The 115,343-nt window shown below is 48.4% G+C and carries 95 protein-coding genes, 1 other RNA gene, 3 pseudogenes and 1 other annotated feature (2 of these 100 cut by a window edge); of the genes and pseudogenes, 27 read left to right on the forward strand and 72 right to left on the reverse strand.

Annotated elements, in window-relative coordinates; genetic code table 11:
* The 10 genes from tmk to mprF all read right to left on the reverse strand — a co-directional run.
* Nucleotides 1-243, reverse strand: the beginning of a protein-coding gene (gene tmk / locus LHUE1_RS01810; protein ID WP_049171646.1) for a dTMP kinase. It extends 402 nt beyond the left edge of the window; 243 of the gene's 645 nt are visible here — the first part of the coding sequence; its start codon is at nt 241-243; the stop codon falls past the left edge of the window.
* A 246-nt stretch (nt 244-489) separates the two neighbouring features.
* Nucleotides 490-753, reverse strand: coding sequence for a YaaL family protein (locus LHUE1_RS01815; RefSeq protein WP_025012716.1), 264 nt, complete (start codon nt 751-753; stop codon nt 490-492).
* Entirely contained in the window at nt 753-1,352 is a 600-nt protein-coding gene (gene recR, locus LHUE1_RS01820) for a recombination mediator RecR (protein WP_010492034.1), read from the reverse strand. The genes LHUE1_RS01815 and recR overlap by 1 nt, the downstream gene beginning before the upstream one ends.
* Before the next feature lie 84 nt (nt 1,353-1,436).
* A complete protein-coding gene (locus tag LHUE1_RS01825; RefSeq protein ID WP_049171649.1) occupies nt 1,437-1,745 on the reverse strand; it encodes a YbaB/EbfC family nucleoid-associated protein in 309 nt (102 codons plus the stop codon).
* A gap of 16 nt (nt 1,746-1,761) precedes the next feature.
* Nucleotides 1,762-3,462: a DNA polymerase III subunit gamma/tau gene (gene dnaX, locus LHUE1_RS01830; RefSeq protein ID WP_277848178.1), complete on the reverse strand. Its 1,701-nt coding sequence runs from the start codon at nt 3,460-3,462 to the stop codon at nt 1,762-1,764.
* Nucleotides 3,463-3,652: 190 nt separating this feature from the next.
* An RNA gene (gene ffs, locus LHUE1_RS01835) (signal recognition particle sRNA small type) lies at nt 3,653-3,739 on the reverse strand.
* 16 nt (nt 3,740-3,755) lie between these two features.
* Nucleotides 3,756-4,235 (reverse strand): tRNA adenosine(34) deaminase TadA, encoded by a 480-nt coding sequence (tadA, locus tag LHUE1_RS01840; protein WP_049171685.1) that lies wholly within the window; start codon nt 4,233-4,235, stop codon nt 3,756-3,758.
* 390 nt (nt 4,236-4,625) lie between these two features.
* Nucleotides 4,626-4,952 carry a hypothetical protein gene (locus tag LHUE1_RS01845; protein ID WP_010492041.1) on the reverse strand — a complete coding sequence of 109 codons (327 nt, stop codon included), beginning with the start codon at nt 4,950-4,952 and terminating at the stop codon, nt 4,626-4,628.
* Between the two features lie 57 nt (nt 4,953-5,009).
* Entirely contained in the window at nt 5,010-5,606 is a 597-nt protein-coding gene (locus tag LHUE1_RS01850) for a class I SAM-dependent methyltransferase (RefSeq protein ID WP_049171655.1), read from the reverse strand.
* Between the two features lie 86 nt (nt 5,607-5,692).
* Complete coding sequence (gene mprF / locus LHUE1_RS01855) at nt 5,693-8,302, reverse strand: bifunctional lysylphosphatidylglycerol flippase/synthetase MprF (RefSeq protein ID WP_049171657.1); 2,610 nt, start codon at nt 8,300-8,302, stop codon at nt 5,693-5,695.
* A gap of 318 nt (nt 8,303-8,620) precedes the next feature.
* Between mprF and LHUE1_RS01860 the strand changes: the two genes are divergently transcribed.
* Together LHUE1_RS01860 and LHUE1_RS01865 are read left to right on the forward strand one after the other, a co-directional pair.
* Nucleotides 8,621-9,034 (forward strand): hypothetical protein, encoded by a 414-nt coding sequence (locus LHUE1_RS01860; RefSeq protein ID WP_049171660.1) that lies wholly within the window; start codon nt 8,621-8,623, stop codon nt 9,032-9,034.
* A gap of 113 nt (nt 9,035-9,147) precedes the next feature.
* Nucleotides 9,148-10,083, forward strand: coding sequence for a LacI family DNA-binding transcriptional regulator (locus LHUE1_RS01865; RefSeq protein WP_049171662.1), 936 nt, complete (start codon nt 9,148-9,150; stop codon nt 10,081-10,083).
* A gap of 163 nt (nt 10,084-10,246) precedes the next feature.
* Here LHUE1_RS01865 and LHUE1_RS01870 read toward each other — a convergent pair whose 3' ends face one another.
* Entirely contained in the window at nt 10,247-16,114 is a 5,868-nt protein-coding gene (locus LHUE1_RS01870) for a S8 family serine peptidase (RefSeq protein WP_277848179.1), read from the reverse strand.
* A 286-nt stretch (nt 16,115-16,400) separates the two neighbouring features.
* On the opposite strand from LHUE1_RS01870, the gene LHUE1_RS01875 reads away from it, so the two are divergent.
* A complete protein-coding gene (locus LHUE1_RS01875) occupies nt 16,401-17,303 on the forward strand; it encodes a peptidylprolyl isomerase PrsA (protein ID WP_049171667.1) in 903 nt (300 codons plus the stop codon).
* Between the two features lie 159 nt (nt 17,304-17,462).
* Here LHUE1_RS01875 and rplL read toward each other — a convergent pair whose 3' ends face one another.
* Nucleotides 17,463-17,831, reverse strand: coding sequence for a 50S ribosomal protein L7/L12 (gene rplL / locus LHUE1_RS01880; protein WP_010492057.1), 369 nt, complete (start codon nt 17,829-17,831; stop codon nt 17,463-17,465).
* A 41-nt stretch (nt 17,832-17,872) separates the two neighbouring features.
* Entirely contained in the window at nt 17,873-18,379 is a 507-nt protein-coding gene (rplJ, locus tag LHUE1_RS01885; RefSeq protein ID WP_010492058.1) for a 50S ribosomal protein L10, read from the reverse strand.
* 31 nt (nt 18,380-18,410) lie between these two features.
* Nucleotides 18,411-18,534 (reverse strand) — a sequence feature (ribosomal protein L10 leader region).
* A 156-nt stretch (nt 18,535-18,690) separates the two neighbouring features.
* Between rplJ and LHUE1_RS01890 the strand changes: the two genes are divergently transcribed.
* Nucleotides 18,691-19,923: an MFS transporter gene (locus LHUE1_RS01890; protein ID WP_049171670.1), complete on the forward strand. Its 1,233-nt coding sequence runs from the start codon at nt 18,691-18,693 to the stop codon at nt 19,921-19,923.
* A 104-nt stretch (nt 19,924-20,027) separates the two neighbouring features.
* Here the strand turns inward: LHUE1_RS01890 and LHUE1_RS01895 are convergent, their stop codons facing one another.
* Both LHUE1_RS01895 and LHUE1_RS01900 read right to left on the reverse strand, forming a co-directional pair.
* The gene (locus LHUE1_RS01895; RefSeq protein ID WP_049171672.1) at nt 20,028-20,849 is read right to left on the reverse strand and encodes a hypothetical protein; all 822 of its coding nucleotides are present in this window, start codon (nt 20,847-20,849) and stop codon (nt 20,028-20,030) included.
* Nucleotides 20,842-21,372 carry a hypothetical protein gene (locus tag LHUE1_RS01900; RefSeq protein WP_049171676.1) on the reverse strand — a complete coding sequence of 177 codons (531 nt, stop codon included), beginning with the start codon at nt 21,370-21,372 and terminating at the stop codon, nt 20,842-20,844. The genes LHUE1_RS01895 and LHUE1_RS01900 overlap by 8 nt, the downstream gene beginning before the upstream one ends.
* Before the next feature lie 253 nt (nt 21,373-21,625).
* Between LHUE1_RS01900 and LHUE1_RS01905 the strand changes: the two genes are divergently transcribed.
* Nucleotides 21,626-22,849, forward strand: a complete 1,224-nt coding sequence (locus tag LHUE1_RS01905) for an MFS transporter (protein WP_049171679.1) — start codon at nt 21,626-21,628, stop codon at nt 22,847-22,849.
* A gap of 192 nt (nt 22,850-23,041) precedes the next feature.
* On the opposite strand, the gene LHUE1_RS01910 is transcribed toward LHUE1_RS01905, so the two are convergent.
* From LHUE1_RS01910 to mgtA, 7 genes are all read right to left on the reverse strand, one after another.
* The gene (locus LHUE1_RS01910) at nt 23,042-30,193 is read right to left on the reverse strand and encodes a pectate lyase-like adhesive domain-containing protein (protein WP_277848180.1); all 7,152 of its coding nucleotides are present in this window, start codon (nt 30,191-30,193) and stop codon (nt 23,042-23,044) included.
* 132 nt (nt 30,194-30,325) lie between these two features.
* Nucleotides 30,326-31,822, reverse strand: coding sequence for a glycosyltransferase (locus LHUE1_RS01915; protein ID WP_049171283.1), 1,497 nt, complete (start codon nt 31,820-31,822; stop codon nt 30,326-30,328).
* Nucleotides 31,819-33,372: a glycosyltransferase family 4 protein gene (locus LHUE1_RS01920; protein WP_049171280.1), complete on the reverse strand. Its 1,554-nt coding sequence runs from the start codon at nt 33,370-33,372 to the stop codon at nt 31,819-31,821. Before LHUE1_RS01920 ends, LHUE1_RS01915 begins: the two co-directional genes overlap by 4 nt.
* Before the next feature lie 427 nt (nt 33,373-33,799).
* A complete protein-coding gene (locus tag LHUE1_RS01925; protein ID WP_049171276.1) occupies nt 33,800-35,173 on the reverse strand; it encodes an NAD-dependent succinate-semialdehyde dehydrogenase in 1,374 nt (457 codons plus the stop codon).
* 189 nt (nt 35,174-35,362) lie between these two features.
* The gene (gene rplA / locus LHUE1_RS01930; protein WP_049171273.1) at nt 35,363-36,052 is read right to left on the reverse strand and encodes a 50S ribosomal protein L1; all 690 of its coding nucleotides are present in this window, start codon (nt 36,050-36,052) and stop codon (nt 35,363-35,365) included.
* Between the two features lie 98 nt (nt 36,053-36,150).
* A complete protein-coding gene (gene rplK / locus LHUE1_RS01935) occupies nt 36,151-36,576 on the reverse strand; it encodes a 50S ribosomal protein L11 (protein WP_005688081.1) in 426 nt (141 codons plus the stop codon).
* Nucleotides 36,577-36,726: 150 nt separating this feature from the next.
* Nucleotides 36,727-39,357: a magnesium-translocating P-type ATPase gene (gene mgtA / locus LHUE1_RS01940; protein ID WP_049171270.1), complete on the reverse strand. Its 2,631-nt coding sequence runs from the start codon at nt 39,355-39,357 to the stop codon at nt 36,727-36,729.
* 423 nt (nt 39,358-39,780) lie between these two features.
* Between mgtA and LHUE1_RS01945 the strand changes: the two genes are divergently transcribed.
* Nucleotides 39,781-41,256 carry an amidase gene (locus LHUE1_RS01945; protein ID WP_049171268.1) on the forward strand — a complete coding sequence of 492 codons (1,476 nt, stop codon included), beginning with the start codon at nt 39,781-39,783 and terminating at the stop codon, nt 41,254-41,256.
* 85 nt (nt 41,257-41,341) lie between these two features.
* Here LHUE1_RS01945 and LHUE1_RS01950 read toward each other — a convergent pair whose 3' ends face one another.
* From LHUE1_RS01950 to pplA, 13 genes and pseudogenes are all read right to left on the reverse strand, one after another.
* Nucleotides 41,342-41,878 carry a cob(I)yrinic acid a,c-diamide adenosyltransferase gene (locus tag LHUE1_RS01950; RefSeq protein ID WP_049171265.1) on the reverse strand — a complete coding sequence of 179 codons (537 nt, stop codon included), beginning with the start codon at nt 41,876-41,878 and terminating at the stop codon, nt 41,342-41,344.
* Nucleotides 41,829-42,444: pseudogene (locus LHUE1_RS01955) on the reverse strand (ECF transporter S component). The gene LHUE1_RS01950 and the pseudogene LHUE1_RS01955 overlap by 50 nt, the downstream one beginning before the upstream one ends.
* Nucleotides 42,441-42,830 (reverse strand): DUF4430 domain-containing protein, encoded by a 390-nt coding sequence (locus LHUE1_RS01960; RefSeq protein ID WP_152902762.1) that lies wholly within the window; start codon nt 42,828-42,830, stop codon nt 42,441-42,443. Before LHUE1_RS01960 ends, LHUE1_RS01955 begins: the two are co-directional and overlap by 4 nt.
* Nucleotides 42,831-42,856: 26 nt before the next feature.
* Nucleotides 42,857-45,103, reverse strand: coding sequence for a ribonucleoside-triphosphate reductase, adenosylcobalamin-dependent (gene nrdJ, locus LHUE1_RS01965; protein WP_049171257.1), 2,247 nt, complete (start codon nt 45,101-45,103; stop codon nt 42,857-42,859).
* Nucleotides 45,104-45,297: 194 nt separating this feature from the next.
* Nucleotides 45,298-45,741 (reverse strand): nucleoside 2-deoxyribosyltransferase, encoded by a 444-nt coding sequence (locus LHUE1_RS01970; RefSeq protein ID WP_049171255.1) that lies wholly within the window; start codon nt 45,739-45,741, stop codon nt 45,298-45,300.
* A 66-nt stretch (nt 45,742-45,807) separates the two neighbouring features.
* Nucleotides 45,808-46,653, reverse strand: coding sequence for an alpha/beta fold hydrolase (locus LHUE1_RS01975; protein ID WP_049171252.1), 846 nt, complete (start codon nt 46,651-46,653; stop codon nt 45,808-45,810).
* 9 nt (nt 46,654-46,662) lie between these two features.
* Entirely contained in the window at nt 46,663-47,217 is a 555-nt protein-coding gene (gene nusG / locus LHUE1_RS01980) for a transcription termination/antitermination protein NusG (RefSeq protein ID WP_025013288.1), read from the reverse strand.
* A 102-nt stretch (nt 47,218-47,319) separates the two neighbouring features.
* Nucleotides 47,320-47,490, reverse strand: a complete 171-nt coding sequence (secE, locus tag LHUE1_RS01985) for a preprotein translocase subunit SecE (protein ID WP_010492112.1) — start codon at nt 47,488-47,490, stop codon at nt 47,320-47,322.
* 19 nt (nt 47,491-47,509) lie between these two features.
* Nucleotides 47,510-47,659, reverse strand: a complete 150-nt coding sequence (gene rpmG, locus LHUE1_RS01990) for a 50S ribosomal protein L33 (RefSeq protein WP_075760979.1) — start codon at nt 47,657-47,659, stop codon at nt 47,510-47,512.
* 126 nt (nt 47,660-47,785) lie between these two features.
* Nucleotides 47,786-48,745 (reverse strand): UbiA family prenyltransferase, encoded by a 960-nt coding sequence (locus tag LHUE1_RS01995; protein ID WP_049171249.1) that lies wholly within the window; start codon nt 48,743-48,745, stop codon nt 47,786-47,788.
* Nucleotides 48,742-49,680, reverse strand: coding sequence for a 1,4-dihydroxy-2-naphthoate polyprenyltransferase (gene menA / locus LHUE1_RS02000; protein ID WP_049171247.1), 939 nt, complete (start codon nt 49,678-49,680; stop codon nt 48,742-48,744). The genes LHUE1_RS01995 and menA overlap by 4 nt, the downstream gene beginning before the upstream one ends.
* Nucleotides 49,681-49,727: 47 nt before the next feature.
* Nucleotides 49,728-50,801, reverse strand: a complete 1,074-nt coding sequence (locus LHUE1_RS02005) for an FAD:protein FMN transferase (protein WP_049171245.1) — start codon at nt 50,799-50,801, stop codon at nt 49,728-49,730.
* Between the two features lie 178 nt (nt 50,802-50,979).
* The gene (pplA, locus tag LHUE1_RS02010) at nt 50,980-51,891 is read right to left on the reverse strand and encodes an extracellular electron transfer flavoprotein PplA (protein ID WP_049171243.1); all 912 of its coding nucleotides are present in this window, start codon (nt 51,889-51,891) and stop codon (nt 50,980-50,982) included.
* Nucleotides 51,892-52,178: 287 nt separating this feature from the next.
* On the opposite strand from pplA, the gene LHUE1_RS02015 reads away from it, so the two are divergent.
* From LHUE1_RS02015 to LHUE1_RS02030, 4 genes are all read left to right on the forward strand, one after another.
* Nucleotides 52,179-54,077, forward strand: coding sequence for an NAD(P)/FAD-dependent oxidoreductase (locus LHUE1_RS02015; protein WP_277848182.1), 1,899 nt, complete (start codon nt 52,179-52,181; stop codon nt 54,075-54,077).
* 187 nt (nt 54,078-54,264) lie between these two features.
* Nucleotides 54,265-54,711 (forward strand): NusG domain II-containing protein, encoded by a 447-nt coding sequence (locus tag LHUE1_RS02020; RefSeq protein WP_277848183.1) that lies wholly within the window; start codon nt 54,265-54,267, stop codon nt 54,709-54,711.
* The gene (locus tag LHUE1_RS02025; protein WP_049171235.1) at nt 54,708-55,274 is read left to right on the forward strand and encodes a Gx transporter family protein; all 567 of its coding nucleotides are present in this window, start codon (nt 54,708-54,710) and stop codon (nt 55,272-55,274) included. The genes LHUE1_RS02020 and LHUE1_RS02025 overlap by 4 nt, the downstream gene beginning before the upstream one ends.
* The gene (locus LHUE1_RS02030; RefSeq protein ID WP_049171233.1) at nt 55,271-56,248 is read left to right on the forward strand and encodes a polyprenyl synthetase family protein; all 978 of its coding nucleotides are present in this window, start codon (nt 55,271-55,273) and stop codon (nt 56,246-56,248) included. Before LHUE1_RS02025 ends, LHUE1_RS02030 begins: the two co-directional genes overlap by 4 nt.
* 965 nt (nt 56,249-57,213) lie before the next feature.
* On the opposite strand, the gene LHUE1_RS02035 is transcribed toward LHUE1_RS02030, so the two are convergent.
* The gene (locus LHUE1_RS02035) at nt 57,214-57,900 is read right to left on the reverse strand and encodes an NADPH-dependent F420 reductase (protein ID WP_152902760.1); all 687 of its coding nucleotides are present in this window, start codon (nt 57,898-57,900) and stop codon (nt 57,214-57,216) included.
* The gene (locus LHUE1_RS02040) at nt 57,897-58,952 is read right to left on the reverse strand and encodes an LLM class flavin-dependent oxidoreductase (RefSeq protein ID WP_049171228.1); all 1,056 of its coding nucleotides are present in this window, start codon (nt 58,950-58,952) and stop codon (nt 57,897-57,899) included. The genes LHUE1_RS02035 and LHUE1_RS02040 overlap by 4 nt, the downstream gene beginning before the upstream one ends.
* Before the next feature lie 592 nt (nt 58,953-59,544).
* Here LHUE1_RS02040 and LHUE1_RS02045 point away from each other — a divergent pair.
* Nucleotides 59,545-60,657, forward strand: a complete 1,113-nt coding sequence (locus LHUE1_RS02045; protein ID WP_138132191.1) for an IS110 family RNA-guided transposase — start codon at nt 59,545-59,547, stop codon at nt 60,655-60,657.
* A gap of 515 nt (nt 60,658-61,172) precedes the next feature.
* On the opposite strand, the gene LHUE1_RS02050 is transcribed toward LHUE1_RS02045, so the two are convergent.
* The 8 genes from LHUE1_RS02050 to LHUE1_RS02085 form a co-directional block, all read right to left on the reverse strand.
* On the reverse strand, nt 61,173-61,775 hold the full coding sequence (locus LHUE1_RS02050; protein ID WP_049171223.1) for an ATP-binding cassette domain-containing protein: 603 nt from the start codon (nt 61,773-61,775) through the stop codon (nt 61,173-61,175).
* Nucleotides 61,744-63,246 (reverse strand): hypothetical protein, encoded by a 1,503-nt coding sequence (locus LHUE1_RS02055; protein WP_049171219.1) that lies wholly within the window; start codon nt 63,244-63,246, stop codon nt 61,744-61,746. Before LHUE1_RS02055 ends, LHUE1_RS02050 begins: the two co-directional genes overlap by 32 nt.
* 6 nt (nt 63,247-63,252) lie before the next feature.
* Nucleotides 63,253-63,780 carry a stage II sporulation protein M gene (locus tag LHUE1_RS02060; RefSeq protein WP_049171216.1) on the reverse strand — a complete coding sequence of 176 codons (528 nt, stop codon included), beginning with the start codon at nt 63,778-63,780 and terminating at the stop codon, nt 63,253-63,255.
* A gap of 6 nt (nt 63,781-63,786) precedes the next feature.
* Nucleotides 63,787-64,068 (reverse strand): hypothetical protein, encoded by a 282-nt coding sequence (locus LHUE1_RS02065; protein WP_152902759.1) that lies wholly within the window; start codon nt 64,066-64,068, stop codon nt 63,787-63,789.
* Between the two features lie 178 nt (nt 64,069-64,246).
* On the reverse strand, nt 64,247-64,405 hold the full coding sequence (locus LHUE1_RS02070; protein ID WP_047105543.1) for a hypothetical protein: 159 nt from the start codon (nt 64,403-64,405) through the stop codon (nt 64,247-64,249).
* A gap of 27 nt (nt 64,406-64,432) precedes the next feature.
* A complete protein-coding gene (locus LHUE1_RS02075; protein ID WP_049169071.1) occupies nt 64,433-64,630 on the reverse strand; it encodes a hypothetical protein in 198 nt (65 codons plus the stop codon).
* A 597-nt stretch (nt 64,631-65,227) separates the two neighbouring features.
* The gene (locus LHUE1_RS02080) at nt 65,228-66,112 is read right to left on the reverse strand and encodes a nucleotidyl transferase AbiEii/AbiGii toxin family protein (RefSeq protein ID WP_049170789.1); all 885 of its coding nucleotides are present in this window, start codon (nt 66,110-66,112) and stop codon (nt 65,228-65,230) included.
* Nucleotides 66,112-66,708: a type IV toxin-antitoxin system AbiEi family antitoxin domain-containing protein gene (locus tag LHUE1_RS02085; RefSeq protein ID WP_025013695.1), complete on the reverse strand. Its 597-nt coding sequence runs from the start codon at nt 66,706-66,708 to the stop codon at nt 66,112-66,114. Before LHUE1_RS02085 ends, LHUE1_RS02080 begins: the two co-directional genes overlap by 1 nt.
* 389 nt (nt 66,709-67,097) lie before the next feature.
* Here LHUE1_RS02085 and LHUE1_RS02090 point away from each other — a divergent pair, with 389 nt between their 5' ends.
* Both LHUE1_RS02090 and LHUE1_RS02095 read left to right on the forward strand, forming a co-directional pair.
* Complete coding sequence (locus tag LHUE1_RS02090) at nt 67,098-67,775, forward strand: helix-turn-helix domain-containing protein (protein WP_049171182.1); 678 nt, start codon at nt 67,098-67,100, stop codon at nt 67,773-67,775.
* Nucleotides 67,772-68,665, forward strand: coding sequence for an IS3 family transposase (locus tag LHUE1_RS02095; RefSeq protein WP_279280272.1), 894 nt, complete (start codon nt 67,772-67,774; stop codon nt 68,663-68,665). Before LHUE1_RS02090 ends, LHUE1_RS02095 begins: the two co-directional genes overlap by 4 nt.
* Nucleotides 68,666-69,051: 386 nt before the next feature.
* Here the strand turns inward: LHUE1_RS02095 and LHUE1_RS02100 are convergent, their stop codons facing one another.
* From LHUE1_RS02100 to LHUE1_RS02145, 11 genes and pseudogenes are all read right to left on the reverse strand, one after another.
* The gene (locus tag LHUE1_RS02100) at nt 69,052-69,591 is read right to left on the reverse strand and encodes an NYN domain-containing protein (RefSeq protein ID WP_010492225.1); all 540 of its coding nucleotides are present in this window, start codon (nt 69,589-69,591) and stop codon (nt 69,052-69,054) included.
* Between the two features lie 2 nt (nt 69,592-69,593).
* Entirely contained in the window at nt 69,594-70,376 is a 783-nt protein-coding gene (gene rlmB / locus LHUE1_RS02105; RefSeq protein ID WP_277848215.1) for a 23S rRNA (guanosine(2251)-2'-O)-methyltransferase RlmB, read from the reverse strand.
* On the reverse strand, nt 70,345-70,776 hold the full coding sequence (locus LHUE1_RS02110) for a Mini-ribonuclease 3 (RefSeq protein ID WP_049170027.1): 432 nt from the start codon (nt 70,774-70,776) through the stop codon (nt 70,345-70,347). The genes rlmB and LHUE1_RS02110 overlap by 32 nt, the downstream gene beginning before the upstream one ends.
* Nucleotides 70,773-72,179: a cysteine--tRNA ligase gene (gene cysS / locus LHUE1_RS02115; RefSeq protein WP_049170028.1), complete on the reverse strand. Its 1,407-nt coding sequence runs from the start codon at nt 72,177-72,179 to the stop codon at nt 70,773-70,775. Before cysS ends, LHUE1_RS02110 begins: the two co-directional genes overlap by 4 nt.
* 164 nt (nt 72,180-72,343) lie before the next feature.
* Nucleotides 72,344-73,738 carry an FAD-binding oxidoreductase gene (locus tag LHUE1_RS02120; protein ID WP_049170029.1) on the reverse strand — a complete coding sequence of 465 codons (1,395 nt, stop codon included), beginning with the start codon at nt 73,736-73,738 and terminating at the stop codon, nt 72,344-72,346.
* Nucleotides 73,739-73,908: 170 nt separating this feature from the next.
* Nucleotides 73,909-75,402, reverse strand: coding sequence for a glutamate--tRNA ligase (gene gltX / locus LHUE1_RS02125; RefSeq protein WP_049170030.1), 1,494 nt, complete (start codon nt 75,400-75,402; stop codon nt 73,909-73,911).
* Between the two features lie 145 nt (nt 75,403-75,547).
* Nucleotides 75,548-76,375, reverse strand: coding sequence for a YhfC family intramembrane metalloprotease (locus LHUE1_RS02130; protein ID WP_049170031.1), 828 nt, complete (start codon nt 76,373-76,375; stop codon nt 75,548-75,550).
* Nucleotides 76,376-76,524: 149 nt separating this feature from the next.
* Nucleotides 76,525-77,460 (reverse strand): annotated as a pseudogene (locus LHUE1_RS14420) (MucBP domain-containing protein); the annotation flags it as partial.
* Between the two features lie 18 nt (nt 77,461-77,478).
* Nucleotides 77,479-80,025, reverse strand: a pseudogene (locus LHUE1_RS02135) (MucBP domain-containing protein); the annotation flags it as partial.
* Between the two features lie 221 nt (nt 80,026-80,246).
* On the reverse strand, nt 80,247-81,023 hold the full coding sequence (locus LHUE1_RS02140) for an ABC transporter permease (protein WP_049170056.1): 777 nt from the start codon (nt 81,021-81,023) through the stop codon (nt 80,247-80,249).
* 25 nt (nt 81,024-81,048) lie between these two features.
* Nucleotides 81,049-81,927: an ABC transporter ATP-binding protein gene (locus tag LHUE1_RS02145; protein ID WP_277848216.1), complete on the reverse strand. Its 879-nt coding sequence runs from the start codon at nt 81,925-81,927 to the stop codon at nt 81,049-81,051.
* 280 nt (nt 81,928-82,207) lie between these two features.
* On the opposite strand from LHUE1_RS02145, the gene LHUE1_RS02150 reads away from it, so the two are divergent.
* Nucleotides 82,208-83,104, forward strand: a complete 897-nt coding sequence (locus LHUE1_RS02150; RefSeq protein ID WP_049170033.1) for an Rgg/GadR/MutR family transcriptional regulator — start codon at nt 82,208-82,210, stop codon at nt 83,102-83,104.
* A 104-nt stretch (nt 83,105-83,208) separates the two neighbouring features.
* On the opposite strand, the gene LHUE1_RS02155 is transcribed toward LHUE1_RS02150, so the two are convergent.
* Genes LHUE1_RS02155 through LHUE1_RS02165 form a run of 3 tightly spaced genes read right to left on the reverse strand, consistent with a single transcriptional unit; the run spans nt 83,209 to nt 86,268 of the window.
* Nucleotides 83,209-84,324 (reverse strand): PIN/TRAM domain-containing protein, encoded by a 1,116-nt coding sequence (locus tag LHUE1_RS02155; RefSeq protein ID WP_010492251.1) that lies wholly within the window; start codon nt 84,322-84,324, stop codon nt 83,209-83,211.
* 20 nt (nt 84,325-84,344) lie between these two features.
* Nucleotides 84,345-85,709, reverse strand: a complete 1,365-nt coding sequence (gene radA, locus LHUE1_RS02160; protein WP_049170035.1) for a DNA repair protein RadA — start codon at nt 85,707-85,709, stop codon at nt 84,345-84,347.
* Nucleotides 85,710-85,728: 19 nt separating this feature from the next.
* The gene (locus tag LHUE1_RS02165; protein WP_049170036.1) at nt 85,729-86,268 is read right to left on the reverse strand and encodes a dCTP deaminase/dUTPase family protein; all 540 of its coding nucleotides are present in this window, start codon (nt 86,266-86,268) and stop codon (nt 85,729-85,731) included.
* Between the two features lie 266 nt (nt 86,269-86,534).
* On the opposite strand from LHUE1_RS02165, the gene LHUE1_RS02170 reads away from it, so the two are divergent.
* The 3 genes from LHUE1_RS02170 (at nt 86,535) to LHUE1_RS02180 (ending at nt 90,064) form a co-directional block, all read left to right on the forward strand.
* A complete protein-coding gene (locus LHUE1_RS02170) occupies nt 86,535-86,825 on the forward strand; it encodes a GNAT family N-acetyltransferase (protein WP_025013303.1) in 291 nt (96 codons plus the stop codon).
* Nucleotides 86,826-87,267: 442 nt separating this feature from the next.
* A complete protein-coding gene (locus LHUE1_RS02175) occupies nt 87,268-88,587 on the forward strand; it encodes a C1 family peptidase (RefSeq protein WP_049170038.1) in 1,320 nt (439 codons plus the stop codon).
* A gap of 130 nt (nt 88,588-88,717) precedes the next feature.
* Nucleotides 88,718-90,064: a C1 family peptidase gene (locus LHUE1_RS02180; RefSeq protein ID WP_049170039.1), complete on the forward strand. Its 1,347-nt coding sequence runs from the start codon at nt 88,718-88,720 to the stop codon at nt 90,062-90,064.
* Between the two features lie 147 nt (nt 90,065-90,211).
* Here the strand turns inward: LHUE1_RS02180 and mazE are convergent, their stop codons facing one another.
* The gene (gene mazE, locus LHUE1_RS02185) at nt 90,212-90,436 is read right to left on the reverse strand and encodes a type II toxin-antitoxin system PemI/MazE family antitoxin (RefSeq protein WP_049170041.1); all 225 of its coding nucleotides are present in this window, start codon (nt 90,434-90,436) and stop codon (nt 90,212-90,214) included.
* Nucleotides 90,437-90,812: 376 nt separating this feature from the next.
* Here mazE and LHUE1_RS02190 point away from each other — a divergent pair, with 376 nt between their 5' ends.
* From LHUE1_RS02190 to LHUE1_RS02205, 4 genes are all read left to right on the forward strand, one after another.
* A complete protein-coding gene (locus tag LHUE1_RS02190; protein WP_049170043.1) occupies nt 90,813-91,913 on the forward strand; it encodes an ABC transporter permease in 1,101 nt (366 codons plus the stop codon).
* Nucleotides 91,913-93,106, forward strand: coding sequence for a hypothetical protein (locus LHUE1_RS02195; RefSeq protein WP_049170044.1), 1,194 nt, complete (start codon nt 91,913-91,915; stop codon nt 93,104-93,106). Before LHUE1_RS02190 ends, LHUE1_RS02195 begins: the two co-directional genes overlap by 1 nt.
* Before the next feature lie 14 nt (nt 93,107-93,120).
* A complete protein-coding gene (locus tag LHUE1_RS02200) occupies nt 93,121-93,999 on the forward strand; it encodes an ATP-binding cassette domain-containing protein (protein WP_049170046.1) in 879 nt (292 codons plus the stop codon).
* A 160-nt stretch (nt 94,000-94,159) separates the two neighbouring features.
* Nucleotides 94,160-96,214, forward strand: a complete 2,055-nt coding sequence (locus LHUE1_RS02205) for a KUP/HAK/KT family potassium transporter (RefSeq protein WP_049170048.1) — start codon at nt 94,160-94,162, stop codon at nt 96,212-96,214.
* 135 nt (nt 96,215-96,349) lie between these two features.
* Here the strand turns inward: LHUE1_RS02205 and ppdK are convergent, their stop codons facing one another.
* From ppdK to LHUE1_RS02220, 3 genes are all read right to left on the reverse strand, one after another.
* Nucleotides 96,350-98,980 carry a pyruvate, phosphate dikinase gene (gene ppdK, locus LHUE1_RS02210; RefSeq protein ID WP_217774504.1) on the reverse strand — a complete coding sequence of 877 codons (2,631 nt, stop codon included), beginning with the start codon at nt 98,978-98,980 and terminating at the stop codon, nt 96,350-96,352.
* 161 nt (nt 98,981-99,141) lie between these two features.
* Nucleotides 99,142-99,729, reverse strand: a complete 588-nt coding sequence (locus LHUE1_RS02215) for a CBS domain-containing protein (protein WP_275043031.1) — start codon at nt 99,727-99,729, stop codon at nt 99,142-99,144.
* Nucleotides 99,730-99,889: 160 nt separating this feature from the next.
* On the reverse strand, nt 99,890-100,561 hold the full coding sequence (locus LHUE1_RS02220) for a 2,3-bisphosphoglycerate-dependent phosphoglycerate mutase (protein WP_025013311.1): 672 nt from the start codon (nt 100,559-100,561) through the stop codon (nt 99,890-99,892).
* A gap of 178 nt (nt 100,562-100,739) precedes the next feature.
* On the opposite strand from LHUE1_RS02220, the gene LHUE1_RS02225 reads away from it, so the two are divergent.
* The 3 genes from LHUE1_RS02225 to LHUE1_RS02235 all read left to right on the forward strand — a co-directional run bounded on the left by LHUE1_RS02225 (nt 100,740) and on the right by LHUE1_RS02235 (nt 103,794).
* The gene (locus LHUE1_RS02225; protein WP_217774503.1) at nt 100,740-101,846 is read left to right on the forward strand and encodes a low temperature requirement protein A; all 1,107 of its coding nucleotides are present in this window, start codon (nt 100,740-100,742) and stop codon (nt 101,844-101,846) included.
* Nucleotides 101,847-102,151: 305 nt separating this feature from the next.
* Nucleotides 102,152-103,333 carry an RNA-guided endonuclease InsQ/TnpB family protein gene (locus LHUE1_RS02230; RefSeq protein ID WP_213291506.1) on the forward strand — a complete coding sequence of 394 codons (1,182 nt, stop codon included), beginning with the start codon at nt 102,152-102,154 and terminating at the stop codon, nt 103,331-103,333.
* 176 nt (nt 103,334-103,509) lie between these two features.
* On the forward strand, nt 103,510-103,794 hold the full coding sequence (locus LHUE1_RS02235) for a chromosome partitioning protein ParB (protein ID WP_047105507.1): 285 nt from the start codon (nt 103,510-103,512) through the stop codon (nt 103,792-103,794).
* A gap of 160 nt (nt 103,795-103,954) precedes the next feature.
* Here LHUE1_RS02235 and LHUE1_RS02240 read toward each other — a convergent pair whose 3' ends face one another.
* The 5 genes from LHUE1_RS02240 to LHUE1_RS02260 form a co-directional block, all read right to left on the reverse strand.
* Nucleotides 103,955-105,070 carry a lactate oxidase gene (locus LHUE1_RS02240; protein ID WP_047105506.1) on the reverse strand — a complete coding sequence of 372 codons (1,116 nt, stop codon included), beginning with the start codon at nt 105,068-105,070 and terminating at the stop codon, nt 103,955-103,957.
* A 210-nt stretch (nt 105,071-105,280) separates the two neighbouring features.
* On the reverse strand, nt 105,281-105,490 hold the full coding sequence (locus tag LHUE1_RS02245; protein WP_025013314.1) for a CsbD family protein: 210 nt from the start codon (nt 105,488-105,490) through the stop codon (nt 105,281-105,283).
* Between the two features lie 178 nt (nt 105,491-105,668).
* Nucleotides 105,669-105,926: a hypothetical protein gene (locus LHUE1_RS02250; protein ID WP_010492291.1), complete on the reverse strand. Its 258-nt coding sequence runs from the start codon at nt 105,924-105,926 to the stop codon at nt 105,669-105,671.
* A gap of 102 nt (nt 105,927-106,028) precedes the next feature.
* On the reverse strand, nt 106,029-106,235 hold the full coding sequence (locus LHUE1_RS02255) for a hypothetical protein (RefSeq protein WP_010492293.1): 207 nt from the start codon (nt 106,233-106,235) through the stop codon (nt 106,029-106,031).
* Nucleotides 106,236-106,434: 199 nt separating this feature from the next.
* Nucleotides 106,435-106,689, reverse strand: coding sequence for a hypothetical protein (locus LHUE1_RS02260; RefSeq protein WP_049168996.1), 255 nt, complete (start codon nt 106,687-106,689; stop codon nt 106,435-106,437).
* A 342-nt stretch (nt 106,690-107,031) separates the two neighbouring features.
* Here LHUE1_RS02260 and LHUE1_RS02265 point away from each other — a divergent pair, with 342 nt between their 5' ends.
* Complete coding sequence (locus LHUE1_RS02265) at nt 107,032-108,264, forward strand: MFS transporter (protein ID WP_217774502.1); 1,233 nt, start codon at nt 107,032-107,034, stop codon at nt 108,262-108,264.
* A gap of 118 nt (nt 108,265-108,382) precedes the next feature.
* Here LHUE1_RS02265 and LHUE1_RS02270 read toward each other — a convergent pair whose 3' ends face one another.
* Nucleotides 108,383-109,639, reverse strand: a complete 1,257-nt coding sequence (locus LHUE1_RS02270; RefSeq protein ID WP_049168997.1) for a glutamate-5-semialdehyde dehydrogenase — start codon at nt 109,637-109,639, stop codon at nt 108,383-108,385.
* A 91-nt stretch (nt 109,640-109,730) separates the two neighbouring features.
* Nucleotides 109,731-110,570, reverse strand: coding sequence for a glutamate 5-kinase (gene proB, locus LHUE1_RS02275; RefSeq protein WP_277848218.1), 840 nt, complete (start codon nt 110,568-110,570; stop codon nt 109,731-109,733).
* Nucleotides 110,571-110,941: 371 nt separating this feature from the next.
* Here proB and LHUE1_RS02280 point away from each other — a divergent pair, with 371 nt between their 5' ends.
* On the forward strand, nt 110,942-112,399 hold the full coding sequence (locus LHUE1_RS02280) for an ISNCY family transposase (protein WP_213291505.1): 1,458 nt from the start codon (nt 110,942-110,944) through the stop codon (nt 112,397-112,399).
* 602 nt (nt 112,400-113,001) lie between these two features.
* Here LHUE1_RS02280 and LHUE1_RS02285 read toward each other — a convergent pair.
* Together LHUE1_RS02285 and LHUE1_RS02290 are read right to left on the reverse strand one after the other, a co-directional pair.
* A complete protein-coding gene (locus LHUE1_RS02285; RefSeq protein ID WP_049171335.1) occupies nt 113,002-113,544 on the reverse strand; it encodes a hypothetical protein in 543 nt (180 codons plus the stop codon).
* Nucleotides 113,545-113,819: 275 nt separating this feature from the next.
* Nucleotides 113,820-114,377 (reverse strand): hypothetical protein, encoded by a 558-nt coding sequence (locus LHUE1_RS02290; protein ID WP_010492305.1) that lies wholly within the window; start codon nt 114,375-114,377, stop codon nt 113,820-113,822.
* Between the two features lie 214 nt (nt 114,378-114,591).
* On the opposite strand from LHUE1_RS02290, the gene LHUE1_RS02295 reads away from it, so the two are divergent.
* Nucleotides 114,592-115,343 carry the 5' portion of a CPBP family intramembrane glutamic endopeptidase gene (locus LHUE1_RS02295; RefSeq protein ID WP_277848219.1) on the forward strand. The gene runs 16 nt beyond the window's last position, so 752 of the gene's 768 nt are visible here — the first part of the coding sequence; it begins with the start codon at nt 114,592-114,594; its stop codon lies off the right edge, out of view.

The raw sequence follows: 115,343 nt of genomic DNA on the forward strand, positions 1-115,343 counted from the left end.
CTCGACCAAATGTTGCCGCCTAGAAGCCGCATACAGCAATGCTTCGGTACGTGCATCCATCTCTGTATTAGCTGGATCAAGGATCACGTCACGAATCTTTTCGGAAATCTTGGCGCCTCCTGGTTCTCTGGTGAGATGCAAAGCGGCTTGTGATTGCGACTTAAGCCTTGGAATTAATGCTTCCAAGACACTGGTTTTCCCTGCACCATCCGGGCCTTCAAATGTGATAAACGTCCCTGTCACGATATGCTGCTCCTTTTTTAGAATTAAGTCTATTTTACTTGATATGTTTCACAATTAAAAATTTATCTGCGCCGGTGAACTTTCAAAACGCCCCAACGATGATACTGAAAAAAGAAAAACGGCCATGGCCGATCTTATCGTGCGATCATCACCATTTGCCGTCAATCGAAAAGCTATATTCAGTGAATCAGAATCATCTTATGGTCTATTTAACATGGTACGCGGTCCATAACTAAGTCGGCGCTTTTACAAATCCCTAAACTCCGCAATCTGCTCGGCAGCGACCTTAGCAACGACCTCACCTTTGATCTTACGAGTGCGCGCCTCGCGGTAGAGAAAATCGAATAAGGCAGCTTCAAGCGCCACCTGTGATTTCGTCTCTTCGTCAACTTCGCGGAAAGTCGCAACAAGTTTGCGCTGAGCTGCCATCTGGTCACGAACTCGGTAAACAAGCATCATGAGTTCTTCGTCTTTTTCCTCTTTGACCTTGATCCGCTTACGTCCAAACATTACAGTTCAGTCCTTCCTTCAACGGCCTTCATTAACGTCATTTGATCGGCATATTCAATGTCACTGCCGACTGCCAGCCCGTGAGCAAGCCGCGTCACCTTAATGCCGGCTGGTTTGATGAGTCGAGCAAGGTATTGCGCGGTGGCTTCCCCTTCAGGCGTTGCGTTCGTCGCAATAATCACTTCTTTGACAGCCGTGTTCGTCTTCAAGCGCTTCAACAGACTTTCGATGTTCAGGTCTTCCGGTCCCCGACCTTCAATCGGCGAAAGCACCCCATGAAGGACGTGGTAGAGGCCGTGATAATCCTGAGCCCGATCAATGCTCATCACATCTTTAGGCTGCTCAACGACCAGAATCGTGCTTTGGTCGCGACTTTTATCCCGACAGATCGAACAAGGATCTTCATCGGTAATGTTGCCGCAAATCGAGCAATAATGCAGGTCTTCTTTAGCCGCCACCAAGCTCTTGGCAAAAGCCGTCACATCATCCTTGTCCATATCAATCGTGTAAAAAGCCAGTCGGGTGGCTGTCTTCGCCCCGATACCGGGCAAACGCATGTAACTGTCAATCAATTTACTGATTGGTTCCGGATATTGCATAATCATCCCTCTTGTTGAAAACGTTCAAAACATTATGTGGCGGCAGTCGTCATCCTACCAGGTTGGATAGACTGGCGCGGCACGCTACATCGGCAAGCCGCGGGTATATTTACCTAACTTGTCCTGAGTTTGCTTATCAATTTCACTCATCGCATGATTAACTGCCTCAAGGATCAAATCTTGCAACATATCAGGATCGTCAGGATCAATGGCTTCCGGCTTGATCTGGATATCTTTCATGACCTTTTCACCGGTGAATTTAACGGTGACCATATCGGAAGCTGACTTACCTTCGAATTCCGTTGCATAAAGTTCCTTCTGTGCCGCCTGCATTTCTTTTTGCATCTTTTGCATTTGACGCATCATACCTTGCATATTGCCCATTCCACGCATATTTGATCATCCTTTTCTAGTCATTTTTGATCGTAACATTAGGTGCATCTTTACCAAAAAGTTCAGTCATCTTGTTGACAACCGGTGGCGTTTTTGGCTTGGTGTCGGCGCTTTTTCCCTTGGTCGCCGGCGCTTTAAGTTCCTGAATATAATCCTTACGAATCGTTGGCCAGACATCGCTTTGAACCAGCACGATCTTAGGCTGCTTGCCGGTCAGCTTCTGTAAGCCGTTTTCCAACTCAGTCATCAGTGCGGCATCATTCATGGCCCGTTCGACCAAAATATCATAATCAAAGCTGACAATCACACCGTCAGGACTGGCGGCAACCGGCTCGCTGACTTTCATCATGGCCCGTTTGGTGATGCTCAACATCCCCAACAAATCCGGCCAGACATCCTTCAGATTGGTTAAATCTTGCTTCGTGGCCGCGCCAAGAATCGGATAAATCGCCTTGCGGTTGACATGGCTGGCTTTGGCCTTCACATGCTTCCGCGTTCGGGTCGGCGGTGGTACTGTGCCGCCATTTGCCTCAACCCGTTTGAGTTGATCACTCAACTGTTTGACCTTAGCCGAAAGCTGGTCCAGCTTCTGCGTGTCTGCCGGCTCCGCAGCCACGGGGGCAGCAGCAGGCGCGGCGGTTTCACTTAGCCGAACTGTGGCCACTTCCAGATAGATTTCCGGATGATTGGTCATTCGTAGCTGTTGCTGCGTATTGTTCAACACATCAATCATGTGATAAATCTGCGCCGGCTTGAAATTTTCACTTAAAATTTTGAATTGATCGTCTAGCAGACTCTTTTCCAAGTCTCCTAGCAAGGATGGTGCCTGTTGATTGACCAGCAAGTCGCGTAAATATTCGATCAAGTCTTCAATGAGTCGGCCAGCATCTTTACCGGCCGCTAGCAAATCCTCGATCATTTTCAATGCCTGGGCATGATCTTTGGCCAGCACCGCTGCCAGATACTTGCCGAGCACCGCGGTTGTCACGCCACCGGTAACATCCAAGGCATCTTCGGTGGTGACATGATTATCGCCAAAACTCAGGACCTGATCCAAAATGGACAAAGCGTCACGCATGCCGCCTTCAGCCGCCTTGGCGATGACCTTAAGCGCAGCGTCGTCATAAGTGATCTTTTTATCGTCCAGGATAAAACGCATGCGTTTGACAATGTCTTCCGGCGTAATGCGGCGAAAATCAAAGCGCTGTGTTCGGGAAATAATCGTTGCCGGAATTTTATGCGGTTCAGTGGTCGCCAGAATGAAGACCACGTGTGCCGGTGGTTCCTCTAACGTTTTCAGCAAAGCATTGAAGGCGCCGCTCGAGAGCATGTGCACTTCATCAATGATATAAACCTTAACGCGTGCGCGCGTCGGGGCGTACTTCGCTTTGTCCCGAATATCACGGATTTCATCGACCCCGTTATTAGAGGCCGCATCGATTTCAATCACATCAGTCAGACTGCCATCATTAATCGCCTGACAAATTTCACAGGTATTATCCGGCTCGCCATCTTTCAGGTTCAGGCAGTTTAGCGCCTTCGCCAAGATCTTGGCAACGGACGTTTTCCCGGTGCCGCGCGGGCCGGTAAAAAGATAGGCGTGACTTGTCTGTCCGGTGATCAACGCATTCTTCAGCGTCTTGGTAATCGCATCTTGGCCAATGACATCTTTGAACTGTTGCGGGCGCCAGACCCGATACAACGCTTGATAACTCACCTTAACGCCCCTTTCAACCTGTTGCAGATGCCACAGGTTCACTTAAACGATTTGTTGACTATTGACGTCTACCCTCATCGTGATGGACGTCAAAACCTCGTTCTAGTTTACCATAGCTCGGAACAAAATTGCCTGACATGATGACAACAAAAACGGCCGCTTCGTGATGAAAGCGACCGGTCAATTTCTCAATAACAAAAGGCACATGACGAGCTTACCTTAGTGCTGCTTCCTTCCGGACCTGACACAATTTGGAAAGTCACCATTGCCTTAAGGCCTTTCGGCAAAAACCATTATACCTGATTTTCACGCGTTTGACCAGCCTGTTTGGCGGCTTTTCGTTTTGCGCGAATGGTTCGGAAAAAACTTTGCAGCAGTTCGGCACTGGCCGCGGCTTTAAGCCCACCAACGACGGCAACTTGATGGTTAAACCGCGAATCTTCCAGCAGGTTGTAAAAAGTGCCGGCAACACCTGCCTTAGGATCAGTTGCGCCAAAATAGCACGTGGCAATCCGGGCATTGATCATCGCGCCGGCACACATGGGACAAGGCTCTAGCGTGACAAATAATTGGCAATCTTCCAGACGCCAGGTACCAAGTTTGCGACAGGCTGCCTGAATAGCAATAATTTCGGCATGTTGCGTGGCATCTTGAGAAGTCTCACGCAGGTTGTGACCCCGGCCGACAATCTGGCCTTCGTGAACAACCACAGCGCCAATCGGCACCTCGCCAATCGCAGCGGCTTTTCTGGCCTCAGCTAGTGCGGCTTCCATATATTGGTTGATGTCTGATTCTTCGGTCTCGGCCACGTAAAACTTGCCTCCATTTTTACGAGAGGACTAATTGTCGTGCCAAACTCCGCAATCTCCGGCCAGCTGGGGCTGGAACGCTGTGGGCACGACTTTGAGCCTCAGCAAGCCCGGCTGAGGCTCAAAGCTCGGCCTTGTTGTAGGCGGGGCAAAGAACGCCCCACCAACAACAATTTCACAGCTGAGCCCCATCTGGCCTACGATTGCTCCGCCTTGGCACTCACGTTTTTAATCCATAGTTACAAAACATAAACACTAAAGGCGATCGTAGTCCCAAAATTTGCGGACCCGATCGTCTTGGTTGGGCTTGAATGATGCACTGTGCAAACTCGATGATAATCATCATTCAATTGTTTAGCGATTCAAAGCGCTCTTCAACCGATCAAGCGCGGCCATGCCTTGTTCGCGTGCCGATCCGGCGTATTCGCTGGCGCTGTCTTTGAGGCTGCGTAGCTTGTCGCTGACCCGGAGCAGACTGGCAACGTCTTCGTCACTCAGTTTATCCAGAATGCTCTGAACCCGATCGCTGTCACCGAAAATCTTCTTCACAAAGCCTTCAACCTGTTTGCGTTGCTGCCTGCGTTCAAAATATTCCGTCAGATTTTTGGCACAAACAAACGCACCGGTTGCAAGGACAGCCGCCGCAATGGCACCTGCTGCTAAGTACTTCGATTTTGTCATCTAAATCTGCTCCTTTCTATCCTTACTACGAGTTTACCACGTCAAGTATTGAAACTGTTATTGACTCGCCTTGAGAATGTAATAACCATGCTCTTTTTTAATGACTTCCGCCGTTTTATAAGTCGCTTTCATTAGCTTCAAGGCTGATGGCGCACCTTGTTTCTTTTGGATCACCGCATATAACTGGCCACCAGGCAATAAATGCTCGGCTGCTCCGGCGAGAATCCCGGAAACAATTGCCTTACCGGCTCGAATCGGCGGATTGGTCACGATGACGCCGAACTGTCCGTCAATTTGGTCGTACATCGAACTTTCAACGATGCTCACATTGGTAATCCCGTTGTCGGTAGCATTCTGTTTGGCTAACGCAAGCGCCCGTTCATTCACATCGCTCATGGTAATCTGCCGCTCAGGAAAATATTTGGCCAAGGCAAGTCCGATCGGCCCATAACCTGTTCCCACATCCAGAATCGGCCCTTCAGGAAGAGATGCCGCTAAAACGCTGGCAATCAAAACCCGACTGCCAAAATCAACGGTGTGTTTTGAAAAAACGCCATTATCGGTCGTCAAGTGCAAAACGTGACCGCCGAGCTCAAAATCAAAGCTGTGTTCATCATGGGCTAAATCAGGATCGTTCGTATAATAATGCTGCATTGATAAGCCGCCTTCCTATTTGCCTGGCACTACCAGTATTTTACACGTTAATGGCGCTTTTTCGCACCTTTATTCGTATCATTCGGCTACTTATCAATCCCCTGACCAAGACGGCTGACCCAAGCCAATCGTTTTGGCCACCAACTGTTAGAAGTCGTCAAGGTCACCTTTTGGCTCACCACCATCATGATTTGCAACAGTGTAAAGAGTAATGACGTCCGCTTGCGATAAGCAACGTACTTTGGTACCCATTCCGTTACATATTTGTTTTTATAGGAGCGCAACCCTTGGAACCCGTAAAACCGATAGCCATACTCGTACACCAAATGGGCAATCTTTTCTTCGACAAAGGAATAATTCGATGTCCCGACGTTTGCCAGCGGGGCCATCCCCATATTGAAGTACTTGTAGCCGCGTTCCTTTGCCAATCGGAACAGATTGATAAAGACCTCGTCCATAATGCCAGACGGTGCATCGGTACTTGACCGCATCAAATCAATACTCGTGACTTCATGATTACCACTTGGCATATCTGACGCAAATGCCACAATTTTGCCTTCCGGGCTATGCACCACTGCAATTGGAGCCTCATTCAGATAATGCTCGTCAAAAAATCCCAGACTAAAGCCTTTCTCACTGCGCCCGTCTAACCAAGAGTCAGACACGGCCTTTAATTCATGCATTAAAGTGTCATCAAACGGCGGCTTAAGCAGCTCAACAGTATAGCCTTCACGCTCAAACTTATGCATCAAGGCCCGTTCACCTTTGCGCTTTGTGCCGGCCAGCGTGAAGGTTGTCACATCGACATAGCCTTCCTCGCCAAACTTCATAAAATCAAACCCGAACTCATGCAGCTTCATCGTCAGGTTTTCATTGATTTCATAGAACACCAGCGACATATCCTGCTTATCGGCTTCTTTCATGAAATCGCCGATCGCAGCGGCCATCTGGGTCTCATCCCCAATCGGCTCGCCCATGATAATCAGCTTGTCCGCCTTTTTCTTAAACTGGAAGAAAACCCGATCTTCGCCATCGACTTGATAAAACCGCAATGATTTGTCGCGCATCAAGGCCAGGTGGCTGACTTCATTGCCGCCGTATTTTTCAACCACTGCTTTCAACCGCTCCTCGTCATAAGGATCAGCCAAATCTTTGGTCGGCGCCGATAGATATCGAAAGATCAAATAAACCGTCAACGCTGCCAGCATGACACCAATCAGGGTTGTAAAGAACATGCGCTCTGATGGGAAAAGGAACACATCCGGCACCCGGCGATGATGAATTGCCGGCGCATTGTAAAACGCGGCAAACGCATAAAAGATAAACGTCATACCAAACACTGCGCCGTCGATCAACTTGTTGCCCCACGATAAGGCGAGCCGCTCGCGGGTCAGCTCACGACGCGTCAGTATCAACGCCAAGACAACGAGCACCAGGAAAATAATGAACCGCAGATGATTATCTTCACGCAAGGAGGCTACCATCGCAACGATCAAAACGATCACGGTTGGCCAATAAGCCCGCTTCACCCGGCTGGCAATACCGCGTCCGAACCCAAGAATCAAAAAGGCGACAACCACATTGGTAACCCGATCCAAAAACAGGAAGGTATATGGATAAAGCCGTTGATAAAGCGTGTTACTGAAAGCAAGATCCGGCGCAACCCCGCGCAATAGCAACATAATCCCCGAAAAGTACAGGAAGACGACCAGAAAACCAAAGGCTGCCTTTCGAATCAGCTGAACCGGCAAACCTTCAAGATAAGCATTCAGTCGTTTCCCTGCATCCTGCGCAAACAAACCAGCGCCGATCAGAAACGGAATCACATAATAAAACAACCGATAAAAAAGCAGCCAAACAACCGCAACATTGCTATCGAGTCCCATTTGACCAAGCTCGACAATCATCAGGACATCAAACGAACCCAAGCCGCCGGGCACCATCGAAACGACCCCGATAACATTAGCCACCATGAACAATGGCAAAATCGACAGCAACGGCACATGCACTTCAAGAAAGTACCCGATCAACAAGAAGAATGCAGCACAACTGCCCCACTCAAGAAACGAGCCCAAGGTCAAGCGCAGTTGCCGCTTCAACGGCATATCCGCAAAAAATTCGCTATTTCGTAAATGGGTGACCAACATCAACAACGGAAAATAAGCGGCACCGCCAACTAGCCAAATCCAGTAATTCGAGAATTCCTGACCAATCCCGAACACGAAAATAACCACGATGCCAATCATCGACCACAATGACAGTCCCGCCAACAAAAACAGTGCTATTTTCGAAATGGCAAATAGAACCTGCTTTTGGGTCGCCTTTTCGTGGTAGAAATTGGCGCGCAAGCTAGCACCCAATAAGCCGCCAAAACCGGCAATATTGGTAAAAGTATTGACGATCCAGCCGGACTTCACAACATACCTGCGTTTATAATGGCCCGGCAGCAGTTCCGTGATTACAAAATCATAAATCAGCATTGGTGTGACGGCGATTAAGCCCACCACCAACAAAATCAGTAACGAAACCGGACTTTGGGTTGCCAGGCTGGCTCGCATTTGCTCGCCACTGAGATCCTGACTGATCCGTCCGACTTGAACAATCACAAACACCAGGACTGCCAACACAAATAGCACCTTTAGCGTTGTGAGATGTTTTTTTAAAAACGTTCCGACTTCTCGAAAGAGTCTCTTCATTTTTTCTGCGTCCTCCGTGCCTGTATTCTCATTCATTATAGGGAAAACCCGCCTCGGCCGCACTCATTCTGACTTTTTTGTAAGACGGTGTAAGGTTGCGCTGACATCTGAAAGCACGCCAAAAATTTTTGAATAAAAACGCTTGACCTGAAACGCGTTACACAAATTACACTGTGTTTGCAGTTAGGAAATAACAAATATGTGTGATCGCCATTAAGAAATCAATTGTTACATCAGTTGTTTTCGCGACTGTTCCACCGATACAAATCACACTTGTTAATGAAGGTCCCTGAACGTTTCACTAAAGGAGGATGCACCATGTTAATGCAAGCACACTTTTACCCAGAACTTTCCGTTTATCAAGACACACAAATCGGTGCTTTGAAAGGTATTGCACTGAAACTAACCAATGATTATGATTTTGACTATCAAGAAGTATTGAGTTCTTTGCTGGCCAGTGCCGCGGAGCCGACGCAAACGATGGGCGATCAAGTGGTACTGACGTATGGTCATGTCAGCAAGTTGACTGAACCGATTGTCATCGGCTTTGACTTTGGCAAGTCCTTACCATGGGCCGGTAACCATCAGATCAGCGGTGCTGTGGTCTTGCTCGTCCCAGTGGCAACCGATGATGTTACGATCCACGAGTGGCTGGCAACCATTGCAGCAGCTAATGATCCCGATCAAAGCCTAGAAAGCATGACCCAAAGTGCGACTGCCGCGATTGCCTAAAATGTGTGCATTACCATAGGCCGACATGCCGGGTGGCGTTATCCACCACGCGCATGCCGGCTTTTGCCTGTTACAAAAACAGGCTCTGTTATACTGAATGGGGAGATGATAATGTGGCAAATATTCACGATATTGCGCGGCTTTCAGGCTATTCAACGGCAACGGTTTCCCGTGTCTTGAATCGCCATCCCTACGTCTCGGCTTCGGCACGCGCTAAAATCCAAGCCGTCATTGATCAGCTAGACTATGTGCCCAGCACCATGGCGCAAAACCTAAGCGCTGGCAAAACGCGCACAATCGGCGTTATTCTGCCGCACACCGACCATCCTTATTTCCAACAATTGGTCACTGGCATACTCAATGCCGCTATGGCTGGCAACTATCACGCTGTTATTCTGCCTTCGCGTTACGACCAGAACCTCGAAGAAACCTATCTGGAAGCCTTACGCCGCCATGCTTTTGATGGACTTATTTTCACCTCCCATGGGCTCAGTTTGACAACGATTGCCGCTTACCAAAAATATGGTCCTATTGTCGTTTGTGAAAATCCCGGCCGTGTCAAATTGGCAGCTGCATACGCCGAGCGGACGCCCGCTTATCGAAAAGCGTTTAAATGGATGCAAGCGCAAGGTTATCTCAAAATTGCTTTGCTGCTAAGCCGTCCGTACGCGCAAAGTGCTACCAGTAAACTGACCATCAACAGCTACGTAGACGTTTTCGGGCAACGTCCCCCACATTCGCTGGTCGTTTATCAAATGCGGACCTTTCAGGATGGCTATCACGCCGGCGCTGAATTGGCGCCGCAGCATCCCGATTTTATTCTCGGCAATGGGGATGATATTGCCGCTGGCGTGCGCCAATATTTTGTTGATCACCATCTCCCGGTCCCACCACTGATGGGTCAGGAAGATCAGCTTTCCAGCCATTTGTTGAACATGAGCACTATTGATCACCATGTCACGGCAATCGGTGCAGCGGCTCTAAAGCTGGCATTGCGGGCAGAAGTCGCGCAAACGGTGATTCAGTCGGATTTAATTCTTCGAGATTAACCTTAACTCGTCAGCGCTCATCAGCATATAAAACAATTCAAAAACGGCACGCAATGACAGGGACCACCCTGATTGCGTGCCGCTTTTGTTGAAAATGGAACCACGAACCTGAACTTCGTGACGATCAGTTAATATCGAGAATCACTGAGCTCAGTGCCCGTCGTTAATGTTCTTTACGCCGACGATTAACCCCAAGAAACCCGACGATGCTTGTGATGAAAGCGCCGAGGAATGCCAACCCGGCTGTCTGAGTGACTTCGGCCGTTTTCGGCAAGGTGTCTTTCTTGGATGCTTGCTGATTTGTACCGTGTGAGGAAGTGCCACCACCTTGACCAGTTGATGTCGGTGGTTGCGGTGTCGTGTCATCTTTCCCAGCCGTTCCTAGTGGTTGCGTCCCGTCGCCGGTTGGTGTCGATGGTTGTTGTTTTGTGTCAGATGGCGTGCCACCGCCATCACCTGGCGTTTGGCCCTTTCCGGTTCCTGGATTCGGCGTTTCGCCACCACCATTATTCGAATCGTTAGTTGCGCCACCGTTGTTCGAATCGCCGCCGGTATCACCGCCACTTGAACCACCATTATTGGAGCTACTGCCGCTGCCTCCGTTAGTTGTGCCACCGTTATTCGAATTGCTACCGTTGTCACCAGCTTGTTTAGCAGCCTCAACCGCCGCAGCAATTTTGGTCTTTAAGCCAAACAAGCCTTGTAACTGAGCAATCTTCTGTGTGTCAGTGGTTGCTGTCGTCCCAGCTTTCAACGCGGAATCAATCTCTGCGTACCAAGTCAGACCAGTGGTAGTGTCCTTAGTATCGCCAACCGATGCCGGGGTGCCGTCTTTAACTGTTTTCGCCAATTGCGTCAGGGCCGCATCCAACATCTTATTGAAGTTGGCATCAAGTTGGTCGGCGGTACTCGTGCCGGCCTTGGTTTCTGCAGTCAACGCGTCTAACTCGGCATTGAATGTCATTCCGGTTGCTGAATTTGTCTGACCACCAAACGTTGTTCCTAGAACATCTTTAGCCGACTGTAGTTTATTAAGCAGCGCATCCTGTTGATCTGCTGGCAATTTAAGCGTTAACTGGTTGAGCGCTGTTGTTAACTGATTGGTGGCAGTTGCCAGAGAGTCGATCGTTGCATCAGCCTGATTCAACGCCGCTTGTGCCGTCGTAACCGCGGAATTCAGCGCTGTAACCGAAGCGTCGAGATACTTGCCGGTTGCGGCTGTTGTCCTTGCCTTGGAAATCAGATCCTGCAAGGCCGTTTTAGCCTGCTGCAGTTGAGCAGGATCATCCGTCTTGATATTCTTAACAACATAGTCTACCGCTGGCGATTCGTTGCCGTACAAGTCAACAGCTTTAAACTTAAAGGTGCCATTAGCCGTCACATTTAGACCATTTGCCGGAAGATCCTGATACGTCTTGCCGTCATCCGCACTGTATTGAACGGTTTCACCAGTTGCTGCGGCTTTGGCGGTCAACGTCACCTGCTTAGCCGGATCGGTCGTACTTGGCGCGACAGTTGGTGCAGCTAAGGTTTTCTTTGGTTCGTAATACACCGTCAGCTTCTTGGTGGTGACATTCTTGCCACTGTCAGTAACCGCAACGGTTAAAACATTTTTACCTTCGAGCAGTTTCACAGTCTGATCAATTGCCATATGTCCCGGTTTGCCGCTGTTCATATCGACATCGGCGTACTGGCTGGCAACGTTGCTGCCGTTGATCGCAAGTTCCAGGTAATTCACATTGTCAGTCGCTGTTCCGGTAATCCCGAAATTAGGATCATTCGTGTAGACCGGTTTGTCGGCGGGCTGATCCAATGACAACGTTGGTGCGATCGCATCCAAAGTGAACGTTAAGGCCTCTTGGAAAGTCTTGTTTTGGGTCGTATCGCCAACAACAACGCCAAACGGTTTTTGTCCCGCGGTGCCTAAGTTCAGCGTGAAACTGAAGGTCAGATCATTCTTAATCGGTACTTGCTTCCCATCAACCTGCAGTGTCGTGGTTGGATGCTTGACTTTACCGGTGATGGTCGCGATCCCGGTCTTCGCATCATAGTATTTGACCTGCTTAATGTTCGACAGATCGTTCGCCCCGAAGTGAACACCTTCATCGAAGGTCACTGCGTCCTTTAGCACGTCAGCGTCATAGGTCGAGTTTACCTTTTGCTCTTTAACCGTGGTGTTGCCATCTTCATCTTCAGCTGTCACTTTCAGCGTGTTGTCACCATAATTGACCGGCACGTCGACACTGAACTGATGCTTGTTATCCAACGTTACCGGTGTTTTGGTGCTGCCGTTTGTGATCGTGACTTGCTTCGTATCCGCACTGGCAGTTCCGGTGACTTTAACCGTGCTTTCAGAGGTCTGGTCTTGGTTATTGTTGATCTTCAAGTCACGGAAAGTCGGCGCGGTCAGGCGAACATCGGTGTCAAAATGCTTTAGCAACTGTGTGTGCGCCTTGTCGGCATACAGATCAACCTTGGTGGCGTAATCATCCGCCGTTAATGCCATGGAGGCGGTGAAGCTATTAGTTGCAGCATCATACGAGGTCGTCAGGTCATGCTTTTTGCCTTGTGCATCGGTGTAGGTGCCATAAACCGGCGCAGGATACGTACCACTAAAGGTATACTTGCCACCTTGCTTGCCTGCTTCATAGTTCTCGGTTGTGCTTGAAATCTTATCCGGTAACCCACCGCCATTGACAATCAGACTGAAGGTCGTTGATCCCGGTTTCTGAACCGCGGCCGATTGATACGTCGGGTTCGATGCGTTATCAGTGAGGTAAACTTCAACCTGATTATCACCTTCGCCTAAAGCTTGCGCCTGTTTATCCGTCAAAGGCACTTCGAGTTGTGTGTAACCGTCAGCAGTCGTGCCGGTCGTTGTGAACGTCCCGTCCAGATTGGTGACGTCATTAATGGATGTTTTGATATCCTTTGCTGCATCCAATCCACTGAGCTCATCCTTGGCTTCGACTTTAAGATAGTACGCCGTTTTCCCGTTTTCATTTTTGGAGGTTAACGACAGGTTGCGAACATCCGGCGCTTTGGAGTCAAGCTTGAACGGCACATCGTAAGTCTGCCGCTTGTTGCCGCCTTCAGGAACACCTGAAAGTCGATACGTGTAGCTTCCATCTTGAGCAGTCTTAATGTTGCCATCCCGCTGATCGTAGTAAGTGCCATCCCAAGTCGGTGCCTGATAATAAATGTACATACCAGCATTTGCATCATAATAAGTCTTCGTCTGATTGGTCGAGCTGCTAAGCGTTGTCAGCTTATTGCCTTGCCCATCTAACACGTCAACCTGAACATTGCTGATGTTGCGCAGTAGATAATACTGCATGCTAATTCCGTTATAAATAGCATCCTTGCTACTGGAGATAGCAATGGCCTTTTCATCAATCGTCGGGTTACCACTAGCATCGTTCACCAGGCCGCCAATAAACTGATTCTTTGTTTTGCGACTGGTAATGACAGGCACAGTCCCGTAGTTACCACTGGCAGGTGCATAAGTCTGACCGTTAATGCTATCGACAATCTTGCCGTCATTCCAATCACCAAAGAAGCCCATGTATGGCAGATTCAATCGCGAACCGTCACTGCCTTTGAAATTCAGGAAGCCTTCGACAAATTGCTGTTGGTCAAAAGATTTAGGCAACGATAACGTGAAGCCCACCTGAACTGACTGGCCTGCCGGTACCACGATTTCTCGATCCGGCTTAATCGCCGCACCATTGATCTTTTTATCATAGAGCACACCAGAATTTAGATCGGTCGCGGAAGTATAGACAGCATTGGTATCTTCGTTACTGTCCATTTGATAAGTCAGCTCATGCTTGGTGCGGTTAGTGAAGGTCAGCTTGAACGTCTTGTCGGTGCTGGTAAAATCTTTTAATTCAACTGCCGGATAGCCATTTTCGGAAACAACCGTCGACGGGTTCTTTTCCAGCGCATCGATGGCAGCCTTAACATCGACAAACCCTGCCCCTTGCCGCCGCGGCGAGACAATAACGTTGTTGTAATTGATGTCGTTGACCGGCTGAGCGGTGTTCATCTCAATAGTTTTAAGAAAATCGGTCAAATCCGTGCCTTTTAACTGTTTGTAGTCAGCGTAGAACGGATTGTCCTTGTTGTTGAGTGCTTGCTTCAACAAAGCTTGTGAGCCGGCGATGAACGGCGACGCCATCGAGGTTCCAGACAAGTTAGTGTAACCATTGTTATTTTGTGTGGACCAGATATTACCGCCTGGCGCCGTGATATCCGGCTTAAAGGCCAGATTGGAAACCGGACCATAAGACGTAAAATCTGACATCCGGTCGGCGTTGTATTTCTGGTTAGGTAACAAGGCCAACCCGATTTTGACACCCAATTCATCATTCGGATGCGCCGTTACCCAGTCAACCAGCTTCTGACCGGTGACACTGGACAACCCAAATGTCGGGAAGGTCGCATCGAGTTTGATCGAGGTTAGCGCAGTAGCTGTCCCATCATTGTTGACGATGATTAAGCCGGATGCGCCTGCTTCTTCGGCATACTTTTGCTTGTCGGTGAATGCAATGTCGCCGCGCTTGACAATGGCAATCTTTCCTTTGGCGTCGGCCGTGTAATCGCTGGCACCGCCGATGCTGAGTTTACCAGTGGCATCTTTCACCACGTAGAACTTCTTCTTGTCAAAACTATCGATAAAATCGTTGCTTGAAAGTTGAATCGTCTCTGGTCCGAGTTTCAGACCGCTGCCATCGGTAATTGTCGCGCTTTGACCGATCACATCGGTATTCTCAGCCGACGCCACAGTGGTTGCACCACGCGCCGTCCCGGGACTGCCCACTGTTTCGTTATCCTGCAAGCCATAATAATCTTTGTTGACGCCCTCGGTTGCCGAGCCGGATGTGCCGGAGTTCCCGGCGGAAATAACCGCTGCCGTGCCCGATTCATTGGCATTTTGGACCGCGGCAATTTCCGGATCCGCAAGCGTTTGGTTGCCGGAAACCGAACCAAGCGACATGTTCAGCACATCCGCCCCTAACTTGGCCGAATCTTCAATTGCCGAAACCAACGTCGATGATCCTGTCGTTGAGGAAGTATCCGAATTGGTGAACACCTTCATCGCCAGCAATTGTGATTCCGGAGCGACGCCGACAACCGATTTGGTCGGATCACTTCCCGTACCATTTGCTCCGATAATCCCTGCCACGTGCATCCCATGCTGTTCGTCAACGGTATCATCGGTAATGGTGTCATTGTTATCCGCATAGTTAAACCCATAAGGCACTTTGTCGGTAAAATACCGGCCATGCTTAGCGGTTTTGGTAAATTGTTCGACATCCGCTCGCTTTAGCTTGGCCTTTTTGTCATCACTCAGCCGCATATCCTTGTGCGTCGGGTCAATGCCAGTATCGATGACTGAAACAACGGTTCCTTCACCTTTGTATTTGTAATTGGACCAAACCGCCTGGACATTCGCCATCGAATTGGCCTTGGCATCGGTCGGATAATAAACTTTGGCGAGTGTGACGGTTTTGACACCGGCAATTTGCTTCAACTGCGGAATGTCAGCCACTCTGACCTTCGTGGTAAAGCCATTGACCACATAGCCATAACTTTCCCCGGCTGCCTGGTGGGTCACCTGTTCAACCGCGGCTTTCACGCTTGCTTGCGCGGCAATGACCTTGTTCGTCTCTTGTTGAATCTCGGCGGTGCTGGAGTAATCCGTCTTCAAGGTGCCATTTTCAGATGCAGGTGCTGCACTCATCTGAACAATAACATCTACATAAGTATCCTGCTGTTGCACCTTGTTCAGCTTGTGATAATCAATGCCTTTTGCCGCTAACTGGGTTGCAATGGCCTGATTCGTGACGGCGCTTGTTGTATCGGTCGCCGTTTGTCCGGTCGCAACGGTCTTTGCCAGTGACTTTTCCTTGGTCTGTTGCGAGATAGCTGCCTTAGCCTGGACCTCGCCGACCGGTAAAACCGCCAGCGCGCCCAATGCAACAGTGCTGGCTAAGAGAATAGATAGCCCTTTCTTTTTCGTTTGCATCCAATACCCTCCAATTCCCGGTAGTTCCACAACCAATCAAAACCCTGCTCGATATAGTTAGGATTATATACGATTAAAAAAGACTTTCAACAATTTTCTTAATCTTAACTTAATTTTCTTATCTGTAAATTTTCATCTATCTTTGTCACATCAAGGAATCAGAATTCATTTTTTCAATTCAAAAATTAGATTATGTGATTATGAGGAAATATATTGAGTTTTTTAATTTTAAACGTTAAAATGTAGCCACGTTATGCTGTCAGCTTGTCATAGGGGGATCAATGAAATGAAAAACAAACTGCGCGTTCAAGGCTTGTTAGCCATGATGGCCGCATCACTCGTGCTACTGACCGGATGCCAAACCAAACAGGCAGATGGTCCGACTGTTGCAACTTATTCAGGTGGACAAGTTACCCAAGCGAGTTTATACAAAGAACTCAAACAATCGCCAACAGCCAAAACAGTTTTGGCTAATTTATTGATTTACCGCGCGCTAGACCATGCATACGGCAATTCCGTCAGCACCAAAGCTGTTAACACCACTTATGACAGCTATAAAAACCAATACGGTGAAAACTTCACCAGCTTCTTAACGCAAAACGGCTTCAGCAAAGCCAGCTTTCGGCAAAGCATTCGTACCAACCTGTTAAGCGAAGTCGCACTTAAAAAGCTTAAGAAAGTCACCAACAGCCAACTTAAAGAAGCGTGGAAAACCTATCAACCCAAAGTCACCGTTCAACATATTTTGACCAGCGATGAAGCGACGGCCAAGCAAGTCATCAGCGATTTAGCAGCTGGTAAAGATTTCACGACATTAGCCAAAACATATTCAATCGATACCGCAACCAAAGACAACGGCGGGAAAGCCAGCTTTGAAGCCAGCAGCAAAAGTTTTGATTCGACCTTTAAAGATGCAGCATACAAGTTAAAAAATGGCGATTATACCCAGTCACCGGTCAAAGTAACCAACGGCTATGAGGTTATCAAGATGGTCAACCATCCGGCTAAAGGCTCTTTTGAAAGTAATAAAAAAGCGCTGACAGCTAGTGTTTACGCAAAATGGTCGCGCAATTCCAGCGTCATGCAACGGGTGATTAGTCAGGTGTTGAAAGACCAGCACGTGACGATCAAAGATAAAGATCTGTCAGACGCGCTGGATAGTTACAAGCAAAGTGTCGCGAAGGATTAGTTTCATATGGATCCTGTTAAAGCAGGGTTCTTTTGCTTCGAGACTTATGGCATCGATTCCACAAAACCAATCAATTTATACACATCAAAAAAGCACCCTGCTCAACCACAGCCTTAACGACTGTGTTGAGCGGGGTGCCTTTTTGAAAATGAAGCTTAATTATTTGAGGGTTACCGTTGCGCCAACTTCTTCAAGCTGTTCCTTGATCTTGTTAGCGTCGTCTTCGGACAAGCCTTCCTTGATAACCTTAGGAGCGGCGTCAACCAGACCCTTGGCATCCTTCAGACCTTGGCCAGTGATTTCACGAACAGCCTTGATAACCTTAACCTTTTCTTGGCCGGCTTCGGTCAATTCAACGTCATAGGTATCCTTGGTAGCTGCAGCGTCGCCACCAGCAGCGGCACCGGCAGCAACAGGAGCAGCTGCCTTAACACCGAATTCATCTTCGATTGACTTAACTAAGTCATTGAGTTCCAAAATGGAAGCATCTTTAAGTTGTGCAATGATGCCATCTACATCTAAAGCCATGTTTTGTTTCCTCCGTTTTTTAAATAGTTTGTAACGTCATATTATGCAGCAGGTTCTTCGTCTTTGGCTTCTGCAACTGCTTTAACAACAAGTGCAAAGTCGCGGACAGGTGCCTGCAAGACAGAAGCAAGTTGCGACAACAGACCTTCGCGATCTGGCATCTTGGCCATTTCCATAATGGTGTCCAAAGAAGCAACTTTATTTTCGATGATGCCGCCCTTGATCTGCAATGCATCAAATTGGTCAGCGTACTTGGCCATGATACGTGCCGGAGCAACAGGATCGTCATTGGAGAAGGCAACGGCTGTAGGGCCCTTGAAAACATCGTCCAATGCTTCGTAACCGTTGGCATCAGCGGCACGACGCAGGTAGGTGTTCTTCAGGACTTCCATCTTAACACCGGCCTCGCGCAGTTCCTTACGTAATGCGGTTACTTGCTCAACTGTTAAGCCCAGATAGTCAACAACGACAGCACTGGTAGCATTCTTGAATTGTTCAGAAATCGTCTTAACGAGTTCAGCTTTTTTTGCGATAGCTTGTTCACTCATGTTTTTCACCTCCATTAGTTTGGTTGAAGTTTTTAGCAATAAAAAAACTCCATGCCTACCAAGACATAGAGGTATCTTATGTTTCCGATACCACCTCGGCAGGATGATTAAGGCTTTTACGCCCCCTGAGTCTTAGGCAGAGTGACTAATCACAACGAGTAGAATACCATGGTCGCCAAGCCATGTCAAAATTATTTGGCGTTCATTTGCGTTTTCAGGTTCGATTTTCAGTCTGCTTGCTGATTGTATCCCTTTTTTGATTGCGTTATATTAATTAGGTAACTATTTTTTCTGAAAGGAAGTTGGCGATTTTGCCAAGTAAACTTAAAAGTCTCGAACCATGGCAGCAAAATCTGGCTGTCTTATGGCTTGGTACCTTCATCGCCGGCATGGGCTTCAGTGAAGTCTCACCGTTTATTTCATTATATGTCGACCAACTCGGCGATTTTACGAAAGGCCAACTCAGTATTTATTCCGGGATTACCTTTGGGGTTACCTTCATGGTCGTTGCCATTGTCAGTCCGCTTTGGGGCCGATTGGCTGATCGCCGCGGCCGTAAGCTCATGTTATTGCGTTCCAGTTTTGGCATGGCGATTATCATTGGTGCCTGCGGATTCGTGCACAATGTCTACGCCTTGATCGCGCTGCGTTTTCTGCAAGGGCTAGCGGCAGGCTACATCCCTAATGCCAGTGCGTTAATTGCGACCGAAACACCGAAAGCCAAAAGCGGAACGGCGATTGGCATTCTCACAACCGGTTATGTTTCCGGTAATTTAATCGGCCCGATTCTCGGCGGTTTTCTCGCCCAGACATTCTCGATTCGGCTGACGTTCATCATCACCGGCGCGTTGCTGCTGATCGTGTTTGTTCTAAGTCTCACGATGGTTCACGAACACTATACACCTGATCCGCGCCTGTTGAAAAAGGAAAAACGGCCAGGGCTGCTTACCCAAGTCAGCAACCCTAAAGCAATTATGGTGCTCCTCATCTCAACTGCAATCATTCAGCTAGGCAACATGTCGATCTACCCGATCATCAGTCTTTATGTCAAAGAATTGATGCATAACGTCGGGCCAATCACGGTTGTCGCCGGCATTATCGCGGCACTACCCGGGATCTCGAATTTAATGGCGGCCCCGCGTTTAGGTCAGTTAGGTGATCGCATCGGTTCCGGTAAAATTCTGGTCAGTGGCCTGATCTTTGCCGTCATCATGTACATCCCTCAAGGCATTGTCGGCAGTATCTGGGCGCTAGGCTTTCTCCGGCTCATGATCGGCGTCTCGGATGGCGCACTTTTCCCGACCATCCAGACCCTGCTTTCTAAGCTGACACCAGTGAGTTATACCGGAACGGTTTTCAGTTGGAATCAAAGCGCCCAGGCATTTGGTTCCATGGCCGGATCACTGGCTGGTGGTTTTATCTCCAATATTTTTGACTACAACGGCGTTTTCATTTTTACCGCGTTATGCTTAGCCCTTGATCTTGTGATGGTCTGGACGTTCATTCCGCACATCTGGTCCAGCCGCCCGCAACAGCAGGAATAATCGTCTGCTGTAATAAGTGATAACAGAATATTTGTATTCAAAAAGGTTCCGTTGACCTTAAATTTGTCTGCGGAACCTTTTTGAATTGTGTCTGTCAACAAGCATTAGTGCAACAACAGCTGCCATGTGACCAGAGGATGCGGATCAGGAATCGCTAGTCGGCGGTAGACTGCCCAAGCATGCGGATCGGTATCATCAAATTCACCGTTAACCACTCGATAATTTGCCTGAACCAGCGGTAAAACGGCCTGCATCAGTCGTAAGATATCAGCTTGCTTGACCCCGCCGAGCCAGGCACTTATCAATTCACCAGGTTCATCTTCAAACCAGAACGCATAAGCTCGGACCCTATTGCCTACAACCCAAAAACCGGGCTGCTGCGAATCGGCATCACTCAACTCCTTCTCAAATTGAGCTTGCGTCATCGTAGCAGGATTAACTGTGTGTGCACTTACGTATTTTTGATAGCTTAGCTGAACCACTGACTGCCACTGAGTTGCCGTTAATTGAGAACGTGATTTAATGCCGCGGATCGTCGCTGTCGGTTGCAACGTTCGATAAGTGCCCATGGCGGTGTGGCGAATGACCTGAAAACCTGCCTGACGCAATTGTTGCGTAATATCTGACGAAAAATCATAGCTGCTAAATTGCAACCGATCGTGTTGACCCGCTAATTGCTTAAGCATTGGGATCAGCTCAGCTAACCGGATGTTTCGGCCGACCACATTGAAATAGAGCGCACGCTTATGATAAGTATTTTGCCACACAGCCACCGCATATTGTAGAGGCCCCGCTTGAGGAAAGCCACGGATGATTGCTGCTTTGTTACCAAAAAGCTGATTCGTCCATTGATCTTCGCCTTTTAACAAAGGTTGCAATTCCGCTGGCGTGACGCTTCGCCCCGCCCCTGGCTGCCAATTAATCATTGTCCTCAGTATCCTTTTTATGATCCCAAGTACCATGCAAATGCAGGAACCCGTAGCCAAACCGGCAAATGCCGTACGCGATTGGCAACATCACGCCGATCCAGAAATGATTTGTCAGGTAATATTGCGGTAGCGGGTTCATGTCCATCGCGGCTTCATAAGCCATTTCAATCGCAAAAATCGCGACTGCCAGTACCAGCGCAGACAAAACGCCGCGGGCAACTGCCAGCCAAACATACTGATGATAAGCTTCAGGCGTATCAACTTCAATCACCTGCAGTCGGTAGTAATGTAAGCTGACCGTGTTCATCAAGCCAATGATCACCGTCACCAGCAACAGAATCCATGTGCTTGCAGTAATCATTTTCAAACTATTGGCATCAATAAAAATGGCCGTCGCACTGGCAATCAGCAGCATTAACTCTGCCGTCAGCATGTTGCGGCCCATGATCGCGTCATAAGTTCGTTGCTTGAAGCGATCCTTAAGTGAAATGCCGTAATACCATTCTGTGATTTTCTTCATAAAACTTTGCCTTCCTCGCTTTTTGCTATGTTGTTCCATCTTAACATGCAGCATCGTTCATTCCCCAAAGTTGATACAAGTTTTGAAAATTATTTTGCTTTCTAAACACTTGAAATCATTGAGGTCTTATCCGCTTGTGATGCATCTCATGAAAATTCTTATTGACAGCAACCCGCTTTTTTGATGAAATTAAGATCATGCAAACGGGTGTCAAGACACCCAACTTGTGAGGAATTCATCAAGGAGGAGACAAATGACAAAGAAAGCACCGAGTCATGCGCGGTTGATCGTCGGCATTGGCATTGCCTGGCTATTTGACGCGATGGATGTGGGGATGCTGAGTTTCGTTATCGCAGCCTTACATAAGGAATGGCAACTAAGTACTGTTGAAATGGGGTGGATCGGCAGCGTCAGTTCGATCGGTATGGCGGTTGGCGCCATTTTGTTCGGAATGATGGCCGATCGTTTTGGCCGCAAAGCTATCCTCATTCTCACACTTCTGGTCTTTTCAATTGGAAGCGGCATTTCCGCTTTTGCAACGGGTTATGGTATTTTCCTTGTTTTACGCTTTATCATCGGCGCTGGGTTGGGCGGTGAGCTGCCAGTAGCTTCTACGCTGGTCTCCGAAAGTGTGCCGGTCGAAAAACGCGGCCGCAGCGTTGTGTTGTTAGAAAGCTTCTGGGCGGCAGGTTGGTTGCTAGCGGCCATTATTTCCTACTTCATCATGCCGGTCTGGGGCTGGCGCGTTGCCGTTTTTGCAACTGGTTTAGCCGGCCTATACGCCTTCTACTTCCGCGAAGGCATCAACGAATCACGCGCCTTCAAAAAGGTTGCCCGCCCAAGCTTGATCAAAACGCTCACGACACTCTGGCATCCGCCTTACGTGCGCTCAACCATCATGCTGTGGATTGTCTGGTTCATGGTCGTCTTCTCCTATTACGGCATGTTCCTTTGGCTGCCAAGCGTGATGGTCCTCAAAGGCTTCAGCCTCATCAACAGTTTTGGTTATGTGCTGATCATGACGTTAGCCCAATTACCTGGTTATTTCGTCGCGGCCTGGTTGATTGAAAAATGGGGCCGGAAGCTCGTCTTGAGTCTGTTTCTCCTCGGCACAGCCGCCAGTGCACTGGCCTTCGGAATGGCAACGAGCCTCCCAATGCTATTAACTGCCGGTATGTTGCTCTCATTCTTCAACCTTGGTGCATGGGGTGCCCTCTACGCCTACTCACCGGAACAATACCCAACCATCGTCCGCAGCAGCGGCTCAGGCATGGCAGCCGGCATCGGCCGCATCGGCGGTATTGTCGGTCCCCTGCTTGTCGGCCACCTGTTAGGCGCCAACTGGTCAGTCACCAGCATCTTTGCCATTTTTACCGCATCAATCCTCATCGCTATCGTCGCCATCGTCTTTTTGGGACAGGAAACCATGGGGGTTAAGTTGGTTGATTCGATTGAGACAGCGCCGTCAAAGTCATAATAAATGCCTTTACGCGTACCGGCATCTAGAATAATTTAAAAAAGAGGACAACCATTCGCGCGGGTTGCCCTCTTTTTTTAATGCCAAGCAAAAAGAGTGGTGCAAGAAACGTGTAGACGTTCCTCACACCACTCTCTATTTGTGTCAAAGCTTAGTCGCGTAACAGTGTTTAACGACCATCGTTACTCAGCTTTACTTTGATGTTTTGTCATCCTTGCGACGTCTGGTTCCTGCAAGGCCGAACAATCCCATCAGACTGACCATAAGCAGACCGAGAACAGGAGCATCTTGATCGCTTGCCTCACTGGTTTGCGGCAATGTGTGTTTACCACTATTGCCATTTTCCGATGATGAACCTGTCTGACCCGCTGTACCACCGGTTGTTGGCAACGTGTTGCTGCTACCATTTCCGGTTTGCGATGATGAACCTCCACCATTAGCGGAGTTGCCACCATTGCCACCGTTGCCTGACTGCGCGCCACTGCCGTTGCCACCGTTACCTGGCTGCGTGCCACTGCCGTTGCCACCGGCACCAGCTGCGCTCGATGACGAGCTTGAAGATGAACTGCTACCACCGTTGCCACCAGCTGCACTTGATGATGAGCTGCTGGACGATGAGCCGTTGCCACCGGTATTAGGTAAGACTTGGTGACTTGCGGCTGAGCTTGCTGCGGCGCTTGCGGCACTGCTTGCAGTACTTTCAGCACTGGAGGCTACCGAGTTATCTGAGCTTGCAGCACTTGCGGCACTGGAAGCTGTTGAGTCATCGGAAGCAGCAGCACTTGCAGCACTGCTTGCAGTACTTTCAGCACTAGATGCAGTGCTTGCTGCGGAACTTGCGGCACTGGAATAGCTGCTTGCGGCACTGCTGTCGCCGGAGTTTGCGGCGCTCGATGCGGCGCTGGCGGCACTGCTTGCGGTACTTGCCGCACTGCTTGCCGTTGAATCAGCGCTTGAAGCAATGCTTGCCTGATTGCTTGCATCGCTTGCAGCAGACGAAGCAGTTGATGATTCGCTGCTTGCCTTGCTTGCGGCGCTGCTTGCTTGGCTTGCGGCACTGGATGCGGTGCTTGCATCAGACTTGATCCCGCTATCACTTGGGTAGTTGGATGCAGCCGAGGATGCATCACTTGCATGACTTGCCGCACTGCTTGCATGGCTGTTTGCTTCACTGGCACTTGAACTTGCCTGTGACGCGTACGAGCTGGCTTCGCTAGCACTGGAGCTGGCGTTGCTTGCGTAACTTGAAGTTGCCGACGATGCATTACTTGCTTGGCTAGCACTGGAACTTGCACCACTGGCATCGGACTTAGCAGCTGCTGACTTCTCAGCCGCACTAGCCGCGCTGCTTGCGGTACTTGCAGCACTGGATGCTACCGAATTGTCGGTGCTTGCAGCGCTCGCAGCACTGGAAGCCACCGAATCATCGGAAGCGGCAGCACTTGCGGCATGGCTTGCATCACTTTCGGCGCTAGATGCAGTGCTTGCTGCGGAACTTGCGGCACTGGAGTAACTGCTTGCCGCACTGCTGTCACCAGAGTTAGCGGCACTGGATGCAGCACTCGCGGCGCTGTTTGCGGTACTTGCTGCACTGCTTGCAACTGAATCAGCGCTTGAAGCAATGCTTGCCTGGTTGCTTGCATCACTTGCAGCGGAAGAAGCAGTCGATGATTCGCTATTGGCGTGACTAGCCGCGCTGTTTGCGGTACTTGCGGCGCTGGAAGCCGTGCTTGCATCAGACTTGATCCCACTATCACTTGGGTAGTTAGAAGCAGCTGACGATGCGGCACTTGCTTGACTCGAAGCGCTGCTTGCATGGCTTGTTGCTTCACTAGCACTGGAACTAGCGTTGCTTGCATATGAGCTGGCTTCACTGGCACTAGAGTTGGCGTTGCTTTCATAGCTCGAAGTTGCTGTCGATGAGCTATCAGCACCACTTGCACTGGAACTGGCACCACTAGCACTGGAGCTGGCAGCAGACTTATCGGCTGCAGACTTTTCAGCTGCACTAGCCGCGCTGCTTGCAGTACTTGCAGCACTGGATGCTACCGAATTATCGGTGCTTGCAGCACTTGCGGCACTGGAAGCTACCGAATCATCAGAGGCTGCAGCACTTGCGGCATTGCTTGCTTGACTCTCGGCACTCTTGGCACTGCTCGAGGCAGCACTTGCGGCACTAGAGAAGGCACTGGCAGCACTGCTGTTACCATCCTTCGCGGCACTGGATGCGGCACTGGATGCACTATCAGCATCTTTGGCTGCGCTACTTGCTTTAGCATCGGCGCTCGAAGCGATGCTTGCTTGATCACTGGCATGACTTGCTGCAGAGGAAGCAGTCGATGACTCGCTATTGGCGTGACTAGCCGCGCTGTTTGCGGTACTTGCGGCGCTGGAAGCCGTGCTTGCATCAGACTTGATCCCACTATCACTTGGGTAGTTGGAAGCAGCCGATGAAGCGGCACTTGAAGCACTGTCGGCGCTGCTTGCATGGTCATTAGCTTCGCTAGCACTTGAACTTGCCTGCGATGCATAAGATCCTGCTTCGCTTGCGCTAGAACCTGCAGCACTGGCATAGCTAGATGTTGCGGTCGATGAGCTATCGGCACCACTCGCGCTGGAACTTGCACCGCTGGCATCATGCTTGGCAGCATCAGACGCCGCAGCACTGGCTGCACTGCTTGCGGTCTTATCCGCATCACTAGCCGTCTTATCTGCATCACTTGCAACACTCGCAGCACTGGATGCTAGCGAATCGTCAGAAGCCGCTTTGCCAGCGGCGTCACTCGCCTGACTTTCAGCACTCTTGGCACTGCTCGAAGCAGCACTCGCGGCACTGGAGAAGGCACTGGCAGCACTACTATTGCCTGCTTTAGCGGCACTAGATGCGGCACTAGCAGCACTGTCTGCAGCTTTGGCTGCGCTACTTGCTTTAGCATCGGCGCTTGAAGCAACACTGGCTTGATCGCTAGCATCACTTGCGGCCGATGATCCAGCCTTAGCGGCACTGTTTGCTACACTTGCATCGCTCTTTGCTGCTGCAGAACTTTGTGCAGCACTAGCGGCACTGCTTGCAGCGGCATTCGCGTCACTGGCAGCTTTGTCATAACCAGCCGCAGCTTTAGCAGCAGACGATGCTAATGAATCATCGGAAGCTGCTTTGCCGGCGGCATCACTGGCAACGGACTCAGCACTCTTGGCGCTGCTTGCAGCCGTACTTGCAGCTGTGGAGTAGCTAGCAGCAGCTTTGCTGTCACCAGCCTTGGAAGCACTGGCTGCAGCACTCGTGTTGGCATTAGCGGCCTTAGCGGCGCTACTTGCGACAACATCGGCACTACCAGCGGTCTTAGCTTGGTCACTGGCATCACTGGCAGCCGCTGAACCAGCTGTGGCGGCACTATTGGCCATGCTTGCATTGCTATCTGCTTGCGCAGCAGCACTCTTAGCCGCATTTGCATACGACTGGATCCCGCTATCCTTCGGATAACTGGAAGCAGCTGAGGCAGCGGTGCTTGCATGTTTGTCGGCTGTGCTTGACTGACCCGTTGCGTCACTGGCACTGGACTTTGCATTGTTTGCATAGGAACCAGCTTCACTGGCGCTTGAACTTGCAGCACTCGCATATTCATGCGTTGCGGTCGAAGCACTGTCGGCACCACTTGCATCACTCTTCGCTGCTGCAGAACTTTGTGCAGCACTAGCGGCACTGCTTGCAGCGGCATTCGCGTCACTGGCAGCTTTGTCATAACCAGCCGCAGCTTTAGCAGCAGATGATGCTAATGAATCATCGGAAGCTGCTTTGCCCGCGGCAGCACTGGCAACGGACTCAGCACTCTTGGCAGTGTCTGCAGCCGTACTGGCAGCAGCAGAGTAACTAGCGGTAGCCTTACTGTCACCAGCCTTGGATGCGCTGCCCGCAGCACTGGCAGCACTGTTTGCAGTACTTGCAGCAGTACTTGCATCTGTATCAGCACTGGCAGCTGTCTTCGCTTGGTCACTGGCATCACTGGCAGCAGTTGATCCAGCCTTAGAAGCACTATTAGCCAAGCTTGCATTGCTATCTGCTTGAGCAGCAGCACTCTTGGCCGCATTCGCATACGACTGGATCCCGCTATCCTTTGGATACTCAGAAGCAGCTGAGGCAGCGGTGCTTGCATGCTTATCAGCTGTGGTCGATTGACCCGTGGCATCACTGGCACTGGAACTGGCATCCTTTGCATAGGAACCAGCTTCACTGGCGCTTGAACTTGCGGCACTCGCATACTTATGCGTCGCGGTCGAAGCACTATCAGCTTGACTAGCACTGGAACTCGCACCACTGGCGTCACTGTTTAATGCATCCTTGATCTTATTCAAATCATCAAGTGCCTGTTTGCTTGCAGCTGATGCAGCAGCAGCACTCTTGACGGCTTCGCTTTGAGCGGCTGCAGCTGCAACGGCTGCACTACTTGCAACGATTGCATCGCTTGCGGCCACTTTTGCGGCTGTTTGGGCATCAGACAATGCCCCATTCATTTGCGCAGCAGCAGAACTTGCGGCAGATGACGCTGTTGCAAGGCCTGCCGAGTCATTGACTGCAGAAGCAGCACTGGCTTCGGCTGCGTATGAATCATATGCAGCGGCAGCAGAACTTGCTAAGGCATCGTCACTGGCTACGGCAGCAGCCGCGGATGATGCTTCACTGGCGGCGCTTGCTGCAGATTTAGCTGCTGCAGCAGCGGCGGTCGAGTTCTTGCTTGCCGCAGCTTCGGCGTCAGATGCTAAGCTTGCCTGCTTCTGGGCATCGCTTGCTAGTGACTGAATCGTCGCATTAGAAGCCTGACTCTTGGCAATCGTCTCCGCTTCACTTGCATAACTTCCTGCAGCACTTGCAAAACTGTTTGTTGCTGCTTCTTGCGAACTAGTTCCGTCAGCGGCAGTGCTCGTTGTCTTTGAACTATCAGCAGCACTAGAAGCCTGTTTTGGTGTTTCGGCATCATTAACAACCACCGTTGCGGTTTTAACGATGAAGGCATCGCTTGAAACCACTTTAAAGGATGTATTTGCTGTCAATGTGACACCGGCAGGCAGCTTATAACTCCAGTTCCCATTGTCATCAGCTTGTACTAAATACTTGGTCGAATCATATGGGTCTGCCGTCAGAGTGCCAGCAGGAAGTCCCTTTAACCCGGTAATCGTTACATAACCATCCGCACCGGTTTTACCCGTGAGTTCCGTGGTTTCGTTGGTAACTGGATCAACGGTAACAAAATTATCTGCAGCTGTGACAAATTCAAGACTAGTATCAGTTGCAAAATCATTTGCAAGGTCCTCGCCTGAAGTTTCAGCGTCCGGAGTTAATCCTTGAACCGTCGCTTTCGTTGATGTAGAACCCTTACCACTTAATGCATATGAAACAGATTTATATGGGCCAAAAGGATTCTTACCATTGTCAGGGATAATCTTGACATATTGGCCAGTTAACGCACCACTGCCAGTAACATCGAAGATACTAGAAGCACTATTCGTATTACCTTCAATGCTGAAAAGAATTGACTTCGGCATATAGATATTGATCTTTGAGTTATTGCCGATGTTGAGTACATGGGCAATACCTGTGCCACCATTAATAGTCAGCTTAGCAGTTGCATCCTGGGCAAAACTCAATTGGCTACTACCCGTCGTCTTGATGACGTTAATCGAAGCTGCATCTGTCCCTGTCACATTAACGGCAAGGGTGCTGCCGCTCGCAACATAAAAGCCGCCACTACCAGCGATATTAATGACACCATTAGTGCCGAACGTATCCCCGGTTTGGTTAATGGTCATTGATGAACCTTCATTAAGGTTGACAGTACCATTACCGACAATCTTAATCGGCGTGTTACCAGTCGCACCATCGATATTAACAACTGCATCTTTGTCGACTGTTAAATTGGCACCAGTGTCGATATAAATCGGTGAGAAGTTAGTTTCTTGAAGCTTATTCTTATTAAGAGTAACCTTCGATCCTTCTTTAAACTCCACTGAACCACTTGTATAGATCAGTGCATTAAAACCGTCTTCGTTGGCGCCAACCGCACTGGTTCTCTGCAGGTCAACGGTCGCACCTTTATCGACAATAAACGAGCCACCGTTGTGAACTTGAACAGCCGTGCCACTATAAGTAGTACCCGTATAAGTAGCACCGCTTTTGACTTCCATGTAGCTAACTTCAAAGTTTTGCTGGCCACCATCACCGGGCTGAGTTGATTGGTTCGATTGATCGAACGGTGAAGTATAGGATTTTACGGAATTAACCGTTGTCTTTCCGTCGATGTAAACCTTCGTCGTTCTCCCGAACATTAATTGGGCACCAGTATAGGTGACGTTATTGAAGGTCACTGAATGATCATAGCCTGAGTTAGGGTTAACCCCCATGATGGTAACCGGGCCCCAGTAACTGTAGCCGTACATGGTCAAATCATTGATCGTAAGACTTTCACTCTCATTGGCCTTTGCATCTAGCTCGTACCAGTGTTTGCGAAAATCAATCGTGTTTCCGTTACCATTGATGACAAGGTTCGGACGATAAGCATATGACTGTCGATCAGCACCTGATACGTCATCAACGAAACTAGATTTAACATTAATCTCGCTGACAGCTGAGTTCGCCATAGCCGCATTAAAATCAGAAGCCGTGCTTACGTCAACGCTGGAGCCTGAATCAGTTGCATCTGAACTTGCTGCAAGTGTGCTCTGTGCAGCTTTTGCAGCACTAGCACTGCTTGCGCTGGCGCTTGATGCACTGGCAGCACTCTCAGCGGCACTTGTCAGACTGGCACTGCTGCTGTTCGCGCTATTACTGCTCTTACCATCGCTGGCAGAACTGCTGCTACCTTGACTAGCACTGCCATCGCTGGCGTTGCTCTTGCTGTTGCTTGAAGCACTGGCGCTAGCATCGCTCTTACTGCCCTGGCTGGCGCTGGCTACGCTACTGCTACCTTGACTGGCGCTCGCAACGCTTGCACTGCCTTGGCTAGAACTTGCAACGCTGCTGGTTTGGCTGCTACTGGCAGCACTGTTACTGCTGTCTGTACTGGCAGCAGCTACTTTACTTTGACTAGCGCTAGTTGTGCTGCTTTGTGCAGCTGCGGCAGCGCTGCTACTGGCGCTACTTTGGCCGCTACTAGCTCCCGATGAAGACGCTTCAGTATAGACGGAACTGCTGGGCGTTTGAACATCAGCTTTAACTTCGTTTGGTTCGAAGGCTGTTCCCAACCCGACGCCAAGGAAGAAGAGTGGTGCAATTAACCACTTTTTCTTCGACTTGAACATCTTGTATCGTTTCTTCTCGACCAAAACATTCGTTCTCTTTACCTTTTTCATACTCAAGATCCTCTCAAAAATAATTGAGCAAACTAAAAATGCTTAGTTTCCGACCCATTCTCCTCAAAGCAGTTCCCCCGTGGCACCATCTCCTTTCCGGAATATGCTGTTCACAACTACCTGAACATTGACTTAAAGAAATTCAGAAAGCCCTGATTTCCATTCATCAACAAATGCTTTTTCTGAGTGTTGGGCTGCGGTCTTCAACGCGCCAGCCTGTAACCGGTGATACAGCTGCTCATCTTGCAATACCGAAAGTGCCGCCTTGCCCAAATTGCTTGGCGTCATGTTGTCGACGGCCAATCCGTTCTGATCATTGATCAAAAGGTTGTTCTTCAGGAAGAGGCAGCCATACGCGACAACCGGTACTCCGGCCGCCATCGCTTCAAGACTGTTCATCCCAAAAGCCTCCGACTTTGCCGCTGAAACAAACACGGTGGTTTTCGCCAAAATGTCGTGATTGTCATTGCTGTAATTGACCAAGTGAACGGCATCATCGAGCTTTTTCTTGTGAATCTTATCGGTAATCTCGTGATGGTAATCATCATCGGAGAAATAACCTTTAAGGAACAATTCGGCGTCCGGACGGGCTTGGTGGACCTGTTCGAATGCATCAATCAACTCAGCAATGTGTTTGTCTGGGAAAAGCCGACCGATATAGGTTAAATGTGGATGCTCAGGCTCTGACTGATTATCGGCTTGTACTTCAGCAAATGTGTCCGGTGATGACTTAATCGTTAAATGCGGCCACTTAGAACTCAGGCTCTTAGCCTGTTCGCGGGTGGCGAAGAAGACGGCAGTGAATGGCTTTTGTTCGTCCAGTGCTTCGTCGTAAATATGGTTAGGTACTTTCTTCTTGCCTTCACCTTCAATAAACAGATCACCTTCATGAATATAAGCGATGGTCCCTGTTGCATGCGCCACTTGCTTCACGGCTGCATCAAGTGTTCGCCGATCCGAAATCATGAGTCCCGGCGTTGTCTTGGTAATTTCGTTCATGAAGAACAGGAACAAGCTGTCTTCGGAATCAAACGCGTAGTCATGGCCGTGATAGTTCATTAATTTCCAGAGCGTCGGCGCAAGCTTGCCATTCTTGTTCATGTGCACAATTTCCAGCACCACATGGCCTTGACGATCGAAGAACTTTTGGGCAGCAACTGTTTCGTCAGGATTGTAATTCTGCTCCATCGATTTGAACCCGCGCCAATCCCAGAACTCGGTCAATTCCTTATTGCCAAACCGATCAAAATAATCGATGCTGCCAACCAAGCCCACGGTTTCCGGCATAACAGCAATCTTGGCAATGGTTCGACCCAGAAGATCAATCGTTGTCAAATTATTATCGATGCCGACAACGTGGTATTTCGTCAACGGAATGGAATCCAGCAAGCGGAGCTCCTGCTTTTTACGTTCAAGGCCAACAACTCCTTGAAAATAGTCATACATATTGATGTAGTCATCTTTGGCCAAGCCAGCTCGGGAAGCATCGCGATATAAGAATCGGTTATAGTTCCGCACCAACAGCTTTGCTTCAATCCCGTTGCGTTTAAAAGCCTTGAGCCGCTGCATCTGGGAGAATTCAGTGCCGGAGTTAAAAGTGAAGACATTTTCGCCAACCATGTAAATCATTTCGCGACACCTCCTTCCGTCTTTTCTGCGTCTTGTAGGAGATTTTGCCATTTGTGCCAAACGTTTTCTTCCGAATAGCGCTTAGCCGACTCGTAAGCGTTGGTGCTCATTTGTTGCATTTTGTCCTTGTCAGCAAATAATGACTGAATCTTCTCGGCTAATGCCTTGATATCGCCATAAGGAGTGACATAACCGTTCACGCCGTCCTCGACAATTTCGTTCGGGCCGTAATTGACATCATAAGTGACACCAACAACACCATGCGAGATGGCTTCCAGCAGGGAGAGATCAAAGCCTTCCATGATCGAAGTCAAGCCAAAAATCTGTGCGGTGTTATAGGCGCTCTCCAGATTCTCCGTATAACCCTTGAAGGTGACGACATCTTCTAGCGACAGTTCCTTAATCGTCTTTTCGATCTTCTTCTTCTCCGCATAGTTATTTGTTGCGTCGGGGTAACCATACAGGTCAAGCGTCACTTCTGGCGTTTGTTTATGCACAATCGCAATCGCCCGGACTAAGTTATCCAGATTCTTTTCCGGTGCAATTCTGGCAACCGCAATGACCTTGCCAAAAATACGATTCTTGGACAAAATGCGTTGCCGATTGAGAACATCATCCGGAACAATACCAACCGGAATATCGAAGGACTTGGTGATATATGGAAAACGTTTCGTAACATCAACGGCTTGTTTCTTAGTTGCCGATACAAAGGCCGAATACTTAGCGCCATTGACTAAGGCGTATTCATAGTTGTTATTCATAACTGAATCCATCGGCCGCTGGGCATCGCCGGCATGTGAATTGTGCAGATGCATGACTGTATATGCCGGCTTGTCTAAGTGAATGAGGGCTTCATCCGCAAGTAACGAGCGATCCAAAATAAAGACATTCTCGCCACTTTCATTGACGTCATTGATGAAGTGCTCAAAGAACGCATCAATCGTGTCAAACTGGAAACGTTTGCCTTTACGATCGGTCAGGATCCAGCCGGTTTGCTTAATTTTGCCGTCCTCACCTTTCTTGTTAAATGCCTTAATCACCGGGCGGCCATCCAATGTCAGCCACTCTTCATTGCCTATCTTGTTGTCTGGCGTGTACCACTGAATTAATGACTTGAACCCGCGTGAATCATAAAATGCAACCTGATAAAGGTTTTCAACGCCATCAAAAAGTTCAGTTGAAACAACCTGTCTAGTTTCACGGACATAGTTAATTCGCGCAGCCAACCGACCATCAGCTCGAGAAACCAAAACGCGGTTACGTTTATACTCGTCGTCGTACTTAAGATCTTTAAGACCTAAGTCAACCTCTTCAGGCAAAAGCTGAGCCTGATCAACATGACAGGTGTCCTGGTAATAATCAAACATGTTAATCAGATGTTCGTCTGTAATCCCTGCGTTAGCTGTATTTGTATGTAAATCCCGCGACCAGTCCCGCAGCAAAAAGCAGTAGGCCTCCTTGTGCTTATCAAAAAGACTCTTGCGCTTAAGTTCAGCATGCTCAATCCCGGATTTACTAGCGGGCATACCGAAGTTGATGAAATAGTTCACTCACAACCACTCCTTATTTGAAAAGCTCCTCCGTCAGTAAAAGGGCAAATACGATCAAAAAAATCTAAAAACGTGATTATATGCTCTCCTGCCAAAGGCAACGAAAGTCCTGTGAAAGCCACTGGACCAATCTTTCAAAGGACTTCTTTTCATAAATATTTAAATAGTGACACACATATTACATTTATATAATACTATTATTGTCAAAAATATTAACACACCACTGTCATGAAAACGGTTCCAATTTTTGACTTTTTAACTTTCATGCTGACTTTCACGCGTTACGAACCCGAATTTCTCTCACGGTGACAAGCAAAAACGCCATCGCAACAAAATCGCGATGGCGTTTTCTGGAAATATTTAAAAGCTTCTTTGGCTCAACCTGCCACGGTGCAATGACCACCTAACGCACATACTAAAACAACGATTACTTGCGCAGTGCCCGCGTAACGGTTTGTTCATTAACAAATGTAAACAGCCCCAAATCGCCAAGTTCCCGACCGTAACCGGAATTTTTGACTCCGCCAAATGGCAATTCGGCATTATAACTCTGACTTTGGTTAGCACCGACCATACCGGTTTCAATCTGCGCGGCAACTTCTGCAGCGTGATTGGTATCGCCGGCAAAAACTGCACCGCCAAGGCCATAAGGTACATCATTGGCAAGCTCAATAGCTTCCTTTTCAGAGTGTACCTTGTAGACACAGGCAACCGGGCCAAATAATTCGGTGTGGTAAGCAGGGTTATCTTTGTCGATGTCTGTCAAAATTGTCGGCTGGAAAAAGGCGCCCGGCAGATCGACTGGCGTATTGCCGTAAACGACCTTGGCACCGTGCTCGATCGCCGTGTCAACCTGACCTTGAAGCTTATCCTTGGCCTTTTGACTGTTTAATGGGCCAACGTCAACTGAAGGATCGCTTGGATCACCGATTTTGACACTTTCAAAGCCCTTCTTCAACCCGGCTACAAAATCGTCATAGTACTTATCTAGCACAATAAACCGTTTGGAGCTGGTGCAGACTTGGCCACAGTTCATCAGTCGCGTTTTGACCGCTTCCGGAATGACGCTGCTAAGATCGGCGCCGTCTAAAACCAGAAAGGCATCCATCCCGCCTAATTCCATCAACGATTTCTTTAAGTATTTGCCTGCAAGCGCCGCAACATGCGAACCGGCACCTTCAGAACCGGTCAGACAAACGCCGGCAACCCGGGGATCCTTGATGAAGGTCTCGGTATCATCGTGGCCGATTAAGGCAATTTGGAAGGCGCCTTTGTCCGCACCGCCTGCCAGTACAGCCTTTTCAAATTCGAGTCCACTGGCCGGTACGTTACTTGCAGGTTTGATGATGACGGCATTGCCAACCATGAAGTTCGGTGCAAAAACCCGCATTAATTGATAATACGGGAAGTTCCAGGGTTCGACACCAAACACGATTCCGGTAGCAACGTGATTCGTCACTGCAGCGCCAGCCGTGCTGTCAATCGGCTGCGGTTTCAACAGTGCCGGCGCCCGATCAGCATACATGTCCGCAATTTCAGCACAAAGTTCGACTTCACCTAAAGCCTCTTCCGTGCGCTTGCCCATTTCCTTGGTGATAATCGCAGCCATTTCATCTGCATTATCCCGGAAATAAGCGGCAACTGCGTGTAACGTTGCGGCCCGCGTTGCCGGATCAAGATTACGCTGTTCCTTATAAAACGCATGCCCGGTTGTCAGCATTTCGCCGATTTGCGCAGGCGTTGTGTTCGCATAAGTCTTCTCTAAAGTGTTCGTGTTCGGATCAACGGTTTGATAAGCCATTTTTGTAAACGCTCCCTTCGTGTCCTTACTTAATCATAGCGTATTCCCTTGATAGATGCCAACTGCATACCGTTCGCACGGACAGTCAAATCGGCAAATTCCTTGCAGCCCAAAGGCGTACGCCGACTTTAATTTAACGCAAAATAAAAAGACCCGCCAGTTTCAGCGAGTCTCAAAATAATCATTATTTTAGAAGTCAGTCGGGTTAACCTTGATACCAGGCGCCATGGTGGACGTCAGGGTCAGGCTCTTGATGTAGATACCCTTCGTACTTGCTGGGCGTGCCTTCAAAACGATGTCGTTCATGGCTTTGAAGTTTTCAAGCAGCTTGTCAGCATCGAAGCTCTTCTTGCCGATTGGGGCATGGATAATACCAGCCTTGTCAACACGATAAGCAACCTGGCCGGCTTTGATATCATTGACAGCTTTGGCAGTGTCCATGGTAACGGTGCCGGTCTTCGGGTTAGGCATCAAGCCTTTCGGGCCAAGGACACGGCCTAAACGACCAACCTGAGCCATCATCGGTGGTGTTGCAACCGCAACATCAAAGTCCAACCAGCCGTCTTGAATCTTTTGTACCAAATCTTCGGCACCAACAACGTCAGCACCGGCGTCTTCGGCAGCCTTGGCTTGGTCGCCTTGGGCAAAAACAATGACCTTCGACGTCTTACCGGTTCCGTTTGGCAGCACAACTGCGCCACGGATCTGTTGGTCAGCCTGCTTTGGGTCAACGTTTAAACGATAGGCAACTTCAACGGTTTCGTCGAACTTGGCATAGTCGATTTTCTTCAGCAGATTAACCGCTTCTTCAGGGGTGTACTGCTTGTTTGAATCAACCGCTTTAGCAGCCTCTAAATACTTTTTACCTTTTTTAGCCATTCTGGGTTTTCCTCCTTGCAAATGTGGTCACTGGGAGATCAGTTTTCTCCCTTCCACCTGATTACCTCAGTTTTCACTGAGAATCCGAACAGTGCGTCTTAGTCTTCGACTTCGAAGCCCATCGAACGAGCCGTTCCTTCAACCATGCGCATAGCCGCTTCAACATCGGCAGCGTTAAGGTCTTGCATCTTTGTTTCGGCGATTTCCTTGACCTGAGCCTTGGTTACTTTAGCAACCTTCTTGGTATTCGGTTCGCCGGAACCATGTTCAACACCAGCAGCTTTCTTCAAAAGAATTGCAGCCGGCGGGGTCTTGGTTACGAAATCAAATGAACGATCTTCATAAACCGTGATGACAACCGGGATAATCATGCCGGCTTGATCAGCCGTACGTGCATTGAAATCCTTGGTGAACCCCATAATATTGATACCGGCTTGCCCAAGTGCAGGGCCAACCGGAGGAGCTGGGGTTGCTTTCCCAGCAGGAATTTGGAGTTTGACAATGTTTGCTACTTTTTTAGCCACGAGACATACCTCCTTAAGTCCGTGATGTGGTTATGATGGCCAGAAGTTTTGGCCTCCCACGCGTATGCTGAAAACATACTTAAGTAGCGTAGCACGCCGTCTCACAAAAGGCAAGTAAGATTCAGGTTGTGAAACACCCCGAATGGCTTTTTACAGCCACGGCCAGCCGTGTTTTAAATACATCCGCTTAACACATTCAACAACGATTAGGTAAGTCAATACGATGAGCGCCGCCCCCGGCCAATAACTAAGTGGCAACACCGCAAAGTCAAAGGCGCGATGCAGCGGCGACAGGATAAGGAACAAACCCACCAACAAGGCCAGCATGGTCGACAGGATGACAATGGCCGATGCCGGAGACCGCCAAAATGGTGTCACCCGCGTCCGCAAAACGTGCACGACTAGTGATTGGGTGAACAGGCCGACAACAAACCAACCTGCCTGAAAAACATGCTGTGCCGGCAAACTGGCCGCATGGGCGCCAATTCCGAGCCCAAACCATAAGAATAGGAACGTTGTGATATCAAAAAGCGAACTTAACGGCCCAAATGTCAACGTATATCGCAACAAACCCTTAGCGCGCCATGGCGTCGGCTCGGCTAACGTTGCGTCATCCACATTGTCCCAGGGAATCGTCATTTGCGACGTATCGTAAATCAAATTTTGCACCAGCAGCTGAATCGCCAGCATTGGTAGGAACGGTAGAAAGATACTGGCAACCAAAACCGAAAAGGCATTCCCAAAATTCGAGGCGATTGTCATTTTAATGTACTTCATGGCGTTGGCATAGACCCGTCGTCCTTCAAGAATGCCATCTTCAAGCACCAACAGACTCTTTTCCAGTAAAATAATGCCGCTTGCGTCTTTGGTGATATCCGCAGCCGTATCCACACTGATGCTGACGTCGGCTTCGCGCAGTGCGGCGGTGTCATTGATGCCATCGCCCATGTACCCTACTGTGTGTCCGGCTGCCCGCATGGTTTTAATAATCCGCGCTTTTTGCAGCGGGCTCAGCTTCACAAACAGATCCGTCGACTCGACAGCCTGCTGTAATGCCTTATCGTCCATGGCTTCGACATCATTTCCCGTGACAACCAGCTGATTGGCAATGCCTACTTCTTCGGCAACATGTTGCGTAATAATGGCGTTATCACCGGTCAAAACTTTCACCCGGACGCCGTGGTTCCGCAATAAGCCAACCGCCTCTTTGGCATCCGGTTTGGCCGGATCCAAAAAGCCCAGAAAACCGGCGATCACCATATGCTGTTCGTCAGCGGTCGTATAAATTTCCTGTTGATGGACGTCTTGCCGATAAGCCACCACAATCATCCGCATCCCCTGACCGCTCATGGCCGCGTTTGTATGTTGAAGTTGCTTGAGCCGCTCCGGGGTAATCGGCAACACCTCACCATGCAGTTCCACCCGATCACACACCGCCAGCATTTCCTCAAACGCCCCTTTGGTGATCATCCACTGGTGGTCCTCGTTAGCGACAACCACCGTGAGTCGCCGGCGCTCAAAGTCAAACGGAATTTCATCGATTTTGGTTAATCCCGCGGGCAAATCCGCCAAAATCGCCTCGTGCTCATGCGCGTAATTCACCACTGCCGTATCCATCAGGTTGTGCCAGCCGGTTTGATAATTGGCATTCATATACGCCATTCGCAGCACCGCCGGATCAGTGGCACCGGTCGCGTCGACGTACCGCATCACGACCACGCGATCTTCGGTAATTGTCCCGGTTTTGTCGGTGAAAAGGGTATCGATGGCCCCGAGATTTTGGATCGCATGCAGTCGTTTCACAATAACTTTTCGTTTCGACATGGCGAGCGCGCCTTTTGCCAGATTGCTATTGACGATCATCGGCAACATTTCCGGCGTCAGCCCCACCGCGACCGCAATCGCAAAAAAGAATGCCTGGGACCAGTCCTGTTTGGTGATGCCGTTAATCACGAACACCACCGGCACCAACACCAGCATCATACTGATCAAAACCCGGCTGATGGCCCGCATCCCTTGTTCAAAACTCGTCGGCGCGGGTTTATGGCCGATTTGATTCGCCATATCGCCAAAATAAGTGGCATCCCCGGTTTTCAAAATCACCGCGGTACCAGAACCGGAAATCACGTCTGTTCCCATGAAAACCAGATTCAGCGCATCAAAAAGGCTTTGATCCGCTTCTAAAGTGGTTTTGCCGGCCGTTTTCTCCACTGGCATCGCTTCACCGGTAAAAGACGATTGATTGACGAACAAATCATGCGTCGCAATCAAATAAGCATCAGCCGGAATCATATCTCCCGTCGCCAGTTGGACAATATCGCCCGGCACGACTTCATCCATCGGCCGCTCCTGCGTTTGTCCGTCACGCGTCACCGCTGTCGTATTGGCAATCAAGGCAGCCAGCGCGTGGCTTTCTTTTTGCGACCGATACTCCTGCCAAAAGTGAATCGAAACAGAGAGCGTGATCATCAGCCCCATCATTCGGGCACCGTCATAATCCGCTGTCATAATGGAAACGATGCATAATAAAAGCAGCACCCAGACAAACGGTTCATTAAATGCTGCAAATAAAATCAAATACCACGGCCGCGGATGTTGGGTCACGACGGTGTTGGATCCCGTTTCTTCCAGACGATCGGCGGCTTCGGCAGGCTTCAACCCTGCTTCACGGGTTCTCAGTGTCGCCAGAACCTCCTGTGGCTGCTGCTGGCTATACTGCATCAACGCCGCCGTTTTTTCCTGGGTGGATGCGTTGTGCCTTGTTATAGTTTTTTTGAACATCATCTCTTGTTATATAAAATGTGGAAGCATGCCGCTTTGGCATCAATAAACTTTTATATAGTTCCTTTCTGATTGAGTGGCTGTCTTCATTAAGCCTCGTGATGACGCAAGGCCGGCCAGCGGACAGATGGTTTCCAGAAAACATTTGTCAGCTAGTCATGAATACATTTCGCTATTTTCACGATGATAACCACATGAGCACCTTCCACTTAATTATTGCGTTCATGTCTTCGTGGGTGCTTCGTCACTATTATCTTGTTCCATAAGCCGCTTCTTCTCACCCCTTTTTGTATGCCTGGCAAAAAAATCACGAATCATTGCAGGCAATTAGCTTTACTCAAAGAATAACTTGACAGTAAGATGGTTGTCAAAGATAACTAAAGTAGCACTGTTGTCAGGAAGACCCTTTTGGAGGAAAAATTAATGATTTCTTCAGCATTAGCCCAAGCTGCCGCGATTCGTGCGGGCGCCATTACCAGCGCTGACTTAATCGATGCGGCGGCCGATAAAATTGCCAAGCTCAATCCCAAACTGAATGCCATCACCTGGACAAGGTTTGCGGCCGCCAAACACGATGCCGCGCAACTGAAAGACAACGGCCAACCATTCTTGGGTGTGCCGCTGGTCTTGAAAGGTTTGGGGCAAAACTTCGCCGGCGCACCGGCCACAGCCGGCAGTCGGCTATTCAAAGATGCCAAAGCTACCAGCACCAACAACTTTGTCAAAGCATTACAGGCACTGGGTTTTGTGATCATCGGCCAAAGTAATGTCCCGGAGTTCGGCTTCAAAAATATCACTGATGCCACGCTTTACGGTCCGGCACGCAATCCGTGGAATCTGGACTATTCGCCAGGTGGCTCTTCCGGCGGGGCGGCGGCGTTGGTCGCGGCTGGCATCAGTCTGCTTGCTGCCGGATCTGACGGCGGCGGTTCGATTCGGATTCCTGCTTCTTTTTCCGGCTTAATCGGCTTAAAACCTACCCGTGGGCGCTTGCCGACCGGGCCGGGCGAGTGGCGTGGGTGGCAAGGTGCTTCCATTAATTTCGCTTTGACCCGCACGATAGCCGATACCGAAGCCTTGCTGCGCGGACTGGCAACGACCCAGTTAGCTGCACCGTTTAACGCGCCACCGTTGCACCTCGAAAACGTCAATGACCCGCGACCGTTAAAAATCGCCTACACCACGCAATCGCCTGTCGGTACACCGGTTAGCGCCACGGCGGTCAAGGCAGTCGCGTTAGCCGTGGATGCCTTGCGCGCGGCTGGCCACACTGTTGTTGAAGCGCAGCCGGATGTGGATGGCACAGCCTTGATGAAGGCTTATTATTTGATGAACGGCGGCGAAACCGCGGCCATGTTCCAAGCCTATACCGAGCAATCCGGCCGCGCGGTCACTGCGGAAGACGTCGAACCCGTTACGTGGGCCATCTATCAAGCCGGATTGCACACAACGGCCGCTGATTACAGCCGTTCGCTGGGCGTCTGGGATCAGGCAGCCGAAGCTTACAGTCATTTCCACGACAGCTATGATCTGCTGTTAACGCCAACGACAGCCAAAACGGCGCCGCGCATTGATGCCGAGTTACAATCACCTGCCATCGTCGATAAAATGAAACACGCAGCCGAGCTTGCGCCGGATGAGCAAAAGCAGCTCGTCTGGGATTTGTTCGAGCCCAGCCTCGCATACTCGCCGTTCACGCAACAGGCCAACTTAACCGGCGCCCCGGCGATTAGCCTCCCCACTGCGATATCACCGGACGGCCTACCGCTGGGCATTCAGTTTGTGGCTGCTAAGGGTCGCGAAGATCAGTTACTGCGGCTTGGCTATTGGTTCGAGCAGCACAATCTGCTGCAAATGTATCCATTAAGCGAGTCGGAAGACATTTCACCCGCAGAATAAACCATTCTCAATGACAATTTGCATGCAAACGAAAAGCCTTAGTCCAGCGAAAACCGGACTAAGGCCTTTTCTATTGTCTGTGCAATTACTTACTTTTCACTTCAGGAACGCCTGCCTTGAAATTGACGTAACGTGCCAATGCAAAAAGGTAATCAGATAGCCGATTGCTGTATTGCAAAACCACCGCAGTGACCGTCTTATCTCCCTCAGCCAGCAGATCCAGCGAGCGCTCCGCTCGGCGTGCCACGGCGCGGCCATATTGCAACGCCGCTGCCAGCGGATGACCACCGGGTAACACAAAAGCGGTGATGCGCGGCACCTGTGCCATCATGTCATCAATCGCATCTTCCAGTGCCTTGACATGCGCTTCGGTAATCGTTTGATGCCGCGGTACCGCAACGTCGGCCAGCAACTCATAAAGCTCCCGCTGCCGGTCTTCCAACGCTTGCGCAAGCCAATCAAACCCCGGTGTCGCCGTTGCTTGCGACGCGACATAGCCAAGCCATGAATCAAGCTCGTCCAAATCGCCCAGCGCGATAATCTGCGGATCATATTTCGGCACTTTCTTACCATTAATCTGTTTCGTGGCACCGTGATCGCCGACTTTTGTGTAAAGTTTCAAACCGAATCCTCTTTTCCGTAAGCGCGTTATCCGCGATTGAACCGTTTCAGTCCTTGCTGCAACACCACCAGAACGATTGGGTAAAAAACAAGATTCCCGATCGCGTGATAAGTGTCAAACAACAAACCACTGATATAATACGCCCAAAAGCCGAGTCCATTCAAACTGCCAATGACCGCCATCCCCAGACTGACAACAACCCCATAAAGATAGCCCAGCAACCCGGCCAAGCCGATTTGGAGCCAGAGCTGGCGCCGGACGACCGGCAACATCAGCACAATCGCCTGCAACACGAGCATGCAAATCATATAAGCCACGATTTGCGGCAACGTCCACAAGCCGAACCCTAAGACAAGGTTGGAGACCACCAGCGTACTGACAGTTAAGCCGAGTCCCCAACGCAGTCCGAGTAACAACGTCACGACCATCAAAATATCTGTCACCGGCTGAACGTTGGGAATCGGCACTTTAACGATCCGCAAAACCGTGCACAATGCCGTCAATAGACCAAGCAAAGCCACCGCCCGAACAGGCGATGGCTTTTTGGCTGACGTTGGCAGCTTCATTTGGTAACACTCAGGTCAAAAACAACTTTATCGTGGTTCTTGACCGGTTGCGTTGTGGCACCTTTTTTCGCCATCTTGCCGTTGATGGTGTATAGCCAGTAAGTCTTCTTGGCAACATTTTGCTTCTTGCCGGCAATCTCAGTGATAAACCCTTTCGAAGCCTTGACCGACCAACCTTTTTTCAGACCGGTCATCACCACTGACTTTTTCGGTTGGGTAATTTTTTTCTTGGCAAACGCCTTGCCATTTTGCTTCAGCTGATAAGTGACCACAATCTGATTCGGCTTGCTGCTGGATTTGGCAGCGCTGTTCGAACTGTTGCTGCAACCAGCCAGCACAAACATTGCTGCAAAAAAGACAACCAGTGAACGTAAAGCTTTCTTCAACATAACCTTCAATTTCCTCCGCATTTTTACTTAATCGGGCAAGCGCCGCCAACACAATCCGTCTGGTCAACTAATTCCAGATCTTTTTGATCATGATTGGCATTTTGAGCGGCAAAAACAGCTGCGACTGATCCGTGAATCTTGGCGCACTTTTGCGTATAGGTGTCAGCATCAATCGGCTCTTTTGGCGCCTGTTTGAAGCCTGAGCCAACGTACGGCAACATGGATGTTGACTTGATCACGTGCCGATACTGTGACAACAAGCCGGCAATCTGATCGGCTTCTTCCGGCTGGAAGGTGACCGTGCAGCTAACCGCATTATCCGACCAGTATGTCTGCAAGAATGCCTGGGTCGCAATCTGTTCGGCAATCGAAACCGTTCCGGCTGAAGCAAATGCCGGATCGTCGGCATGCGCCGCGCGAATCGGGAACTCGACAACCATCGTGTTCTTGGTGTAAACATCCGGTTCAATATGATAACCACATGCTTTCAAAGCCGGCAGCAACGGGTCGTTGGCCTGGAACCGAATGCGCTGAATCAGGTAGCCGGCATAATGGAAATGCATGCCTTCTGAAACGCCTGCCAATTTAGCAACGGTTCCCGATGGCTTAACCGTGGTGTGTTTGCGGGAAGGCTCACAGCCCAATGCATCGGAATAAGCCTGATCCGCATCAACAACCGCGTGATATAAGCCATCCACCGCTTGCTTGATTTCCGGATTATAAATCGGCTTCTCAAGCATTTTACCGGTGTGCGGATCCACAACCGGTTCAAATCCGGACACAACGCGATGACCGAAATCATCCAGGAACCAATCCTGAATTCCGGACATCGAAATGCCGATACGGCGATTCTTCCTAATAATATCACGGGAAACCTGCCAGTCATAATTGCTGAAGGTTACTCGCTTGGCATAACGCGTTGCCAACGCAAAGGCCTGCTTCAATTTCCAACCTTGTTGCACCGCAACGACCGGAAAGAGTTCAAACAAGTTGCATGGTTCACCATTGGCCAACGAAATCTCGCCACATGGGTTGGTGCCTTCCACATCCGGATCGTTAGCTGCATTTTCACCATCGACAATCCGGCCGAAGCGGCGTGATAAATCGAGGTTCACAACGCCCGGTTCACCGTTTTTGGCAATGGCTGTCGCAATCGGTGCATAAGCGTCAAACTGCGTATCAATCGCGACACTGTTGTTAGATGCCCAGCGGTGATGATAAAGCTTTTTTTGATCCTGCTTCATCGTGATGAACGCGTCATCATCGGCCGAGCCTAACGACATTTCCGCGGAACGTCGCACATTGCCGGCCACCACTGTCTTGCCGATCAAGTTGCCGATATCCGTAGCGTCAACCGCGGTCAATCGCTGGCCAACCCGCGCATTAAGCACCTTGTTGATATCCAGCAACATCTCGACTAATGGCATCGGACCGGAAGCCGTGCCGCCAAAGCCATGAATCCGGGCGCCTTTTGGCCGAATCCGACTGATATCCAGCACCAACTTGGTCTGACCACCGGGATTAGTCGTCGCAAAATGATGATCAATCACCTTGGCGTTGGCTAAAACCCAGCCTTCACGGGTATCCGGCAAAACGTAGCGGTCATTGTGCTCGGCCGCATGCGCCTGTTCCCAGGCTTCCCGATCAACCGCGCCCATTTTCAGTGATTCCGCATAGCTGGCACTGTTGCGATCAATCACAATCGTCAGGTCAACGGCGTTTGCGACTGGCGGCAACTTGGCAATGTTGTCTTTGGTCACGGAAAAACCGACGCCGCCGCCTTTCATCAATTCGTCAAACATAAAGGAATACGGCATCGAGACAGCAGGCTGGTCAGCCGAAAAATCCGTCGGCACGATATGCGACTCACCATAGGGTTGCGGGCGAATGGCGATAAACCAACAATTATTCAAGGCATCGCCATTGCGCTTTTGATAATCGGTTCCGGAAATCCACAGGTTACGGCCAGATGGCGTGCCGGCCAACCCGTAAATAAGCTTGAAAAGATTCCGTGCCTCTTTTTGCAGTTCATCCACGACTTCTGAATCAGGATTGGCTGTATGTAACCGCGGATCAAGGTTAATATTCCCCTCAACCACTCGCTTGACGGTTTCATCCCAATTCTCGGTCCGTTGTTGATCCGGCAACCACCGGGCATAGGTCCGCTTATACGTGACCCATCCCAGTTCACCCCAGTGTGGCTTAATTTCTTTCTTGACCTCGGCAACAAAATCAGGTGCCAAGGTGATCGGTTTCATCATAACTTGCATAGCTGTACCTCCCGTATACAAGATATGGTATAGCCAAACGAACCTAATATCAAGATATAGATTAATCAATAACAAATTGTTAATGCTGGCAACCACCTGCCCAACGCGGGATGCACGGCTTTTTAAAAATAATGACGAAATTAAAAAATCGCCAGCGCAAGAAAACGCTGGCGACATCTGATCTATCCGTGGATTTAAAAGACCGGTCCGACATACGGCCGCACTAACACATGGTCCAAATCAAGACTTTTAAGCTCGACCAAATCATTCACAAAGCAGGTAATCGACCCTGCCAACATCAGATTCATTTTCATCTCGCCAAGCTGAAGCGCCACGATTGGCATGTGGTGCGCATAGGCGTACCCAATCTCAAACGCCGTTCCCGGATCGGGGTTCTCACCGACATAATCCAGAATGGCGACTAAGACCGTCGAGCGGTGCAGACCCTGAATGTCTTCACCAAACACCTGCCGCTGCCACCCTGGTGAGTTCGGCGTCAATCCCGCTTTGTTCGTGTCATCGCGCGGTGAAAAAATCGCGGTGACCGATTCATTTGCATGCAAAGCTGCTAAAACTTGATCAAGCCGCTCAATCTGAGCAGGATCAAAAAACGGTGCAGCCAAATATACTTCTGCCATATTCGTTTACTCCTTGAGCGGCTTCTGTCCGCAAACCTTCAACTATCTACTTCAATTCAGCAGCACCTAAAAATCGCGTTGACGTTGCCATAAATATTCGGCGATATCATGATCCACCAACCGATTCTCGTGCAGTAAACTATGGGCTGCCCGTGGTCCGCGAATCACAACTTCGGTATAATCTTTGATCCGATCCTTAACCAAATACCGCACGGCAAAGCTGCTGCTAATGGCCACTTCACCATCGTGGCGCCCGCCCAACATCAAATCCCCGGCAATATTTAGCCAACGAAGATCAGCCGGGAGATTGGCAATCGAACGTTGAAAATACTGATAGATCGGCGCTGTGTGCTCCGGTCCTTGACGGGTCAACGGCCAATTAAGAATCGGCGAACGCCGCGCAACCTCCACATCATTCATCGGTGCGGCAATCGTCACCAGATTCGCCACCGGAACAGCAGGTTGGCTCAATAAATACAGTGCCGCCGTTACGCCACCCATCGAATGCGCGACCAAATTAACTCGGGTAAACGCCTGCTGCGCCTGCAAAGCGGCGATCACATGCTTCAACCCGCGCAACTGGGCAGCGGGCCGCACCGTTTTGTCCGTATACAACACCTGAACGGCAGCGTGATGGTTTAGATTCAACTGCCCGCGCAAATGAACGCTGCTATCCGGGGCGACAATGGCCACGACATCTTTGCTTAAGCCATAACGCCGCTGCATACGCCACAACATATGGCCAAACGAATAGCGCGTCCCCAGATGCCCGGGAATAAACAACGTCGGCGTCGGATCCATCACAAGCGGTACCGGCGCATAGCCAGTCCGCGCCAATAGAAAATAGTCGGTCATCACGCCCACAACGACAATCACGCCCAGCGTCACAAGAATCCAGAACCAGCCGCTCATAGGCGTTACCTACAGCTTGTCGACTTGATCAAAGTCCAGTTCGGCGGTTACTTCACGGTCAAACATTTCCGTAACAACTTTCAACTTCATCTTATCTTTATCAACCGCCGTCACCTTACCATGCATGCCGGTAAAGGCACCATCGATAATCGTCACTGGCTCGCCCACATCAAACTCAACGTTCTGATGGCGCGTGCTCATGCCCATCGAGTGCAGCACACTGGCAACTTCTTCCGGCAGCAATGGTGCTGGTTTTGAACCGGCCCCATGCGAACCGACAAACCCCGTAACTCCCGGCGTATTCCGAACCACAAACCAAGACTGGTCAGTCATCACCATTTCAACCAACACATAGCCAGGAAAAGTCTTTTTCATCTCAACTTTATCCTTACCATTCTTTTGTTCATGTTCCTCTTCTTCAGGAACGACCACCCGAAAAATATAATCATCCATATTCATACTGGTCGTCCGCTGTTCAAGGTTCGTCTTCACCTTATTCTCATAACCGGAATAAGTGTGCAACACGTACCAATGCTTCTCTGCCGATGTTACTGTTTCAGCCATAATGCGTCTCCTTTTTGTGTTTTGAGTCAAAATAAAAAACCGTCATCGAAGGCGGTTTTGCGCTGTTCATAGTATAGCAAAGATGAAGCGGTTTGTCAGGCTTTAATACAAGAACGCCTGAAAGATCATGTTAATGACCCAATCAACCGCCGCAAAATAAATGGCAAAGATAATGGAAGTCATGATGACGGTAAACGTATCACGCCGTGTCTGTTTCGCGGTCGGCCACGTAACAGCCTTCATTTCCGCAAAAACACTTTTGATAAATTTCATCAGTCTGCTCCTTCCACTATTACTTGGTTTCTTGGTGAACCGTTACCCGGCCACAATGTTTACAAAATTTTCTTAAAGTTAACCGTTCCGTTCGCTTCGGGTTTTCGGGAACAAAATAATTCCGTTGCCCACAAACCGAACAAGCTAAAGCAACTTTCTTTACTGACATCTTGTTCCCTCCAGTCACGTCCAATATGATACCAAGGTTGTCCATGAATAGCAAGCGTCAGCAAACAAAGACGGTGTCATCTTTAGTGCCATTAATATGTCGTTATTATAAGCATCTGAGGTCATTTTAAAAAAGGATTCCCAACCACAACGTCACCAACAGCGCCCCACCAAAGCTCAAGAGCGAACGAATGGTGAAAATAAAAGTTTTGTCTTTACTAGGCGAAGCGGTATAGGTCCGTGTGTTGTGGAGCACCAGTGGCCATGTCGCCAGTACCAGCAAACTCCAAATCGGCAGGATGCCCGTAACGATGCCGAGTAATAAGGTGACAAAGGTGGTAAATGGAATTAGCCGGTACCAACTCAAGGCACGCTTTTTCCCGAGGTAATAGGGCAATGTGTAGCGTTCATTTTTCACATCTTGTTCCAGATCGGCGATGTTGTCGGCAAACATGACTGCCGCGTTGAGGATGACAATCGGGAGAACGGCGATGAATAACTGCAACAACCACCCGAGATTCAGTGAAAACGCAAATGTGCGGCGGCCCAAGACGAGATCCAAAGGTTGCGGTGCCTGCATGTTGATTAGCACGGCAATCGTGAATGTGCCGAAGCCTTCGACGATTCCGGCCAGCAATTCGCCAAGTGGGAGCCGGGATAAGGGAATCGGACCAAATGTATATAAAATGGCGATGCCAACACCAACGGCACCGATGACCAGAAGGCTGAGATTCGTGCGCATCACAAGAAGCAGGCCAAGAACGACACTCACTAATAGCATCAGAATCGTCAACGCCAACATCCCCCAAGGTGAAAGATGCTCGCGGCCGATGATATTTTGTTGTTGCTGATAACTATGGTCTGTGGCTTTGAAGTAGTCTTGCACGTTGTTGAAGCCAGTGACAAACAAAGCAATGGCGAGCTGGGCCAAGCCGTAAAGCAGGCTGTTGACCCAGGAAAATTGTTGAAAAGCCCACGCGGCGTAACTAATGCCTAGCGCATACGGGAGCATGCTCGCCGCTTTTGCCGGTAAGCGAATAAATTCAAGGAACAGCGGCCAAGTTAGGTGTTTGTAAGGTTGCGTCATAACAAGACCCCCATTCCCAAGCCGAGGGTTAATAAACCATTTTCCAAAACCAGGTTCACGACGGCGGTGTGGAACGTTCGCGGCTTGCTTGGGTCGCGAATAAAACGATGGACGTTGCGAATGACGAGCGGCCACGCCAACTCAATCAGCAATGCCCAGCTCGGCAAGGCGCCAAACACAACTGCTAACAAGACCGCGAGGAAACCAACATAGGCTAACAAGGCGTAAACCCGCGGTGCCCACCAGTGACCTAAGTACATGGGCAACGTATGCCGATGATTCCGCTCATCTTCCTTCAAGTCAGCCATGTTGTTGGCCAACATAACGTTAGCAATGGTGGCCATTGGCGTGATACAGGTCAAGCCTAAAGCGATAATGGCAATAAAATCGCCGTGCAAGACGATGGTCGGCCATCCCCAATCCAAAGCAATCAATTTTCCGGGGACAATATTAATATAAGTGGCAATCACCGGAATGCCCAAGCCCATCACGACACCGGAAAAAATTTCTCCCAGTGGCAACCGCGACAATGGCAACGGTCCCCAAGTATATAAGATACCGATTGCAAAACAAGCCATCCCCATCAACAACACAAGCCAGTCAGTCCGCACAACCAAAATAATCCCAAGCAACGAGGCACCTGCCAGCATCCCGATAATGATTCGGCTGACTAACTTCGGATTTAACTTTTCCCGCCCGATCACATTAACAGCTTGCTGATAGTGTTCATCTTTGGCTTTGCGATAATCCATCAAGTTGTTCAGCGCGGTGGTCATCATGTCAAAAAGCAACATCGCCACCAGGAATAACCCCGTGTTCACAGCATTAAAGCCGTGAAAGTAACTCACTGCAAATAACGTACCAATCGCAAACGGCAAAATACTTGCCAGCTTCGTGCGAATTTCCACCAATTCCAAGAAAATCGGCAGCGTCATCGACTTCCCCCTTTAAACGCGCTCGCCAGCCCAGAAACCGGGCTGGTTCACGCTCTACTTTTTATAGTCGCCAGCGTGTATCCGGAATTTTTGAACAGTTTGAAGCTATCTTTCAATCCCGAGCTGACGTAAACTTTTTTGTCTTTGGTGACAAAAATGGCATCGGCATATTTCAGCTTTTCGATATATGCCATCCCATCAACTAGCCCCTTATCAAACGTCGCGGTTGACAGAGCATCGCCGTCGACACTTTTGTTGGTGACGATCGACACGCCCATCAACTCATTGTCAAATGGGTAGCCGGTTTTGGGATTCATAAGGTGCATATAAACTTTACCATTAACTTTGAGATAGCGCTCGTAGATTCCGGAGGTTACAACCGTTTTGTTACTGGCAGGCAAGGTACCGATCGCCGTCCCCCGTGGCTTTTTCGGATCCTGAATGCCGACATTCCAATCTTTCTTCGCATCCTTGGGGCTCTTACCCATGACGAAAATATTACCGCCTAAGTCAATAATAGCCGTGGTGACATGTTGTTTCTTGAGTGTCTTAACGACTTCATCGGTGATGAACCCCTTCGCGATGCCGCCAAGATCAATGGCCATGCCTTTTTTCTTCAGGTAAACGGTCTGTTGCTTCTTATTAAGAACGACATCTTGGTAATGTACCAACGGCAGCTTGGCATCAATTTCGCTTTGGGCCGGTTTGCGGGCATCGGCAAAGCCAATGTGCCACAGACTGGTGATCGGCCCGATCGCCAAATCAAACGAGCCATTGGAATTCTCGCTGTAATGCTTGGCCGCCGCGATCACGCGATAAACACTCGGCGTCACATGAACCGGCTTGATCCCGGCGTTTTGGTTAACCTTATCAACTTCCGACCCTTTTTGATTGACCGTCAGCTGATCGGCCAGCTGTTGGACTCGGGAAAAAGCAGCATCTAACGCCCCTTGCTTGCCCTTGTCATAAATTTTAACCGTGACAACCGTGCCCATCAAAAACTGGGTATCCGAATAAGGGTCGCCTTCGACCAACGTGCGTTTAGCTGCAGGCTTGCCGGAACAGGCAGTCGCTACCAATGCCAGCAGCATCAGTAAAACGACGACAACTCTTTTCTTCATCTAATTATTCCTCCAAAAGTGAGCGTGAACCGGCACAATCATCCGGCTGCAGAGCCATTATACGGGGTTTTGTAGGCATAAGAAAAGAACCTGCTCAGAAGAAGTATTCCGAACAAGTCCCTACTTAAGCTACTAGACTGATAATCAGCCCAACCGCTTCGATCGTGAAACCAACAAATTAGTTGTTGTAAACAATGTTGTCAACTTCGATCTTGTTCGTGTTGCCATTTTGTGCAGCATTGACCAGTTGATCAGCATATAAGATGAAGGTATCGGAACTGTGGGTCGCGCCGGAAACCACATCAACCTTGGCTGGTGACTGCTTGGCAACCAACGACTTATTCAGTTCCGGAATGTATTCCTTCGGGCCAACCTTGTTGACTTTTTTCATATTAGCTTCGTACTTGGTATCAAGTGTCTTGGACTTGCCATCTTTATTAACATTGTCATAGTTACTTTGCGTAATCTTGCCGTCCTTGACGGTGATGGAGAAGGTAACCCGATAGCCATTGAAGTAGTTCTTTTCTTCAAGGGTGTAGGTACCGTCTTTCATCTTGCCGGTGTTGTTCACTTCAATCGGCTTGGTGTCACCGGCTTGGGCAGCCTGAATCAATTGTTGTGCATAGTTCTTGAAGGTCAAACTAGAATCAGTCGCACCTGAGATGACATCAATTGCCCCAACGTTTGTTCCGTTCTTCTGGAACGACTTGTTCAACTCAGGAATATATTCTTTTGGACCAACCTTGACCTTGGACTTCATCGACTTTTCATAAGCAGCGTCCTTGGTCTTGGATTTACCATTCTTGTCAACGTAGTCATACTTAGTAGAAGTAATCTTCCCGTCTTTGACTGTCATGGCCATTTCAACTTTATAGCCATGGTCATAGCCGGTTTCATTCAGCTTGTAAGTACCATCCTTCAGCGGACCGCCGGCAACTTGCTTTTGGGTTGATGACTTCTTCACCACTTTGCTGCTGGAAGCCTTACTGCTGGACGAATTTTTGCTGCTTGAACTACTGCTGCATGCACTTAAAACCAAAGTGGACAGTGCAACAACGGCTGTCCCCGTCACAACTTTACTTAACTTCATGACATTTACCCCTTTTGCAGTTCATTACTGCGATATTGTGTTCTCAATCACATATTTAGTTTAGCCAGTCAAGTCAAAAAAATCAACTAAACTCAGGTATTATAAGCGCTTTCTCATTTTCTTAGATTGGTTTCGAAAACGTATTTTTGTGTCTTTTTACACAAAAATGTCCGGATTTGGAAAAAGAGAGCTAGAACGTTAGACATTAAGCGAAATTAAAGGCTATAATGACTTGGATACATACTTCACAAAAGTATGGATATTGCAAATGGTAAGGAGTGTTATGCATGGCGAAAACCAATATCGTCGTGGTTGGCGCGGGGTTTGCCGGGGTTTATGCGACAAAGCACCTGGCCAAGCACTACAAACGCAACAAAGACGTGACGATCACGCTGATCGATCGCCACTCGTACTTCACTTATGTCACCGAACTGCACGAAATCGCAGCGGATCGTGTTCCGGAAGATGCGATTCAATACGATTTGCAGCGGCTATTCAATCGACGTAAGAACGTCAAAATTGTCACCGATAACGTGACAGGTATTGACCGCGATAGGAAGGAAGTGGTCACGGAAAACGGCCGCTTCCCTTACGACTATGTGATCTTGGGGATCGGATCACAGCCAAATGATTTCGGAACACCGGGCGTTGCCGAACACGGTTTCACTTTGGGTAAGTGGGAAGACGCGATTCGGCTGAAGCGTCACATTGAAGACGTTGTGCGGCGCGGTTCTGAAGAACACGATCCGGCTAAGCGCAAAGCATTATTGTCAATTGTCATTGTCGGTTCCGGCTTTACCGGTACCGAAACGATTGGCGAGCTGCGTGACTGGCGCGATACCCTCGCCAAACAGTACAAGCTAGATCCGAACGAAATCCAGTTTAGCCTGATGGAAATGGCGCCGACGATCATGAATATGCTGGATCGTTCAGACGCGAACAAAGCCGAACGTTACATGGAAAAACGCGGCATCAAGGTCATGAAGAATACCGGCGTTGTCGGCGTTCATGAAGACTATGTCGATCTGAAAGACGGTTCCACTTTCCCAACCTGCACGCTGGTTTGGACAGCAGGGGTCAAGGCAACGGATCAGGCCAAAGACTTTGGCCTGAAACAAGGACGCGCTGGCCGAATCCTGGTTAAGAACAACATGGAATCGCAAGACGATCCAAGTATTTACGTTGTCGGCGATGTCTCACTGGTTGATCAAGACGGCACCGGCCGCGGCCAACCGCAAATCGTTCAAGGCGCCGAAGCAACCGCGCATACTGCCTTGTCCAACATTGAAGCCAAGCTGGAAAATAAGGAGCAGATTGAATACAAAGCCAACTATTCCGGCTTCATGGTCAGCTTGGGTTCCAAATATGGTGTTGCCAACATCATGGGCTGGCTGCATCTCTCCGGTTTCTTTGCGATGTTGATGAAGCACTTAGTCAACATGCTCTACTTCATCCAAATTTATTCCGGTTATTATTTATTCCAATACTTCATGCACGAATTCTTCCGGACCCGCAACGAACGTAATATGTTCCGCGGCCATCTTTCTCGTCAAGGCAACGTACTATGGACGGTACCTGCCCGGCTCACGTTAGGCGCGATGTGGCTGATTGATTGCTGGCCGAAGATTCAAGGCAAGGAGTCATGGTTTATTGATAAGCTGCGCCTGCCATTTAGTTGGCTGCAGCCAGCTGCGACCAGCGGTGCTTCTGCCGCCGGTGCCGATGCTACCAGTGCCGCTTCCGGTGCGGCAGCCGGCGCGGCCAAGGCCACCAAGACTGTCTTTTCACTTTCCTATCAGTACGGGAATGATCCGATGATGGTCTTTGATAAGATGCCGAACTGGTATTACAGCATTACCAAGACCTTGATTCCTAACCAGCAAGTGGCGTTCTTCATGCAAAAAGCGATGACGATCATGGAAATTCTGATCGGCCTCGCCTTGATCACCGGCCTGTTCACTTGGTTAACCTCAGCAGCCACCATTGCTTTTGTCGGCGTGTTCTGCCTAAGTGGCATGTTCTACTGGGTCAACATTTGGATGATTCCGATGGCCTTTGCCTGCATGAACGGCTCCGGCCGCGCGTTCGGGCTTGATAAATGGGTTGTCCCTTATCTCCAGAAAGTCTTTGGCAAATGGCGCTATGGAACACCGCAATCACTTTACGGTACCGATGCACTCAAATAATTGTCACGATAACGCGTTTACCGGCGCAGAAGACTCTGGGTGGATTTTGCCTAGAGTCTTTTTTCAAGAGCGGGAAGCTGCTGCGGCCATCTTCTGTGGTGTGCAGTGCTCCCCGTCCTTGACGTTCACGTCCATCTTTTCATTGACCGATGCGAACAACTGATTTTTGTTAGATTGGAGCTTGACTATGAAACGGCCGAATACGTTCAAACGCTATCTTAAAATGATTCGCCCTTTTGACTGGATCATTGTCGGCGGCCTGTTTCTTACAGCCTTCATCCCCTACCTCATCTTCGGCATTCAGGAAAATCAGCAGCAACAAGAAGCCTCGCAGCGCGTTTTAACAGCCGTGGTGACCCATGATGGCCACGAAGTCTATCGGAAAAGGTTAACCGGCCACACCGGCACGACCCAATTCACTTATCGCGCCAAAGACGGCGACTGGAATAAGATCGAAGTTCAAGGAGCCGGGGTTGCGATTACCGAAGCCAACTGTCAAGACCAGGTTTGCGTCCGTCGCGGCCGAATTACCAAACCCGGACAAACCATTGTCTGCCTGCCGCACAAGTTGTTGATTGAAATCAAATCCAACAAAGGCGGCAGTAACAACACGGGAGGTATGGTGACCGAATGAGCATTTATAAAGCCGACCGCACCCGGCAATATATTTATATTGCCTTGCTCTGTGCCCAAGGCGTCATTATCGGCTTACTGGAGCGCATGATTCCCTTCCCGTTTGCGTTTGCACCCGGTGCCAAACTAGGCTTAGCCAACCTTATCACCATCATCTCGCTGTTTACGATGTCCATTTCGGATAGCTTCGTCTTGCTGTGGCTGCGCCTTTTACTCACCACTTTGCTAGGCGGCACCCTGTCAACGTTCTTGTACAGCGGGGCCGGGGCACTCCTGTCTTGGCTGGGGATGCTACTCATCAAACAACTGGGTGAAAAACGCGTCAGCATGATCGGCATCTCGGCCGCTGGTGGCATTTTGCACAATGTCGGCCAGCTGCTGGTGGCATCGTTGATCGCCCAAAGCTGGACGGTGATGCTCTACCTGCCGATCCTGGCGTTTATGGGCATTCTCGCCGGCATCGCAGTCGGCATTGCGGCTAATTTCCTTTTTGAACACATTGATATCTTACGTCGCCTGCGCTACGACCGAAGCAAGCGGCGTAAAAAAGGAGCGACTTCATGAAAATTCATCCCATGTGGCATGAATACCCGACGTTGGCGCCTGAATTATCCTCAGCACTAACGTTAATTGAAAAACAGATTACCACCAACAATACGCCAGTGGCTGAAGCTATCCTGGAGATGATCAACGGCGGCGGCAAGCTGTTGCGTCCGGCCTATTGTCTGCTCTTTTCGCGTTTTCAGGATACGGATCGGGAGAAAATGATCGCCTTGGCAGCAGCGATCGAGACCTTGCACACGGCAACGCTCATTCACGATGACATCATCGACAAATCACCAACCCGCCGCAACCAGATCACGATTCAAAAACAATTTGGCCCGGAGACCGCGGTTTATGCCGGCGACTATCTTTTCGTGGTGTGCTTCAAGCTCCTGGCCCATTACGCCTCAAGCCTCCGCAGCATTCAACAAGACAGCGGCAGCATGGAGAAAATCCTCAAAGGTGAACTGGATCAAATGGCTACCCGCTACCAAACCGACATCACCATTGATGACTACCTCAAACAGGTTTCCGGCAAAACCGGTCAACTTTTTGCCTTAAGCTGTTTTGTCGGTGCCTACGAAAGCGGCGGCAGCAACAACTTCGCCAAAGCTGCCGAAAAAATCGGTATGGACATCGGCATTGCCTTTCAATTGCTCGATGACATCCTCGACTACACAAGCAGCGGCGACACCCTTGGCAAGCCGGTTTGCGAGGACGTCCGCAGCGGGGTGTATTCTGCTCCGTTAATTCTAGCCATGCAGCGCGATCGCCAAGCCTTTTTGCCGTTGCTGGCTAAAAAGGACCAAATCTCCGATGCGGAAATGGATACGCTCCGTGATTTGGTCATCCAATATGAAGGCGTCAAGCAAGCCTATGCCATGGCCCGACAACATACCGATCAAGCCATCGCCGGTTTAAAGAAGTTGCCGGCCGGACCGGCGCAGGATGATCTGATCCGCTTGACGGGAAGCTTGCTGAACCGGAAAGCTTAGACATGTTTGATTGAACGCAAAAAAGAAAACCCACAGTGCTTTCTCACCATGCCAATTGGCAGATGAGGAAGCGCTGTGGGTTTTTGTTCGAAGCTTCGATCAATCTACTAGTAAGATTGTAACCGGTTAGAACGTTAGGCAATTGGTAACGCAGAGGTAGGCTATCAGGTAGAATTTCGTTTAGCTAGCAAAGCTTAAGAAACTAACAGCTTTTTCCATGGGACCATTTAAGGCCACAGACCCAAGATTTGACCGATGCCGCTTATGACACAAACAATTCCTAGACTAATAAGACCAATCCTTCGCTGTTTGATCATCTCCGGGCGTCTCCGATACTTTAACCAAGCTGCGTCAATAACCCCGAGAATTATAAACACAATCACCATAATTAAGGTGAAAAGGGCAATTCTAACGGTCAAGGGTAAGTTCATTAGTTTCTTCCTCCATGCAGGGCTTAACGTCTCTACAAGTAGGCTACTACATGAACTGCAAGAATAGCCAAGTTAAAAATTAACGTTGCTTATGTGCCATAAAACGTTTGTTATTCTACTCAGTACATTTGATGTTCTTTATACCAGCAATCGCAGATCAAAAAAGCGCACAGGCTTATACCTATACTGAATTACTGCGATATAAGGATAAGACTGTGTACTTCTTATAAATATAAAATCGTTTACTTAAAAATTACCCGTAACAAATCTTGGATAATTGGTGAAGTTATCAAGCCAACAACAATACCGCCTAGGAAAAGCGAAATATAAACAGCCGTCTTATTGGTTGATCTCTTGTTCTTCATTCTTTCTCCTCCAACACAGTAGACACCCCAGACATCCAAAGATCTTGCTTGTTATTGTCAGTCTAACAATTGCATTTCATTTAAACAATCAATTATAGAAGCAAAAACAAGGCATCTCAGCCTTCAAGAAGCTGCATGCCTTGCTTTTATACCAATCTCCCGTCACCCATTAATGACTATGAACCTTCGCCGCTATCCGCTTACCAAACTCGGTCTGATCAAAATGATCAATGATGTCCTTAACCTCGGCGTAGCGCAGGCTGGCGCCGAATAGCGGACTGCCCGGTTCGGTCATGATGCCATCTGCCAGATTGTTGTGGACAACCGTGTCAAAGCCCATTGTATCGACAAAGGCTGCCACTGTGGCGACAGCGTCAGGATCGTTTCCGGTGACAAAGAGCGCCTTCCGCCTTGGATCGCCTTTTGGCCGCGCTTCTTCTTGCAGATTATGGTAGCCCATGTGATTGAACGTTTTGACGATTTTGGCATCTTTGAAATAAGCCTGAACCTGTTCGCTGGAAGTCGTGTCCGGATCTAAGACTTCTTCGCGAATGCCGTCCGTTTCCCACCAGTAATTCATGGCATCAATGACCAGTTTACCTTTCAGCAAGTCAGCATCGATGTTCTTGTAGCGACTAAGTGGAATCGCCAGCAAAATGATGTCACTGTTGGCAACGACATCCGCATTCTCTGACGCAATGGCGCCGGGAACTAAGGTTTTAATGGTTAAGGCGATTTTCTTGACGGATCCCGAACCGGAAATTCGCACTGTGTAGCCGGCATCCAGCGCCAGACCAGCCAGCACGATGCCGACTTTTCCGGCGCCAAGAATACCTACGCGTTGAATGACCATTATTTCACCGCCGCCTTTTCTGCCAAAATTTCTTTAACCCGCGGAATGACTTTCGTACCATACAACTCAATCATCCGCTCGCGCTGAGCTGCGGTCTGGTTGCCGGCACCATAAACGAGATCGAAGCGGCCGAGATCGAGCAGGTCAATTGTTTCGGCCATGCGCCGCGCAACGGTTTCGGGATTGCCGACATAGAATGAACCTACCTTGGTTTCACCGTCAAACTGTTCACGACTCATCGGTGCCCAACCACGGGTCAACCCAATGCGATCAAAGTTGGCTTTGATATTTTTAAACGCAACTTCGACAGCTTCATTCTCGTCATCAGCAATGAACCCATGCGAGTGCACGGCAATTGGGAATTCCGGCTTGCCGAGTTCTTTGGCAGCTGCGTGATATAGCTCAATATACGGCTTGAACCGGCTGGCTTGCCCGCCAATGATCGCAATGATGACTTTGTAACCGAACTTAACCGCGCGAATCACGGATTCCGGCGAGCCGCCAATGCCAATGTAAGTCTCAAGTTTGCCGTTTTCTGTTTTCGGATAAACTTCCTGATTTTTCAAAGCGGCACGGAACTTGCCCGACCAGGTCACTGCCTTTTCATTGCGCAAGGCGTCGTATAGCCCCAGCTTCTCATTAAATAGGTCGTCATAATCGGTTAAGTCATAGCCGAATAAGGGAAAAGACTCGGTGAACGAGCCGCGTCCCAGCATGACCTGCGCCCGCCCATTGGACAACGCATCCAAAGTTGCGAACCGCTCATAAACCCGCACAGGATCATCGGAGCTGAGCACGGTGACCGCCGTTGCCAACTTGATCTGCTTGGTCACTGCTGAAATCGCCGCCAAAACCGTTTCTGGACTCGAAACGCTATAGTCCGGGCGGTGATGTTCACCAACTCCAAAGACCTGAATGCCCAAGTCATCGGCCAGCTCACCTTCGCGCACAATCTGACGAATGGATGCAGCCGCGGTCTGCAAGCTGCCGTCTTCATTTGCCACAATGTCACCAAAAGTTTCAAGCCCAAACTGTAAATGCTCAATGTCTACCATCGAAAATGCCTCCCATGCGTGTTACTTACTTTTTGTAAGCTAGTAACGACATCATAGAATATTTTGGGCGAGAAAGCAACCAAGAGATTTTATCAGGTTCCCCAATAGCAACTTTGGAAAAGTCAAAATATAGCACATCGAATGACACGCCAAATATTACAATTTGAGGCTAAGTTTCATCCAATTTCAAACAGAAAAGACGACGAAATTGCGGTTTCGCTGTCTTTTCTCCTTAAGTTATTGAAAGATTGTTGATACGACTTAGCTGCCCAGCGATTGGGCTGGCAACGCATTGCTAAACCGAAGAAGCACGGCATTAACTCCGCCAAGTTCGTAGTTTTAAACGCGTCCCTGGTGCAAGCCAAGCAACTCACCGCGTGGATTAATTGGTTTTGGAAAAATAAATTCTTCCCAATATGACAGCAATGAGGATCCATCCAGTCATCTTTAAATACTCGCCCCATATTAAATGTCCGTATAGATAATATGAAGTGACCCCCTAGATTGTCGACTCGGGGATTTAGACTGATAATGGTGTTGTGTTAAAACGAACCATACAATCATTACCCCATGACAATAGGAGGTCACTCACATGGAAAGTATAGTTTACGTCGGGATGGATGTCCATAAAGCCACTTACAGTCTATGCGCGTTAGACAAAGCAACGGGTGCGCTCTTAGCTGAGACCCAGTGCGCTTCAGAGCCAAAATTAGTCGAAAAATTTATTAACGGATTAGCTGAAGAACTGGAATCAGACACAAAATTCGTGACCGGGTATGAGGCTGGTATTTTAGGATATTCACTCTATCGTTCACTCAAAAACTTAGGCATTGACTGTATCATTCTGGCACCGACAACGATGTATAGTTCCGCTAAGAACAAAATGGTCAAAAATGATTCAATGGACGCGCGAATGATCGCCAAGAATCTTGCAGCTAATACGTATTGTGCCGTTTATGTCCCTGATGAAGCGGATAACGAGGTAAAAGAATTCATTAGACTACGTAAAATGATGAAAAAGGACCTCATTAGAGTGAAACAGCAAATCGGCATGTTCCTTCTCCGTCAAGGATTGAAGTGCTCAGCATCCAAGTGGACGCTGGCCTATATGGATTGGCTAAAGAAAGTCCCATTGTCTCCGGTATTACGGTCAGTGCTTGACGAAATGACGCTGCAGAAATCTGAATTAGAGGAAAAGATTGCCCGCTACGACCAGACCATCGAGACGTTTGCGAACAGTGAACGTTACACCAAGCCCATTCACGCGTTGACAAGTATGAAGGGATTTAAAACCACAACAGCCATGACCATCCACATCGAGATTGCGGACTTCAAACGTTTCAAAACAGCTAAAGCGTTTATGTCTTACGTTGGGCTAAATCCGTCAGAACATTCAAGCGGCGATCATACCATCAAAGGGGGGATTTCGAAGCAAGGTAACAGTATCGTCCGCACAACCATCATTGAAGCCACACAGGGATTGGTCAAGGGCAGCATTGGGTACAAATCAAGAGCCCTAAAAGCACGCCAAGCAGGACAAGAATCAGCCGTTATTAGCTATGCCGATAAGGCAGGCGCTCATCTTCATCGCAAATTCACGCGGATGCTTACTCAAGGAAAATCATATAACGTGGCAATCGCCGCAGTCGCCCGAGAACTCGCTGGATTTATCTGGGGTATGGAAACTGGCAATATCAACTACTGATCACCAAAGCGCAATTGAGCCCGAAGATTCAAACAACAAAGATGACAGCAAGAAGTATCAAGGACTAAAGCGTCACGATATTGTCGCTGGTAGCAACAAGCGTCAGAATTCAACGGTCTGGCTATTTACGAGCGTTCTATTTTGGCACAGGCTCGCCCTGGGTATGGCCATATCTAGAGACAAAGAGTTTGTGATCCACGACTATAGATTAGATTCTAAAGCCTTCGACGGGACCATTAACCTGGGGTAGCCAATCCCCGTATAACAGAGTGGTTAAATGTCGAGAGACAACGGAATTCTGGAGCTTGTTAGTGCCAACGACAATATCGAAAATCTTATAAAGATGGGGTTGACAGGGGTCACTTCATAACAGAACGCGATCCATGAGCATGTTGAAAAGAATGACGAGTGCCCAAACCGCGACGCCGAATAGAAAAGCCTTACCTTTTTTTGTGATACTTACCACCCCTAATGCGCCTAGCCAAGAGAAACATAACCAACTTGTCAATCGACCTTTACTCGCAGATTTTCACTGGATGATAATCCAATAAATCAGCATTCTGGTCAACATGGGTAACGAAAAGAATAATCGTGCCTTCTGTAGCCATTTCATTTATCAAGTCTACAATGTATCGCATGCCACTCGTATCAATTCCAGAAAAGAACTCATCAAGCATCAACATTTTGGGCTCTTGAAGCCAAAACAAGAGAAATGTTAATTTCATGACTGTGCCTAGCGACAGCGCCGACGTTAGTTCGTTGTAATATGCTTCAAGTTTCATCTTTTCCAGTAAATACGGCAATTTTGCCAGCCTTTGGCGATTGATTTTATCAAAGGAAATCAAAAAATCCACATGTTCTTTGGCACTTAAGTTGGGATCCAGTATATTCCCGTCATGAAGATAAACGATCTCCTCTCGCATTAAATCAGTGTCGATTACCCCTTCGTTTGGCAATAGGTCAAACGCGAGTAGCTTAAGGAGCGTTGTCTTTCCAACCCCGTTCGACCCCATGATTCTATATATGCTTCCCGAGGAAAAATGCAAAGAAAGGTCTCGAAATAGTACATTATCATCGTAAGAAAAGCTAACGTTCTTTACCCGAACCTGATTGCCCATATCTTCCCCTCTTTATACATAATGAGACCACTGTTAGCAGAACTAAGACACTCAGCGTTGCAGTGAGCGTCATTGCCGTTTCCAAAATGATGAATAGTTGTATATTGATTCTGTCGACAACAAGTAGCGTCAACGGCAAGGCACTACAAGGCGCAACAAAAGCCAAAGAGATACCCTCAATAATCGTTCTGAAAGATTTTACACGAAGCTGCTCTCTAATTTCAAAAGCATTGGTATCATGATTTCTCGTATATCCCAGTAAACCCGTCAATTGATAAACCACTGCCATTAAGTAAGAGATACTAAGGGTGCCCAGAATTTGTAATCCCACTTCCAAAAATGAAAGTCCTTTAATCCAGCTGAAAAGTAGGATCAAAAAGACTAAGGGCATTAATTTAACGGTGAGGTACACCAGAAAGGAGCATAGACACCGACGTACAAGCACCTCTAAGTGATTATTCCAAATAAATATTTGTTTATGAACATTTATTTCAAAATAACCCGGAAGATTATTAATAATCGTCTGATACAGAACCATGGTGCTGTAATAAATTGTGATAAACACGACCAACAACGAGTATCTTTCGTCTAGGCTGCTCATTAGAAGTGCAAGCCCACTACCGCTGATAAAGTAAAACCATGTGCCAATCTGTCCAGTATCTTTGATCGCTAAGGAAATGGCATTTTTCACTGGATCCTTCATGTAAGACCACCTGAGACTGATTGGCTTACGATATTTGTAAAGTCCAAAAAAGACTATCAAAATCAATACTAAAAATAGCACGTACTCCGGTTCAAAACTGAAAAAGGATGCAACAGTTAAAATTTTTTCGTTTAAAAAAATTCTTATAAACTCGACGCATAAACTTTTCCCCACACTTGCTGTGAATACAAATGCAAAAATAAGTACAAGTCCATTCTTTATAAGCTCGTTCCTCAGCCACTTCTCCAATGAAAAGTGCATAAAAGTAATGAGTGCAATGCCCAATGTCGCCAGAAAAAGACTGCAAGAAAGCCAACGAACGCCGCGGAGATTTTCTATAGTCAGCGTTATAAGAAAGAGCAAAAAGGGTATTCGCGTAATGGAGATGATTGCTCTTATGCAAAATGCAGCCTTCAACAAACTTGAGGAAATGCCCGAACGCACTCCGAATCTTATTATTGGTTGATTCAAGGACATAAGACAAAGTGACTTTAAATCCTGATAATAAATTAGGGCATTGACCGCGACAATAATTCCAAGTACTTCAGGAACATTTAAAGTGAACCCAGACCACACCATCATAATTTTCTTGATATCGTCAAGAAGGACGCCTGATATCAAGATTTCTCTAAGAATAATTATTGAAGCGGCCAAGCCGGCTAAGTTGATCATTCCCCAAAACCAAACTGTCTTTCTAGCGGAGAGTGTATCAACAAAAGGAACACCAGAAAGACCTCTTTTTAACGAAACCGCCAATACTTCAATCATTTTAGGTCATCTCCAAAACAAGGGCGTTACAAACGTTTCCAGGCTGGCTGAAATAATGAGTAATATCAGTATGAGCACTATTGTATTTCTAAATGCCAACCTCTGTGTGCGAATCTTGAGATTAATTCGCTGAAATCCTATATTTGCCGCAATCATTAGCGCACTAAGTTCAACTAATCCATGAATACTTATCAAACCAAGAAAGTACCAGACTTCGCCAGTTGTATAGATATTCAGCGTTAACACAAAGGAAATGGCCACTGCGTTTGCTAACAATACAATCACTGTTGATACTTTATATAAGAAGAACCCACTTATTAATAAGAATGAAACGAAAATGTTCTTCACTAGGATTTTAAAGAAGCTAAATTCAGTAACTTGACTTTTCAAATCAACAGGCAAGTTTTGAGGAAAGTGATATGATGATAGAAAAAGGCTGATTGCAATTGAAATAGTAATTGCGGTGAATATAAATAAAGAAAGCGGACACAAAATTGCCGTTTTCTTTATCAGAAACACTTTGGACTTTTTCACAACTATTTAGGCTGCAAGAATTAACTTCTTGCCCCCACTTTTAAATGCTTGCCGCACAATATACGCGATTAGGCCACCGCCACCCAATAACGTAATAATCGCTGCTGCACCCATACCGGCATCCAAAAACATTTCAATAGTCTTCCTAGTCTCTCGACTCAAAGGAACTGCTGCAGCAATATCAGCGACAATTGCGTTGTACCTAACTGCAACCACAAGCACGATAGCAAACGCAGCCACTGCCAAGACAATCGCCGCTTTGCGATGACGCAAAACCATATGACTCACATTTTTCTCCTTTTATGTTTAGACCGGACCGTTGTAAATCGAGATAGTAGCCTTCAACCGGAACAATGGCAGTAAAGTCACGGAAGTCTGATAGACCATGGCCTCGTCGCCAAAGCTGTTAAACATCTTTGACAGCTTTCACCCTGCCTCTTGTGAATAGCACGCCATCATAGGTTTATTACGGCCTTTCCCAGCCTTGCTTAAAGCCATCAATCAGCTGGTCAGCATGATTAAATGCATCTGTCGCCAGAATGCCTAGAATTGTTGCTACCGGAATCGCGAACGGTAAGAAGCCACCTGTAATCTGGCAAAGTTCGGAATCTTTTAAGTTGGTCATGACGCTCATCCTTTCTTTTGACTGATCCTATGGCAAATTTTCTTTTCGTTTGAGCTCGTTGAGAACATCGATGCTAAGGCTCATTGCGGGTGCCACAAAACCACCTTGAACCCAGCTTCGTGCAATCGCTCCGAGTCCCATGCCAATGTAAGTCCAAAAATTATCAGTGCCGCCACCACTGATCCGTTCCAGGCGGCTATCATCCAACGTCACGAATTGTTGCATGGCTTTTCCTCCGTTTCTTCGACTTATGCGCAGCCGATATATTTAAACTTTTTAGGGTGCTAGCTTCCCTAAACACAATATACGATAGGTTTAAGTTCATCTGATCAATTAATTTTAAACGTCGGTATTTTTGAACTTTTCGTAGTGACTTTAACCAAAGACGACAAAATTCAACGAAAAAAGCCGATTTTGCGACGTTTCTTTTTTGGGTGCATCAACAACTTAGTGGATCCGCTCCGCTTATCATTTCAACGCGACTAGCGTATGCTCGCGTTGAGGGAAGTGCCCATGATGACTGATGATACGTATGATGATGCTGGTGAAGGGTACAAAGATTATTGCTTCGACTTTATATGCTGTGAACATCAGCTGGTTGGAGTCTTTACATATTGATCCGAAATCGCTTGATTTGGAGCGCGCATAAGACTTTGTCAAAATAAGTACCGGAACTATCTCATTTTATGTCCTTTTCCTTGGCATGATTTTTCTTTATATGCAAAAAAGCTCCAAATTCGGAGCTTTTTTAGTAAACAGGTGGTGCCTAGTGACCCCTAAGACCAAATTGCCTTTGAACCCATGCATGCCTTTCAGCCCAATTTACGTGTGAATTGAATTAAAAGTATTATCATTAAAAATATTTTTAAGCTGTTCGCTTGCATTGTCTAAAGCCTGATTTAATTCAATACCACGCGCAAATTTCTTAGTTTCTTGGTATCCTTGCCAAGAGCGCACCATATCAGGTCTGGTCTTTAGCTGATCAATGATTTCTTTACCCTGTTTCAGACTAATGTCACTGATTCCTTTCGCTTTTGCCGTTTTTTTAAATGCCTCAACCAGCGTGCTTTGATCCAAATCTGCTAAAATTGTCATGCCCAGCACCCAAATATCATAAAAGTCCTTTGCCCGAGTATTTCTAATGCTTTTTTGATAAATGGTTACCAACTTATCGGCCATAATTTGTTCTAGCGAAAATGCGTTCATCATAAATTTATCGGTGGAATCAATAAAATTTGTATGTGTCAATCTCATTGGCTTTGGATATACCACATCTCCTGTTGATACATCAATGTTCAACTTAGAACGTGTCTTCCCCATTGTACCGAGAACACCAACACGAAAACCCGGATATTCATGCTCATTCATTTCTGATTTAATGCGTGTCACGGTGAAATGAATAGGACTTTGTGCATGATCAAAAATAGTCGTCAACACTTTTTTGAGGTTGTCTGGATTTAAGTCTTGGTTATTCATTGTCGTATCAAGATCTATTGTAGTTCGTCTTGACACCCCAACAATCATGGCTACTTCAAACCCGCCTTTGAAAATGAAGTTATCTTGGTAAGCCGATTCGGAAATCTGCCGTAATAATTCTTGCAATCTGAAAAGCAGCTGCATATTTTGTCGCGGAACGCCAAGCGCATCAGCTGCTTCATTAATTCGATTGGCAATTTTGTGAGGCGAAAGATTTGCATAAGGGTTCATTAGACAAGTACCTCTAAAAGTTTTGTTAAGTCGCTGTGTGGATACAGTTGCTTTTTAAGCTTTAAAAGGCGCTCAAACGACGCATTGTTTTGCCCATATTCATCAAAGTAATTCTTAAACGCTTCATTACGAGTGTAAGGAGCAACATCAGGTCGTTCCCATACATCTAATAAAGTGCGTTCAACTGAATAGGTTCGTACAAAATTCATATTGGGCGTTTCGACTGTGGTAATGCCTGGAAAGTATCGATTAGGCACATAATAAATTGGCACAATCCAATGCTCTGATAACCGAGGATTACGATACCCACGCGGAAAAGCCATAATAAATCGATCTGGGATCTGGTCAGTTAACCCATATAAGAATAAAGCGGTATCAAGTGCAAACACACCTCTGCTATAGCGTTGTGAAAGGATTGCAAAGTCGTCCCATGTGTAGCCATTTTCGACATAGACACCACGTGCTTCGCGTGAAATTCGCCCCTCTCTAATAGCATTGGTTAGCATTGAAGAAGAAACACCGTACTGAGCCGCTGTGCCACTAACAAAGGTGTGGTAGTCTGCCAGTAACGAATCGAGTCCCTTGTTTTTGCCCATAAAGATCCTCCCGTTTAAGTTTGTTTGTAACTACGCCTTTAGTTTATTATACGTTGTACATAACAACATATCAACTTTTAAGATTAAACCGTATCAATGTCTCCACGAAGCTTTACGAAATACAAGAATAGTTAAATTCTGGCAAGCATTATTGGTCGCTATCTCCCCAAGCTCTTCAATAGATATCGCCATGGTTACGTGCAAGAAATATCATTTCGAAATATTGCTGGTTGTCGAAAACTGCAACTGGCTATTTTCTAACGGCTTAACCCAAGGGGAGCAGTCGCACGATTAATTTTTTAAAATGATTCCTCTTTGGCTGCGATAATCCCTTTATGGTTGTCAGATGAAATATCATAATTCATCTGATGATCATGGAGGGATTTTCTATGCCCAGATCTAAGCATACAGCTCAAGAAAAGTTACACATATTGGAGGAGTTCAGACATTCGAAGACAAGTATCAGTAGTTTCTCTCGTCAACACGGTCTTGGTGATCGTACATTACAACGTTGGCAGACACTCTATGAACGTGATGGGATTAAGGGATTAGAGGAAGCTCGAAAGAATCAACATTATACCAAAGAGCTAAAGCTTGAAGCAGTGCTTGCTTATCTTAGTGGTGAAGGGTCATTAGCCGAAGTTACGATGCAATTTGGTCTGCGTTCATCAACACAACTGCAACGTTGGATAGCCATGTATAATAGGGATCATCAATCTTTGACGGCTTCACCGTCTAGAAAGCAGGTCCCCACCATGAGTCGTACAACCACCTTCGAAGAACGCATTAAAGTCGTTGAATATGTCACTAAGGGTAAGCACTCCTATACTGAAGCGGCAGCCCATTTTGATGTGTCTTATCAACAGGCACGGTCTTGGGTGATCAAGGCTCGCGAAGGCGGTTATGAGGCGCTGGTAGATAACCGTGGTCACCACAAAGACAAGCGTGATCTAACCGAATTAGACAAGGCCAAACTGCGCATTCGTCAACTAGAAGCTGAACTCAAGGACAAAGAGCTAGTGGAGGCCTTTGTAAAAAAATTACTGGAAATCCAGCACAAGGAGTGATCAAACAACGCCGACAAGCTTACCGTGCCATCGAAGAAGTTAGTCAAGGCCACCACGGCGCTGTCACAAAGTTATTGGACGTTATTGGCGTCAGCCGTCAAGCTTATTACAAAGGCTTAAGGCGGGAGAAAACATTGTGGGAGGTCCACGATCGGCAGCTCAAGGAGCGGACCCAATATTGGTTTGACTTTCATCACCAAGGCATTGGCGCCGGGAATCTCCTGATCAACTTACAACAGGATGAGCTAATTGACTTCCCGGTCACGATCAAACAAGTTCGTCGCGTCATGCGCAAGCTTGGCATTCGATGTCAGATTCGCCAAAAACGGCATAGTCGCGTCAAGCAATCTGAACAGTACCTGCAAGACAATGTGCTCAATCAATGTTTCTACGTGGAACGCCCTAATCAAGTCTGGCTAGCCGACTCAACCGAGTTGAAATACGGTATCAACGGCGAGTACAAGATGCGCCTCAGTGGCGTTCTTGACCTCTATGGTCGCAATCTGTTGGCTTACAATCTAAGCGCAACCGAAACAACCGCCGCTGAGATTCAGGTCTTCCAGCGCGCTTTCACTCGCGCCAGCAACGTCCATCCGCTCATTCATACTGATCGTGGCTCCGCCTATACATCTAAGGCATTCAACCGCTACCTTAGCCAGTTTGAAGTGACACGAAGTATGTCGCGACCGGGAACGCCCTATGACAACGCACCGATGGAGCGCTGGTGGAATGAGTTTAAACTGCGGTGGATGGATCGTCACCCAATGGCAAAAACTTATAAGGAGTTCGTCCAGCTCGTTGAAGATGGGATCCACTATTTCAATCACGACAACCGTTCAGGACAAAGAGACGGCCTTACCCCAGAAGAATACTGGAATAAGGCCATCTAAAAGCTACCAAAATTTTATATTATTTCATCTGTCAACTTGACAGGGCCGACCGCAGGCATTAAGATATCTTTCACTTTTTCAAACGCATTTGTCAGTTACTGGCAAAGTATAACAAAGACGGCTCTCAAGAGGAGAGCCGTCCAAGATGAAAGATTTATTCTTCAACACTACTTAACGCAAAACTATTTTTCAGGATTTGTTATAACAGGTTGCTGGGGGAGTTATTTCAGCAAAACCCAGTTTCTTGAACTCTTTTAAGCTCGTTGGGCTACAAACTTATTTTAAGCTGTTCTTCGTTTCCGATAGTCGTAAACTGTCATTGCAATCCCCATCATGAGCACGAGAACAGCAGTCTAAAGTAAACCTGGCACAGGAGTCAAAACATCCTACTCCTTCGGCTTTGGCCGCCGCTCCAAATGCCGGCGCATTTTATCCAACAGAAATAACTGGTCATTATTCCATGGGCTGTTGCGGCGGGCGAGGTGGGCAGCATAGTTGGCAGTATCGTGGTTGAATTCACGATCAGACCGCTGAACCTCTTTGAGGAAATCGCGCGAACTAATCCGGAGGGCGCCGCGGGAGAACACGGTCCACTGTTCCGCCTGATCGCTGGTGACAACCACGAGTTGGACGAGGGGCGAGTTCATTTCCTGGGCTAACCGTTCGATGTAACTATCCGCAGTTTCGTCTTCTTTGGTGAAGACCACTTGCAAATCCCACTTCGCATAGCTTTTGCCGATACCAGGTACATACATGGCATCGAAGACAACAATGATTTTGGCGTTTTCGTGGCTGCGGTATTCTGCGAGGATGTCCAGCAGCCGATCGCGGGCAACATCGAAATGGTCTTCCGCTTTCAACTTGGCCAGCTCCGGCCAGTTTCCAATGACGTTATAGCCGTCGACAATCAAAATGTGTTCGCGCATGGTTATTTGCCCTCGTGCCGGCTGGCAAATGCTTGATACATCAAGATGCCGGCCGCAACACTGGCATTTAAGCTTTGCACGTGGCCGACCATTGGAATGGCAATCGTGGCGTCCATGAGTTTGGCAATTCCAGGCGAAATTCCTTTGCCTTCGTTGCCAATCACAAGCGCCGTACTGCCTTTTGCATCCCACTGGCGATAATCCTGACCATCCATCGCGGTGCCGAAGACCCACATGCCGCGGTCTTTTAACTGTTTGATGGTCTGCGCCAGATTAGTGACCCGGGCAACCGGAACGTATTCGATTGCACCGGTGCTGACTTTGGCGACCGCACTGGTGAGACCCACGGCGCGATGTTTGGGAATGATAATCCCATGTACGCCGCTAGCATCAGCAGTTCGCAGAATCGAGCCCAGATTGTGCGGGTCTTCTAAGTTATCCAATAACAAGAAGAACGGATCTTCGCCTTTATCTGCTGCATGTTGAAAAAGATCATCCACACTTGCGTAAGCATAGGGTGTCATCGCCAGTAAAACACCTTGATGATTGCTATGGTCACTCATGAGATCGAGTTTTTGCTTCGGTGCGGTAGCGACAAGAATTTTCTTTTTTTGCGCGATGCCGATTAAATGTTGAATCGGCTCGCTTTTTAGATCGGTTTGAATAAAAAGTTTGTTAATAGTTGCGGCGGTGCCGGCTTTGAGTGCGGCTTCAACGGCATGGCGGCCGAAGACAAACTCGTCTGGATCGTGTTCATTTGGTGCTGCTTGCGGCTCTTTTGCCATGACCCGTCTTCCCTTCTTCAACGTACTGAATACACCATGCGGCTAATTCGGCAACCCGCTTGTCGTGCTTCTCGAGATGCAGATAGCCAAACAAGGCCTCAAAGCCGGTCGAAACGCGATACGTGACGACATCGGTATTCTTGGCATGCGTGTAACTTTTGGCATTACGCCCATGTTTGAAAACCGCGACCTCCTCGTCGTTGAGCAGGTGTTCGTCTTCCATCCCCGCGATTAAGGCCGCCTGCGCTTTGGCAGAAACGAAATCTTTCGCGGCGCGCTGTAAGGCAGCCGGACGTACCAACCCGCGTTTGAGGAGATGTTCCCGAACGTAGACTTCATAAACCGCATCGCCCATATAGGCCAATGCGATGCCGTTCAATTGTTTTGGATCAAATGTCATTTTCTGCGCCACCGCGTTCCTTGAGGAGTGTCTTCCAAAATAATGCCTTGTGCTGCCAGCTGATCACGAATCTGGTCACTCTTGGCAAAGTCTTTCGCTGCCCGGGCAACATCGCGCGCTTTCACTAACGCATCAATATCGGCATCGAGATTGGTCTGATCGGCGAAAACCACGCCGAAAATCTGCAGCCACGCATCATAAAGATTCAGCAAGTCGTCGAGGCTTTCACGTTTAACCGTATCTTCATTGGCATATTCGTTCAGCAATTTAGCCAAGTCAAAAAGGACGGTCAACCCGTTTTGAACGTTCACATCATCATCCATGGCGGTGATAAACTGGTCTTTCAACGTTTGCAGTTGCTCGGTGATCTTGGGGTCGACGCCTGGAACAGCATTGCCACGGCGATAAACCAGATTTTCACGGGCGATTTTTAGACGATTAAGGCTATTAGCAGCGTTCTTGAGGTTGGCATCGGAGTATCGGATCGGCATCCGGTATTGAGTACCAGCCATGAAGAATCTCAGAACTTGCGGATCGACCGTTTTCAAAATGTCATGAACCGTAATGAAGTTGCCAAGCGACTTGCTCATTTTCTCGTCATCTTCGCCAATGGTTACAAAGCCATTATGCATCCAATAGCGGACGAACTGCTTGCCGGTTTTGGCTTCACTTTGGGCGATTTCATTTTCGTGATGCGGGAACTCAAGATCCTGGCCGCCGCCGTGAATGTCAAACGTATCGCCAAGAAGTTGGGTGCTCATGACCGAGCATTCGATATGCCAACCCGGGCGGCCCTTGCCCCAAGGAGAATCCCAGCTGATTTCACCGGGCTTGGCAGCCTTCCACAATGCAAAATCGATTGGATCTTCTTTTTTAGCCAGTTCTTCTTGTGTAATGTGCTGACTGGCGCCTTCTTCGAGTTCGTCGACATTTTGATGGCTTAACTCGCCATAATGTTTGAACTTGCGCGCTCGATAATACACATCCCCGTCGACGGCGTAAGCATAGCCTTTTGCGACCAAGTCCTGAACAAAATCAATAATGTCCGGAATCATTTGACTCGCACGCGGATGGGCAGTCGCAGGTTCAATTCCCAGCGCCGTGGTATCTTCCATGAAGGCATCAATAAACCGCTGCGCCAAATCAAGCGGTGCTTCGCCGGTTTTATGCGCGGCATTGATGATTTTATCGTCGACATCGGTGAAATTCGAGACGTAAGTGACATGATAACCGCGATATTCAAAATAGCGGCGAATCGTATCAAACGCGATCGCACTGCGCGCATTACCGATGTGGATATAATTATAGACAGTCGGTCCGCAGACATACATCCGAATTTCTCCAGGATGCAGTGGCGTGAACGGCTCTTTTTGCCGGGACATCGTATTATATAACGTTAACATCGGCTCATTTCCTTCCTGTAGCGTCTTACCTGCATTTTACAGGAAAATGGGAGGATTATAAAGGAAAGAGCGTGAGCTGGGCCGGTTAGAAACCGGATTGACGCCTCAGTAAAAAGATGACAAAAAAGAGCATCGGTCAACACGCTCAACCGATGCCGCGAACTTTAATCAATCTTCCGCTTCGGATTCAAGATATTCAGCGGATCAAACAAGTCCTTGATCTGGTGCTGAATTTCGTCAACATCAAAGCCGAGTTCCTCGTTGTTCCACTGATTCTTGCTCATCCCCACAGCGTGCTCGCCGGAAATTGTGCCGCCCAATGCCAGTGCTTTTCGGAACATCATACGAATGGCTTGGAGCGCTTCTTTTGGCGGTTCCGTCTGGTCAGCTGGCCAGATAACCGTTGGATGCACATTGCCGTCACCGGCATGGCCGGCAGTGTAGATTTCAACGTTCAAATCTTTGGCAACCTCAGCAATGTAGTCCATCATCTCCGGCAACTTGGATAACGGCACGGCCATATCTTCCATAATGTGTTGACCGTTCGCGAAAACCGCTGGCAACATGTCCTGCCGCAGTTTGATGATGGCGCCCGCTTCATCAGGATCGCTGGTTACCTTGATATTCTTGGCGTGATCGGCCGTTAAAATCTGTTCCGCCATTTTCAGACTGGCTTCACCGCCTGCATCCAGCCGGAAAATGAGCATCGCCTCGGCACCTTCTGCATAGTGCGTGCCTTCATACCGATCCAACGCCGCAACGGTCAAGCCGTCCAATGCTTCGAGGGTCACCGGATAAATCCCTGACAACCGCAAATCCTCGACCCCTTTGGCCAAGGCAGTCATGTTATCAAAATAAGCCACCCCGACCACAGGCGTCCCGATCGGAATCGGATTCAACTTAACGGTGATTTCCGTAATAATGCCTAATGTACCTTCAGATCCCACAAAAAGATGGGTCAGGTCATAGCTAAAGGCATGCTTATAAGTGCGGCCGCCGAGTTTAATTTCTCTACCATCTGCAAGCACGACTTTCAAGCCAAGCACATTGTCCGTTGTTGCACCGTACTTGACTGTACTCATCCCACCGGCATTCGTCGCTGCATTACCGCCAATACTGGAAATCGGCTTAGAACCCGGATCAGGCGCATAAAACAGACCTTGCTTGCGGGCTTCTTTATCCAAGTCACCGTTAATCACGCCCGGCTCCACAACCGCCAACAAGTCGCCTTTGCTGATTTCCTTAATCCGATTCATCCGCACTGTCGATAGGATAATACTGCCATTCAGGCCATCCGCCCCGATGACAGTACTGGTATCCGCGCCTTGAGGAACGACCGGAATGTGATATTGCCGCGCTATCTTCAAAACACCTTGAATATCCGCAACATCGCCAGCCGCTACATAGGCCAAAATTCTGCCGTCAATTTCCAGCTGAGCATTGCCATTGGCGCTGTATTCGCGCGCAACCTGATCATCTGTATGAATCTCCGCGTGCGGTGCGGCGGCACGTAAAGCTGCAAGGATCTCCGCGTTGTCATAAGCAGTAAAAATTGCCATTATCCAGACCTCCATTGCTTTGATTGCTGGGTTCATTATAAAAATCCTTATCCTCATTATGAACCTATTTCCAAAAGGCTGGGTTAATTTAGTCTGGAAAACGCGATCTCTCCCCATTCAATGTGGTGCATACAAAAAATCCGCGACATTACGCGGATTTTTGCTGCTAATTAAAGTTGTGATGTGACCAAATCAACGTTCTTCAACACCTGATCGCGCCCCATGAGCTCAATCGTTTCAGCCAGTTGCGGGCCATGCATCCTCAGCGTTGCGGCAATGCGGATCGGCATGTACAACTTGCGACCCTTGACCTGGGTTTCTTGCTTGACTTCGTTGACAATGCGGCCAACGGAATACGCATCGAACGTGTCCAGTGCTCGGATTTTTTTAGCAAATGCTTCGATAACCGGCTTGGCATTGTCGTCAGCCAGCTCCTTGCGCTCGTCATCCGTCAGATCAGTTGCCTTGTCGAAGAAAATATCGGCAAGCTTGCTAATCTGCGCGGTGTAACTCATCTGATCGGTGTACAAGCTGATCAGTTGACGAGCCCACTCGATGGTTTTCGGATCCGGATCGCTATGAATCAGGCCATCTTCAATCAGGTTTGCCAACGACATGCTCATCAGCTCGTTCGGGTTCGTCTTTTGCTTGGCTTTAATATACTGGTTGTTAACCCATTCTAGCTTCTTCTGATCAAAGCGCGCCGGACTCTTGGATAAGCGCTTCGGATCGAACTGCTTGATGAATTCCTTTTTGGTGAAAATCTCATCTTCGCCAACCGGTGACCAGCCTAACAGCGTGATGAAGTTAAACATCGCTTCCGGCAAGTAGCCGAGCTCACGATATTGTTCGATGAACTGCAAGACGGTTTCATCACGTTTGGACAGCTTTTTGCCGGTTGCGCCATTGATGATCAAAGTCATATGGCCAAAAATCGGTGGCTCCCAGCCAAAAGCGTCATAAATTGCCAGCTGCTTTGGTGTGTTGGCAATGTGATCGTCGCCGCGCAGCACGTGGCTGATTTCCATGAGATGGTCATCGACCACCACCGCAAAGTTATACGTCGGCATGCCGTCGCGCTTCTGAATGACAAAATCGCCGCCAAGCGTGTTGGCATCAATCGAAATCTTGCCTTTGACAATGTCATCCCATTCGTAAGTCTTATCAGTCGGAATGTGGAACCGGATGACCGGCTGTAATCCCTTGGCTTTCGCCGCAGCAATGGCTTCTGCCTTTTCGGCTTCACTCATGCCTTCATATTCATATTCATAATGCGGCATTTCATGACGGGCCTTTTGGGCTTCGCGATCGGCTTTCAGTTCCTCTTCGGTCCGATAAGATTCATAAGCAAAGCCCTTATCGACAAGCTGTTTGATCAGCTTGTCATAAATGTCTTTACGTTCAGACTGGCGGTAAGGGCCAAAGTCCCCACCTTTGTCAGGACCTTCATCCCAGTCAATCCCGAGCCAGTGGAGATTCTCCATTTGACTCTTCTCGCCATCTGCAACGTTCCGCTTTGTATCGGTATCTTCAATCCGCAGCACCAACGTTCCCTTGTTGTGCCGTGCGAACAAATAATTGAACAGTGCCGTCCGTGCATTGCCAATATGCAAATGCCCGGTCGGACTTGGTGCATAACGCACCCGAATTGGTCGATCTGCCAATGTCTTAGCCTCCATTTTCTGTAAACATGCAATGCTAGTGTACCACAGAAGGGCAAGCGATGGACGGCAACGCCTCAAGGTCATCAGGTTTTTCGTTTCGCCGGGAAAAGTGCCATCTTTTTAAAGCAATTTGTTTATTAAAACATTATGCGCTGACAGTACTGTTCGGCTTTTCTCGGCGCCAGAGCCAGTAAACAAACGCCAAAACAATCACTGTTTGCACCACCAACAGCAGCTCTGTCACAGTGAGGCTCAAAGCTCCTGCTTGACTCAATCCAGCCGGGAAATCAATAAAAGCATGCAGCCCGACTGGCACTAGCATCCAGAACCACCGCTTGCGGTTGACCACAATCAGCCAGACAACCAGCGAAAGGGCAATCTGAATGGTCAAGGCTAACAGCCGTTCAAGCAAACTTAGTGACACCGTCCAGCCGCTCATCCCAGTCAACTGCTTCACCGCGGTGATAATGCCAGCACGCGCGCTTGCCGGGGTTTTGGTCATTAATTTAGCCAACGCGCCACTGTTGATGGTCGTTGCAAAAAGCACATTGCTTAACATTGACAAGCCACCACCCAGCATCATTTCAAGGCCGCCATGACCTAAACCATACAAAAACGGAGTCTCCGGCGTCTTGGCTTTTTGCGGTATCCGCCGCTGAATCCATTTGAACCCGAACCACCGGCCGACTTCTTCAAAAACGCCGGCCAGCAGTGCACCATAAAGTGCGTACAACCACGGGGTATGCTGAAATTGCCGGGCAATACCGCGAAACGGTCCTTCCAGGATACCGGCAAAGAGGATGAAAATGGCCATGCCGATAAAGAACACCGGCGTCGCCCCTTTTTTCGGATGACTGCGCCGTTGAATCATCCACACGGCCAAGGCGATCGGCAAAACCAAACAAATAATGATCTCGATGACCATCATCACGATGGCTGCTTGACTGACAGTGCTGTTCACAATTTTTGACATACGCGCGACCTCACATTCGATTGTTCAGAAAACGATCTGTTGTGGTCGTTTTCAATTCTTTAGGTATAAAAAGAGCATCATTTACAGTGAATGATGCTCTTTTCCATTCCATTTTTCAACTCAATTTACACAATTGAAAATGGCACTAGTTAATTTTTATGACTCACTTTTTTCGTTCGCCGGCGCCAACGAATACCTATAAAGCCTGCCAAAGCTAGAAGGACAACGCCAAGGGCCGTCAAGCCGATCTGTTCTTCTTCGTGTGTCCGTGGCAATGTGTGCTTAGCTTTATTAGTTGGCGTTATGATCGTTGTTGTCGCGCCATTGCTGCCACCTGTTGATGGCAAAACGTTGCTTGGCGGATTTGGCATGGATGGCTTTGTCGGCGTGCTTGGTGTGACTGGTGTACTTGGCGTGACCGGCGTGCTTGTCTTTGCATAAACAAAGGTGACATTTAACGTTCCATTTGTGAACGTGCCTGAATCAGCCACGCTGTTTGGCGCCATGCGCAGATACTGATATCCCGCAATGGTTGTTGGTGTTGTGGTATAAGGTGTTCCTGCGTTTCCAGTCAAAACTTTGTCTGGCGCGAGTGCGTTCCCATTTTCGTCAACATAATGAACGTTAACGGTTCCTTGGGCGGCCGGTGTTTTACTGTAAACAAATGTCACAGTCAAAGTGCCGGTACTAAAGGTCCCGTTTTCCGGTGCACTGCCTGGCGCAAGACTAGTGAATTGGTAATTTGCAATATCGATCGGGCGGGCTTCATAAGGATCGCCAGGCTGGCCGGTGAGCACTTTATCAGGTGCAAGCGTGTTGCCTGCATCATCGACGTACTTCACGTTAACACTGCCTTGAGGGACTGGCGTCTTGGTGTAAACCATGGTGACAGTGACGGTGCCATTGGTGTACGTGCCGCTTGCCGGTGCGCTATTTGTGGCCAAATGGGCGTATTGGTAATCTTTGATGCTGATTGGCGAGATGGTATACGGATCGCCGACTTTGCCACTAAACGTCTGATCCGGAGCAAGTTGATTGCCTTGGTCATCGACAAATTTCACATTGACGGTGCCTTGTGCAGCTGGTGTCTTTGTGTAAATGAAGGTGACCGTTAATGCGCCGTCCGTAAATTGACCGCTGACCGGTGCACTGCCGTTTGCCAAATGTGCGTACTGGTAATTAGCAATATTGATCGGCGCCACGTTATATGAATCGCCTACTTTGCCACTGAGCGTTTTGTCCGGTGCAATTTGGTTGCCGCTATCATCAACATATTTGACGTTGACGGTGCCCTGTGCAGCTGGCGTCTTGGTGTAAACAAACGTAACCGTTAACGAGCCGTCCGTGAATTGACCACTGACCGGGGCACTGCCGTTTGCAAGATGTGCATACTGATAGTTATCAATGCTGATCGGCGAAACATTGTATGGATCGCCTACTTTGCCACTGAGTGTTTTGTCCGGTGCAATTTGGTTGCCGCTATCATCGACATATTTGACGTTGACGGTACCTTGTGCAGCTGGAGTCTTCGTGTAAACAAACGTCACGGTTAAATCGCCATCAATAAATTGACCGGTTGCCGGCGCACTGTTTGCAGCTAGATGTGCGTATTGATAACCCGGAATATCGATCGGGGCTACTTGATACGGATCGCCGACCTTGCCATTGATGGTCTTGTCGCTGGCGATTTGCTGACCATTTTCATCGACATAACGGCTGGTAACGGTAATGCCGGTTACCGGCAGGCTGTTCTTCTTATAAACGTAGGTGACCGTTAATCGACCATCAACGAACTTGCCAGTTGCAGCAGCGCTATCTGGCCCCATTTTCTCGAAACTATAGCCATCAATTTTCTTTTGCTCAGTCGTGTAGGCCGCGCCAACGTTGCCATTCAGCGTTACACTCGGCGCAAGTGTTTTGCCATTTTCATCGACATAGTTGACGACGACCGAACCGGTTGCAATCGGATTCTTCTTATACGTGATTGTTTGGACGTTATCCGGACTATCGGCAGTGACATCGTTAATCGCATCACTGTTCGCCTTATCTGGGGTATAGCCATCAATCTTAGGTGAAGCGACGGCCTTAAAACTGCCGCTAGCTGGTGTCCATTGACCATAAGCCACAACTTTGCCATTAGCATCAACCGTATTGGTCCGCTTAAACGTTAACGCATTCGTCGCCGAATCGTGGAGCGCTTTGCCATTTTCATCAACATAGTTAATCGTCTGCTTGACGGTCTTGGTTTCCGTAACTTGCTTGGTATTGGAGAGTTGAATCGTCACGGTTGCGCCTTTTGCCGAATACTGCCCCTTTTGTGATCCGGAAATAATCTGATCACTGGTGTACCCATAGCGCGTCTTTAAATCTGTCAGTTCCTGGGTGACGTTTTGATCGGACAAAACATCATAGTCGGTGCCCAATTTGCCTGAAAGCAGCGTTGTCCCTAAGTTCTTGCCATTCTCATCGACATAGTTAACTGTGACGTTACCGACAGTTGCATCCTTTTCATATGGGATGATGACAAAACCATCGAATGGATAACCATTACCACCCTTAAACTTGTCCGTCCAAAAATAAGTGAGATAACCATTGTTTTGTAAATTAGTCCACTTAATCGTTGAACCGGCTTTTTTGATGACATTGCCGTTCTCATCAAGTACCGATCCGGTCGCATTGCTGAGATAGCGTGACGCAAAGTTCTGGTCATTTTGGGGGATCCTGTCGTAGTCCCCTTCTGTCTGACTGTCAAAAGGCGTAACCGGAAGTTTATCATTGTCTAAGTTATAAATACCTTTTGCCGACAAGGTCAGTGAATCTGTCGCAGGGTTTAAATGCAGCGTTGGCATGACATAACTTTGCCCGCCAATGGGTGACATCGGATAAATTCCCGGTCCAGATTTAGCCAGTGCTGAAATATCCGTGATATGGTTATACGACAATGACAACGAATTAATATGGGTTAAGTTCTTAAAGGCCGAAATGTCATGCAAATTGCACATCTGCAAGTTGACATACGTCAGTTTATTCAGATTAGCAATAGCCGAGATATCGCTTAATTGGGTATTTTTTAGCGTGCTGCCGGTCTGCGCGTAATTCACATTTTGATCCGGCGATAAATCCAACCAGGTCAGATTGGTCGCATATTGTAAGCCTTCCAGACTCTTGACGTTCAAAACATGATGCCACATAGTCAGATCCGTTCCGTCTTGAGTCGGCGCGATCCATGTCAGCTCTTTCATCATCTGTTTGGTAATTTGTGACGGACTGGTAATGTCAATGTTATTGTCTTCCCGTAACTCACCGACTATGATGGCCTGCAGATCCTTGTCCGGCATCCACTCGTTAATGTCATCAGATGTTGCAGTCACATTTTTGTTGGTATCGGCGGTAGCTGCCATAACTGTCTGCGATTGCTTTTGTTGCTGAGCAGTCACAGATGACGTACTGCCAGGCGTCGATAGCCCGTATGTTTTACCTAAAGCTGTCGATCGTTGTGTCAGTACAGAAGGTGTCGCTGCCGACTTAGCCGCCACTCTATGAGTTGGCATCGCGCCACCCACAGAAATCAAGCCGATCAGCATCACCACCCACAACTTGCCATCTTTATATAGCTTGCTATGAACTTTTTCTTCTCCAATTGGTCTCACTGCTACTGCTCCCTTCAGAAACCAGCCAAAAGCCCTTCAACCAAACCTTTGAAATAAATATTTTAATTTACATACAAATTATAACACGTGGTATTGGTATAAAAACTTTCGAATGGATTCTTGGGCTAAGAAAATATCCACTTTGAAGCATTCGGATAACTGATTTGGACGCAGAAAATGACACTTAAACGGGCGTTTTATTTTTCGTAAATACCATCGAGCTACCGCAAATTACGTCTGCGGAAGACAATCAGGCCAAGTATCAAGAAGATACTACCATAAGCAAGGTAGCCGATCATCATCTGGTTAATGCCTAAGTGAGTCAGACTCGAAAGCTTTGGCGAGTTCAGTTGTGCACCGAAGTTCAACATATTCACTGGGTTCCATTTGAGCCAGTCATGTTGATCAATCAGCATAAACATCAGTTGGTTAAAGACCGAGACAACAAAGTAGGCACTAATGCCGACGATGATTGCAGGCGTTGAGTTATCAAATAAAGTGGCCAGCAGTAACACAAAAGCTGCCAGAAAAAGTAAAGTCAAAAATTCGCTCACTGTATTCATCAACATCGCCTGCCAAATCGGCTGATGCGTGCTAACTTGCAAAGTCAGACTAAATTTATTTTGGAAAAAGATCACTTTTAAAAGAAAAGTCATCACGAGGCTGCTGCCATAAAAGCAAAGTGCACAGCCCAGCAAGGTTAACCACTTACTAACCAAAACTTTGCTACTTGAATACTGCCGATACAGCAAGGCCTTCAGCGTGCCATACTGATTTTCTGATGACAGCTGCGTACTGCCGACTGCAATAATATAAAAGACAATCATCACCGGCGCATAAAAGTCGTTGAGAAACAAATTCTCAGGCTGAAACGTCTGTGGATAAACCTTTCCGAAAATTGCCATTGCCAGTTGAAACACAATGAGAAATAACCAGAATATGGTAAAGGATGGTCTTTTTAAGAGTTTGTAAGTTTCCTGTTTAAGCAATGTGAACAAAATAAAATCCTCCGTATCGTCGCGATCACTCAATGATGCCTAAAAGTGAGTTTTCCAAGTCATCCTGTTGTTCGTGAATGTCGTGGATCGCAATATTCTGATCCAGCACCGCACGCAACAAAGACGTCATATTTTGAATTGAATTCCTAGCAATCTTAATGCTGCCTTCTTCGACAGCAGCTTGATAACCTTTCTGCAATAAAAGTTGCGCCGCGCGGTCGTTCTGATCGGTTTGCAGCAAGAGATAACTTTCATTTCTGGCTAACACCACGTTCATGGTATTGCTTGTGACAAGATGGCCATGATTAATAATCACAACGTCGTCAGCCACTTTTTGCAACTCGCTCAGGATATGACTTGATATAAGGAATGAAGTCCCTTCTGCTTTTTTCTGAAGGATCAATTCGCGCAGTTCTCTTGTTGCCTTGGGATCAAGTCCATTCATTGGCTCGTCAAGGATCACCAGACTTGGCTGGTTCACCAACGCCAGCGCAATTCCAAGCTTCTGCTTCATCCCTAGCGAATAATGTTTGGCTTTTGAATCGGCATAGGAGGTCAAGTGCATCTCTTCAATCACTTTGTCCACTTTGGCTTGCCGATCAGCGCCTCTCGTAAAAAGGTGAAGCTGTTCTCGACCGGTTAAATAAGGATACAGACCCGGATACTCAATCAAGGCGCCCACATCTTTTAAAGCATCATGACTGTTAACGGTGATCTTCTGATCATTCAGCCGAATGTCACCGGTAAAATTCGAAATGCCCAAAATGGTTTTCATAATGGTTGTTTTACCTGCGCCATTTGCCCCAATCAGGCCGACAACCCGTCCCGGTTTGATTTCAAATGAAATTTGGTGCAGCGCTTGTTTCTTCCCGAACCATTTATCGAGGTTATTAACTGTTAGCATTAAGTCATACCACAACTTTCTTGATGAGATTGATGATTGTCAGCTTCATTTGCTTTAAACATCCACTCTAGATATAAGAAATATAAAATTCCATCAACTTTGGAGATACGTACAAAATTCATCTGACACTTTGCCTTAATTGCCAGACTTGATTTTGACATCTTTTAATGGTGTTAACTTACCACAGCAAAAGAAACAAACTGTGCTTTTTGACAAAAGCGAATTTTTCAGGTCATAATGAATCGGTAGTTGATTTTAAGAAAACAAGGAGTCAGACACTATGGGTGTACGCGATGCTGGGTATATGTTTAAGAAGATTCGCCTTGAACGCGGTTTAAGGATCTCAGATATGGCAGGTTCTTTGAGTGCTAGCACTGTGTCAAAATTCGAAAATGGCCATACTGACATTTCTGTAGAGAAGTTGTGTCTCCTATTAGATAACGTGGGAATGGATACGACCGAATTTTTTGAAATTCTCAACCAAAATCATGATACAAATGCCTCGCCAGCCGATCTTTCGCAAAGAGCGATGGACAAACGTATGCTCAGATACGCGATGGAGCAAGATGTTGACGGTCTCAAACAATTCCGGCAATCTTTCTCGTCGAAATTTAAAAAGACCCACGCCCGTCTGTATAAGCTGCGAGAAATTATGGTCTCCGCCATTATTCTCGACACCCAAGATGTTCACGCTCTCCTCTCTAAAACCGATTCTAAAACTATCAATGATTATTTAATGGGGCGTGATACCTGGTACGCCTTGGAATATGCGTTGTATGGCGATTGTGTGCCATTTTTACAGCCTGACGACTTTAATCGATTATACGCAAAATTTTTGGCCATTCACTTTGATTTTCATCAACGTCATAACTATCTCGATTTGTTTTTCTCTGCATTCTATAATGTCGGTGTTTCGCTGTATTACAGGTGTGAATATGCAAAAGCCATTCAAACACTCAACCGATTACAGGAACAAAGTGTCCCGGATAACCTCTTTTTTCTTCGCATTCAGTTGCGCCTGCTCAAACTTTTATGTACCTACAAGCTTACCGGTAATTCAAACGCCGCCAATGAGCTGAATGCCATGGTTAAAGTGATCTCCAAAATAAGCCCAGCGTTTGGCCGTAGATGGAAGGTTGATTTTTCTTTTCAGGAGCCAATTACTGATGAGCATTAGCCTTGTTCATTTGCGAAGTAAGCAAATGAACACACTATGAAAAAAGTGCATACTCAAAAGGCGCTGCCCCAACTCGGGACAACGCCTTTTTACATCCACAATATTTACTTTTCCTTATCCCGGATCGCCTTTTGCTGGTGTGCCGGCTTCGCGAAGATCATGCGCCCCGCGGCCGTTTGCAGCGCGCTGGTGACGATGACTTCGAGCGGTTTGTTCATGTAGAACTTACCGTCTTCGACCACCACCATCGTGCCATCGTCGAGATATGCTACACCTTGTTGGCGTTCGGAGCCGGATTTGATGACGGTGACCGTCATGTTTTCTCCGGGGATCACGTCAGGCTTCAGGGCATTGGCTAACGCGTTGATGTTGAGCACCGGTACATTTTGAAATTGTGCGACCTTGTTGAGGTTAAAGTCATTCGTCATGACGATGCCGTCGAGCAATTTAGCGAGCTTGAGCAGCTTGCTGTCGACTTCGGTTAAATCGTCAAAATCGCCTTCGTACATCTCAATATGAATGTCTTTATCTTTCTGCATGGCATTCAAAATGTCCAATCCACGGCGGCCACGCATTCTTTTCATCGAATCCGCCGAGTCTGAAATCAGTTGCAGCTCATGCAAAACAAAGTTCGGAACCAGCATCGTGCCTTCGATAAAGCCGGTCTTGGCAATGGCCTGAACCCGGCCGTCAATGATGACACTGGTGTCGAGCAGCTTGTATTTGCGAAAATGATCGCCGACTTTACGCTCGAGCACTTGGTCGTTGTCCGTATCTGCCGTCCGGCGGTTGCGGAAATTCAATAGCCGCCGCCATTCTTCGCTGCGTGTCGTACCCACCCGAAAACCCAAGTAACCGAATAATAGCATGATGATGAGTGGTAGGAAGATATTCAGCGGTGCGATGAACCGATACAACGGAATTGAAATAATCGCGGCCAGAATCAAGCCGATCGTGGTCGACAAACTACCGAACAGTAAATAGCTTGGTGATTTGGTGTTTAGCGTCTTTTCCAGCACTTTTAACCGTCCCAGAATCCAGTTGACGCTGAGACTGGCCAGTAACAGGAAAATGATGGCGCCGATTAAACCGTTCGTCAGCAGGTTGTTAACAATCAGGTGATGCTGCCAACCAATGGCTTCCCAAAGCGCCGGTAATGCGCCCATGCCGACCCCGATGCCGATCAAGCCGAAAATCAAATAAACAATTCGTTTCTTCATGGTATGCCTCCTCTCTTCTTCTAATTAAAAACCTTATGCAACGCTTCGGCAATGCTTGTAACCCCAATGACTTGAATATCTTTGGGTGCGTGCCAGCCTTGTAGGTTGTTACGCGGTACGAAAATCCGCTTAAATCCCAGCTTGGCCGCCTCTTTGACCCGATCTTCAATGCGGTTCACCCGCCGCACTTCACCGGTTAAGCCGATTTCACCGACAAAACAATCAGTCGGCGGAATCTCTTTATCGCGATATGACGAGGCAATCGCAACCGCCATCGCTAAGTCAATCGCCGGCTCATCCAACTTAACGCCGCCAGTGGCTTTCAGGTAAGCGTCCTGATTCTGCAGCATGAGATTGGCGCGCTTTTCCAGCACCGCCATAATTAAGCTGACGCGATTATGATCCAATCCGCTGCTAGTACGTTTGGCATTGCCGTACATTGTGGGGCTGATCAGGGCCTGGATTTCCACCAGAATCGGCCGCGTGCCTTCCATCGATACCACCACCGCCGAACCGTTCGCCCCGGCCAGCCGTTCCTCTAAGAAGATTTCCGAGGGATTGGCGACTTCCTGCAGGCCATTTTGGTGCATCTCAAAAATGCCGATTTCATTGGTAGAGCCGAACCGATTCTTAACCGACCGTAAAATCCGGTAAGTGTGGTGCATATCGCCTTCAAAATAAAGCACGGTGTCGACCATATGCTCAAGAATTTTAGGCCCGGCAATCGCGCCTTCCTTGGTGACGTGGCCGACGATGAAGATCGTCACCCCTTTAGATTTGGCAATACGCATCAGTTCGGCTGTAACTTCGCGAATCTGGGCAACCGAACCGACTGCCGAGTTCATATCCGGTACATTCATGGTTTGAACCGAATCAATCACGACATAATCCGGCTGCATCTGGTCAATAACACCTTCAATGCTGGGCATGTCGGTTTCCGGATACAGGTACATCCCCGAATTGGCAACCCCTAAGCGCCCGGCACGCATTTTGATCTGACTGGCACTTTCTTCGCCGGACACGTATAAAACGGTACCGCCAGTGCTCGCTAACTGTCCGGACACCTGCAATAGCAAGGTTGATTTACCGATTCCGGGATCCCCGCCAATCAAAACCAGCGATCCCGACACCACGCCGCCACCAAGCACACGGTTTAATTCCGCCAAACCGGTCTTAACCCGCGTTTCCTTGGCAACCGTCACTTCATCCATCCGCATCGGCTTGACTTTACTGCCTGCCCGCGTCTGCCGCGGTGCCGACTTGGTTGAACTGACGGTTTCTTCAACCAACGTATTCCAACCGCCGCAATTCGGACAGCGCCCTAAATAAGTGGCTGAAATATAACCACAATTTTGACATACGTACTGTGTTTTTGCTTTCGCCATATTATCCCTTCAATATTAACTAGTGATCGGTTGACCCAAAACCGCTTTGCCGCTTAGCCAGTCCGCCTTGATCGCCATCGGCCAGTAAAAATGGCATGAAGATGCCCTGCCCGATGCGGTCGCCTTTTTTAATCATCACGTCGCGGGGGAAGAAATTCAGTAGCTGAATATAGATTTCGCCTTCGTTGTCCGGATTGTTATAATAGTCGGCATCAATCACGCCAATCCCATTGGGCAACGTCAAGCCGTGCTTGAGCGGATTGCTGGAGCGATTAGCCAGAATCAGCACTTCATTAGGCTGCATATACGCCTTTATACCAGTTGGCACCAAATACGGTTTCAAGATCTGCTCAGCCCGTTCGAAATCCTTGTTGGTCAGTGGACGTTCATTCTTAATCAGCCGGAAAAGCCGAATAAAATCATACCGCCAGATGCTTTTTAGCAAGAAATCCTCACGCGCGTAAAAATCATATCCTGCCGCCTGCTTTGTTTGGCGTGTCGGCAAGGTCAGGTCGTCATCCTGATACTTTGAAACAATTTCAAAACCACGGGTCTTCATAATGAACCTCCATATAAGTAGTGTCCAAGGTATCATAACACGTGGCACCGGCTGACAACCATGCTGAAAAGGCTTTCCTTCTTGTAATTATACCGTTTTCTTGCTAAATTTGGAGTGCGGACGCGGCTGGTCAATCGCATTAACAAAATTGACCTAGGCGTCACGGTGACTGGATTCGGTAAAAGCGGCGCTGACAGTGCAATGCGTTGGATGCTCAACCATAACGCGCCAGTTCACGCTCACGCACTTTTACCAAGGAGGCTAATATGGAATTTCAACACGAACCGGGCCGGATTTTCAATACCGACTGGGATGGCCGTCTGCTGGCCGAATTAACGTATCAATCAATTGACGACGGCCAGGCATGGGCGGTCGATCACACTTTTGTTGACGAAAGCCTTCGCGGTCAAGGCATCGCCGGCCAACTCATCGAAGCGGTCGTTGCCGCCGCCCGTCAAGAAGGCAAAACCATTGAACCACTTTGCTCATACGCAGTGCATGCCTTTCACAATCATCCGGAATATGCTGATGTCTTGCGTCCGGTGAAGGATAACTGAATGACGTTCGCGTAATCTAGGATCCAAACTTCATAGAAGCAAACGTGCTACCGATTGTCAAAAATTGGCAGTACGTTTGTTTTTTGTTTCGGCTAGATAGTTGTTTTGAATCTTAAAGACCGTAGTGCCAAAGCGGAGCAATCGGAGGCGGGGGCGGGCTCAGTGGTGACATTGTACTAGCCGGGCGATCTTCCCGGCGTAGTACAAGGCCGATCTTTGAGACTCTGCCGGTTTTGCAGAGGCTCAAAGTCGTGCCCACCCCTCTAGCTTCGCGGTCGCCAGCCCTTGCCCCCGCCGGAGAATGCGGAGTTTGGCACGGCATGAAACATCTACCGTAACATCTTTCTGCGTACGCCAATTTTATTCAAGTCCATCTCACATCTTTAAATTCAAATTAAATTGAGGTAAGGTTTCTTTAATGCACTAAGAAAAGGGGCTCGCTATGTCAGAAATTACATTTGATCAGATTAAGGCGTTTCAAGAGCAGCTCGCGCATCATCCCGCCGCCGCTGCCCGCAGTCGCGCGGTCCAAAACGTCGGACCACAGGCGGCTAGTCGCGAAGCCATCGACGGCGAGGACATGAAGCCAGTATTCTCGCTCGACCTTGACACCGGCAGTGTTGCCAACCAGAAGAAAAGCGGCCGCTGCTGGTTATTTGCTACATTAAACACGGTTCGCCACGGCATTGCGGATGAATTCGGCCTGAAAGATTTCGAATTCTCGCAAAACTACAATGCCTTTTTCGACCGGCTGGAGAAAGCCAACTTATTCTATGAAAATATTTTGGCAACGGCCGATAAACCACTCGACGATCGCGAAGTCGCTACCTACCTCAGCGGACCGGATCAAGACGGCGGCCATTATGATCAGGCCGCCGCGCTCATTGAAAAGTATGGCTTGGTTCCAAAGTCCGTCATGCCGGAAACATACAACAGCAACAAAACGGCTGAATTAAACAGTGTCTTGAACGAGAAACTGCGCAAAGACGCCAAAGTCTTGCGCACGCTGAAGCAGCAACATGCCAGTGAAGACGCGATTGCCGCTAAAAAACGTGAACTACTCAGTGTGGTCTATCGCATTCTTGCCTATACTTTTGGCAACCCGCCGACGACTTTCGATTTTGAATATCGCGATGACAAGAAACAATATCACCGTGATACGGGCTTGACCCCGCAAACTTTCTTCAAAAAGTACGTCAAGTGGCATTTTGATGATTACATCGTGGTTGCCAGCGATCCTGAGCCAAGCAAAAAATATCAACAGCTCTATGCCATCAAAGCGGCCAATACCGTGGTTGAAGGCCATCCCTTAACGATCCTGAACCTCCCGCCTGAACGCCTGGAGCAACTGGCATTGGCACAGCTGCAAGCCGGTGAAGTCGTGTGGTTCGGTAATGATGTCTTGGCCGATATGGACCGAAAATCCGGTACGCTCAAAGGTGGCCTTTTCAATTACAACGACTTGTTCGACGTTGATTTTCACGTGGACAAAGCAGATCGAATCGTGACCACCGAAGCCGAAATGTCACATGCCATGACGTTCACCGGTGCGGATGTCGTTGATGGCAAGGTAACAAAATGGAAAGTCGAAAATTCGTGGGGCAAAGACAACGGCCATGACGGTTACTTTGTTGCCGATGCGAGTTGGTTTGACCAGTACGTCTATGAAGTCGTCGTTCGCAAGAGCCTCCTGACTGAAGCCGAGCAAGCCGCCCTTCAAACCACCCCGATCAACCTGCCTGTGTGGGATTTTCTGAATTAAACACGGGTTATATGCTAGACTATGCTTGTCGCTTCATTCAGGCGACAAGGGCAGCCAACTGGATATTGCAACCTTTTGACTGCCTAATGTTTTATCATCAAATGTTTAATAAAAAGGAGTGTCTATCTTAATGTCTGCAGAAATTACTTCTGGCGATCTGGATCAGTTCAAACAGGATCTGCAAGCCACACCCGGTGCCGCTGCCTTACAAAAAGCGGTTATGAACAATGGCATCAACGCCACGGCTGAAAACACCGACAGCAAAGTGGCCATGACGCCGACTTTCTCGATCGAACTTGAGACTGGCGCCGTTGCCAACCAAAAGCAAAGCGGCCGCTGCTGGATGTTTGCCGCGCTCAATACGATGCGCCACGGCATCCAGGCCCTGTTCAAGATCAAAGACTTTGAACTTTCCCAAAACTATACCAACTTCTGGGATAAATTTGAAAAGTCCAATTATTTTTATGAAAATGTTTTAAAAACCGCTGATCAACCACTGGACAGCCGTAAAGTTGCGTTCCTCTTGGCCACCCCGCAACAAGACGGCGGCCAATGGGACATGTTGTCGGCATTGATCGAAAAATACGGCATCGTGCCGAAGTCAGTGATGCCGGAAACATACAACTCAAGTAAGAGTAACGAATTAAATGGTTTGCTCAACCTGAAGTTGCGCAAAGACGCGGTTGAACTGCGCAAGTTAGTGGCTGACAAAGCTAGCGATGACGATATCGAAGCAGCTAAGCAAAAGATGTTGGCAGAAGACTACCGGATTTTGGCTTACGCTTTAGGCAACCCGCCAACTAAATTCGACTTTGAATATCGCGACGATGATAAAAACTACCATATCGATCGCGAACTGACCCCGCAAACTTTCTTCAAGAAGTATGTTGGCTGGAACCTTGACGACTATCAAAGTATTATCAACGCACCAACGGCCGACAAGCCATACAACCACCTTTATACCGTAGAAATGCTTGGCAACGTGGTCGGCGGTCGCGAAGTCCGCCACCTGAACCTCGACATCGATACCTTCAAGGCTTTGGCCATCAAGCAGCTCAAGGCCGGTGAGTCCGTCTGGTTCGGCTCCGATGTTGGTCAAAGTTCTGATCGTCAACTCGGTATTCTGGACACCAACATCTACAAGAAAGATGACCTCTTCAACACCGACTTCACCATGACAAAAGCAGAACGCCTCGACTATGGCGAAAGTCTCATGACCCACGCCATGGTTCTGACTGGCGTTGACATTGTTGACGGCAAGCCAACCAAATGGAAGGTCGAAAACTCTTGGGGTGACAAGGTCGGCGAAAAAGGTTACTTCGTGGCAAGCGACGACTGGTTCGATCAATTTGTCTATCAAGTCGTTATTTCCAAGAAGTACCTGCCAACCGAATTGCAGGACGTCATCAAAAACGAATACGCCAAGCCAACCGTTCTGGCACCATGGGATCCAATGGGTGCTCTGGCATCAAGATAGTGTCAGTGAATTGAACTGGCGGCGATAAAAATAGGGACAGAAGTTTTTCGGCACATGGGATGGTCGAAGAGCTTCTGTCCTTTTTTGTCTGGCACTGAAAAATTAAAAATGAATGTTCGTTGATTTACTTTGAGTCGCGTTTTACTGTCAGTCCCATTCACTGGGCAGTATGTCTTGTTCTAGAGTAACCTCTGCTTGTCTTAAATCCTGTCTACTCCGGTCACTTTCAAACGGGTTGTGGCGTGTGGGTAGGTAAACAAGACTGCCGTCGCTACGCTGCTCCACCGTGAACTCGGTTCCTTCGGCGATTTTGAGTTCTTTCGGGACTGTCAGCGTCATTGTGTTGCCGACCTTTTTTGCTTTGATGATCATGAGAATCGCCCCCTTAGATATTGGCAGTATACAGGTCGGCTGTCGATTTTCCAATTTTGTTAGGGGAGTTATTGGCGGTCTGCGAAGTTTATATCATAGAAGGACGATACTGGATGTATTTGCGGTTATACGAACCAACGTGTCATTGCCTTGACTGCGGCGCTAAAGACTGCCCGGAGTTCTCCGAGACTGAAACGCGTTCGCAGTCGCAGAAATCTACGTGTAAGGACCTCAAGCCTAAATGGCCAAAAACCAGCCATTTTGGCTTGAGGCCGCTTACACTCCGATTTCTAAACGCTCCTGCTCACGCTCTACCCATTTTATGGTATTCTGATGGCAACCGAATTAAAGTCATTTTTCGAAATGGAGGCCGGGCATGGGGACACAGTTGGGTTTTGATTGGCGTCAAATGGTTCATTCGCGGAAGAATCTTGCCTTGGCAGGGTTGTTTGTTGCGGCTTTTATCATTGGCTTTTTTGCCTTGATGTGGACGCATCGCTTGGACGTCGGACAGACGGCGCAGGCGACAGCGAATGCGGCGGTCGCTAATTATGCCGAATATAACTTGGACACGTTGAGCAAGTCGCAGAAGCCGTTGCTGGCGAATCTGGACGCTCAGAATTCAGCAACCGGCGTGATTGGCTTGGGAATTAAGCTTGGTGAGCCCGATACAACGCGGAACGGCTTGCTGAGCTTACGCAATGCGCAGCTGGAGATGCGGCAGCGGCATTTTAAAGCGATCAACACGATGCCATTGCCGCCGCTTCATCAGCTAAAAGGCGATGTTTTGACCCTCACAAGACTAAAAAATGATGACAAACCTGCCGTTACCGGGGTGACAACCAGCAGTTCTTACATAGTCACTATCTTGCCTTATCTCAGTTGGCTCACCGGCGCGGCGGCTATTTTGCTTGCCTGCGATAGTTGGGTCGAACGGCGGCGCCACCAGACATTGATGACCGCACGTCCGTTAACGGCTGGCGTGGCCGGCAGCAGTCGGGTCCTGACGTTAACCGGATTTTATCTGCTTATTCTGGCGGTCGGCTTGCTGGTGATCGTTGCGTTGCCAGCAATGTTTAATGGCCTCGGCGATACTGCCTATCCGCTAGCGGTCATGGGTGAGACCTTACTACCGCTTTGGCAATATCTTTTGCCGTTCGGTGGTCTGACTCTATTGGCAGGTATCTGGATCATTACTTGTTGCATGTTGATTAACACATGGGTAACAAATGCTTATCTGACAACCTTCATTGTGACCGCAGCTGCTTTATTGCCACTTATGCTGCCGCAAGTCTTCCGCTGGCTTTGGTTCCTCCCTTTGCCGTATCTCGATAGTTACGCCACTTTAAGCGGCACGCTGGTTGACCGGCTCAATCAGCCGCTTGCCAGCGTGGGCGTCGGTGCAGCCCTGTTACTTGGCTGGGCCATCGTCAATCTGGGGCTTTTTGGCTATCGCGTTAAAAAGGAGGATGCCTGATGCGCTATTTTCGGTTTCAACTCCACCAACTGCTCACCAACCGCAAAAACTTAGCCGTCATCGGCATTGCCTTGGTTGCGCTACTGTGTCAATTTGTCTTTTTTCCACCCAACAACGTGCCTGCCGAGCTGCCGACAAGAAATGCGCTGACCCGCGATCGCGATAAAAATGTGGCTTTTGTCAATGAGCCTCATGGTCCCCTGACAGCTAAGTGGGTACCAGCTACCCGTGAGTTTGCCAACATCGAGACACGCATGTTAAACGCCCAAAAGCAACAGCACACGCAATCGTATGTGAAGGCAACCTTGCATTATCTGGCATTTTTAGGTCAAAACGCCGCCAATCCTGATGCCCAATCCAGTCCATTTCACTATCCGCTTTCCTATTATTTTGAAAATCGCCAGTATCCAGATGCCGACGCGGCCTTTGCCAATGCGACCATGTACCGTTCCCTGGAACCGCTGGCTAAACAAGCCCATCCCGACACGGCCACGGTTAAGCAACAGACCTTTTGGCAAACCCTGTTTCGTGGTGCGTCCGGCGGCTGGTTGACGGCGTTATTGATCGTCACGATTTTGTTTGCCAATGATTTGCTGACGCGCGAACAACGCCATCGCAGCATTGCCCGCCTGTTGCCTATCAGTCCCTGGCATGCTGTCAATGCCAAAACATTCACGGTCTTCACCGCATTATCTGGCTTTTTAATGGCTGCGATTGCAATCATTGCGGCTTTTGTCATCCCGCAACACGGCCTGGGGTCATTGTCGGCCACGATTGCGTATTATGCGAAAGACGGCATGTCGATTAAACTGGACCCCTTAGTGCTTGGCATTGCGCTGCCGACGATTCTGGGCCTAACCCTCTTATTAATGTGGCTGTTCATTCGCCTGAACCTGTTGTGCCAGTCGCTTTTTCATAACGAATTAGTTGGGCTGGTTGTCAGTGCCTTTTTACTATTTGGGGAGCCACTTTATTTCATGCACGGCATTGCCTTTTCGGTTCCGCAAACGGCTTACTATCTACCGGGTTACATGAATCCGGCGGCAATCGTTAGCGGCTTACAGAATTTTCGTTACGATACCAGTCGCATGAGTCCGCTGGCTGCCGTCGTCGTTATTGGCAGCGTGATTCTTATTCTTGAAGTCTTACTGTTCATCGTCACGCATCGCCGGCGCGCCGCCATTATCAAGTAAACGGAGGTCTCACAATGGAACTGCAATTACAAAGTCTCGCTTTGAGTTTTAAAAATAAGCCGCATGTCATTGACAACATCAGTCTCACCATGAGCAGTGGCTCGATTGTGGGCATCGTGGCGCCTAATGGGACAGGTAAAACCACCTTGTTGCGCCTGATCTTGAATGACCTCAAGCCGCAATCCGGTAAGGTTGTCTTAGACGGGCAAACCTATGGCAGTCAAAAGCAAAGCCTTGCGATGCATCGGCAAATGTGTCTTTTCCCGGTTCAAGACGACCTTTATCCCGACTTGTCTGGCAAAGCGCATCTTGACTATTACGCGCGACTTTGGCATAACCGGAAAAAAAGCGTCAAGCAAATCATCACGGCACTGGATATGCACGATTATGTCAATCAGCCGGTGCGTACCTATTCGATGGGGATGAAACAGCGGCTTTGCTTTGGCATGGTCATGGCGGCAAACACGCCGATTATGCTGCTGGACGAGTTCATGAACGGTCTGGATACGATCAACGTCGCGCGCATGTCGCGAATTCTGCGCGGCTTGCGGGCGGAAGGCAAGCTGATTATCACCGTGTCGCACTTATTGAACAATCTGCAGGGCTATGCTGACCTGATCTACTTTATGCGTGATGGTAAAATCATCAAAACGATCGATCAACATCAACAGCAGCCCTTGTACATTCAAGTGGCGGCCGACAACGCCAACCGTCTGCCGCGGATGCCGTGGCAACATTACCCGAATGGCCTATTGGTTTTGCCGGTTAATGAACTTCCCGGCCAACATTTCAATCAATTGTTGCTGGGACTTGCCGCACATCACATTGCCTTTAAATTGGCACCGCTGGATCTTGACACTTACTTCAATGAATTTTACGAAGCCGAGCGTTAATAGACAGTTTGTTCTAATCGGCCAAAACCGCTTATCCGCGGCTTTCGTTGCTTAATGACAATGATCGCACGGAATTTTGTAAAATGAATTAAGCATATCTGCCTTACATTGGCGCATGTTTCTGCTACAATGGCGTTATTACTTTTCAGGGGGTGCACGAATGGCGTCAGGCTTGGCTGCTAATAAGAAGCTGCAGCATAAAATTTCTGCCGCAGCTTTACTTGTAACACTCGGTGTTGTTTACGGAGATATCGGAACATCGCCGCTTTATGTTATGAAGTCAATCGTTGCCGGAAACGGCGGCATGGGACACTTTGATACCGATTTTTTGGTCGGATCTGTTTCGTTGATTTTCTGGACCTTGCTCATCATCACCACGATCAAGTATGTGTTGATCGCGTTGCGGGCTGATAACAACGGTGAAGGTGGTATCTTCGCCTTGTACACGCTTGTTCGCCAGCGTGCCCGTTGGTTAGTCCTGCCAGCCATGATCGGCGGGGCTGCTTTGTTGGCTGATGGCATGTTGACGCCGGCTGTGACGGTGACAACGGCGATTGAAGGGCTCAAAGGCGTCCACATCAATGGCAATATTCTGATTGACAATCAGCAACAAGTCATTTGGGTCACGATTTTTATCATCACCTTTTTGTTCTTCATCCAGCGCTTTGGCACCGATCTCATCGGCAAGGCGTTCGGCCCCATTATGTTTGTGTGGTTCACCTTTTTAGGCGTTGCCGGCTTTCTCGCATTGTCAAAAGACTGGTCAATGTTACGCGCCTTGAATCCTTACTACGCGCTGCGTTTGCTGGTTAGCCCGGATAATAAGATGGGCCTGTTTATTTTAGGCAGCATTTTCCTGGCGACCACCGGGGCCGAAGCGTTGTATTCGGACATGGGCCATGTGGGGCGTGGTAATATTTACTTAAGTTGGCCTTATGTTAATATCTGTCTAGTGTTGAACTACTTTGGCCAGGCAGTGTGGCTGGACCGCAATTCGCATGTGACGGCGTTTAACAAAATCAGTGATTTCAACCCATTCTTTCAGATGCTGCCGGAAAGTATCCGGCTGGGTGCGATTATTTTGGCAACCTTAGCTGCGATTATTGCGTCACAGGCCTTGATTTCCGGTTCTTACACATTAGTTTCCGAAGCCATCAAACTGCGCTTCTTGCCGCGGTTGCACATTGTTTATCCAACCCGGCTTAAAGGCCAGCTGTATATCCCGGTTGTCAACACCATTTTGTGGGTGGCGTGCCTGGCAATCATCGCCTACTTCAAGACTAGCGCCGAAATGGAAGGCGCCTACGGATTGGCCATCACGATTACCATGTTGATGACCACCTTGCTGCTGTATCAATACTTACGGGTCCACCACGCGCCAACTGTGATCGCACTGGGTACCTTGATCTTCTTTGGCGCCATCGAAACGGTCTTCTTCATTTCCAGTGCCGTTAAGTTTCTCCATGGTGGCTATGTCACCGCAATGATTGCCTTTGTAATCCTAGCGATTATGTTTGTCTGGCAATACGGCGGTCGGATTCGCGACGACAACACGTACCGGGCAGAAATGGCTTCACTATTCGCTTATAAAAAACAGCTTTCCGAATTACGTAGCGATCCGAACTATCCGACTTATACCACCAATTTGGTGTATATGACCCAGATTGCCAATGACCACTACATCAAAAAAGAAATCCTGTACTCGATTCTGGATAAACGGCCAAAACGTGCCCAGGTTTATTGGTTTGTAACGGTCAACGTTACCGATGAACCTTACACAGCCGAATACACGACTGACACTTACGGCACCGACTACATGGTCAATGTCCAACTGTTCCTAGGCTTCCGGATGGAGCAACAGGTCAACGTTTTCCTGCGGCAGATTGTCAATGACATGATGCGCGAAGGCGAATTGCCAACCCAGCCGCAGAAATACACCACCATCCCGGATCGGCAGGTCGGTGACTGGACGTTTGTACTTTTACATGAGGAACTGTCACCACAGACTCAGATCAAAGGCTTCCAGAAAACGATCATCCAGGCGCGGCTATGGCTTCAGCGCGTGACCGTTTCACCGGCTCAATGGTTCGGCCTGGAATATGCCGATACACTCGATGAGACCGTACCGCTTGTGCTTGGGAAGATTCCGATTACCAAGTTAACGCGACTAAGCAGGTCGCAGGTTGATGCTCAGGCGGAAGACGAAGACGATTAAGTCGAAAATCAAATTAATTAAAAAGGTGCACCACAAGTCATGAAGCAAATTTTGCTGCCGACTTGGGTGCATCTTTTTATATGGTCTGAATCGCGGTCATTTGACCGCGATTATTTTTACATCGGTCATTGCGGATTACGAACGGGCCTTTGCCTTTGTCGTGGCCCGCAACGTTGCCTGAGCCGCGGCCAGTCGCGCAACGGGGACGCGGTATGGTGAGCAGGAAACGTAGCTGACGCCGATGCTGTCAAAGAAAGCAACGGAATCTGGATCGCCACCGACTTCGCCGCAGACGCCGATTGGCAATTGCGATTTTGTCGCACGGCCTTTGTCAATTGCCATCTTCATCAACGTGCCAACCCCTTCAGTGTCGACCGTTTGGAATGGATCGGCTGGCAGGATTTTCTTTTCCAGGTAGGCTGGCAGGAATGAGCCGACATCGTCACGTGAGTAGCCGAAGGTCAACTGGGTGAGATCGTTGGTGCCGAAGCTGAAGAAATCGGCAGCGTTGGCGATAGCGTCAGCGGTGACACATGCGCGCGGTGTTTCGATCATCGTTCCGACTTCATACGTCACCTGAATGCCTTTAGCTGAGGTCATCTGTTCGATTTCGTTGCTAACCAGTCGGCGTACCCAACGCAATTCGGTTTCCGAGTTAGTGAGCGGAATCATGATATGCGGCGTCACCGTGACGCCTTCATCGGCTAACCGGAAGACCGCATGCATCATCGCCCGAACCTGCATGGCGTAGATGTCCGGGAAGGTAACGGCTAAGCGATCGCCGCGATGGCCTAGCATCGGATTGACTTCTTTCAGCGCCGCCATCCGCTCGCGTAACTGGTTCTGCTCTAGACCCAGCTCATTGGCCACTTCGTTAATTTCGCGTAAGTCATGCGGGAGAAATTCATGTAATGGCGGATCCAGTAAGCGAATTGTGACACTTTTACCTGTTGCCAGACGATATAAATCGTAGAAATCCTGTTCCTGCATTTTCTCTAAGGCAGCCAGCGGTGCTTTGCGGCCTTCCGCATCTTTTGCCAAAATCAGCCGCCGCATCTGCAACAACCGCTCCGGCTGGAAAAACATGTGCTCGGTCCGAGTTAGCCCGATGCCATCTGCACCAAAAGCCAGTGCCTGCTGCAGATCCTTTGGCGTGTCGGCATTGGTGTAAACACCCATCCGACTCGCTGCTTTGGCCCAGTCCAACAAGGTGGCTAGGCTTTCCTTAACCATGGCGGCGGTGGTTGTGATGCGCCCGCGATAAAGGTGCCCGGTTGTGCCATCGACCGATACCCAATCGCCTTCATGAAGCACAATGTCGCCAACTGTGGCTGTTTTGGCGTGTTCATCGACACTCAGCGCGTGCATCCCCACGACGCCGGTGGCTCCCATGCCGCGGGCAACCACTGCTGCGTGTGAGGTCATGCCGCCGCGAGCGGTGACAATCGCCTGACTGACGATCATCCCTTCAATGTCCTCCGGTGAGGTGTCCTGCCGCATCAAAATAACCTGATGACCGGCTTCGTGCGCGGCTTTGGCCTCCGCAGCCGTGAAGTAAACTTCGCCGGTTGCCGCGCCGGGAGATGCCGGCAAACCGGTGGCTAAAACGTCATGGGCGGCCAATGCCTGCGGGTCAAATTCCGGATGCAACATGTCACTCAGCGATTTCGGCTCAATCCGCATTAAGGCTTCCTGCCGATCAATCAACCCTTCATTGACCAAATCGACGGCAATTTTAACCGCGGCAGCCGGCGTCCGTTTTCCGTTACGCGCCTGCAAGAGATAGAGTTCGCCATGTTCGATCGTGAATTCAAGATCCTGCATGTCGCGATAATGCTGCTCCAAAGTCGTGGCGATCGCAGCCAGCTGATCGTAGACTTCTGGCATTTGCTCATGCAAGACCGCAACGGGTTGCGGCGTCCGCACGCCGGAGACAACATCCTCACCTTGGGCATTTAAAAGATACTCACCAAACAAGGCGCGTTTGCCGGTCGCCGGATCGCGGGTAAAGGCCACCCCGGTACCGGAATCTTCACCGGCGTTGCCGAAAACCATGGTCTGCACATTAACGGCTGTACCTAAATCTTCAGGAATATGATTTTCGCGCCGGTAAATCACTGCCCGCCGATTGTTCCACGATTCAAACACCGCAACAATCGCCGCTAAGATCTGAGCTTTGGGCGATTGCGGGAACGATTTGCCTGCGTCTGTGTAAAGCTGTTTGAAGGCCTGGATAATCCGCTTCAGATCATCGGTGGTTAACGCCAGATCGGACGTGTACCCCTTTTCCTGTTTGATCGCGGTCAAAACATCATCAAACGCACTTTCCGATAGGCCGTAGACGACATTGCCAAACATGGCCAGCAATCGGCGATAACTGTCATAGGCAAAACGCGTATCCGCCGTCAGCGTTGCCAGCGCCTGCACGGTTTGGTCGTTCAATCCGATATTCAAAATCGTGTCCATCATGCCAGGCATCGAAATCGGTGCGCCGGAACGAACCGAAACCAGTAGTGGCGCGGTCGGATCATCAAAACGTTTCCCGGTAGCCTGTTCCAATGCCTGCAAATGTTCGTCCAGTTCAGCCAACAAGGTATCTGACAGAGCATGTTGCTGCTGATAGTCGTGGCAGGCCGCCGTTGTCATGGTGAATCCCGGAGGAACCGGTAAGCCAAGATTCGTCATTTCGGCAAGATTAGCCCCTTTGCCACCCAATAAAGCCCGCATCTCCATGTTGCCTTCTGCAAACACATAGATTTGTTTCATCACAAATCCTCCCATCCGTTAAATATGACGTTATATATGTTCGCTATATAATGTATTATTTAGCTCTTGAAATTGCAAGCGTTTACACTTGAAAATTGGCCTATTTGTTTTAAGTTTTTTTAAAGCACGAAAAAAGCCGCTGGCAGTATTCGCCAAACAGCTTATGGGGCAAGGGTTTCGATCAGATATTTAAAAATGCGATTCTTGGTAATTTTTCCAATGACATGCGTGTCACCACGGTTTTGGACTACTGGCAATGAATCAACGTTGTGTTTAAGCAGCAACTTGCTGGCGTCCATAATCGTGGTATCAGCCGTCACGGTGACGACATTGGGCATCCGAGTCATCACGATACTGGCAGGCAATGTCGTGTCGCGACCAGTAAAGCTGGCCCGCAGCAAATCCTTACGCGAAATCAAACCAACCAAGGCGCCGTCATCATCCAGTACATACAAGGAACCGACATCGGCGATAAAAAGCTTGGTCACCGCTTCTTCCATCGAGGTCGTGAGCTTGATTTCCGTTGGTGGAAGCAGGATTTTGGCAATTGCCGTTTTAAACAACACCTCGTTGCCGGCCGGTAAAATGCTGGCACCCTGGTAGGCGTAACCCACTTTAGGCCGAGCGTCCAGAATGCCAATGGTTGTCAACAGACGCAAATCGGCCCGAATCGTGGCCAAACTGATTTTTAACTTGGCCGCTAATGTTTCCCCGGTCATGGGGCTGTCAGCCTTCAACAGCTGAACAATTTTACGTTGACGTTTGGTAAGTTGCGTAGGTGCCCCCTCCTTTTTATAATCAACAGTATAACATTTTTGAGATATATGACGTGATATTCAACCTTAAAAAGCTGGAATATGCCAAAAGAAATCCGGCACATCGGGTAAACCGACCTTGCCGGAATTATCTTCAAAGCGTTTGTTTTTTAAGAATCTTCAAGTGATCATCAAGTGTATAGACAATCGGCTGCGCATTGCCGATTTCGACTTTGTTGATACCGGCGTCGCTGATGTCTTCCATGTACTTAACCAGCGCCCGTAGCGTTGATCCATGGGCCACGATGAGCTGATTCTTGCCTGCCATGAGCCGCGGCGCCAACTCGGCACTCCAGTACGGCAGCAAGCGTTCACTCGCATCCGCAAGACTTTCACCCCGCGGAATAATGGTGGCCGGGTACTGGTGGTAACGGCGCGAACGACTGGGATGCGCCAGCAACGGCGGATGCGCGTAAAAACTGCGCCGCCAGCTGGCAACCTGATCCGGGCCAAAAAGTTTGCGGGTCAGGTCTTTGTTGATCCCGCGCAGTGCCCCATAATGCCGTTCATTCAGTCGCCAACTTTTGGTAATCGGCAGGTAATTCTGCCCGATCTTGTCCTGCACAATGTAAGCAGTCATGATCGCGCGCGACAGCACACTGGTGTGGACATGATCAAACAGGATCCCGGTTGTCGCGATCTTGCTGCCGGCCTCGGCTGCTTGAGCCTTACCATGCGCGGTTAACCCCACATCGGACCAGCCGGTATAAGTATTTTGTTGATTGGCAATGCTTTCGCCATGGCGTAAAAGGACTAGTTTGACCAAATCGCAACCTCCCTAACCAAACTAGTATAACAATCTCAGCAGAATTAGGGTAGTCCGACCGAATCCGAATCCGGCTTGGCAGCAACTGCTTTGCCGCCAAGTCACGAAAATGATAGGCTACTATATATTGAGACAAGCAAGGCGAGCACTGCCTTAGCTTTTAGAAAGAAGGATGCTCATGGCCAAGTCGCTTCGATCGGTCACGATGGTCGAGCTTTTTTATGATTTGATTTTTGCCTATGCTGTTGGTCGCATGGCGCAAACCCTGGCTTTGCCGGTGCATGGCAGGATCGCACCGCAAATAATCGGGGAATTTTTATTGATGCTGCTGGTGTTTTGGGTGATTTGGACCTACCAGACCGTCTTAACGAATCAGTTTTCCCATCCCCAATGGCGCCACAACCTTTTTAGCCTGTTCAACATGTTCTGGGTCATCGTTTTAAGCACCGCCATCACCAGCGATCTCGCTACAACCAAGTGGCCGTTTCAGTTGAGTATGGCAGTTCTATTTTTGAGTCTGGCAAGCGAATATGGCCTGACTTGGCGAAAAAGTCATGCGACCCTCGCCAAAATATCCGGACTGACACTTGCGACCGGTAGTGTGATTGCCTTGATATCGCTCTTTCTGAAGCCGTACACCCTCTCGTTCGCTGTCTTTTTTGTGGCAATTATCGGCGCCGCTTTGATGCCATCCCTGGTTTGGCGACCAAATAGAGCCCCACTGACCGATCTCGCCCATTTAAGCGAACGGTACGCGTTACTGGTTTTGTTGATCTTCGGCGAATCGATTATTGGCGTGGCGGACACAGTCTATGCCGGTCTTTCCTTCCCGGCAGCACTTTTCTTCCTGGTCGTCATGCTGTTGTTTGTGGCCTATCAACTCGTCTATGATAACGGCCTCAATCGCCGGCAGAAAAATGGCGGTTTAGCGGTGATCCATCTGCATTATCCGCTCATGGCCGCGATTCTCAGTCTCAGCACATTGATCCACTTATGGTTGGCGCACTTACTTGATCCGCAGTGGTTTGCTTTTGCCATCACCCTCACTTTGGCCGTCTACTATTTCAGTCTCATCGGCTACCTAAGTGCTTATCCGATCAAGCGGATTGACATTGGCTTTAAGCGCTGGTTCTACTTGGGTTTCTCACTCTTGATCTTCGGTGTTTACAGCTTGATGACATCGGTTATGCCGCTACCCTTCCTGCTCGGCTTGACCGCCTATCTCCTCGCCGACACACTTTATCTTTGGCAATTCATTTTGCATCCTAATGGACCAATGTATTAGGGTGTATAATCAAAGAGTGTAAACCAGTTCACTCTGAACTGATAAATGCATCCAAGAAAGGAGAGGATGTTACCAGCACTCAAATATGTCGAATAATATGGAATTAAGCGGTACAACATGGACAGAATAATTAAGTGGAAGCTGTCCGTGTGTTCAAACCAAGCTAATCTGCGAAATGTATTGACAAGAGCCTGAATCGGTACTGTATGATGGTTCTTACCAAGCGCTAGTATTGGTTTGAACGTCTACTCCAAGCTTCTTCTCAAGTAGCGTTTAACCAGCTAATTGAGAGGAGGTGACAACTTTTGATTAAAACGCATAAGATTAAACTCTATCCCAATGCAACCATGCGGCGTGAACTGGAACGATTGTTTAACTATCGCCGATTTTGCTGGAATCAAGCTCTCGAAACGTGGAATACCATGTATGATGCATCTTTGGTGATGGCAGACAAAACGTTGCGGCCTAATGAACGCAAAGTACGGGACGAACTGGTTTGGAATAAAGCCGATTGGCAGTACGAACGATCGGCTCAAGTTTTAAAGCTTGCGGTAAACGACTTAAGCAAGGCTTGGAAGAACTACTTCAATCCGAAGATGCCAGATCACGATAAGCCTAACTGGAAATCTAAGAAACAATCCCGAAAAACGTTCAAAACGGATCGAGCGCAACTTGTGAATGGCAAGTTACGTTTAGATAAACCTCATGGTGCTGGTGCCTGGTATGACATCAAACTAGCCGAGCAACCCCGCTGGCAAGGCGAACTGAAACAAGTTTGCGTTGTTCAAGACGCGGATGGTTACTACGCTTCGTTTTCGATTGAGGTGTCAACCTCTGTTGAAAAACGGCCGGTTTTATCTGTCACTGGGGTTGATGCCAACATTGGCAAGTTTGACTATCAAACGCCAACTGGCTATGCCACCCAGTCCACCTTACCTGAGCGATTACCAAGAATTTATGCCCGTATTGCTCATTATCAGCGCCAATTAGCCCGCAAACGAAAAGTAAATCCCAAGCGTTTTAACTCCAAGGCTTATCGCACAACGAGAACCAAGTTGAAGCGTCAATACCAACGAGTTGAACGGATTCAAACGGATTTACTGCAAGAGTTTACGACGAAGCTTATCACTGATTATGATCTCATTGGGATTGAGGATTTGGATAATCACCATATGCGTATGAACAAACGTCTCGCCAAGAATTTGCATCGATCCCTGTTTGGCAAGTTCAAAGTGATCATGCAGTACAAGGCTGACTGGTATGGGAATACGTTAGTACTAGCGGATCGGTTTTACCCCAGTACGCAACGCTGTTCCCGCTGCGGTTATGTGAAAACCGCTGATGAACGGGTCACGCTAAGCGGCAACTTGAAACATCGTACCGGTCACGATGACTATCATTGTTACCAGTGTGGCGTTAAGTTGCGGCGAGACGAAAATGCGGTTGAAAATCTTGTGGCTTATGCAAAATCAAAGGTTACGGGGTAGGCTATACCCTTAAAGTTCAGGAGACGGTCACTGTCGGGCTGATTTATTTCAGAGTGGGAATACCGTTGTTGATGGGACTAAATGAAATGTAGGATGTCAATCAAGAAAGGAAATATATAAAACCTTTATTGGTGTCAAAGAGACATTCTTCCACGTTTTATATAGCAGAGCTTCACATGACAACCTATGATGTCACCTTCAACACAGTTGATGGCAAATCACTGATCAAGCGTAACGTCGAAAGCGACCACGAAAATGCCCGGGTTTGGGAAGACGCGGTGGAACGGTTTGACGCTGATCACCTTTACATCAAAATGAATGACAAGACAATGGTCAGCCTACTGCGGCGAGCCGTTGTCAGAATCGATATGACGGAACTGCCAAGTGATATCGAAAAACGCGCTAATCGACGCGATGAGTTCCGTAATGCCATGTACACACTGAGCCAAATCGGCTTGTAGATCGGCTGTCAAAACCCGGTCATTGAATGACGTGGTTTTGATGATGAATGAACATATAGCTGACTTGCTTAATTCACAAGCACGCCAAAAAAAGAATCCGCCTCGGCTCAAAGCCAAAGCGGATTCTTTTTTTCGTCTTAAGGATCTACCGACACCGAAACTAGTCAGCGTAGTTAAAATGGGTTAATGGTGCGTGCTTGACGTCCTCAATTGTCTTGGTTCCGGCAAGTTGCATGATGATTTCAAGTTCGTGGTCAATTTGCTCGAACACGCTTTGAACCCCTTGAGCACCGCCTAAAGCCAAGCCGTAAATAACCGGACGGCCAAATGCAACCAGGTCGGCACCGGCCGCTAACGCCTTGAAAGCGTGGCTGCCGCGGCGAATGCCGGAATCAAAGATAATCGGAACGCGCTTGTTGACAGCCTTGGCAATAGCCGGCAAAACATCAAAGGAAGCCGGGCCACCATTCAACTGCCGGCCGCCATGGTTAGAAACATAGACAGCAGCTGCACCTGCGCCAATTGCCCGCAAAGCATCTTCCGGTGACTGAATGCCCTTAACGATCACCGGCAAGTCCGTGTACTCCGCAATGCGGCGAACATCGTCTTCACCGATCTTCTGTGCGGCAGAGGCATAAATTTCGCCGATACCCTTACCTTTGCCGTCGCCTTCGGAATACTTTTCCAGGTTTGGCATTGGGATTGGGAATTGAAAGTTATTAATGATATCTTCTTCGCGATAGCCATCAACGGTCGCATCAACGGTGAGGATAATCCCCTTGACACCGGCCTTTTTGGCTTCATCAAGCAAGCTCTTGTTAAAGTCCCAATCCTTGCTCATGTATAGCTGGAACAATTGCGGCGCACCATTGCCGGCTGCTGCTGTGTCAGCAATTGATGTTGAACTGTAGGTGCTTTGTGCCATCAAGCCACCAACTGCAGCAACACCGCGGGCGGTATCTTTTTCACCCTGACTGTGTGCCAGTCCTTGAGCCGCTGTCGGCGCCATCATGACTGGTGTCTTCAAGTCAATGCCCAAGAAGCTGGTCGACAAGTCCGGTGAGTCAATATTCGACAACGCCTTCGGAACAATCTGTGCATGATTGAAAGCCTTGGTGTTCTCGGCTAAAGTCCATTCATCTTCGGATCCGCCAACAATGTACCCGAATCCGCCTGTTGGAATAATCTTCTTTGCTTCATCCGCCAATGACGGCAAATTCAAAATATTCAGTTTTTTCTCTGCATCGCTCTGTTCGTAACCATTAACAACTGTCATGTGTCAAAAAGCCTCCCAAGTTGCTTACTTATTAGAACACTTATTAGTGTAACACTTATAATTAGTAAGTAAAGGCGTTTTGCTGATTTTTTGTAAGTGAAGATGCAAAGGCTTAAAAATCAACGTGCAGGCGCCTAACGAAAAGCAAAAAGGAGAAGCCCGCTACTGCGTCTTCTCCTTAAGTAACTATCGGCCGTCTTGTTTCAGCCGTTAATCTTCTTTTTTCCCTTTGGCCTTATCAACCACGTCATTGAACTTTTCGGCAATCTTGTCCTTGGCATCGCTAAGCTTTTCTTTCGCTTCGCCTACCATTTGTTCGGTCTTGCCCTTAGCCTCGGTTGATTCGTCACCAGTCACCTTGCCAGCAGTTTCCTTTACTTTACCGCTAACTTTGTCTTTTGCTGCATCAAAATCTGCCATATGATCAGTCCCTTCTTTTTTACTTACTTTAAGTGTACCAAGTTGACTGATTCGCTGGCTATTATTTTGCTCGTAAAGATATGAATTATTTTTCCGGGTTACCGCCATCCTGATTATCAAATTCGAGTGAAAAAAAGAACCCTCCATATTCATGGAGAGTCCCGCGATCATTTCAAACCTAGTGCCGTGCACCCGGCCGTTTTTCTTCAGGTGCTGGCGGAATAACCGCCTTACCACCTTTTTTAATATGCTTATAGTTCACAACCGTTTTGTTCTTCATATCTTCAACTAACGAAGCATCATCAGGTGAAAAACTGTCAATGGTCAGCATCGCTGCATTGGCGTATAGCTTTTCAACGGTTCCTTTGAAACTCAATGGCACATCCTTGGTTTTACGCACTGAAACTTTGTCGCCTACAACGATATCTTGTGACACACAAAAACCTCCTCTTGAACGCGGTGTTTTAAAACCATCAGTTGGCTGCGAAACATCGCACTGGGACAAAAACTTAAATAAACTAAGTTAAGGTGTGGAGATTCACTTAGTTGCCTGCACCTTGACCTTAATCGGTGCGTTCAGATCAACCGAATCACTGTAATGCTGCAACAAGTAGCGTTGCATGGCTTCACGTGCTTCCTTCTTGGTCATCTGGTGACAGATCCGCGAAGAATCGTGCCGATGACCCCACTTGTCCGTGTATTGACCTACAACTGCATAATCACGAAGATGCGCTGCAAATAACATGATTCCCCTAACCACCTTTTCTAATTGTACCATGACTCGGTACGCGTATTTGTATCACAAGATGCATTTATACACCCTAATTGGCTCCGTTTCAACCACTTCAGCGAAAAAAGATGTTACAGTTGTCCGCAGTTCACTGGACCCCAGTAACATCAATGGTTTAGCGACTATGATTCTTTCTCTTTTAAGAGTCGATTGGCTACCCGACATCTCTTTGAAGCGGCTTGTCATATGTTGTGTCCAGACGATCACTTTTACTCTGCTTCATTTTATTGAACGCAATGACGGTCCGGCCAATCAAATCCTGCACGTTGAACCGATCGCGCCTGTCATAATCCAGAATCTTCACGAGCGCCGCGTTTTCGTAACATTTTTCGATTTGGCCGATGAAAGCATGTTCCATATTGCCATTGGCTTGGCACAAAACGGTCATTCCTGTTTTTGCGTGTTTCATCTTAATTGCCTCCTTGTGAGCGTGTGCTGGCTCCTGCGCCAGCGCACGCGTTAATGAATTTAGTTAAGATTATCAACACGAATATCTTATTGTCAACATAGTTATTATTTTATATATAAATATTCATGCTTTCGTCACAAATTGCCGCAGTAGCAGACGATTGTGACGTTGTTTTGACGTCAATTAGGCCCTTTTTTGTCCCGGATTTATCTTGACAACACACCGTTTTTAAGAATGCCAAGCAAAAGATAGATCACCTAATCTGCAATTTTCAATATTGACATTCGCACTAAAAAAGCCAACGATGATGTGCAGTAAACTCTTGGCAAGGCGATGATTTTTGTGGACAGGCACGTTTTTGGAGCAACTTTTTCTTCACTACGTTCAACCAACTTCCGCCGATTTTGGATCGGACAGTGTATTTCGGTCATGGGGACTTGGATTCAACGAACTACCCAGACATGGCTGGTTTACCAGATGACCAAGTCCGCTTTTCTGGTCGGTTTACTGGCTGCGGCCCAATTTGTTCCTATTATGGCGCTCACTTTAGTTGCCGGCACGCTGATCGACCGCTATCCCAAACGTCAGATCCTTTTGCTGACACAGTTTGGTTTTTTGGTGCTGGGCGCTATCATGACGACTCTGACTTTTTTAAAAATCATTCAATACTGGCAGATCCTTGCGATCGCTTTAGGCTATGGGATTCTTCAGAGCTTCGATACGCCGACCAGGCAATCTTATGTGATCGAACTTGTCGGGCGAAAAGATCTTATGAACGGCATCTCGCTGAATTCGTCTATTTTCAATCTGGCCAAAATTGCCGGTCCGTCTTTGGCCGGGATCCTCATGGTGACCATCGGCGTTGCGCCGTGTTTTCTGATCGACACCTTAAGCTATATTGCGATTATTATTGGCTTGTTCATGATTCACCAGGAGCACCCGGTTGCCCGGCACACACCGCGACATATTCTTGCTGATGTCAAAGAGGGCCTTGTTTATATTGTGCATCATGACAATGTCAAACTGAGCGCCGAACTCATGCTGATTATTTGCACGTTAAATTTCAACAATAACGTCATCATCCCCATTTATGCCCAGGAAGTTCTGGGCCGCGGTGCCCAAGGCTATGCCAACCTGTTGTCGGCCACTGGTATCGGTTCACTCATTGCAGCATTTCTCATGAGTTACCTCGCCCGATTCGGTCTTCGTCGCGATTTATATCTGTTAGTCGCACTAGGAACAGCTTTGATCCAAACGTTGATGATTTTTATCCACGTTTACTGGTTAGCCATGATTTTTATGATCGTCATTGGCTTTTGCAATATGGTTTTTCTGAATCAGTCCAATGCGGCGTTTCAGTTTTCGATTCCCAACGAGCTGCGCGGTCGCATCATGAGTGTCTATGTTTTACTCAACCAAGGCTCGACGCCAATTGGCAGTTTGTACGTCGGTGGCCTGATGGACGTTGCCGGTGGCTTATGGGGCTTCCCTTCCTGTGGCTTGCTGGCACTGGTGTTAGTCATCCCAACCTTGCTTGGCCATCGCACGACCGTTAAGCACTGGTTGCATGCCTAAAATCGCCAAAATTCGTCATCTGATGCTGAATACGCAAAAAAGAGCTTCCAACGCGCGGAAGCTCTTTTGCTTGTAAATAGACGCTTGATGACAACATTTTTAATGGTAAAACAATACGCTAATCTTCACGCACCTGGCCATTGCCCAGCACCTGATACTTAATCGTCGTCAACGCGGCCAAGCCCATCGGTCCGCGGGCGTGCAGCTTTTGGGTGCTGATGCCGATTTCGGCACCGAAACCGAACTCAAAGCCATCCGTGAACCGCGTTGAAGCATTCACATACACCACCGCAGCATCAACCTGTTGGAGAAATTGCTGACTGTTTTGATAATTATCCGTGATGATGGCTTCGCTGTGCTTCGTGTTGTGCGCGTTGATATGCGCGATTGCCGCTTCTTCGGAATCCACGACTTTGACTGCCATGATGAGGTCGTTATACTCCGTGTCCCAATCTTCGTCTGTTGCCGCGTGCATGCTTGGCACGATGGCGCGCGCTCGCTGATCGCCGCGCAGTTCAACGCCGTGTTCCTGCAACGCTTTGGCAATCACCGGTAGCTGCTCGTCAGCCACATCTGCATGAATCAAAAGCTTCTCGGCGGCATTGCAGACAGATGGCCGCTGAACCTTGGCGTTGACCACAATCGCCACTGCCATTTCCAGCTGTGCCTGGGCATCAACATAAATATGACAGTTACCGGCACCGGTCTCAATCACCGGGACCGTTGCCTGCTCCACAACCACTTTAATCAGGCCGCGCCCGCCTCGCGGAATCAACACATCGAGGTAATCGTTGAGATGCATTAATTGATTGGCCACTTCATGCCGCGTATCCGTCACCAACTGAACCGCATCCCTCGGCAACCCGTGCGCCGCCAACGCGTCTTGTAGAACCGTTGCTAATGCCATATTGCTATGCAAGGCTTCCTTACCGCCACGTAAAATGACCGCATTGCCACTTTTAAAAGTCAACGCCGCAGCATCAACCGTCACGTTCGGCCGCGCTTCATAAATCATGCCGACAACGCCCAAAGGTACTCGCTTCTGGGCAATCGTCAGCCCAGCGTGATTCACCCAAGCACGATCGGTTTGGGCAGTAGGGTCGTCCAGGACCGCCACCTGCCGCACGCCCGCCGCCATGTCGGCAATCCGTGCTTCCGTCAACACCAGCCTGTCCTTGAATTTGCTCGTCATCTTGCTGGCGGCTTTTAGATCTGCTTGATTAGCTGCCAAAATCGTTTCCGTGTGCGTCTCCAGTGCATCAGCCATGGCCAGTAAGCCGGCATTTTTCTGCGCCGTGGTTAATTGGCCAAGAATAGCTGCGGCCGCCTTAGCCACTTTGCCCATTTGTTCAAGATCGATCGTCGTTGTATCCATTTAAATCGTCCCCTTTACTATTTGTGAGCCGCAGTGGCTGACAAAATGGCTGACTTTTTCATCACGTCATCTTATATGTGTGCTTTTAAATTCAACTATTTGAAGCTTGGTTATCAGGTGACACTTGCTCCAAAACGTTGCCAAACCAAGTTCCGACTGGCTCACCAGCGACGATGCGCAGGATGATCCGCGGATCACGGCCGCTTGCCAGCACCATCTGTTTGCCGGCACGCATCATCGTTTGCGCGGCTTTTAGTTTGGTCACCATTCCGCCGGTTCCAAATCGCGTCGAGCTCCCACCGGCGCCGGTTAAAATCTTGGCAGACAAATGGGTAATTTCCGGAATCAGCGCCGCACCCGAATGCCGGTTAGGATCCCGATCATAAAGCCCGTCAATGTCAGAAAGTACCATCAGCAAATCCGCATCAATCTGCTTTGCGACCAAGGCCGAAAGCTGATCGTTATCGCCAAAGGTTGTCCGATGATCCAACTCATCCACGGCCACACTATCATTCTCATTAATGATCGGAATGACCTGCTGGGCAAGCAAAGCATCAATCGTATCAAGCACATGTTGGCGAGTTTGCGGATAATCAAACACATCATGCGTCAGCAACAATTGACCGATTTTGGCACCATAATCGCTAAACCGTTGCGTGTATAACGTCATCAGCTCTGACTGGCCGATTGCTGCAAGCGCCTGTTGATGGGCAATCGCGGCAGGGCGCGCACTCACCCCGAGCTTCGCCATCCCGACCCCAATCGCGCCAGATGTGACCAAAACCAACTCATAGCCTTGATTATTCAACGCAGTTAAGGCATACGCCAGCCGATCGATCGTCTGTAAATTCACCTTGCCATTTTGGTGAATCAAACTGCTTGTTCCGATTTTGACCACAATCCGTTTACAATGCATTGCCCGTTTTACCATCGTTACCTCCGCACACTACAACTTTCTCAGCATTCAAAAAAGCACCGTTTTGATCGAGACACCCGTTAAGGCGGTACCATTCTCGTTCAAAGCAGTGCTTTGCGCTTTTTCATGATTTAATTAGTTTAAGCTTCAACCTCAAGCTTGGATTCGCGAACCATTCAGAACTTTCAGCTAGCGTTCTGATCTCTGTGAGCCGCTACTATGACTTGATGAAGTGAATTGTATGCGGCACACCCGGAAAAGTCAAGCTTTGTTATTGCCCAATATGTATCTTTTGTCGACCGCAAGCGATATTGTCTTAAGTAAGCAGTTAGCCAAAGTGTCACAAAAACTGTAACCTCTTAGAAGATACATCTAGGAGGAATCACATGAAGAAGGTTGTCTTAACAATGAAAGAAGAAGAACGTTACCGAGTCATCAAAGCAGTGGTCAATGGTAAGACCTCCGTGCAACGCGCAGCCGTTAAGCTCAAGCGCTCCGAACGAACCATCTACCGATTGATCAAGCTTTACAAGCAACAAGGCAAAGACGGCTTTATCCATGGCAATGCCGGTCGTGAGCCTGCCAACAAACGCAACGCGCAACTCGAACGCCGGATCATTCATCTGTACACCAACAAGTATGCCGGTTTCAACATCGCTCATTTCCACGAGTTCTTAACCACTGCCGAACAAATCGCTATCTCCGAATCCTCACTCCGGCTCTTATTCAGACACCACCACATTCTTTCACCCAAAGCCCATAAAGCCACCAAGCGCCGAGTCAAGCGTGAGTTAAAAGAAAAAGAAAAAAAGTCCAAGCTCCTATCCAAACGTGATGAAGCCACCTTGTCAGCCATCGAGGTCGTTGAAAACATCAAAGCCCATCCAGAACGTCCTCGGAAACATTATTCTGGTGAACAGGTACAAATGGATGCTTCCTGGGAGTATTGGTTTGGTACTCAAAAAACCACCTTACACGCAGCCATTGATGATCAGTCCGGGAACGTTGTCGGCGGCTACTTTGCCAAACAAGAAACACTCAGCGGCTATTATCATGTGTTTGCCCAAGTCCTTCGCGATTATGGCGCTCCAGCAGAATTCCTAACGGATCGGCGCACCGTGTTTAACAGCAACAAAAAAGAGGGCTCACCTTCGACCGAGAACCCTCTTACACGTTTCGGTTATGCCTGCCAGACACTTGGAACAGAACTTTCGGTCACCAGTATTCCGCAAGCCAAAGGCCGTATAGAACGTCTTCTGGAGACTTTTCAAGATCGGCTCACAAGTGAACTGCGGTTGCATAACATCACCACAATCGCAGATGCCAATCGGTTTTTGGTCGGCTTTATCAAGCGTTACAATGACCGCTTCGCATCTACCATCAAAAGTAGCATGTCGGTGTTTGAGAAGCAACTAACACCCAAGGAAATTGACAATATTTTGATCATTGCCAATGAACGCAGCATCGGTCATGGACACTGTGTTCGCTTTGAAAACAAACGCTATCTGCCACACCGAAATGGTGAACTGGTCTACTTGCCCCCGCATACGAAGGTTTTAGTTATCAAAAGCTTCACAGGCAGACTTTATATGACCACTGATGACGACCAGGTGTACGACCTTTTCTGTGTGCCAAAAGAACAGTTCATGTCAGCCAAATTCGATCTTACGCCAGTTGCGGCACCAGCTCCTAAACGAACCAAGAAAATCCCGGCAATTACGCATCCGTGGCGCCGCGCCAACTATCGCGATTACCTTGATTCTCTTGGCATTAACAGGACAAGGGTTAAACAGTTGGTCGCCGAACGATATCCATACAAGAATTCACAAGCGATTCAAGTCTAATCAGGATCATCTCGCGTCCAGTTTTCGGACGCATGTTTTATGGAATTTACTGTCAAAGTCGAAAATCGCTTGACAGCTTTGTTATTGCCCAATATGTATCTTTGTCGATCACTTCGTCCCACTTATTCACACGGAATGTTTGTGCTTTGCTTTTCGCACGCCGAACCACCACTGACTAAGGGAAGTACCGCATATACAAGCCACCAAAACCCACCAGCGGAAAGGCACACGAAAAATTGCCGCAAGCGAATACCCTATCGCCAAAACAATGATAAGGGAACGCACAAAGTTATATCCTGTCGTTAAGCCAGCGACAAGAGATCCTGTGAAATTATAATGTTTCAAGTATCCATCACCTCTTCGGAGCACTGAAAGTTAATAAGATCGTTGTTTGGTATAAGCCTTGGTAATCCAGCTGTGATTGTATTAAACGTTGTGTCAGTATAGCCGCTGATATACCAAACGTAATGCTCTTTACAAAAATCTTCAAAGGAGCTCAATCTTTTATACTTATAAGTCAATTTATATATCTTATGTTTGCTGATTATACGTTAACATCGCTGTCTGTCAACCCAGACAAGTTGCTTTTATATATTTCGCACTTACTGCCGCGTCACTGGCACGCGCAATGCATAAATTCGCGGTAATGAGTTGCGGCCACGCACCGGTTGGCCATTGACTGTCAACGCTTCCTGCTTCACGTAAACTTTTACGGGTGAAGGCAGTCTCACCGCATAACGCTCAGGCAGTCTTAATCTTTCAACGTAAAAATGGCCATCATCTAGTTTCTGAGTAATTCCAACAATGCCTAGTTGATCAGCCTGGGCAAGGTAAACCCCCTTGGCCGTTAGCGGGTTACCGACAAGCTGCCACTCGCCGTTTTTCATGCGATATTGTTTGCGTCCTTTAATGTCGAAGCGGTAAAAAGCAAAAATCCCGCCGGCAAGCGGTCGCTGACACCCATCCGGGAAAACCGCCATTTGTTGAAATAACGGCACTGACTTTTGCGACTGCTGCGCCACAACTGTTTGCTGTGCTGTGAGTGATATTGGTTTGGTCTTGACGCCACCGCCTTGTAACCCCATGACGGCTAAAATGGCTGCCCCCGCAATCAAAATTTTAATGATGATGTGTTTCCCCCGCATTTCCCCGCCTCCATGTATTAATTTTTAAATATATTAACAATAAGTTTATCAGTTTGACTAGATGATTTGCTAACAATACACATGTTATTGAAAATGATTCTGCAACTCACAAAATTGTGCAGCGCAGCAACTTGAAAACAAGTAGGATTGCATTCTTACCGTGCCATTCTGTGAATTTGTCACTTTTTAACGACATCAAAAAATCCCGATCCGTCAATGCGCTTATGGCAAAGATGGATCAGGATTAAAATATGTTGTTTATTTATAAACTGCGACTAGGCGCGGACAATTTTACCAACCGCAATTGGCAGGGTCACGTGCGCATCGTAGTTCATGACCGTGCCCTTGACCGTATCAGGCAACTTCAGTGAATCCGGAACACCGTGAATATAAATCACACGTTTGTCGAGTTGCAAATCTTCGCTGCCAAATGCGGCTTTGAAAGCCTGTTGGAGTTCCTTCAAATCAACGAGCTTCTCATAGGCGTAATGCCCTTCCGCATCAGCAACCGGATAACTGTCATTTGGCACATGCATCTTGGCAGGTTCAGCATCAAACGGCACCATGGTTGTACCGGAAACTGGCTCTGTTTCTGGCAAATCAACGAAACCATCACCGTTAGCATCTTGCGCCGCCGTGGCAATTTCCGCTGGCTTTCCATCAGGAAAACCATGGAAGTGTTCCCAATGCTGGACGTTTGCTGGTGTATCAAACATCTCAATATGGATCCGCAGTTGCGCACCATCAACCGTAAATTCAGCGGTGCCATGCGGCTTCGTACCGATTTTCTCTGCATTCAACGGTACAATCTCTGCCGTGTATTTCTCAGCCATATAAATCAGCTCCTGTTATGATTTTTGGAACACCTTTAGAATAACGTTTATTTTTTAATTGCTCAAATTTTAAAAGAAAATTTTTAAAGGCAGGTGCTCGTGGTATTCGTTTTGGACAACTAATTCAGCTGAAAATACTTTAGCCATGCGTTCTTGTCCATAAGTGGGTATACTGATTTTAAATTTACTCGCGACTGAACGAGGGGGGAGTCCAATGTTAGTTCACAAACCGAAATACTTTTTCTGGAAGGCAATTGGTGTTTGGTTGATTGCGATTGGTGCTATGTATTTGGTTGATGCTTTTGGTGAGCACATTAGGTTGAACGATATGCTGCAAAATATATACCGTGGCTTGGTTCTGTTTGGCATTTTACTGCTCCTCAACTGGCTGTTCATTCATCAAAAAGTTAGCTGGAAGCCAAGCTTAACCATCTTCAACGCTTTGCTACTGGGAATTCCGACCTATCTCTTTGTTTGCTATGTCACGTATATAGGCTCGCAACAACTTCATCTGGACTACGATTGGCCTTTTGCCATTTCCGTGGGGCTCGCTGCCGGCCCTTTTGAAGAGTATCTTTGTCGCGGGTTGCTCTTAGGCCTGTTACTTAAAACTTTTAATCGCCATTCTAAAGTGACCCAGATCTGGATGGCAGTTCTTATCTCAAGTCTGCTGTTCGGGTTATTGCATGCCATCAATCTCAGCTACCAATCACTGAACACCACAATTTTTCAGATGATTCCCGCCTGTCTTGGTGGCGTGTTTTATAGTGCGATTTATTTGCGAACGGGCACTATCATGATGGCGATGCTTGCGCACGGACTTTGGGATTTTATTTTAAATCTCGTGCGCCCTAGTTTGTTCCATATCCCCGTGGCTCTTACGGGCGCAGTCGTGATCGCAGACGTTTTAGAAATCTTGATCAGTATTTTTTATCTACGAAAATCCAAGATACGCACCATTCAACT

Origin of the sequence: Lacticaseibacillus huelsenbergensis (genome assembly GCF_029726355.1) — a bacterium.
In the GTDB taxonomy this organism is placed as follows: Bacteria; Bacillota; Bacilli; order Lactobacillales; family Lactobacillaceae; genus Lacticaseibacillus; species Lacticaseibacillus casei.

Excerpts from the sequence above, each read along its gene's own strand:
- LHUE1_RS01815 (WP_025012716.1), bottom strand. The coding sequence starts at position 753 with ATGTTTGGACGTAAGCGGATCAAGGTCAAAGAGGAAAAAGACGAAGAA.
- recR (WP_010492034.1), bottom strand. The coding sequence starts at position 1,352 with ATGCAATATCCGGAACCAATCAGTAAATTGATTGACAGTTACATGCGT.
- LHUE1_RS01825 (WP_049171649.1), bottom strand. The coding sequence starts at position 1,745 with ATGCGTGGAATGGGCAATATGCAAGGTATGATGCGTCAAATGCAAAAG.
- tadA (WP_049171685.1), bottom strand. The coding sequence starts at position 4,235 with ATGGAAGCCGCACTAGCTGAGGCCAGAAAAGCCGCTGCGATTGGCGAG.
- LHUE1_RS01845 (WP_010492041.1), bottom strand. The coding sequence starts at position 4,952 with ATGACAAAATCGAAGTACTTAGCAGCAGGTGCCATTGCGGCGGCTGTC.
- LHUE1_RS01850 (WP_049171655.1), bottom strand. The coding sequence starts at position 5,606 with ATGCAGCATTATTATACGAACGATCCTGATTTAGCCCATGATGAACAC.
- mprF (WP_049171657.1), bottom strand. The coding sequence starts at position 8,302 with ATGAAGAGACTCTTTCGAGAAGTCGGAACGTTTTTAAAAAAACATCTC.
- LHUE1_RS01860 (WP_049171660.1), top strand. The coding sequence starts at position 8,621 with ATGTTAATGCAAGCACACTTTTACCCAGAACTTTCCGTTTATCAAGAC.
- LHUE1_RS01870 (WP_277848179.1), bottom strand. The coding sequence starts at position 16,114 with ATGCAAACGAAAAAGAAAGGGCTATCTATTCTCTTAGCCAGCACTGTT.
- LHUE1_RS01875 (WP_049171667.1), top strand. The coding sequence starts at position 16,401 with ATGAAAAACAAACTGCGCGTTCAAGGCTTGTTAGCCATGATGGCCGCA.
- rplL (WP_010492057.1), bottom strand. The coding sequence starts at position 17,831 with ATGGCTTTAGATGTAGATGGCATCATTGCACAACTTAAAGATGCTTCC.
- rplJ (WP_010492058.1), bottom strand. The coding sequence starts at position 18,379 with ATGAGTGAACAAGCTATCGCAAAAAAAGCTGAACTCGTTAAGACGATT.
- LHUE1_RS01895 (WP_049171672.1), bottom strand. The coding sequence starts at position 20,849 with ATGATTAATTGGCAGCCAGGGGCGGGGCGAAGCGTCACGCCAGCGGAA.
- LHUE1_RS01900 (WP_049171676.1), bottom strand. The coding sequence starts at position 21,372 with ATGAAGAAAATCACAGAATGGTATTACGGCATTTCACTTAAGGATCGC.
- LHUE1_RS01905 (WP_049171679.1), top strand. The coding sequence starts at position 21,626 with ATGACAAAGAAAGCACCGAGTCATGCGCGGTTGATCGTCGGCATTGGC.
- LHUE1_RS01910 (WP_277848180.1), bottom strand. The coding sequence starts at position 30,193 with ATGAAAAAGGTAAAGAGAACGAATGTTTTGGTCGAGAAGAAACGATAC.
- LHUE1_RS01915 (WP_049171283.1), bottom strand. The coding sequence starts at position 31,822 with ATGATTTACATGGTTGGCGAAAATGTCTTCACTTTTAACTCCGGCACT.
- LHUE1_RS01925 (WP_049171276.1), bottom strand. The coding sequence starts at position 35,173 with ATGGCTTATCAAACCGTTGATCCGAACACGAACACTTTAGAGAAGACT.
- rplA (WP_049171273.1), bottom strand. The coding sequence starts at position 36,052 with ATGGCTAAAAAAGGTAAAAAGTATTTAGAGGCTGCTAAAGCGGTTGAT.
- mgtA (WP_049171270.1), bottom strand. The coding sequence starts at position 39,357 with ATGTTCAAAAAAACTATAACAAGGCACAACGCATCCACCCAGGAAAAA.
- LHUE1_RS01945 (WP_049171268.1), top strand. The coding sequence starts at position 39,781 with ATGATTTCTTCAGCATTAGCCCAAGCTGCCGCGATTCGTGCGGGCGCC.
- nrdJ (WP_049171257.1), bottom strand. The coding sequence starts at position 45,103 with ATGCAAGTTATGATGAAACCGATCACCTTGGCACCTGATTTTGTTGCC.
- LHUE1_RS01970 (WP_049171255.1), bottom strand. The coding sequence starts at position 45,741 with ATGGCAGAAGTATATTTGGCTGCACCGTTTTTTGATCCTGCTCAGATT.
- LHUE1_RS01975 (WP_049171252.1), bottom strand. The coding sequence starts at position 46,653 with ATGAGCGGCTGGTTCTGGATTCTTGTGACGCTGGGCGTGATTGTCGTT.
- nusG (WP_025013288.1), bottom strand. The coding sequence starts at position 47,217 with ATGGCTGAAACAGTAACATCGGCAGAGAAGCATTGGTACGTGTTGCAC.
- secE (WP_010492112.1), bottom strand. The coding sequence starts at position 47,490 with ATGAAATTTATCAAAAGTGTTTTTGCGGAAATGAAGGCTGTTACGTGG.
- rpmG (WP_075760979.1), bottom strand. The coding sequence starts at position 47,659 with ATGTCAGTAAAGAAAGTTGCTTTAGCTTGTTCGGTTTGTGGGCAACGG.
- LHUE1_RS01995 (WP_049171249.1), bottom strand. The coding sequence starts at position 48,745 with ATGACGCAACCTTACAAACACCTAACTTGGCCGCTGTTCCTTGAATTT.
- menA (WP_049171247.1), bottom strand. The coding sequence starts at position 49,680 with ATGACGCTGCCGATTTTCTTGGAATTGGTGGAAATTCGCACGAAGCTG.
- LHUE1_RS02005 (WP_049171245.1), bottom strand. The coding sequence starts at position 50,801 with ATGAAGAAAAGAGTTGTCGTCGTTTTACTGATGCTGCTGGCATTGGTA.
- pplA (WP_049171243.1), bottom strand. The coding sequence starts at position 51,891 with ATGAAGTTAAGTAAAGTTGTGACGGGGACAGCCGTTGTTGCACTGTCC.
- LHUE1_RS02015 (WP_277848182.1), top strand. The coding sequence starts at position 52,179 with ATGGCGAAAACCAATATCGTCGTGGTTGGCGCGGGGTTTGCCGGGGTT.
- LHUE1_RS02020 (WP_277848183.1), top strand. The coding sequence starts at position 54,265 with ATGAAACGGCCGAATACGTTCAAACGCTATCTTAAAATGATTCGCCCT.
- LHUE1_RS02025 (WP_049171235.1), top strand. The coding sequence starts at position 54,708 with ATGAGCATTTATAAAGCCGACCGCACCCGGCAATATATTTATATTGCC.
- LHUE1_RS02030 (WP_049171233.1), top strand. The coding sequence starts at position 55,271 with ATGAAAATTCATCCCATGTGGCATGAATACCCGACGTTGGCGCCTGAA.
- LHUE1_RS02040 (WP_049171228.1), bottom strand. The coding sequence starts at position 58,952 with ATGGTAGACATTGAGCATTTACAGTTTGGGCTTGAAACTTTTGGTGAC.
- LHUE1_RS02045 (WP_138132191.1), top strand. The coding sequence starts at position 59,545 with ATGGAAAGTATAGTTTACGTCGGGATGGATGTCCATAAAGCCACTTAC.
- LHUE1_RS02050 (WP_049171223.1), bottom strand. The coding sequence starts at position 61,775 with ATGGGCAATCAGGTTCGGGTAAAGAACGTTAGCTTTTCTTACGATGAT.
- LHUE1_RS02055 (WP_049171219.1), bottom strand. The coding sequence starts at position 63,246 with ATGATTGAAGTATTGGCGGTTTCGTTAAAAAGAGGTCTTTCTGGTGTT.
- LHUE1_RS02070 (WP_047105543.1), bottom strand. The coding sequence starts at position 64,405 with ATGACCAACTTAAAAGATTCCGAACTTTGCCAGATTACAGGTGGCTTC.
- LHUE1_RS02075 (WP_049169071.1), bottom strand. The coding sequence starts at position 64,630 with ATGCAACAATTCGTGACGTTGGATGATAGCCGCCTGGAACGGATCAGT.
- LHUE1_RS02080 (WP_049170789.1), bottom strand. The coding sequence starts at position 66,112 with ATGAACCCTTATGCAAATCTTTCGCCTCACAAAATTGCCAATCGAATT.
- LHUE1_RS02085 (WP_025013695.1), bottom strand. The coding sequence starts at position 66,708 with ATGGGCAAAAACAAGGGACTCGATTCGTTACTGGCAGACTACCACACC.
- LHUE1_RS02090 (WP_049171182.1), top strand. The coding sequence starts at position 67,098 with ATGCCCAGATCTAAGCATACAGCTCAAGAAAAGTTACACATATTGGAG.
- LHUE1_RS02100 (WP_010492225.1), bottom strand. The coding sequence starts at position 69,591 with ATGCGCGAACACATTTTGATTGTCGACGGCTATAACGTCATTGGAAAC.
- rlmB (WP_277848215.1), bottom strand. The coding sequence starts at position 70,376 with ATGGCAAAAGAGCCGCAAGCAGCACCAAATGAACACGATCCAGACGAG.
- LHUE1_RS02110 (WP_049170027.1), bottom strand. The coding sequence starts at position 70,776 with ATGACATTTGATCCAAAACAATTGAACGGCATCGCATTGGCCTATATG.
- cysS (WP_049170028.1), bottom strand. The coding sequence starts at position 72,179 with ATGTTAACGTTATATAATACGATGTCCCGGCAAAAAGAGCCGTTCACG.
- LHUE1_RS02120 (WP_049170029.1), bottom strand. The coding sequence starts at position 73,738 with ATGGCAATTTTTACTGCTTATGACAACGCGGAGATCCTTGCAGCTTTA.
- LHUE1_RS02130 (WP_049170031.1), bottom strand. The coding sequence starts at position 76,375 with ATGTCAAAAATTGTGAACAGCACTGTCAGTCAAGCAGCCATCGTGATG.
- LHUE1_RS02145 (WP_277848216.1), bottom strand. The coding sequence starts at position 81,927 with ATGCTAACAGTTAATAACCTCGATAAATGGTTCGGGAAGAAACAAGCG.
- LHUE1_RS02150 (WP_049170033.1), top strand. The coding sequence starts at position 82,208 with ATGGGTGTACGCGATGCTGGGTATATGTTTAAGAAGATTCGCCTTGAA.
- LHUE1_RS02155 (WP_010492251.1), bottom strand. The coding sequence starts at position 84,324 with ATGAAGAAACGAATTGTTTATTTGATTTTCGGCTTGATCGGCATCGGG.
- radA (WP_049170035.1), bottom strand. The coding sequence starts at position 85,709 with ATGGCGAAAGCAAAAACACAGTACGTATGTCAAAATTGTGGTTATATT.
- LHUE1_RS02165 (WP_049170036.1), bottom strand. The coding sequence starts at position 86,268 with ATGAAGACCCGTGGTTTTGAAATTGTTTCAAAGTATCAGGATGACGAC.
- LHUE1_RS02170 (WP_025013303.1), top strand. The coding sequence starts at position 86,535 with ATGGAATTTCAACACGAACCGGGCCGGATTTTCAATACCGACTGGGAT.
- LHUE1_RS02175 (WP_049170038.1), top strand. The coding sequence starts at position 87,268 with ATGTCAGAAATTACATTTGATCAGATTAAGGCGTTTCAAGAGCAGCTC.
- LHUE1_RS02180 (WP_049170039.1), top strand. The coding sequence starts at position 88,718 with ATGTCTGCAGAAATTACTTCTGGCGATCTGGATCAGTTCAAACAGGAT.
- mazE (WP_049170041.1), bottom strand. The coding sequence starts at position 90,436 with ATGATCATCAAAGCAAAAAAGGTCGGCAACACAATGACGCTGACAGTC.
- LHUE1_RS02190 (WP_049170043.1), top strand. The coding sequence starts at position 90,813 with ATGGGGACACAGTTGGGTTTTGATTGGCGTCAAATGGTTCATTCGCGG.
- LHUE1_RS02195 (WP_049170044.1), top strand. The coding sequence starts at position 91,913 with ATGCGCTATTTTCGGTTTCAACTCCACCAACTGCTCACCAACCGCAAA.
- LHUE1_RS02200 (WP_049170046.1), top strand. The coding sequence starts at position 93,121 with ATGGAACTGCAATTACAAAGTCTCGCTTTGAGTTTTAAAAATAAGCCG.
- LHUE1_RS02205 (WP_049170048.1), top strand. The coding sequence starts at position 94,160 with ATGGCGTCAGGCTTGGCTGCTAATAAGAAGCTGCAGCATAAAATTTCT.
- ppdK (WP_217774504.1), bottom strand. The coding sequence starts at position 98,980 with ATGAAACAAATCTATGTGTTTGCAGAAGGCAACATGGAGATGCGGGCT.
- LHUE1_RS02225 (WP_217774503.1), top strand. The coding sequence starts at position 100,740 with ATGGCCAAGTCGCTTCGATCGGTCACGATGGTCGAGCTTTTTTATGAT.
- LHUE1_RS02235 (WP_047105507.1), top strand. The coding sequence starts at position 103,510 with ATGACAACCTATGATGTCACCTTCAACACAGTTGATGGCAAATCACTG.
- LHUE1_RS02240 (WP_047105506.1), bottom strand. The coding sequence starts at position 105,070 with ATGACAGTTGTTAATGGTTACGAACAGAGCGATGCAGAGAAAAAACTG.
- LHUE1_RS02245 (WP_025013314.1), bottom strand. The coding sequence starts at position 105,490 with ATGGCAGATTTTGATGCAGCAAAAGACAAAGTTAGCGGTAAAGTAAAG.
- LHUE1_RS02255 (WP_010492293.1), bottom strand. The coding sequence starts at position 106,235 with ATGTTATTTGCAGCGCATCTTCGTGATTATGCAGTTGTAGGTCAATAC.
- LHUE1_RS02260 (WP_049168996.1), bottom strand. The coding sequence starts at position 106,689 with ATGAAACACGCAAAAACAGGAATGACCGTTTTGTGCCAAGCCAATGGC.
- LHUE1_RS02270 (WP_049168997.1), bottom strand. The coding sequence starts at position 109,639 with ATGGATACAACGACGATCGATCTTGAACAAATGGGCAAAGTGGCTAAG.
- proB (WP_277848218.1), bottom strand. The coding sequence starts at position 110,570 with ATGGTAAAACGGGCAATGCATTGTAAACGGATTGTGGTCAAAATCGGA.
- LHUE1_RS02280 (WP_213291505.1), top strand. The coding sequence starts at position 110,942 with ATGAAGAAGGTTGTCTTAACAATGAAAGAAGAAGAACGTTACCGAGTC.
- LHUE1_RS02285 (WP_049171335.1), bottom strand. The coding sequence starts at position 113,544 with ATGCGGGGGAAACACATCATCATTAAAATTTTGATTGCGGGGGCAGCC.
- LHUE1_RS02290 (WP_010492305.1), bottom strand. The coding sequence starts at position 114,377 with ATGGCTGAGAAATACACGGCAGAGATTGTACCGTTGAATGCAGAGAAA.